The sequence below is a fragment of the Yersinia alsatica genome (assembly GCF_902170305.1).
GTDB lineage: Bacteria > Pseudomonadota > Gammaproteobacteria > Enterobacterales > Enterobacteriaceae > Yersinia > Yersinia alsatica.
This window is the reverse complement of the sequence record NZ_CABHWW010000007.1, coordinates 230685-346027: the sequence shown is the minus strand read 5'-3', so window position 1 is coordinate 346027 and position 115343 is coordinate 230685. Positions and strand designations below refer to the sequence as shown.

Sequence of the window (115343 nt, the reverse complement as noted above, 5' to 3'; positions counted from 1 at the left end):
TCTTTGGCTAACAGCCAGCGCTGATGCTCTTCTGGCGTTGCACGATGTTTATGCTCGGGGAAAGAGTGGGCGAAATCATGCTCGGCCCGTAACCCCGCCAATAGCTGTTTAAATGGCGCAGAAAGTGCTTCATACGCGGCTATCCCACTGCTCCATAAAGTATCCCCACCGGTGGGGGGTAACTGCTTGGCAGCCAGAATGGCACCCAATGGCGGATTTTCGATGAAGGTCACATCAGTGTGCCAGTTATCATTATCTGGCGGATTATTGTCGTGGGTATCCAATACGATAATTTCTTCACACTCTTTGGTATGTGGATAGACCGGATGAATATGTAAGTCGCCAAAACGGCTAGCCAGCAAACGCTGCTGTATCGGTGTAATCGGCTGATTGCGGAAAAACAGCACCTGATGCTTGAGCAAGGCATGATAGAGCTGTTCAAACTGGCCGTCTCCCAACGGACGAGCGATATTAATATTCTCAACCAAAGCGCCGATATGCGGCCCCAGTGGTGTCACTACCAGACGTTCATTCATTGTTGTGCTCCATACCAAGGCGTTAATCGGCGTTGGATCGCCCGCAAACTTAATTCCATGCCAAAAGCAATAATGGCAATCACACTGATCCCGGCAATCACCACATCAGTGGCGAGAAACTCGCCAGCGGATTGCACCATAAAGCCCAACCCTCGCGTGGCGGCAATTAACTCCGCAGCCACCAGCGTCGACCAACCGACTCCCAGCCCAATCCGAATACCCGTTAAGATTTCCGGTAATGCGCTGGGGAGTATCACAAACCATAAGACCTGCCAGCGGCTAGCGCCCAATGCGCGCGCGGCTCTGACCCGAACCTGCGCCACACTACGTACCCCCGCAACGGCGGCCAAAGTAATGGGGGCAAATATCGCCAGATAAATCAGCAAGATTTTTGAGGTTTCACCGATACCAAACCAGATAACCATCAGTGGCAAATAGGCCAAAGGCGGCACTGGGCGATAAATCTCAATGAGCGGGTCCAGCACGCCGCGCACCGTGCTGCTCAGCCCCATGGCAATCCCGGTAGGAACTCCGAGCGCCACGGCGGCTAATAATGCGATCAGGATGCGCCCTAAACTGGCCGCCAGATGCTGCCATAGCGTGGCATCCATAAACCCCTGCGGGCTGGCGATCACTAGTAGCTGATGCAGCACCTGCTGCGGAGCGGGCAAAAATAGTGGGCTGATCAGCTGTAATGCCGTGACTGTCCACCACAACAATATGACACTAGCCAGTGTGGCGATACTGAGCCAAAAACCTTTGGCTGCCGGCAAACGGCGAGAGTTTTTTTGGCGGTCAGTCGGTGCTGAGCGCGGTGTATCCAACCCAGCTTGAGGATGCAACGCACTGTCGCGTAACGTACCGTGCTGGCTCATATCATCGCCTCCCGTTGTTGGAAGACTTTGCCCAGCACATATTCGCGACGAGCAATAAATTCTGGGTCAGATTTGATGCTGCGGCAAGCTTCACCCTCGGCATAGCGCTGACCAAAGTTCAGAGACAGCCGCTCGACCACGCGACCCGGCCCCGGTGAGAGCAACAACAGTTCACTGGCCAGAAATACCGCCTCTTCAATATCGTGGGTAATCAGCAGAATTTGTTTGCCGCTATCGCGCCAAATAGTCAGCAGCAGCTCTTGCATCTGCTCACGGGTAAAAGCATCCAGCGCACCAAAAGGCTCATCCAGCAGTAATAAGCGCGGGTCAACCGCCAAAGCTCGTGCTATCCCCACCCGCTGGCGCATCCCGCCAGAGAGTTGCCAAATATAGTGATGTTCAAACCCGGATAATCCCACCCGATGCAGCATTTTTAGCGCGGTTTCTCGCCGCTGCTGCTTGCTTAAGCCAGCCAGTTGCAGGCCAAACTCGACATTACTGACCACATCGCGCCACGGCAGTAAACCCTCATGCTGGAACACCACTCCCCGCTCGGCACTTGGGCCGTGAACCGGAATATTATCCAGAGTGATGCTGCCAGCTGAAGGCTCCATAAACCCGGCAATCAAATTCAATAATGTGGTTTTGCCACAGCCTGATGGCCCCAATACCACGACCAACTGTCCGGATGCGATTTGTAATGACACATCCTGTAAGGCAGGTTTGCCCTGATATTCGGCCCACAGGCCGTGCACGTTTAGCATGATGGCTCCTAAGACTGCGGTGTTGCCTGAACTTGTTTCACAAAGCGGTCGGTGACGAAATCGCGATAATCACTGGCAACCTGCGGGATTTTGCCTTGCTCTTTCAAGAACGCGGCAGTATCACGGATAGCCTGATCCACTGGCTGGCCCAACTGTGTTATCTGTTGTGCCACCGGCAGGTAAGTATTGCCTTTCACCAATTCCGGCACTTGTTCGGCAGGAACACCACTTAAGCGCGCCAGTTGGCCCAGATGTTCTGCGTTTTTGAGCCATTGTTCTGGTTGCGCCAAATAAGCCCCTTGAGCGGCCAATGCACTGCGGGCAAAGGCGGTCACTACTTCAGGATGTGCTTTGGCGAAGTCTTTACGAACGACCCAAACATCCAGTGTTGGTGCGCCCCACTGACCCACTTGGGCCGAATCGGTCAAGACCGTGCCGGTTTTGGCTAATTCATTCACGGCTGGAGCCCAAACATAGGCACCATCAATGTCTCCCCGTTGCCAGGCAGCGGCGATAGCTGGGGGTTGTAAATTGAGGATAGTGACCTGATCTGGCTTGATACCCCAATGTTTCAGGGCCGCCAGTAAGCTGTAATGGGTGGTCGAGATAAACGGCACGGCAATCCGTTTACCAATCAAATCCTGCGGGGTTTTGATCTCTTTTTTGACCACCAGCGCTTCAGAGCTGCCTAGCTGTGAGGCCAGCAGGAAAACTTCAATCGGGACATTTTGGCTGGCGGCCACCGCCAGTGGGCTGGAACCAATATTGCCAATCTGCACATCACCCGAAGCTAATGCTCTGACCACACTGGAGCCGCTATCAAACTTGCGCCAATCTACGTTGGCCCCAGAAAGCTTGGCAAAGCTGTTATCCGCCTGAGCCACTTTTGCCGGCTCGGCGGACGTCTGGTAAGCCACTGTAACATCAACCGCATGCGCACTGGTCACCACCAGTGACAGAGCCAAGAGTACACCGCCAGATCGTAAGAGACCGCGAGTTGCGGTAGAAGAAAAGGTTATCGCCATGGTTCACTCCGCTCATTTAACTCGGTCATTCGCTATTAGTGCGACCCTGAGCGCACCCGGCGCTCTGAGATGACAGTGATACCTGAAGGAACAATACGACAAAAGGAATAAAAAAATATTCTTTATTCCCTTATGTGATAAGAAAAATCTGAATGGATAGTCTACAACGTCAAGTTAGAGAGAGATTTCGCCTTTTAAAAATATGCGGGCATCTCCGGCAATCAAGGTGCGATCACCGGCTAACGTGCAGAATAATTCGCCTCCGCGCGCAGATATCTGGCGGGCATGCAGTGACGTTCTTCCCAAGCGAGCCACCCAATAGGGCATCAATGTACAATGTGCAGAACCCGTCACCGGATCTTCGTTACTACCCAAGCTAAAGTAGCGCGAGACAAAATCAACCTTATCATCGGGATGACCGGGAGCCGTCACAATCACCCCTCGGCCGGTGTAGGCAATCAGCGCGACAATATCGGGCTGTAATTGCTGAACCTGTTGCTCATTCGCCAACACCACTAGCAGGGATTTTGCTTGCCAAAGCTGCTCAATGTCCACACCGAGTAGCGCTGCTAACTGCGTTGGAATAGCTATCTGCTCGGGAGGTAATGAAGGGAAATCTAGCGACAATCGGCCAAAAACATTGTCATCACGCTTGACATGCAAATCACCACTGGCACTGCGAAAACAGATATCGTGCAAAGCGGGGTTAACCAGACTGAACATCACATGTGCCGCCGCCAAGGTGCCGTGGCCGCATAAATCCACTTCACGTTCTGGGGTAAACCAACGGATCGCCGATTTATCCCCTTCATCCCACACAAAACTGGTTTCTGGCAAATTAATCTCAGCGGCAATACGTTGCATCTCTGCTGTTGAGAGTGGTTTTTTCAGCAAATAGACCCCGGCGGGATTACCAGATAGCCCTGCGCCGATAAAAGCATCAACATGAAAATAGTTATAAGCCATCACTTAGCCCCAGTGGTCGACTAATGCCAAATCAATAACACACAGGCTGCCGTCAGCAAGCCCATCGAAATATTAAAGGTAAACCAGGCGCGGCGGCTACGTAACAGGCGGCCAATTAAGGTGCCGAACCCCAGCCAAATAATCCCAGCGACCAAATTCACCATAAACATGCCAAGACTTATCATGACGATAGAATGATTATAGGCCGCTCCCGCCATACTGAAACTGGCGACCGAACCTAATCCCATCAACCAGGCTTTTGGATTGAGGAATTGCAATAACCAGCCTTGATACAAACGCAACGGTTTTGGCGGGGCGACGTTGGTTTCCAACTTTTCATAGGCCGAAGTGGCAATTTTCCATGCCAACCACAACAGATAGAGGCTACCCAGAATTTTTAGTATTAAGTGAATGGATGGATAGATAAGAATCAGCCCGCCGACCCCAAACGCCACCAACAACAGCATGCTCTGCATACCCAACATAATGCCCAGCATCAACCAGATAGAGCGCATAAAGCCAAAATTGGCCCCGGCAGAGGTCAGTAACATATTGTTCGGGCCGGGGGTAATAGCTGCAACCCAAAGAAAACCTATCATTGAAAGAAATAAACTCAGTTCCATGAGACGGGTGCCTCTCACCCAAAATGATGCGCGATATACCCATGAAGCTAACAGTGTGCTATTGATCACACAAGAGCAACTACATGATTTTCATTCACCATATGCATGAAACATTCCGCCCGCTGGTCGGTGCCAGTAATCCACACCTACAAACACTGCTGCCACGGCTGGTCAGGCGGCGCGTACAACTGCAACCTTTTTGGCAGCGGCTGGAATTACCCGATGGGGATTTTGTTGACCTGGCCTGGAGTGAAAACCCTGAGCTGGCGCGCGATAAGCCCAGATTGGTGTTATTCCACGGTCTGGAAGGAAACTTTTACAGCCCCTATGCCCACGGTTTGCTGCGCGCATCTCAGGCCAAAGGCTGGCTGGGTGTAGTAATGCATTTTCGTGGGTGTAGCGGCGAGCCAAATCGTAAGTCTCGTATCTATCATTCCGGTGAAACAGAAGATGCGCGCTTCTTCCTGCGTTGGTTACGGCAAAGCTATGGTCAGGTGCCTACCGCTGCCGTCGGCTTCTCTTTAGGTGGCAATATGCTGGCCTTTTATTTAGCTGAACAGCGGCAAGATAGCCTGTTACAGGCCGCGGTTGTGGTTTCCGCGCCGCTCATGCTTGAGCCTTGTGCCAACCGTATGGAGCAGGGATTCTCTCGCGTCTATCAGCGCTACCTATTGAACCAGTTGAAATTAAACGCTACGCGTAAGCTGTTACATTACCCTGGCAGTTTGCCGCTGGATCTGGCGCAGTTAAAAGGATTGCGGCGAATCAGAGATTTCGATGATGTCATTACAGCTAAAATACATGGCTTTAATGATGCAGTGGATTACTATCGCCGTTGCAGCGCGCTGCCGTTATTGCCGCAAATTACCACCCCATTACTTATCATTCACGCCAAAGATGATCCATTCATGACGGCCGAGGTTATCCCCAATCTCAGCGAATTACCGGCCAATATTGATTATCAGTTAACCGAGCATGGCGGCCATGTCGGTTTTGTCGGCGGCTCATTAAAACACCCACAAATGTGGCTGGAACAACGTATTCCAGCCTGGCTTTCCCCTTATCTGGAGCAGCAGTCATGATGATCCCTTGGCAGCAAATCGACAGTGAAACACTGGACAGTTTGCTGGAAGCTTTTGTCCTACGTGAAGGTACCGATTACGGTGAACACGAGCGCTCATTGGCGCAGAAAGTCGAAGATGTTCGCCGCCAGTTGGTCAGTGGTGAAGCGGTATTAGTGTGGTCTGAGTTACACGAAACCATCAATATTATGCCGCGCGGCGCATTTCGTGCTGGAGCAGAAGAGTCCCAATAGCCCTTGCCTTGTCACGCGAGCCTTTAAGTAAAATCAGAGTGACAAGCCGGAGAGTTTGCCCTAAAAATAACCATTAACCATAAAAAAACAGGCAATTTCAGCCCGTCCACTGAGTTAACTAACCCCATGGAGTTACAGCTAATATGTCAACTAAACATCCGGTTATAGCCGTTACCGGCTCAAGTGGCGCAGGGACGACAACCACCAGCCTGGCGTTTCGCAAGATTTTTCAGCAATTGAATATCCGCGCGGCGCAAATTGAAGGTGACAGCTTCCATCGCTACACCCGCCCCGAAATGGATGCCGCTATCCGTAAGGCCCGGGATCAAGGTCGGCATATTAGCTATTTTGGCCCAGAGGCCAATGACTTTGGTCAGTTAGAAGAGAGTGTTTCGCAATATGGCGCGTTGGGTACCGGGCGCTCACGTAAGTATTTGCACACCTATGATGAAGCGGTACCCTATAACCAGATTCCCGGTACTTTCACCCCATGGGAGGCACTGCCAGAACCCACCGACGTGCTGTTTTATGAAGGTCTGCACGGCGGTGTCGTGACCGAGCATCATGATGTGGCGAAACATGTAGATTTACTGGTCGGCGTGGTGCCAATAGTCAATCTGGAGTGGATTCAAAAACTGGTGCGGGATACTGGCGAACGTGGTCATTCTCGTGAGGCGGTGATGGATTCGGTGGTGCGCTCCATGGACGACTATATCAATTACATTACGCCCCAATTCTCGCGTACCCATATTAACTTCCAGCGCGTGCCCACTGTCGACACTTCCAACCCTTTTGCCGCCAAAGCAATCCCATCGCTGGATGAAAGCTTCGTTGTTATTCATTTTAGAGGCTTGGATCAAATCGATTTCCCTTACTTGCTGGCAATGCTGCAAGGGTCGTTTATATCAAATATCAATACGTTGGTGGTGCCCGGCGGCAAGATGGGGCTGGCAATGGAGCTGATCATGGCTCCGCTGGTTCAGCAACTGTTGGAAGGTAAGAAAATTATTTAATCTTCTACGTACTTGAAGTGGCAACCAATATCTCCGCTGCTTCAAGTACGTAGAGTTTGCTTACGCGATTTCGCGGATTTCAAAACTGTGGGTAATCTTGGCCGCTTTCCCCAACATCAAAGAAACCGAGCAATATTTTTCAGCTGACAGCTCAACCGCCCGCTCAACAATTTTGTCGGTCAAACCTTTGCCACTGACAATAAAGTGCAGATTGATTTGCGTAAACAAGCGCGGAGCTTCTTCCCGGCGCTGTGAAGTTAACGTCACTTCGCAATCGCGCACATCGTTACGCCCTTTTTGCAAAATAGACACGACATCAATGGCACTACAGCCGCCCGCTGACATTAATAGCATTTCCATTGGGCTTGGTGCTTTGTCTCCGGCATTACCATCCATCAAAACTTGATGACCTGATGCGGATTCACCCAAAAATGTCAGTCCTTCAACCCACTTTACACGTGCCTGCATAACTCTTGCTCCCGGTTAAATTTTCTGATTCAGACTACCCTTTCATTTACAAACTGGCAATGTAACCCGATGTTCATCATGCTGAAGCGATACAACACAAGACAGTAGCTTCATCCTGTGCTACAAACAGAACCGAAAGTGTTGTTTCTAGAATTAAGTGGGGTAGTGATCAATACTCAGTGAAGGGTTTCTATCCGGTACGTATCTTGGCTATACCTTTCGGCAGTTGAGCAAATTAATATGCTAAGAGAAAGTGTATTTTATAAGCACGCCGTGCAGGGAACTCTGAGCCCTGTTAAGTTAGGCAGCGATAACAACAGAGGATAACAGCGAATGGTTCTCGGCAAGCCACAAACAGACCCGACTCTCGAATGGTTCCTGTCTCATTGCCATATCCACAAATATCCATCGAAGAGTACGCTAATTCACCAAGGTGAAAAGGCCGAAACGCTTTACTACATCGTGAAAGGCTCCGTTGCGGTGCTTATCAAAGATGAAGAAGGTAAAGAGATGATTCTCTCCTATCTAAACCAAGGAGATTTCATCGGCGAGCTTGGATTATTTGAAGAAGGCCAAGAACGTAGTGCCTGGGTCAGAGCAAAAACCGCCTGTGAAGTGGCTGAAATTTCTTACAAAAAATTCCGTCAGCTGATTCAGGTAAATCCAGATATCTTGATGCGCCTGTCTTCACAAATGGCGAGCCGCCTACAAATTACATCAGAGAAAGTGGGTAACCTCGCCTTCCTTGATGTAACTGGGCGCATTGCACAAACGCTGCTTAATCTGGCAAAACAACCTGATGCCATGACCCACCCAGATGGGATGCAGATTAAAATTACCCGCCAGGAAATTGGTCAAATAGTTGGCTGCTCCCGCGAAACTGTGGGGCGCATACTAAAAATGCTGGAAGATCAAAACCTGATCTCCGCACACGGTAAAACGATTGTCGTTTACGGCACCCGTTAATTCCCCATAAACCAGTGCCGATTACCCTCGGCACTGGTTTTCTTCGCTTGTGTGATTAATAAATTTCTGGGGCCTACATGAAGTGGCAACGGCTTATTTATCATCCTGAAGTTAACTATGCACTCCGCCAAACATTGGTTCTCTGCCTGCCCGCAGCATTGGGCTTTGCCATTGGCGATTTGCGGCTGGGATTAATGTTCTCCCTGATACCCGCATGCTGCAATATTGCCGCGCTAGATACTCCACACCAACATTTTTTCCGACGCCTGATTATTGGCGGCACCATTTTTACCCTGAGTAGCTTCCTAACCCAGCAGTTGCTGATGTGGGATATTCCGTTACCTTGGGTGATGTTGGGGTTGGCGCTCACTCTCGGGGTCTCTGGTGCTATTAGCCCGCTCAATGGCCGCATGTTACCTGCCGCACTGATCGCCGCCATATTCAGCCTCAGCATGGTAGGGCGCGCACCTATTTGGCAGGCACCATTGATGTGTGCGGTGGGGACCCTCTGGTACGGTGGTTTTACCTGGATCTGGTTCCGGCTCTGTAAAGATCAACCCATCCGCGAGCCTCTGAGCCAGCTTTATCGTTTACTGGCTGACTATTGCGATGCTAAATACAGTTTGTTTGACCAGCATCTTGAGCCAGAAAAAGCTATGCCGCCATTGCTCGACAGGCAACAAGCTATAATGGATAAAATTAATCAACTTTATCAACAATTTAACTTGTTATCGAATGCCACTAAAACTGAGCAAAAGCGGCTAGTGGGCTTGTTCCAGATGGCACTCGATTTGCAGGAGCACATTACTGCGGCACTCAATCAGCCAGAAAAAGTGCAAGAGCTGATTGACCAGAGCCCGATAATTACGGTGCTTCACCGCAATATGGATAATATCTCGGCCCAGATGCGCACCATTGCCGACGATATTCTCTACCACCACCGCGCGAAAGAACATTTCAGTGCTGGCGATGCACTCGTCGAACTCGAAGAAATTGCCCAACAGCATCCAGACAATTCGGTTGCGCAATTCTGCTATTACCACATCAGCCATGTTACCCAGATCCTGAGTGACCGCCGTCCGCAATATGACCGCGACTTGATGGCCAGCCAGTTATCCCAACCTCTCTGGCCAGCATTCGTCAGCTATTTATCGTTTAAATCCAGTCCATTTCGCGATGCCGCCCGCATGGGGGTGACGCTGGCCGCAGGGAGCTACATCGGTACTCTGATCCACTTACCTAAACCTTACTGGATCTTACTCACCGTGATGCTGGTCACGCAAAACGGGTATAACGCCACCAAGATACGGATTCATCACCGTGCCATGGGCACCTTCATTGGGCTGATATTGGCGGCGGGTTTATTGCACTTACAGATGCCGGAAGGGACGACATTGAGCATTATGTTGCTCATCACTTTGCTCGCCAGTCTGGTACAGCGCAAAAACTACGGTTTATCCGTAATCGGCAGAACGATTACTGCGGTGTATATCTTGCAGTTATTGACCGGCGAAGGGGCTGACTTCTTAGTTCCGCGTTTGCTCGACACCTTGATAGGCTGTGCTTTGGCCTTTGCCAGCGCCCTATGGTTGTGGCCTCAGTGGCAAAGCGGCCTGCTGCGTAAAAATGCCCATCAGGCATTGGAGAAATACCAGAAAATCCTACAATTGTTGCTGACCCCTAACCCGAATATTGGGCAACTGGCCTATGAGCGGCTTCAGGTCAATAAAGCCAGTAATGCAGTGCTAAGTTCACTCAATCAGGCCATGCAAGAACCGGGATTTAACTCCAAATACTTGGCTGATATGCGGCTTTGGGCCACTCATAGCGAACTTGTTGTCGGACATATCAATGAAATGACGATCCTGACGCGAGAACATCCGTTAACAGAAGCAACCACCACGGCTGAACATGGTCATAGCCAGATGAGCATTAAGCAGGCGCAGGATTACTTGCAGTTATGTGAGATTGCCATTCAGCAATGTCAGCAGCGGCTGGAGTCGGATAACAGTGAGGAGAATAACGATTTTGTCCAAATGCCTGATGTTGATGCTGATACGCAACTCTCTGAGCTGGAACGTAATTTACGCCGAATCTTGTCGCACCTCAGTGTGATGCACACGGTTTCATCGTTGGCCTGGCAGCAACAGCCCCACCACGGTATTTGGCGCAGCCGGAAGTTATAAGATTCTAAAGAGTTAATCAGGTTTAAAAACAAAAAGAGAGGCTAAGCGCCTCTCTTTATTACGATTTCTTGCGCCGTAACTCAGTGCGCATTAACCAAACTGGCGATGGCTGTTGCCAAACGCGCCATCCCCTGCTCGATATCCTCCAGCTCAACCACCAGCGAAGGCGCTAAGCGCAACACATCCGGCCCGGCATTAAGGATCATCAAACCATTCGCTGCTGCTGCTGTCAGGAACTCGCGGGCGCGGCCACGGTATTGCGGCGTTAATTCTGCACCAATCAATAGCCCCATGCCACGAATGTCACTGAACACATGATAGCGGCTATTGATGTCTTGTAGAGCTTGCACAAACAGGCCGTGGCGCTGTTCAATGCCATCAAGTACCTCAGGGGTATTAATCACATCTAGCGCAGCCTCTGCGACCGCACAGGCCAGCGGATTGCCACCATAGGTGGTACCGTGGGTACCAACAGCCATGACTGAGGCAATCTCTTCTGTGGTGAGCATCGCGCTGATAGGGAAACCGCCCCCCAGTGCTTTGGCTGTGGTGAGAATATCTGGCGTCACACCATAGTGCATATAGGTAAACAGCTTACCGCTACGGCCCATACCACTTTGCACTTCGTCAAACACCAGCAGAGCTTTATGTTGATCGCACAGCGCACGTACGCCTTGCAGAAATTCTGGAGTGGCCGAGGTTATGCCCCCTTCACCTTGAATTGGCTCAAGTACCACGGCACAAGTGTGGTCATCCATAACTGCTTTTACCGCCGCCAGATCATTGAATGGCACATGGACAATATCCGCCGGTTTTGGGCCAAAACCATCAGAATACTTTGGCTGACCGCCGACAGAAACCGTGAAGAAAGTGCGCCCATGGAAGGCATTGTGGAACGCAATGATTTTGGTTTTATAAGGGCTATGGCGCTCAATGGCATAGTGCCGCGCCAGCTTGAAGGCCGCTTCGTTTGCCTCACCACCGGAATTGGCAAAGAAAACCCGATCAGCGAAGGTGGCATCAATCAGTTTTTTCGCTAAGCGCAATGCTGGTTCATTGGTGAAGACATTGCTGGTATGCCAGAGCGTTTCCCCCTGCTGGTGTAAAGCTTCAACCAGTTTAGGATGACAATGACCGAGGGCAGTTACCGCAATTCCACCTGAAAAATCAATGTATTCGGTACCTTGCTGGTCCCATACACGGCTGCCTTTCCCTTTTACTGGGATAAACTGCGCTGGTGCATAAACAGGCAAAATCACCTGATCGAATGTACTGCGGTCTACTGCTAATTTATCTGCCATTACGCTGTCCACCCTGATAAACCCTTCATCTTTCAAGCGGCAGGGTTATTGGCTGCCTGCAACTCGAAATCTATTGGGCATAGCTGCCAATTATTGGCATGTGAAAATATAATCACAAAATATGCATAAAAAATCACAATCAGGCAAACAAAAAAATCACTTAATTAGCCATTCTAAATCAACCAACTAATTTTTAAGGAAATTATCCAATAATTGGTGACCTTGCTCGCTGAGAATGCTTTCAGGATGGAACTGTACCCCCTCCAAGGGCAATGTACGATGGCGAATGCCCATAATCTCATCCATAACCCCGTCTTGCTCCGTCCAGGCCGTTACTTCAAAACAGTCTGGCAATGAATCGGGGGCAATGACCAGAGAGTGATAACGGGTCACCGTCAGCGGCTGATTCAAGCCACGGAAAACCCCTTGACCATTATGGCAAATGGCCGTGGTTTTACCGTGCATCACTTGCCGTGCCCGCACAATGCGCGCACCAAAGGCCTGCCCCAGCGCCTGATGGCCCAGACAGACTCCCAATATCGGCAGCTTACCGGCAAAATGATGAATGGCCGCTAACGAGATCCCGGCCTCATTGGGAGTACAGGGGCCGGGAGAAATCACCAAATGTGAAGGCGAGAGTTCTTCAATATCAGTTAGTTGCACTTTATCATTACGTTTAACAACTACCTCTGCACCCAATTCACAAAAATATTGGTACAGGTTGTAGGTAAATGAGTCGTAATTATCGATCAATAACAGCATTTCATATCCAAAAAATCAGGTTAACGCTTACGCCCACCCGTAATTGACCCCAGAACACCACGCAAAATTTGTCGGCCCAAATCACGCGCCATACTTTTAGCCGCGGTCTGAACAATACCATCACGTTTCCCGCCACGCGGGCCTGTTGAGCCAAACAGCAAATCATTCAACCCATCCATCAATCCGCCGCCCTTAGGTGCAGATTGCGAAGAGGCAGGAGCTTCTCCTGCCGCCGAGTCGCCTAAGGTCGAGAACCCACCAGCAGATAATTTCTCATACGCCGATTCGCGGTCAACCATCTCTTCGTAGCGGCCATAAAGCGGCGAATGATTGATGGCGTGATTACGTGCGGCGGCATCCAGTGCGCCCATTTTGGATTGCGGAGCAATAACCATAGCGCGCTCAACAATATTGGGCCGCCCTTTCTCATCAAGGAAAGAAATGAGTGCCTCGCCGACACCCAGCTCGGTAATCACCTGCTCAGCACTGAATGCCGGGTTTGCTCGCATGGTTTGTGCCGCCGCTTTCACTGCTTTTTGATCCCGTGGAGTAAAAGCACGCAGCGCATGCTGCACCCGATTGCCCAGTTGGCCGAGGATCTTATCTGGAATATCCAATGGATTTTGTGTCACAAAATAGATGCCGACACCTTTGGAGCGAATCAGCCGCACCACTTGCTCAACTTTATCCACCAGCGCCGTCGGAGCATCGGTGAACAACAAATGAGCCTCATCAAAGAAAAAGACCAGTTTAGGCTTCTCGACATCCCCCACTTCCGGCAATTGCTCGAAAAGCTCGGCCAGTAACCACAGCAAGAAAATGGCGTATAACTTGGGCTGATTAATCAGCCGATCAGCCGCCAGCAGATTAATAACCCCTTGCCCATTGCTGTCGGTCTGCATTAAATCGTGAATATCCAGCATCGGCTCGCCAAAGAATTGATTGGCACCCTGCTCTTCCAGAGTCAGTAAACCGCGCTGAATTGCACCAATTGAGGCTGGGGTAATATTGCCGTATTGCGTGCGGAACTGTTTCGCGTTGTCGCCCACGAACTGCACGATGGCACGCAAGTCTTTCATATCCAGCAGTAGCAAGCCGTTGTCGTCAGCAATCTTAAAGACCAATTGCAAGACACCGCTTTGCACCTCATTAAGATCAAGCAAGCGCCCCAACAACAGTGGGCCAAGATCAGAAATGGTGGCGCGGATAGGGTGGCCTTTTTCAGCAAAAATATCCCAAGGCACAATGGGGCATGCTTGTGGTTGCCAGTCAGTGATACCCATCGCGGCTAGCCGCGCCAGTAGCTTTTCTGACTCAACCCCCTCAGCGCCAATGCCCGATAAATCGCCTTTTACATCGGCCAGAAATACCGGCACACCAATGCGAGAAAATTGCTCAGCCATTTTTTGTAGGGTGACGGTTTTACCGGTACCGGTCGCCCCAGTAATTAAACCATGGCGGTTTGCCAGTGCCGATAAAATGACTAAATCCTTTGCTGGCTGCGCCTTCGCGATAAGCAGTGCTTCACTCATGGTTCTACCCCAAGCTGAGTCAGATATTTGATTATAAGCAACCTATTTGGGTAGACGAGCTAATTTTTGGCGGGGATCGAATATTTACCCAAAGCCATTGGCGTTGCAGGTAGGCAGCAAGTGAACTTATCCCGATGAGCTTACTGAAGTAAGTTATTTGGATAAGTGAGCGTAGCTAACACCCCTGCAACGTCAAGGACGAAAGGTAATTTAAGGTAATAGTTTTGCCGATATAATCGTGATCGGCTTAACCGGCACATTCTGATACGGGCCGGCGTTTTCGGTTGGAACCTGGGAGATTTTCTCTACCACATCCATCCCCTTAACCACTTTACCAAACACGGCATAACCAAAGTCACGTTGACCATGATCGAGGAAAGCATTGTCTGCCACGTTAATGAAAAACTGGCTGGTGGCGCTGTCTTTATCTGCAGTGCGGGCCATTGAGATAGTGCCACGCAAGTTACGCAGGCCATTATCCGCTTCATTTTTAATTGGCGTTTTAGCGGTTTTCTGTTTGAAATCGGCAGTAAACCCCCCGCCCTGAATCATAAAACCGGGAATAACACGGTGGAAAATAGTGTTGTTGTAATAGCCGTTGTTGACGTAATCAACGAAATTTTGTGTTGAAACCGGTGCCTTCTGGCTATTGAGCTCTAACTCAATATTCCCAGCCGACGTTGTTAACAACACATGAGGCTCACCGGCGGCTAAAGCTGCGGGCGCCACGGCGCTTAGGGAACAAAGGGCGACGAAGGTCACTAAAGTACGTTTGAACATTAACGGTTCCTTTCTGTGGGATGCGAACAACGGAAAAGCGCTTTGATTCTAGAGAGCTGACCCGCTCAATGCCACCCATTTACGGATATTTACGTAACAGAATGCGCATTTTCACTGAAAACCTACCGCTTCTGCAGATAAACAGCACCATGGCGATTAATTAGCCAAATTAAACCATACTGCCAATTCCAGACAACAGTTAAATTCTGCTACCAAGATCACGTCTTGCCTATTTTCTTATTTGCTACCTGCCATTTTTGCGAGAAGCATCGCATTTTGTTTTTGGTTAATCGTTAGTCTTTCCCCAAATGAGAGCGCTCTCATTTCTACTTTACTCATTTGGATGCCAAATATGAAAACCTTTAAAATTGCCATTGTTGGTGGCGGTAGCAGCTATACCCCAGAGCTAGTTGATGGATTAATTCAACGTATTGACCAATTGCCGGTCACTGAGCTGGCTTTGGCTGATGTCGAACTGGGCCGTCAAAAAGTGGAAATCATTGCGGCGCTGACCCGAAGAATGCTGGATCGCCATGGCCTGGAACAGGTTAAAGTCAGTGTTCACTTCTCGCTCGATACTGCCATTGAAGGTGCCAGTTTTGTTTTGACCCAATTCCGTGTCGGTCAACTTCCTGCGCGCGCCGCCGATGAGCGCCTCGGGCTGAAATATAATTTGCTGGGTCAGGAAACCACTGGCGTGGGGGGTTTTGCCAAAGCATTACGGACGATTCCGGTAATGCTGGATATTGCGGCTCGAGTTGAAAAACTGGCCCCGGATGCCTGGATAATTAACTTCACCAACCCAGCCGGGATCGTCACAGAGGCGGTAACCCGCTATAGCAAAGCGAAAATTATCGGCCTGTGTAATGTTCCAATCAGCATGCATCATATGATTGCTAATTTGCTGAAAGCACCTTATGAAGATATCCAACTGCGCTTTGCCGGGCTGAACCATATGGTATGGGTGCACGAAGTCCTGCAACAGGGCAAAGATGTCACCGCAGATGTACTGGATATGCTGTGCGACGGTGCTTCGCTGACCATGAATAATATTAAGGAAGCACCATGGCCGCCGGAATTCCTGCGGGCAATGGGGGCTATCCCTTGTCCATACCATCGCTATTTTTACCAAACACAAGATATGCTGGCGGAAGAGATGGCCGCTGCCGCTGAGCGTGGTACCCGCGCAGAACAAGTGATGCAGGTAGAAAAAGAGCTGTTTGATCTGTACGCTGACCCACATCTGGACAGCAAACCTGAACAACTCAGCTTCCGTGGCGGATCATTTTATTCTGAAGTCGCACTGGAACTTATTCGTGCAATTCATAATAATTTAGGTACGCAACTAGTTGTGAATACGACCAACCGCGGTGCAATCCGTGGTTTATCTGATAGCTCAGTAGTAGAGACTAACTGTATCGTTGATGCACAGGGTGCCCACCCACTCACTTTCGGTCCTTTACCGGTTGCTATGCACGGGCTAACCCAGCAAGTAAAAGCTTATGAGCGCCTGACAATTGAAGCAGCGGTACATGGCTGCCGTCGTAGTGCTTTGTTAGCGTTAGTGACTAATCCACTGATTGCTAACGCCAGCATTGCTCAGCCGTTACTGGACGATGTGTTACAGGTAAATAAACCTTACTTGCCTCAGTTCACAGATCTGTAGCGATAAATTAATTATTGTGGCGACCTTTGTATTTTCATGGTCGCCTACTTTTCAAGTTGGGAGTAAAAAATGGTCACACTGGAAGACGTCGCGGTATTAGCCGGAGTTTCCCGCGCTACGGTTTCCCGCGTGGTCAACGGTGATACCAATGTCAAAGCTCTGACTCGCGAAAAAGTAGAACAGGCGGTGGCGGTATTGGGATACAGCCCAAACCCGGCCGCGCGCGCACTGGCCTCCAGCCAAAGTAATACACTCGGGTTGGTCACCACCTCATATCGAGGAGGATTTTTTGGTGCGCTGATGGACTTCGTGCAAACCGAAGCTGAATCCCAAGGTAAGCAGCTATTAGTCACTCAGGGACGGGATAATGCCGAGAAGGAGTGGCAAGCTATTCAGCGCCTGTATAACTTACGCTGCGACGGCTTAATTTTGCATGTCCGTTTTCTCAGTGATGAAAGACTGCATCAGCTTGCCGCGGCAGGCAGGTCATTCGTATTATTGGATAGACTGGTTCCCGGCCTTGAAGCTCGCTGTGTCACTTTCGATCATCGCCGCGCCAGCCAAATGGCAACTCAGGTACTTATTGATGCTGGCCATCGTCGCATTGCATGTATCAGTGGTTCTGCACAGCGCCACTCCAGTGAACTGCGCCGTCAGGGTTTTATTGATGCGATGCAACTGGCAGGTTTAGAGCCGGTCGCCTGCGTGGAGGGAGTTTACGATCTGGAAAGTGGCTATCAGCGCGCCGATGAGATCCTCAATCAACCACAGCTACCGACAGCCATCTATTGCTGTAACGAAGAAATGGCCATTGGGGCTTTGCTGGCTATCAATAAGAATCACTTGCAGGTGCCGCAGGATATTTCATTGCTTTGCTATGACAGCGGCGAGCGCGCCCCTTTCGTCAGCCCGGCATTAACCAGTCTGCATTTTCCTATTGTTGAAATGGCGCAATATGCCACGCAATTGCTGATTAATCCGCTGATCCCCACGGCTAATTTCCCGCCCGCCATTATCCTGCGCGATTCAGTGGCCCCGCCCAAAAGGGATAATTAAGGTCACGCCGGTGTTAGGGAAAAGTGGCAAGCAGTGCCTGCCACAAAAGTTATCTTTCAATTCAATTTGTTATATCAGAACGTGACATTCATTTTGGCCCAAAGAGTACGACCCGGCTCATTCAGTGGTGTATTGACGGAATAACCAAATCCGCTGTTACCCGCCAGATTGAGGTGCTCGCTATAGGTTTTGTTTAGCAAGTTATCGATACCGGCACTGACCTTCACTTGTTGAGTGACCTTGTAGGCCACATTCGCTGACAGCACACCAAACCCTGCGCTATCGGCAAAATCTTTACCAACCACATTCCCTTCATTAATCGCAACCCGATGTTGGCTACTGACCAAGCGCCACAATGCAGTGCTGCTCCAGTCTCCGGTTTCGAACGTCAATCCTAGCCGTGCTTCGAGTGGCGGTATTTGCGGCAATGGGCGGTTATCACTGGTATTTTCCCCCCAGGCATAAGCCAGACTGACATCCGCCTTCCAGTGATCATTGAAAGCATATCCGGCGCCCATTTCACCGCCCATAATGGTCGCATTGATATTGTCCGCCTGACTGATACGCAGGTTATTTGGATCATACTTAAACAGGATAAAATCATTGACCCGGCCCAGATAAGCCGAGACCCAGCCGTTTAACTGCTCGCCGTTATATTGAGCACCGATATCAAGCTGAGTGGTTTTTTCACTTTTTACCCCGTCAAAAGCACTGCTGGAACCCGCTGGCCCATAGGTCGGAGAAAACAGCTCCCAATAGTCGGGAAAACGTTCAGTATGGCCGACACCGGCATACCACATCACCGGTACATCAGACAGATGATGCTCATAGCGCATGAAGCCGGCAGGTAGAGTGGCCGAGCGCGTAGGTTCATTAGCGTGGGTATAATGGGTGACTTGGTGGTGATCAAGGCGCATGCCGGTAATCATTTTATCTTGCTCGCTAGCAGCCCAGGTCAGTTCGCCAAATGCGCCATAGTTATCAAAGCGAGCATCTTTATTCCAATTGCCTTTGTTGTTCTTACGATGGGTGTTGGTTTGTAGGTCAGTGCCGGCTTCCAGCTTCAAGTCTTGCCACAACCAAGTCCCCATCACCCGGCCCCCCATGGTGCGCCGGTCCAGATTGCTGGACATCGCCATCATCGGTGGCGTACGTAACGTATTGTTATCCATAATATGATTGACGTAATTGTAGTAAAATTTAGCGTCAATTTTATCCAGCACGTCACCAATATTGGATTTTTCAAACCGCGCTCCCAAGCTTTCCCGCAAGAACTGGGAACCGTCCATGCCACGGCCGGCATAGCTGGCCTCACCATCTCCCTTACCCGCAGTCAGTTCAAGCAAGGTATCGGCGTCCGGTGTCCAGCCCAATGCCACATCGGCATTCCATTTATCCCACTTCGATGGCACTCGCGTACCATTGCCATCTTTATAATTACCGGCTTGGGATTGGTTGCCCAGCATGCGTAAATAACCTTGCTCGTTACCCAAGCTGACATCGAGGTTTTTATCCCACCGGCCATTGGAACCCACCAGCAAGCTGGCATTTCCCTTGAGATTTTCTTGGTCAAAATGGGGTTGTTCCCGCTCAAACAAGATAGTACCAGCAGAGGCTCCCGGCCCCCACAGCACAGATTGCGGCCCTTTCACCACGGTGAGCAGATCAAAGCTTTCGGGTGAAATATAGGATGTCGGCGCATCCATCCTTGATGGGCATGCCCCTAATGTCTCGGCACCGTCGGTTAGAATTTTGATGCGCGAACCAAACATGCCACGGAAAACAACATCACCATTGGTCCCGCCATTACGGATTTGTGAAAAGCCGGGGATAGTCTTCAGATAGTCCGCGCCATCACTGGCAGGAACTGGCTGACGAGGGGTTTTGGGCGATGTGACGATAACCAGTGGCGAATGCTGAGGGGCAGTAACGGTAATCACGTCAGCATCATTCAGTTTTTTGTCATTGCTATTATTACTCGAGTTATTCGTCGTCAGATTATTAGCCACTAAATGCTGATGTTCCGCCGCAAAGGCATTAAGGACAAATACAGAAAGTGAAGAAGTTACTGCGCACGCTAATAATGTTTTTTTATAGATTTTATTCTTGCCAGACATAATTATTCCTTGGGCAATACAAATCACTCCGGCGGGTATTTATCCACACCAGAAAAATGGTTTTTATTTGTTATCGGAGTATCAGGAATAAAAAGCAGGGGGCGCGCGCGGTTGGCTTTCTGAATAGGTGTCTTCAATAATCGGTGAAGAAATAAATAATGGCGGGGATAGCTCGGCGAGCAGCTGCGCACTGCGAATATCAGCTTTGAATGCGGTATTGAGCAATGGCAGGTGAGTCAGTAATACGCAGTATCCACAAGCGGCATGATCCATCATCATGCCGTCATGACTGGCCCCGTGCTGGGTAGCATGGCTGGCTTGAGTACCTTGGTGTGCGGTTTCGCCGTCACTGTGGTGCGTCATCTCCATAGCACCATCACCCATACAACCATCCCCCATAAAGCCATCATCCATAGTCGCTTCAGCTAACATCGCTGAAGGAGGATTTTGGTCATAGGAGAGCGCCAGTGAGACGGAAACCACCGGAGCAATGAATAACATGAGAATAGCCGCTATCCCCAGCCAAGCCGAATAGTGCCTTCTTTGATAAAAAGTTTGGCTTAACGACATCCGTGCGCCAATGGTATCTGCACGATAATCGTACTTCTCATCACGATAGGTTCCCTGTATCTCGATGAAAAAATAAATAAGAGGGTTTGTTACTCGCTGTTTTATTAACAGTTTTTATAGATTCTGGCTCATCCACCCGCAGTGAGACTCATACTGGAAGCAACCTTAACACGGGCGTTAATTTAATAGAATTAAGAATCTTTATCATTTGCATGAAGTGGTAATTTGTGACGCCTCACTATTATTCACCATCACATTTCATTCATTACATTAAAAGTTGGATGTAAGTCACAAAAACTCACTATGCCTGTGCTAGGATCCGCGGCCTTAGTACTGAACTGGTTTGAACCATTTTTATGTTTGTTCTTACTATTATCGTCTTAACACTATGCTGACACAGGCCCCATCTATGAATAACAGCAACCGCATTCGACTAACTTGGATCAGTTACTTTTCTTACGCCCTTACAGGTGCGTTAGTTATTGTCACCGGGATGGTGATGGGAAATATCGCAGAGTATTTCAATCTGCCTATTGCCAGTATGAGTAACACATTTACTTTCCTTAACGCGGGCATTTTGATCTCTATTTTCCTTAATGCCTGGTTGATGGAAATCATTCCATTAAAACGTCAGTTGGTGTTTGGCTTTATTCTGATGTTAATTGCCATTGCCGGATTAATGGTCGGCCATAATTTAATGGTCTTCTCAATCAGCATGTTCATCCTCGGGGTGGTCAGCGGGATCACCATGTCGATAGGCACCTTCCTGGTTACCCATATCTATGAAGGGCGTCAGCGCGGGTCACGCCTGCTGTTCACTGACTCATTCTTCAGTATGGCTGGGATGATTTTCCCGGTGGTTGCCGCCATGTTGCTGGCTCGCCATATTGAATGGTACTGGGTCTATGCCTGCATCGGCCTGCTGTATGTGGGTATTTTCGTGCTGACACTGTGCTCTGAGTTCCCGGTACTGGGCCATAAAGGTACCGACCAGAGCAAGCCGGTGGTGAAAGAGAAATGGGGTGTTGGCGTGCTGTTCCTATCGATTGCCGCACTGTGCTATATCCTTGGGCAGCTCGGCTTCATCCAATGGGTGCCGGAATACGCCACCAAAACCTTCAACATGGATATCAACCAAGCGGGTCAATTGGTCAGTAATTTCTGGATCTCTTACATGATTGGCATGTGGGTATTCAGCTTTATTCTGCGCTTCTTCGACCTGCAACGCATCGTGACGGTGCTGGCTGCTATGGCGACACTGGCGATGTACATGTTTGTCTCCACCAATAACCCAGAGCACCTGAGCTACTACATTCTGGCGTTAGGTTTTGTCTCCAGTGCCATTTACACCACATTAATTACCTTGGGTTCACTGCAAACCAAAGTGTCTTCACCCAAGCTGGTGAACTTCATTCTGACCTGCGGCACCGTTGGGACCATGCTGACTTTCGTGGTTACCGGCCCAATTGTGGCTAACAGTGGTGTTCATGCGGCACTTGCCACCGCCAACGGTCTGTATCTGGCGGTATTTGTGATGTGCCTGATTTTGGGCTTCTTCACCAAGCACCGCAGCCACGGCCATGTGACTCACTGATTTAATGGTTTATTGCCCTGTGACCCTCGCGGTTACAGGGCATGCGCCACGGTTATCCAAAGTTAATATCTATTTGAAGCTAACTACTATTTGAAGTTAATAACTTCCTCTTGCCCCAAATATATCCGGCTCTCTGCCGGTTGTGTCTTGGCGATCACCACTCCGTGACGAATAGAGTAATGCACTGGCACCTGCCGCCGTACCGCATCAAAGCCACTGTCAGCGGGCAGAATAACCAAGTTCGCACTGTTTCCGGGCTGCAAACCATAGTCTGATAAATTCAGTGTTCTGGCACTGTGGGTGGTTATTAAATTCAGCCCGTCATTGATTTGGCTATATCCCATCAGTTGGCAAATATGTAATCCCATATGCAATACCTGCAGCATATTGGCAGTACCCAGCGGATACCACGGGTCAAACACATCGTCATGACCAAAACAGACATTAATATCCGCAGCCAGCATCTCTTTAACCCGCGTAATACCACGGCGTTTTGGATAGGTGTCAAAGCGCCCTTGCAGATGAATATTGACCAGCGGATTGGCAACAAAATTAATGCCGGACATTTTCAGCAAGCGAAATAGCCGAGAGGCATAAGCGCCATTATAAGAGTGCATCGCCGTAGTGTGGCTGGCAGTTACCCGCGCGCCCATATTTTCCCGGTGTGCTAATGCCGCCACGGTTTCAACAAAACGCGACTGCTCATCATCAATTTCATCGCAATGCACATCCACCAGCCGCTGATATTTCTGTGCCAGAGCAAAAGCAATATGCAGAGATTCAACGCCATATTCGCGGGTAAATTCGAAGTGAGGAATGGCACCGACCACATCAGCCCCTAGCCGTAGAGCTTCTTCCAACAGTGCTGCGCCATCAGGATAGGAAAGAATCCCCTCTTGTGGGAAGGCGACAATCTGCATATCGACCCATGGGCTAACCTCTTCTTTCACTTCCAACATGGCACTCAGCGCCGTCAAACTGGGATCAGAAACATCAACATGAGTACGGACATGCTGGATCCCATTGGCTATTTGCCATTTCAGTGTTTGCCATGCGCGCTGTTTAACATCTTCACGGGTCAGCAGAGCTTTGCGCTCGGCCCAGCGCTCAATACCCTCAAACAGGGTACCGGACTGGTTCCAGCTTGGCTGACCCGCGGTTTGAGTGGTATCCAGATGAATGTGCGGTTCAATAAACGGCGGTAATGCCAGCCCACCCTGGGCATCCAATATGCCCGCGCCAGCAGTAACTTGCTCTGGCTGCGGCGTAATCGCCGTAATTTTGCCATCGGCAATGGTTAGCTGCCAAAACCCAGCTTGCCCGGCAAGACGCGCATTATTGATAGTGGTTAATAAATGGTTCATTAAACATTGCCCCGCCATAGATGAGTGATTGGCTTTAGCTTACCCGACCTACAGCAACTCGCCCGATTTTCTTTTAATAAAACATCATTCCATAACTGAAACCTTTCAGCTTAAAGATGAATAAAATCCGCAACTTATAAAAAACGTTACAAATCAGCCATATACCTCCTTAGAGGTATATGGAAAGCTAATTGATTTACATCAATAAGTGCGCTGTACGGAAGATTAAGGTGAGGGTAGAAAACTAAAAATTGAGGCAAAAATGAGCAAAGTCAAACTTGCCATCATCGGCAACGGTATGGTCGGCCACCGCTTTATTGAAGACTTACTGGATAAAGCAGATAAAGACCAATTTGAGATAACCGTATTTTGCGAAGAGCCACGCATCGCCTATGACCGGGTACATCTTTCTTCTTACTTCTCCCATCATACTGCTGAAGAACTGTCGCTGGTTCGCGAAGGCTTTTATGAAAAACACGGTGTCAAAGTGCTGGTAGGCGAACGCGCCATTACCATCAATCGCACTGAGAAAGTGATTCACTCTAACAGTGGGCGGACGCTGTATTACGACAAACTGATTATGGCGACCGGTTCTTACCCGTGGATCCCGCCCATTAAGGGGAGCGAAGGACAAGACTGTTTTGTTTATCGCACCATTGAAGACCTGAATGCTATCGAAGCTTGCACCCGTCGTAGTAAACGCGGGGCAGTGATTGGCGGTGGGTTATTGGGATTAGAAGCCGCTGGGGCGCTGAAAAGCCTGGGAGTTGAAACTCATGTTATTGAATTTGCTCCGGTCTTAATGGCAGAGCAGCTTGATCCGATGGGCGGCGACCAACTGCGCCAGAAGATTGAGCGCATGGGTGTGAAAGTTCACACCGGCAAAAACACCCAAGAGATTGTTCATTCTGGCCAAAACAGCCGTAAAACCATGTTGTTTGCCGACGGCACACAACTGGAAGTGGATTTTATCGTCTTCTCCACCGGGATTCGCCCACAAGACAAGCTGGCCCACCAATGCGGTCTAGCCACAGCGCGCCGTGGCGGTATTGCTATTAATGATTATTGCCAGACTTCTGACCCAGATGTCTACGCCATTGGCGAATGCGCCTCATGGCAGGAGCGCACTTTCGGGCTGGTGGCTCCGGGATACAAAATGGCGCAGGTCGCGGCTGACCACTTGCTGGGGCGCGAGAATGCTTTCCGAGGGGCGGATATGAGCGCCAAACTGAAACTGCTGGGCGTTGATGTCGGCGGGATTGGTGATGCGCATGGTCGCACTGAAGGTGCTCGAAGTTATGTCTATCTGGATGAAAGTAAAGAGATTTACAAACGTCTGGTGGTCAGTGCCGACAACAAAACCTTGCTGGGAGCCGTGCTGGTGGGTGATACCAGCGATTACGGCAATCTGCTACAGCTGGCACTGAACAATATCGAGCTGCCAGAAAATCCGGACAGTCTGATTTTACCTGCTCATGCGGGCAGCAAACCGGCGATGGGGGTCGACTCCCTACCGGATAGCGCCCAAATTTGCTCCTGTTTTGACGTCACTAAAGGCGACATTATTCAAGCTGTCGGCCAAGGCTGTCATACCGTGGCGGCGCTGAAATCGGCCACTAAAGCCGGCACTGGCTGCGGTGGCTGTATCCCATTAGTGACCCAAGTCCTGAATGCCGAGCTCAGTAAGCAAGGCATTGAAGTTAATCACCATTTATGTGAACACTTTGCTTATTCTCGCCAAGAACTGTATCACCTGATTCGCGTCGAAGGGATTAAAACCTTCGATGCTTTGTTGGCGAAATATGGTAAAGGCTACGGCTGTGAAGTGTGTAAACCGACGGTAGGTTCACTGCTGGCATCATGCTGGAATGACTATATTTTAGCGCCGCAACATACACCATTGCAGGACACCAACGACAACTTCCTCGGCAATATTCAAAAAGACGGCACCTACTCGGTTATCCCACGTTCTCCGGGTGGCGAAATCACGCCTGATGGTCTGCTGGCCATTGGCCGTATCGCCAAACAATATAACTTGTACACCAAGCTGACCGGCTCACAGCGAGTGGGGATGTTTGGCGCACAAAAAGATGACCTACCGGCTATCTGGGCGCAACTGATTGAGGCGGGCTTTGAGACCGGGCATGCCTATGCCAAGGCACTGCGCATGGCGAAAACCTGCGTCGGCAGCACTTGGTGCCGCTTTGGTGTGGGTGACAGCGTTGGCTTTGGTGTTGCGCTGGAACACCGCTTCAAAGGCATTCGTACCCCACACAAAATGAAATTTGGTGTCTCCGGCTGTACCCGTGAATGTTCTGAAGCACAGGGTAAAGATGTGGGAATCATTGCCACCGAGAATGGCTGGAACCTGTATGTCTGCGGCAACGGCGGTATGAAACCACGTCATGCCGATTTACTGGCTGCGGATCTGGATGAAGAGACTCTGATGCGCTATCTCGACCGCTTTATGATGTTCTACATCCGCACCGCCGATAAGTTGCAACGCACCTCGGTTTGGTTGGAAAGCCTCGAAGGCGGCATTAACTACCTGCGTGCCGTGATTATCGACGACAAACTGGGCATCAACGAACAGTTAGAAACCGATATTGCCCGCCTGCGCGACAAAGTCACCTGCGAATGGAAAGTCACCGTCGAGAACCCGGCGGCGCAAGTTCGTTTCGCCCACTTTATTAACAGCCCGCTGCGCGACCCGAATGTACAAGTGGTTCGTGAACGTGAACAACATCGCCCAGCACGCCCGGATGAACGCATCCCTGTCCGGGTACTGGAACTGGAGGACAACCAATGAGTCAGTGGATTCCACTTTGCCCATTAAACGACATTTTGCCCGGTAGCGGTGTATGCGGCCTGATTGGCGAGCATCAAGTCGCGGTTTTCCGCCCTTATGCCGACGAACAAGTCTTCGCCATCAGCAATATCGATCCCTTTGCGCAGGCCAGTGTGTTATCGCGCGGATTGATTGCCGAGCATCAAGGTGACCTGTGGGTTGCCAGCCCATTGAAAAAACAGCATTTCCGGCTGCACGATGGCCTATGTATGGAAGATGAAACTCGCTCAGTTGCCCATTATGACGTGCGAGTCCGCGACGGCATTGTGCAAGTTAAAGCTTGATAAATAATGGGAGGATTCGGTCAATCTGGATCCTTAACAAAAATAACATCAATTATCCCCAAAGATATTGGCGTTGCAGCAAGGCAGCCAACGAGCTAATCCTGATGAGCTTACATAAGTCAGTGATTCGGGTTAGTGAGAGCAGCGAACACCGCTGCGGCGTCAAGAGCAAGGGGACTGGGATAGAGTATGTATACAGACACCATCAATAAATGTGCAGCCAATGCGGCCCGTATCGTCAAACTGGCCAAAGAAAGTCCGTTAGGCTTTTGGATTAGCTCCGCCATGGCCGGAGCCTATGTTGGCCTCGGTATTATTTTGATTTTCACCCTGGGTAATTTGATCGACCCAGCTTATCGCCCATTAGTGATGGGCGCGACCTTTGGCCTGGCACTGACGTTGGTGATTATCGCCGGTTCTGAGCTATTTACCGGCCACACCATGTTCCTGACTTTCGGCGTCAAAGCGGGCACCATCAAATCCAGCCAGATGTGGGCCGTTTTGCCACAAACCTGGCTGGGAAATCTGTTGGGTTCTATTTTTGTCGCCCTGCTCTATTACTACGCCGGTGGCAGTCTACTGTCGGTTGACACCAGTTTGGTCCATAGCGCCGCGCTGGCAAAAACCTCGGCGCCTGCTATGACCTTATTCTTCAAAGGTGTATTATGTAACTGGCTGGTTTGTCTGGCGATCTGGATGGCAATCCGCGTTGAAGGTGCCGCGAAATTTATTGCTATCTGGTGGTGCTTGCTGGCCTTTATTGCCTCAGGTTACGAACACTCCGTCGCCAATATGACCCTGTTCGCACTGTCTTGGTTTGGTCACCATAGTGAGGCTTACACCTTAAGCGGCATTGGTCACAACCTGTTGTGGGTGACACTGGGTAATACCCTGTCTGGCGCGGTATTTATGGGCCTTGGCTACTGGTATGCCACCCCACGCGACCAACGTCCACAGCCTGCGGCAGTCAGCGCGCCACAAGCGGTGAAGCAGTAATTATCCACACGTTCTGAGATATCGCCAGCCCGCAGGGGCTGGTTTTGCCACACAGCGGCCTTAACTTGAAGGATTGCCGATGGACTACTTCCCGATTTTCTGCCAACTGCAACACAAAGCCTGCCTGCTGGTCGGTGGTGGTGAAGTTGCCGAACGTAAAGCCCGCCTGCTGCTGGATGCCGGCGCAGTCGTCACCGTCAATGCTTGCGAATTTACGCCACAGTTTCACGATTGGGCAGATGAGGGGCGGCTTTCATTGGTCTGCGGCGAGTTTGTCCCAGAACTGTTGGCAGAGAAGTGGCTGGTGATTGCGGCCACTGACCAAGTGGCAGTCAATGCATTAGTCTATCAAAGCGCCAACCAACGGCGGGTGTTTTGCAATGTGGTTGATGACCCCAAACGCACTAGTTTTATCATGCCGTCAATCATTGACCGCTCTCCTATCATGGTCGCTATCTCATCCGGCGGCAAAGCACCGGTATTGGCCCGGCTGCTGCGTGAAAAACTTGAAGCCATACTGCCACAACATTTGGGGCAACTGGCGCAACTGGCGGGCAATTTACGTCAGCGAGTGAAACAGCATTTTGCCGCCATGGTTGACCGCCGTCGTTTTTGGGAAAAACTGCTGACTCATGACCGTCTCGCGCAATCCCTGGCGAATGCGGACCAAGTACAAGTCGAGAAACACATCGAGCAATTGTTCAATGCCCCGCTAAGCTCGCGCGGAGAAGTGGTGTTAGTCGGGGCCGGGCCGGGTGATGCCGGGTTGCTGACCTTGAAAGGTTTGCAGCAGATTCAGCAAGCCGATGTGGTGGTGTATGACCGGCTGGTCTCCGATGAAGTGATGAATCTGGTGCGCCGTGATGCCGAGCGTATTTTTGTCGGTAAAGCCTCAGGCCGCCACACTGTACCTCAGGAGCAAATCAATCAAATCCTGTTGCAGCAAGCGCGGCAAGGGAAACGTGTGGTGCGTTTAAAAGGCGGCGATCCATTTATTTTTGGCCGTGGCGGCGAAGAGCTGGAGACACTGGCAGACGACAATATTCCATTTTCCGTAGTGCCGGGCATTACCGCGGCTTCTGGTTGCTCAGCCTACAGCGGTATTCCCCTCACGCACCGAGATCACGCACAAAGTGTACGGCTGATTACCGGTCATGCCAAAAAAGACAGTCAGTTGGATTGGGCTAATTTAGCCGCCGAAAAACAGACATTGGTGTTCTATATGGGGCTATCACAAGCTGGCGAGATTCAACAGCAATTGATTCAGCACGGCATGCCAGCCACCACCCCGGTTGCTCTGGTTGAGAATGGTACTTCGCGGCATCAGCGGGTGGTCAGCGGCGAACTGAGCCAACTGGCCTTACTTTCCCAGCAGGTGAGCAGCCCAAGCCTGATTATTGTCGGCAGCGTAGTCAGTTTACGTGAAAAACTGAATTGGTTTTCCAGTGCTGAACATGGCAAAACCCAGTTAAAAGAAGCGGTTGAAAGTGTGGGATAAGCTGAGTTAACGAAGAAGGGGGAGAGCTCCCCCTTCAAATAATTTATTCTATTACAACCGAAATCTACTTATGGATGAGCAACAAAACCAATAGCTTCGTACACTTTCGCCAAAGTATCTTGAGCTCGGGCACGCGCCTTCGCCGCCCCTTCACGCATCACTTCCTGCAAGAAAGCCTCATCTTCACGATAAGTATTGTAACGCGCCTGTAACTCGCTCAGCATGCCAGAAACGGCATCAGCAACCGCACCTTTCAAATGACCATACATTTGGCCTTCAAACTGTGCTTCCAGCTCAGGGATAGACTGACCTGTCACGCCAGACAGGATATCCAACAAGTTAGAAACGCCGGCTTTCTTCTCGGTGTCATAACGAATAACCGCAGGCTCGTCAGAATCGGTCATTGCGCGCTTAATCTTTTTCACGACTGATTTAGGATCTTCCAGCAATTCGATGACGTTATTACGGTTGTCATCAGATTTTGACATCTTTTTGGTGGGATCCTGCAACGACATCACCCGCGCACCCGCTTTAGGAATAAACGGCTCAGGGATTTTAAAGATATCGCCATACAGATTATTAAAGCGGCCCGCGATATCACGGCTCAGTTCCAGATGCTGTTTCTGGTCTTCGCCCACAGGCACCTGATTGGTCTGATACAGCAAGATATCTGCCGCCATCAATACCGGATAATCGAATAGACCGGCGTTAATGTTTTCGGCATAGCGCGCTGACTTATCTTTAAACTGGGTCATGCGGCTCAGTTCGCCAAAATAGGTATAGCAGTTCAGCGCCCAGCTCAGTTGGGTATGCTCTGGCACATGAGATTGCACAAAAATGGTACTTTTCTTCGGATCAATACCGCACGCCAGATAGAGCGCTAGAGTGTCCAGCGTTCTCTTTCTCAGCAGAGTAGGGTCCTGACGAGCAGTGATGGCATGCAGGTCAACGATGCAATAGATGCAATCATAATCATCTTGCATCTGTACCCACTGACGCAGTGCACCCATGTAATTGCCAATGGTTAATTCGCCGGACGGCTGCGCGCCGCTAAATACGATAGGCTTTATTGATTTATCGGATATAGCTGATTCAGTGGGTTTACTCATTTTATACTTCCTGATCTTTTAAAGATGGCAGCCCGATGGCGGGCAACAGATCGGCAAAGTGCTCCAGCACACAGTCTGGATGACTGGTGGCAATAGCTTCGCCGTAGTTATATCCATAGGTTAACCCAATACTTGGGCAACCCGCCGCCTGCGCGGCCATAATGTCATTACGCGAATCACCAACAAACAGCATTTCACGGGCATGCAAGCCGAGTTTAGCCAGCAACAAATACAGTGGTGCCGGATGAGGTTTCTTCACAACCACATCATCGCCGCCAATGATGACGGAGAAATAATCGGCAATCCCCAGAGACACCAGCAATGGAGCCACAAATGGCGAGGGCTTATTGGTAATCAGCCCCATAGGCAGCCCTTGAGCAGCCAATTGCGCCAAGGTCGCTTTCACTTGTGGAAATAGCTGGCTCCCCTGCTCGACCGTCTTGGCATAATAATGGTCAAACAGCTCGCGTGTATGGGCAACCGCCTGTGTATCAGGCTCACGGCCCGCCCAACGCAAAGCGCGCTCAACTAAAACATCGGCACCATTGCCAATCCAGGTCGACACCAAGTCGGTACCGGCAGCCGGTAAACCTTGGTGCCGCAACGCCATATCAATCGCGCTGGCCAGCCCTGGAGCACTATCAACTAATGTGCCATCCAGATCGAATGCCACACCGCGGATAGCATCAAATTTAGTCATTGGCAGACATCGCCAATTCACTGCGCATCGCATCAATGACCGCGGCATAATCTGGCTGATTGAAAATAGCCGAGCCCGCGACAAACATATCTGCACCCGCCGCAGCTATCTGGCGAATATTATCTACTTTCACCCCGCCATCAACTTCCAAACGAATGTCATAGCCGCTGTCATCGATGAGTTTGCGCACTTGGCGCAATTTGTTCAGGGTTTCGGGAATGAACGACTGCCCGCCAAAACCGGGATTTACTGACATCAACAAAATGACATCCAGCTTATCCATCACATAGTCAAGATAGCTCAGCGGAGTGGCCGGATTGAACACCAAGCCCGCCTTGCAGCCACTCTCTTTAATGAGCTGCAAAGTACGGTCAACATGTTCAGAAGCTTCAGGATGGAATGAAATATAGGTGGCACCTGCTTTAGCGAAATCCGGGACAATGCGGTCAACCGGCTTCACCATCAAGTGCACATCAATCGGCGCGGTAATACCATAATCACGCAGAGCCTTGCACACCATCGGCCCGATGGTCAGGTTAGGAACGTAATGATTGTCCATCACATCAAAATGTACTACATCAGCGCCGGCGGCCAGTACCTTCGCGGTGTCTTCACCCAGACGGGCAAAATCAGCTGACAGAATCGACGGGGCAATTAAAAACTTTTTCATCCGCTTCTCCAAACTTGTCTCTTTGCTTTATGAAATATCAGCCTTAACGCTAACCCTCTGATTGATCAACATCAACGTTAGGCTTCCTATTTCATAAATCGCTGGGTTTGAATCTTTACCAAGCGGCTGTTTCCGCTCAGCTATACAGCGCCAAAAGCTCATTCACTTTACTACGGCCAAGGATATTACGGCTGATAGTGCGGCGCGCTTTTACCACATGCAGTGACGCCTGATGATACCAATCGCGCGTCAATTCTGTGTCGTGATTAGAAATCAGAACCGGGATCTTGTTTTCTGCTGATAGCTGGTAAGCAAGACGAGCCAGATTCTGTTGATCCGCAAGACCAAAATTATTGGTGTGATATGCCGTAAAATTAGCCGTTGCGGATAATGGCGCATACGGAGGATCGCAATAAACTACCGCCCCATGCACAGCTTTTAATAAGGTTTCCTGATAGTGCTCACAAACAAAAACAGCATTTTGCGATTTTTCAGCAAACCAATATAACTCGGCTTCCGGGAAGTAAGGTTTTTTGTAACGACCAAAAGGCACATTGAATTCACCGCTCAAATTATAACGACACAGGCCGTTATAACAATGGCGATTCAAATAGAGAAACAATAATGCACGGCGATAGGCATTGGTGCTGGCGTTAAACTCTTGACGCAGTAGGTAAAACTGCTCGGAATTATTGAAATCGCCGGTGAATAAAACGCGAGCATCCCGCACGAAGTCATCGGTGCGGTCCTTCACGATATTGTAGAGGTTGATAAGATCGCTGTTGATATCGGCCAGTATGTAAGACTCATACTCGGTGTTAAGAAACACCGAACCCGCACCGACGAATGGCTCTATCAAGCAGTCTCCCGCTGGAAGATGGCGTCGTATGTCATCAACCAGCGGATATTTCCCACCAGCCCATTTTAAAAAAGCGCGGTTTTTCTTCATGCCGTCAGTTAGCTACTTAATAATTCAGAGCCGCAGATTGTACTCTGTTTCAGACAGCACATCAGCGCACAAATAAGAATGATTTATTTTTTAAGGTCTTGCTGTACTTGTTGTACAGGTTTAACCCACGGTTTTTTCGCCTGAACATCGGCTGGTAGTGTCGCAATAGCCCTTTTTGCATCAGCAGAAGAGGCATAGTTGCCACTCACCAAGATGTACCAAGGCTTGCCATCACGTTTAGTTTCATAGACATGATAGTCAGTTAATTTTTGCTGCTTGGCATAGGCATTCAACGTGTCTGAACGGGATGCGCTGCTCAGCTGTATCGTGAAATGGCTGCTCGGTGCATTTTTCAACGTGCTGCTGCTACCAGTAGTACCTGATTTAGCCACTGCCGATGCTGCAGGAGAAACTGCCGTAGTTGGCCCTTTGTGGCTCACTGCGGGTTGCTTAGCCGCCGCTGTAGCCTGTTTCTGCGCTGGATGGGTAATCGTTTCCCGCGCTGCTGGCACTTTAGCCCCTTTCGAGGTCGAAACAGTAGCTGGCGCTGTCGGTAAGGTTGATATCTGGCCGTCATTCATGTTCTGAGACAGAGTATCAACCTGTCCTTGTGTCTGAGAGAGTGCATCAGACATGTTGCCCGGCAATTCGACACGCTGAGTTGGGCTGTTGGCAGAAGCCTGCGGTGCGGCCTCGGTCGGCGTCGGAGATATTGGCGGAACACTGATATCTTGTGGCTGAGCGGTATTTTTCACCCCATTGGCATCATGACCGTCGCTGGCGTTGTTTGCCACACCGGGTTGTGTGTTATTGCCGCTGGTGAGCGAAGCTGAATCTGACAGATTAATATTTCTCGCCGCATCAACATTAGGATTCTGTTGAGATGCTTCATGCTCGGTCGGTGCTTTTAGGGCTGAACCGATAGCAATAATAATCAGCAGCAGCACCAAAATACCGATACCAATCATCATATGTTGGCGCGAAACAGCAAGCTTAGGCCCGGTCGAAGACTTACGGGCACGAGTAGGACGACGGTCACTGCTATCTGGTTTCAGATCGTCTTCCGGCTTTAAATCATCCATCTAAACCCTCCAACTAGAGGCAAAAGCCTACCGCATTTATCATTGCGATCCGGCTGATTGATTTTACTGACTGCAAACAGGCGATACCGCCCGCAGCAAAGGAATATGATATTCTTATGATACAACATCATAGAACTTATGAGCATAGAACTTATAAACAAAGATTTATAAACACAGATTTACGAGTATCGTACTTATGCCATTTCCTATCACTGGCAATCAGCGATCGACGCCAGCACCATATCATGTGCAATGCCGCTACGGATTTCAGACTTACCTATAGCGGTTGGCAGCACCAAACGAAGCTCACCTGCCAGCACTTTTTTATCTCGCATCATGTGCGGCAGATAGGACTCTGGCGTCATTTCCTGCGGCCCGCAGACTGGCAGACCCGCACGTAAAAGTAGCTTTTTGATACGCTCAACATTACTGGCTGAGAACTGACCCAACCGGTAAGAAGTCTGTGCCGCCATCATCATGCCAGCAGCAACGGCTTCGCCGTGTAGCCAGACGCCATAACCCATTTCAGCCTCTATGGCATGGCCATAAGTATGACCCAAATTGAGTAAAGCGCGCATCCCGCTCTCTTCACGTTCATCGGCGGCAACAACATCGGCTTTTAATTCGCAACAACGACGGATGCAGTAAGCTAAAGCTGACATATCCAGTGCGAGTAAGGCGTCGATATTGGCTTCTAACCAATCAAAGAAAGCTGCATCAAGAATAATGCCGTATTTGATAACTTCAGCCAGCCCGGAAGCAAGCTCACGTGGAGGGAGGGTTTTGAGACAATTAAGGTCAACCACCACCGCTGCAGGCTGGTAGAAAGCACCAATCATGTTCTTGCCCAATGGATGATTCACTGCGGTTTTACCACCGACAGAAGAATCCACTTGAGAAAGTAAAGTGGTAGGAACTTGAATAAAGCGAACACCGCGCTGATAACAAGCAGCAGCAAAACCGGTCAGGTCGCCTACTACACCGCCACCTAAGGCGACAAGCGTAGTATCACGACCGTGCGGTTTTTCCAGAAGGGCAGAAAACACCTGCTCCAGAACGCTGAGAGATTTATACTGTTCACCATCAGGTAAAATCACCTGATCGACTTTAATGCCGCTTTGTTCCAACACTGCCCGGAGCGAATCCAGATAGAGAGGAGCCAGCGTTTGGTTAGTCACCAGCATTACCTGGTCACCCGCCTTTAGCGGCTTAAAAGAGGCCGGATCATTAAACAATCCAGCAGCGATCGTAATCGGGTAGCTACGCTCCCCTAACGTGACAGTAATCTTCTCCATGTCGCGCCCAGTAACCTTCTTAACTTACGCCCGCGGGCATTAGTAAAATGCTAAAATCAGTTACTTTCCAGCATGTTGATAATCTGGTTAGCAACAACTTTCGCGCTTTGATCGTCAGTGCGGATGGTGACATCTGCAATTTCTTCGTACAACGGATTACGTTCTCTTGCCAGTGCTTCTAACACTTCACGCGGAGGCGAATCAACCTGCAACAACGGACGCTTTTTGTCACGTTGTGTACGGGCTAACTGCTTCTCGATAGTGGTTTCTAAATACACCACCACGCCACGGGCTGACAAACGGTTACGGGTTTCTCTAGATTTAACAGAGCCACCACCGGTTGCCAGAACAATGCCTTGTTTTTCCGTCAGTTCATTAATAACTTTTTCTTCACGATCGCGGAAACCTTCTTCGCCTTCCACGTCGAATACCCAGCCCACGTCAGCTCCGGTACGTCGCTCAATTTCTTGATCAGAGTCGAAAAACTCCATATTGAGTTGCTGAGCTAACTGACGACCAATAGTGCTTTTGCCGGCACCCATAGGCCCAACCAGAAAGATATTGCGTTTCTCTGCCATGTTTTTGGTATTACTAAGACTATTCGTTAATGATAACCCGCCCCGCCAATCAAATTAGCGACGGGACCTAAACTGAAACCTCATGAGCGATAGTGCGAGATCAGACGGAAAATTATCTCAGCACTTCTGGTAGTTTGGCAACCGAATAAATCGTTGTACACGTCGTGGGAGGGAAACCATACGTTTTTATCGGCGTATCAACGTTATTAAAAACCTCGGAGCTCAATTCGGTAACCCTTGTAAGCTAAATCTGACGCAGCGTCAAATTTAGAAGCTTCCTATCACACAAAAAGTTGCAGAAAGTCACCAAGATTGACCTGTTTTCATCAAACAGCATCTCATGAGGCTCAAGCACTGATTAACCTTGGCGTAATGAAAATTACTAACTCCCGCCGATTTTGCTGTTGAGTATCTTGTTTAAACAGCCCTCCCAGCCAAGGAATATCGGCCAGTATTGGCACTTTATTAACCCCCTGACTGTTTTTCTGCTGGAAAATCCCGCCTAAGACGATAGTTTCACCATCATTTACGGTTATTTGGGTTTTTATTTCCTGCTTATCTATTAGTAATGTTTCACTATCACCACGTTTCATTGCCATCCCGGGCATATTTTGGCTGATTTTCAAGTTTAAAGTAATTTTGCCATTACGCAGTATTTTCGGTGTGACCTCCATCCCTAACACCGCTTCTTTAAATTCGATAGTCGTGGCCCCTTTTTTACCTCCTGAGACAGTATAAGGGATATCAGAGCCCTGCTTGATACTGGCAGTCTGCTGGTGTGAAGTGACCAGCCGTGGACTAGCAATAATATCGACCTGATTTTCTTGTTCCAGCGCACTTAACTCCAGCTCTAACAGCCGCCCGCCAATACGGGCAACATTGAATCCTGCACTGACCGCACTATTTGGCAGTGGCAAATTGACATTAAAATCGCTCATTTTGAGTGAAGTATTCGGCTTCCCTTCCCCCATTCCCCAGCGCACGCCAAGTTCGTGTAGGTTTTCCCGACTGATTGTTACTATATGGGCAGCTAACTGCACTTGCTGTAGAGGCAAATCCATCTCTGCCAGCCAGCTTTTCAATAATGCTAATGAGGCAGGAGTGTCGCGAATTAATAATGTATTTGTACGTTTATCTACCACCACGCTCCCCAGTGGGGATAGCAGCCCTCCCTCGGCAAGATTCAAGCTGTCTGCCACCTCCTCAGCATCTGCATATTGCAAAGCAAGTGTCAGATTACTCAGAGATTCTGGTGCTGCTTTCTGTTTTGCTTGTTGCTGCCTTTGCTCAATATCCTCTTCAGTAAAAACCATCATCACCGCCCCATCGCGCTCAACGGTCAGGCGGCTCATGCGCAAAACGGTGGCCAGCGCTTGCTCCCACGGGATGTCGACTAATCTCAAACTAAGATTGCCGCCAACCTCTGCTGCAATGACTAAATTCAATTGCTGATAATCAGCCAGCGCTTGCAGCACCATAGAAACCGGGGCGTCCTGAAACTCCAGTGTGACGGGAGCTCCGCCTTTTGCGCTATGTGAGGCGCTACTGATAAGTAATAGGCAAAAGAGCAATAAAATAGGCAACTGTGAGTACCCAACATTAAGAACAGCAGCCAGCCAGTCCTTAGGGTTGATTGTATGAATATCCATCAGACCAATTCCTTTTAATTCTGATTATTAGAGAAACAGTTAACTCACCGCATTGATAACACCACGGTGTCAGCTAAGCCTGAGCAAGGCTTATCTGGATTGACATACTGTAGACTCACCTGCCGCGGACCTATGTGAGTAACCCGCCAATGCGGTAGTAACATGGTCTCTACCCTCAACATTTGCCAACTGCCATCTGGCGGTTGCACCCAAGCAGAAGAGTAATCGGTGCCGCGAACCGTGCCCTGTAATTGCCAATTAACCAGCTCTTTGCGACCATCATCACAAGACTCCGCTGTAACTTGCTGAAAGGGATTGCGCCCATTTTCAACCAATGATGGCTCCGCCCACACAATTGAAGCTTGTGTGACGACCACCAGCAATGGCCCCGTGAGCCATCCTCCTTTGCAGTTACTCATTTTCACTCCCTGCGAGATACTCCTTTAGATTGAGTTTCACTGTGAGTACATGGCTATCACGCATAATTGCAATTTGTTGAACCTGAACCGGAGAGGATATTAACGATAACTGGCGCAATAGATGGAGCAGCCCATAAAAATTAACGCGCAAGGTGGCGTGCCACTGCTGATATCCAACAGAATCCACCACCACTTCGGCTCCTTGCTCAGCTTGCCGCTGCCAACCAATAACCAGCCCACCATATGGCGCAATCCATTTACCCACTAAATGAGCTATGAAGTGTTGCTGCGGTGATGCTTGTGCGGTGCTTAATGCTGTTATTTTCTGGCGTAAGAGGAACAGGGATGGCAACTGCGCCAATACTGATTGCTGTTGTTCAATCTGTTGTTGATGTTGAGTAATTTCACCGGCGGTAAGCTGCTGTTGTTGCCATTCAGGCCGCAAAATCACGCTATAAACCACCACACCGAGCAACGACAGTAACCCCCATTGGCATAAGCAAAGCTGCCAACCCGGTCTATCTATCCAGCGCTGGAGTTGCTTATTCATCATTATTATTGTCCCCACCCTGCCAGTCAGCTTGTGCCACAAAGCGGAAATTACCGTCATCCTGCTGAGTAATCCGGTGTAAATGCACATTTGCCAACAACGGCAAGCGAGCTAACTTCACCAAAAAGGTATTAATGGCGGCATAGTCTTGGCTGATCGCCTCAAAAACCAGCTTATCGCCTTGTGGTATGACACTGACTAACCAGCAGCTATCCGGTATTTGCTGTGATAACTGCTGCAATAGTGTTGAATATCGTTGCGCGGGCTGATGCACTTGTCGGTAAAGCTGTAAGCGCCGCTCTGCGTGCTGTAACCGGGCCATAGTTTGCTGCACCTCTTTATGGTGCTGATTTAATGCGGCTTGCTGCTGCAAAAGCCCAGCCAGATTGCCCTGCTGACTAATTTTTACTGTATGGGATTGCATTAATAACCCTCCCACCATAAGGGCCAGGAGAGCACATTGGCACAACCCCGTATTACGCCAAAATCGATAACGCCTTAACTGGTGCCCGGCACGCCATAATGAAAAATTCACCTGATACATCAGTAGTCTGCCGGGCGTAATGCCAGCCCTCCAGCCAGAGTAAATGCCGCGGGTAAGGGAGGTAGCGGAGGTTGATACTGGGTAAATGCAGTAAAGGGCGACCAGCCGATGGTATTTTCAGGTGGCGGTTCATCTATCGTGCTGCTGTAATAAATAGTCGCAAGCGCGCTGCTTTGTTGGGCATAACGAGCATGAAGTTGTGCCAATAAGGCAGTTAATGGATCACTGTCCTTAGACTGATCCCCTCCTACTCCATATTCATCCGAATCAATAGCCACCACACCAAAGTCAAACGGCATATCACTGGATGTAACCCACAACCACTCATTTGCCAGGCGATAAACTAAGCAATATTGCCCTGATAAACCTGCGGCTGTAGCCATATAGCGCAAGGCACAAGGTGTGATATCAATGATGTGTGATGGTAAATTGGCGCGATGTAAACATGTTTGCCATTGCTGGATTTCTGATCGCCGAGCGGCAGTGATTAATAAGTCACCATTAGGTGTGGCTCCGGCCCGATAGTCCAGAGCCAGTTCCTGACTATTCACTGGAAATAATCGACTTGCCGCCGCATTAATATACCCCTCTCGCTCAGGTTCACGCAGCCGTCGATCCGGGGCAGGAAGTGATTGTTGCAATATGCGCTGTGCGGGCAATGCAATACGTAATGAAATATGTCGCGGTAATTGTTTACGTAATAATTTGAGTTTGTCGCTAACCACGTCTGGCTGTTGTAAAATACCTTCACGCAAAACGCCAGAAGGTAAGTTTTGCGACCACCAATAGCGCAGTTGCCAGCCATAGCGGCGTCTGACAACAGCCAGTGCGCGTATAGCCTCCATTTGAATATCTAGCCCAACCTGCCAATATTGTGAGTACACCTTTGTCGACCTCCGTGTCGAGAGAGAATAAAAGAACGTATCCATGTTCCGGGCTTGCCTTTATACTACGGCGCGGTTGTTTATAAACTGCCCAATTGACATTGAATGGGAAATCTCAGGTGAAGTTCGTAAAGTATCTTTTAATCCTTGCGGTGTGTTGCATTTTACTGGGAGCAGCCTCGATATTTGGTCTGTACAAATATATTGAGCCTCAGCTACCCGATGTTGCCACGCTGAAAGATGTCCGGCTGCAAACACCTATGTTGGTGTATAGCGCCGAAGGCGAATTGATCGCCCAATACGGTGAAAAACGCCGTATCCCGTTGACATTGAAACAAATCCCACCAGAAATGGTGCATGCATTTATTGCTACAGAAGATAGCCGATTCTATGAGCATCACGGTGTGGACCCTGTGGGTATCCTACGTGCGGCCTCTATTGCCATGGTTTCTGGGCGTGCCTCTCAAGGGGCCAGTACCATCACCCAGCAATTGGCTCGAAACTTTTTCTTAAGCCCGGAACGGACCTTGATGCGTAAAATCAAGGAAGCTTTCCTGGCTATTCGCATTGAACAATTACTCACTAAAGATGAAATTCTTGAGCTGTATCTGAACAAGATTTATCTGGGTTATCGCGCCTATGGTGTTGGTGCTGCGGCACAGGTTTATTTCGGTAAAGATGTTAACGAATTGACGCTCAGCCAGATGGCGATGATTGCCGGGTTGCCAAAAGCACCGTCGACATTCAATCCGCTCTATTCACACGACCGGGCGGTTGCGCGTCGTAATGTCGTGCTGTCGCGCATGCTGGATGAAAAATATATCACTCGGGCCCAATATGATCAGGCCCGCAGTGAAGAACTGGTCGCCAACTACCATGCCCCGCAAATTGCCTTCTCCGCGCCGTATCTGTCTGAAATGGTGCGTCAGGAGATGATTAAGCGTTACGGTGAAAATGCCTATACCGACGGTTATCAGGTCTATACCACAATCACCAGAAAGCTCCAGTTAGCGGCCGTTGATTCCTTACGCGCCAATGTGCTGGCTTATGACATGCGCCACGGCTATCGCGGCCCATCCAATGTGTTATGGAAAGTGGGTGAGAATGCCTGGAGCAACGAGCAAATTATTGATTCGCTTAAAACATTGCCGGTCTATGGCCCGCTGTTACCTGCGGTAGTCACCGCAGCGACTCCCGACCAAGCCACGGCTATCTTGGCGGATGGCAGTAGCGTAGCGCTACCAATGGCCGGGATGCGTTGGGCGCGTCCATTTAAATCGGATAATGCTCAAGGGCCGACACCGAAGAAAGTCACGGATGTGGTTCAGCCGGGTCAGCAGATTTGGGTGCGAAAAGTGGATGACAGTTGGTGGTTGGCGCAAGTGCCAGACGTCAACTCGGCCTTGGTTTCTATCGATCCCAACAATGGTGCAATTAAAGCGCTGGTTGGCGGTTTTGACTTTAACCAAAGTAAATTTAACCGTGCAACACAAGCATTGCGTCAGGTCGGTTCGAATATCAAACCATTCCTGTATACCGCGGCGATGGATAAAGGCCTGACGTTGGCAACTATCCTCAACGACCTACCAATCACTCGTTGGGATGCGGGTGCGGGCACAGACTGGCGGCCAAAGAACTCACCACCAACTTATGACGGCCCGATTCGTTTACGCCAAGGTTTAGGTCAATCGAAGAACGTGGTTATGGTGCGAGCCATGCGTGCTATGGGTGTGGATTACGCCGCTGAGTACCTGCAACGCTTTGGTTTCCCGGCACAAAATATTGTGCATTCGGAATCACTGGCATTGGGTTCTGCTTCATTCACCCCATTGCAGCTGGTTCGTGGTTATGCGGTACTGGCAAACGGCGGCTATTTGGTTGACCCGTATTTCATTACCAAAATCACAGATGATGTCGGCAATGTGCTGTTTGAAGAGAAGCCGAAGATTGTCTGTGAAGAGTGTAACTTACCGGTCATTTACGGTGATACCCAGCGTTCTGTCGTGTTGTCCGACGATAATACGGAGAACGTTGCAACTTCGCAGACCAATAATGCCAGTAACGTCCCAATGCCAGAGCTGGAACAAGTCACGCCAGCGCAAGCGAAGATGAATAGTGATGGGCAATATGCGCCACACGTGGTCAGCACCCCGCTGGCATTCCTGATGCGCGATGCATTGAACTCTAATATCTTCGGGGAACCGGGTTGGATGGGAACAGGCTGGCGCGCAGGGCGCGATTTGAAACGCAAAGATATCGGCGGTAAAACCGGTACCACCAACAATTCGAAAGATGCCTGGTTCTCTGGCTATGGCCCGGATACCGTGACGTCAGTCTGGATTGGCTTTGATGATCATCGCCGTGACTTAGGACGCAGCACCGCATCAGGGGCAATATCAGATCAGATTTCTGGTGCTGAGGGGGGTGCGAAGACTGCCCAGCCAGCATGGGATGACTTTATGAAAGTGGCTCTGGAAGGGTTGCCGGAAAAACAAGTTCCGCCACCACCAGGGATTGTCAGTGTCGTGATTGATAAACAGACCGGCAAACTCTCCACTGGCGGGCCTGGCAGTCGTTCTGAATACTTTATCGAGGGGACACAGCCCACCGAGTATTCAGTCCATGAGGCCGGAACCACCCTCATGGATAACGGCCAGACGCACGAACTGTTCTGATAATAATGTTGAGTGGCTGCTAATGGCTTAATCGTCACTAGCAGCAAAATAAAAAGCCGGGAGATAATAAAATTCTCCCGGCTTTTTTATATGGGCCAGCTCAATATCAAGTGATGCCTGTTTCATTAAAAAATGCCTGTGCCAGAAACAGCGCACTGACATTACGAGCCTCACTAAAACCGGGCTCATCAAGCAAGGCCATCATATTCGCAATAGGCCAGCGCACTTGTGGCAACGGCTCGGGTTCATCACCCTCCAGGCTTTGTGGATAGAGGTTCTGCGCGATAACAATATTCATCTTGCTGGAAAAATAGGACGGTGCCATTGTCAACTTCCTGAGATAATCAAAACGCTCAGCACCAAAGCCAACTTCTTCCATCAATTCACGATTTGCCGCTTCTAACACACCTTCACCGGGGTCAATCAGCCCTTTAGGGAAGCCCAACTCATACTCTTCGATGCCAACGGCATATTCACGGATGAGCAACAAGTCATTGCCGATTATCGGCACAATCATGACGGCTTCGCGATTCGATGGCCGCATGCGCTCATAAACTCGCCGCACGCCATTGCTGAACTCCAGATCCACCGCTTCGACAGTAAATAAACGGGAGTGGGCAACCGTATCTATTTTAAGTATTTTAGGTTTTTGCAGGTGTTTCATGATAGCCCCAAATTAAAAACTCACCGCCTACCGGACGCACATCAGGATAATCAGGCTCATATTATGGTCACTTAATAAGCCATTTTTTACCTGTGTGTATTAACCCGAAACTTTATACTGGAATTTATTAGAACTTGATCACATTGTGCGTTAATGAGAACCTTTATCGCAATGTCAGTTAGATATAATTTACCTGTTTTTAACATGGCGGCGAGTTTAGTCAAGATTCAACCGGTTAATTTTCACTCCATCCCAGCTCAATGCACGTTAAAAGTTGTGTTTGAAAATAGGATTATGCTGATATTACCGATGTTTTAGCCTTGCTATCCTTATCGGTCTACGGGCAGTTTAAGAGCACTTGTATTAGGTTATGTGATGAATAATAGCGGCGACAGGCTAATTCACTCAATAACTCTGCTATATGCCTCTGTACTGTGTTTATGCATAAAATGATGCATTCTTTCATAGAGTTGACGTAAGTCAGGGGCGCTCGGATGGGGATGGGATGAGCACAATAGTCTTAATATTGGCCTTACTGTTGACCAGTCTGATCGCAGTAGGCTTGCTGTGGTGGTTCCGATTCCGCCGCACTGCTCCCGTAACCGCAACTCTGCTGTTCGCAAAACCTACTCACCGCAAGCTAACCCCAGAAGAGCGGGTTAATATTGAAAATTACCTGCTAAATCAGCAAGACAAACTTGGGTTCAAACCTCAGTCTAATTTTGATAGCCGCACGCTGACAAACAGCTCGTTTACACCAACAAAGCTCATTCTGACGCCACAAAGCGACAACGTTTACTCGGTGACTCGTGCCATAACCCGCTACGGCGTAGCCAGTGATGAACCCAATAAATGGCGCTATTATCTGGACTCCATTGAAGTCCACCTCCCCGCGTCATGGGAACAATATATTACTCAGGATAATGATGTAGAACTTATCCAAACTCAGACTATCCCGCTAGTTATCTCCCTTAACGGGCATACCCTTAAAAATCACCAGTCTGAGAATGTCTACCAGCCTATTTTGCCTTCTGTCGTACAAAATGCGTCAATTCGCAAAGCAGATAGCGAACACATCGAACTGCTGAATATCCGAAAAGAAACACCGGAAGAGTATGCTTTGCATGGTTCGAATGGTTTAAAAGAGGCCAGCGCAATCTGTTTGGCGCTGTTATTACTCTTTTTCGCCCTGACTGGCCCGGCGGTCACGCTCCCTTGGCTAATCATTGTGGCGGCCACGTTAACGGGTTGGGCCTGCTGGAATATGTTCCGCCCGCTGTCTGAAAAAGATTTGCGCGAAGTCCACTGTTTAAGCGGCACACCAAAGCGCTGGGGATTATTCGGGGAGTCGAATCAGAGTCAGATGAACAATATCTCGCTCGGGATTGTCGACCTCATTTATCCTGCCCATTGGGGGCCCTACTTTGCTCATGACCTGGGCAAAAAAACCAATATTGATATCTACCTCAATCGTCAGGTGGTCCGTCAGGGGCCGTTCCTGTCGCTGCATGACGAAATGAAGCATTTCCCATTGCAGCGTTGGGGCAAAAACCTGACGCTCATTGCTGGCTCGCTGCTGGTGATGGCGCTATTACTGATTTATGTGCCACTTGGCCTGCCACTGAAATTAAGTGTCGCGTGGCTACAAGGAGCGCAAAGCCAACAGGTCACCAGTGTTGAAGCTTTGGAAAAAATGCCATTACGCATTGGGGATATGCTGAAAGCGCAAGGCACCGGTATGTGTTATGTCCCGCCGAATAGCCAAAACCCGCACAGTTTTGTTTTTACACCTTTTGATTGTTCCGGTATCTATTGGAACAATGCTGCCCCGCTGCCGCAACCTGAGTCAGAAACCATTGAAAAGGCCGCGGCACTGGTTGCTACCGTCAATCAGCAGTTGCATCCACAAGGTACTGATACCAACGTCAACCCACAACTGGCGACCGCCATTGAGAAATCCGGGATGATTCTGTTGGATAATTTCGCCGATATCGTGCTGAAAACACAAGATTTATGCGGTGGTGATAGTGACTGCGTCCGGCTAAAAAATGCGCTGGTTAATCTGGGGAATGCCAAGAATTGGTCTGGGCTGGTCAAACGGGCACAATCTGGCACATTGAAAGGCATGAATGTACTGCTACGCCCAGTGAGTGCTGATACGCTGGAAAATCTGGTAAAAACGGCAACCGCTTCATTTGTTTACCGTGAAACGCATTTGGCGACTGAAGCATTAAACAGCCCGCCACCAGGTGGTTTTTTGATAACCAGCGACGAAGGCAAACAGCTTGTAAACCACCCTGTGCCTGCGGTTCCACTGTTTGATTACAGTGCTCTGGAGCAATGGCGAGAATTACAGCGACTCTCTGGCCTGCTGCTCAATACCCCCTTTAAAGCCGAGGGCATCATCACCAATATCACCACCGATGCTAACGGCACGCGCCACATCGCGTTACACAGTGAGCCCGATATCGTCACCCTTGGCCGTTATCTGGGTACCAGCTTATTGCTGTTGGTACTGATTGTCTGTTTAGTGGTGAACACCACATTGTTAATTCAGCGCATACTGAAAAATCGTAGCCGTATGGATAATATTCAACGCTATTATGATACTTGCTTTAACCAAACCATCACTCCTGCGCCTTTCCTGCGTTAGCACTCTTTCATTTTCTGCCAGTCATACACCATGCCCACACCTTCGGGTATGCGCACTGTAACTTTGCTATGCTAGGCTAACGTGATAGATGGGTGCTTATCAGGTATCACTGCTGATTTGTTGCCCGCATTCTGTGTCATCAGCATTATTTAATATTGTGATTGTGGAGTCGCTATGCCCCCTGAATTTAATTGGCAAGAAATTGATACCGTGCTGCTGGATATGGATGGCACTCTGCTGGATTTAGAGTTCGACAGCCATTTCTGGTTAAAGCAGGTGCCGGAAACACTTAGCCAACATCGGGGGATCCCGCTGGATCAGGCACATAAGATTATTCATGATGAATATCTCGCCGTGCAACATACCTTAAATTGGTATTGCTTCGATTACTGGAGTGAACGGCTGGATTTGGATATTTATGCCATGACCACCCAAGCAGGTAGCCGGGTTCGCTTGCGTCAGGATACCAAACCATTTTTAGCCAGTTTGCGCGAACGTGGCCTGCAAACAATTTTGCTCACTAATGCCCACCCACATAGCCTGGCGGTAAAAATTGAGCATACGGCCCTCGACCAGCACCTTGATTTATTACTTTCCACCCATACATTTGGTTATCCGAAGGAAGATCAACGACTGTGGCAAGCTGTCACGCAGCATACCGGGCTGAATCCTGCCAGAACCTTATTTGTCGATGACAGTGAGAAGATTCTGGATGCCGCGCGCACCTTTGGTATCCGCTATTGTCTGGGGATAGAAAACCCAGACTCCAGCTGTGCTGATAAAGCATTTCATAGCCATCCTGCAATCAATGACTATCGTAAGCTGTTGCCTGCATTACAGTTACGATAAGAATGAAGTGACGTGGATGAAACAGCGAGAATGTTTATGAAGGATAAAACACCCCCTGACGAATCGGTTCGGCTGGACAAATGGCTTTGGGCTGCCCGGTTTTATAAAACCAGAGCAATAGCACGGGAAATGGTGGATGGCGGTAAAGTTCATTACAACGGCCAGCGCGGTAAACCGAGCAAACTGGTTGAGCTGAATGCTGAAATTCGTCTACGTCAGGGCAATGACGAGCGCACCGTGCGGGTCTTGGCGCTAAATAGCCAGCGCCGTGGAGCCAATGAAGCACAAGCATTATATGAAGAGACCGAGGCCAGCATTGCAAACCGCGAGAAAGTGGCGCAGGCACGTAAATTGAATGCCCTGACCATGCCACATCCGGATAGGCGACCGGATAAAAAAGAGCGTCGCAACCTGATCAAATTTAAACAAGGCGAGCCAGAATAAACCCAGTATGGCGGGTTTAAACGGCGGCCAATATGAGAGAAAACTATGTCTAATCACGACCAATTACACCGCTATGTGTTTACTAATCATGCTGTGCGCGGTGAACTGGTTTCAGTCAATGAAACCTACCAGCAGGTATTAGCCAACCATGATTACCCACCCGCGGTACAAAAACTGTTGGGCGAAATGTTGGTCGCGACCAGTCTGTTGACCGCCACCCTTAAATTTGATGGTGATATCACTGTGCAATTGCAGGGCGGTGACGGTCCAGTCTCACTGGCAGTGATTAACGGCAATAACCAACAAGAAATGCGCGGTGTCGCCCGCTATAAAGGCGAAATCAGCGCTGAAAGCACATTGAAAGAGATGGTGGGCAATGGCTATCTGGTGATAACCATTACACCGGCAAAAGGTGAGCGCTATCAGGGTGTTGTCGCCTTAGAAGGTGACACCATCGCTGCTTGCCTGGAAAACTACTTCATGCAATCTGAACAGCTACCTACCCGCCTGTTTATCCGTACCGGCAGTGTAGAAGGCAAAGCAGCGGCAGCCGGTATGCTGCTGCAAGTTCTACCAGCACAGGAACGCAATGAAGATGAATTCGATCATCTGGCGCAACTGACCACCACCATTAAGGCCGAAGAGCTATTTACGTTGCCAGCCAATGAAGTGCTGTATCGTTTATACCATCAGGAAGAAGTCACGTTATATGAGCCGCAGAATGTCAGCTTCCGTTGCACCTGTTCTCGTGAGCGTTGTGCTGATGCATTAGTAACGTTATCTGAAGATGACATTAAAGAAATGCTCGAGCAGGATGGCAACATTGACATGCATTGTGAGTATTGCGGCAATCACTACCTGTTTGATGCCGTCGATATCGCCACTTTAAAAAGCGGTAATAGTTCTTCTTCAGAACAAATCCATTAATTCCTGTAATACATGGTTGGGTGCTGACACGTGCCCAGCCATTCCTTCTCGCGTTTCACTCTTGCTACAATCCGTGTTCTATCTCTCATAACTTAGCGAAAAATAGGCCATATATTAAAATCTTTGATAGCTATCGCTGTTAATCAGGGATGAGGATTTACAATCGCTGGTAGAAAATTGACGATCCAGGAGTTATGACATGAGTGTTAAAGGAATTACCCCGCAGGAGCTCGCCGCCTATGGCATCCATAACGTCAGCGAGATTGTTTACAACCCTAGCTATGATTTACTGTTCCAGGAAGAGACCAAACCCACGCTGGAAGGATACGAGCGCGGAACCCTCACCACCACAGGAGCAATAGCGGTCGATACCGGTATCTTTACCGGCCGCTCACCAAAAGATAAATATATTGTCCGTGATGATATCACCCGAGATACCGTGTGGTGGGCTGATCAGGGCAAAGGCAAGAATGATAACAAACCTCTGAGCCAAGAGACTTGGAACCACCTGAAAGGGTTGGTCACCGAGCAACTGTCAGGCAAACGTCTGTTTGTTGTTGATACATTCTGCGGTGCTAATGCCGATACACGTCTACAAGTCCGCTTCGTCACTGAAGTCGCTTGGCAAGCGCATTTCGTTAAAAACATGTTTATCCGCCCATCAGATGAAGAACTGGCCCATTTCGAGCCCGATTTTATCGTCATGAATGGCGCTAAATGCACTAACCCGAACTGGAAAGAGCAAGGTCTGAATTCAGAGAACTTTGTGGCCTTTAACCTGACAGAACGTATGCAGCTGATTGGCGGCACATGGTATGGCGGCGAAATGAAGAAAGGTATGTTCTCAATGATGAACTACCTGCTGCCGCTGAAAGGCATTGCATCTATGCACTGCTCCGCCAACGTCGGTGAAAAAGGCGATGTCGCTATCTTCTTCGGCTTGTCCGGTACCGGTAAAACCACCTTGTCCACAGATCCGAAACGTAAATTGATCGGTGATGACGAACACGGCTGGGATGATGACGGGGTATTTAACTTTGAAGGCGGCTGCTACGCCAAAACCATCAAGTTATCCGAAGAAGCAGAACCCGACATTTATCATGCAATTAAACGTGATGCTCTGTTGGAAAACGTGGTAGTGCTAGCCGATGGCACTGTTGATTTCAACGACGGTTCTAAAACTGAAAACACCCGTGTTTCTTATCCGATTTACCACATCGAAAATATCGTTAAGCCGGTCTCTAAAGCAGGCCATGCCACCAAGGTTATTTTCCTGACCGCCGATGCCTTTGGCGTATTGCCGCCAGTATCACGCCTGACGGCCAATCAAACCCAGTATCACTTCCTGTCTGGCTTTACCGCCAAACTCGCCGGTACTGAGCGCGGTGTCACCGAGCCAACACCTACATTCTCTGCCTGTTTTGGCGCAGCATTCTTGTCGCTGCACCCAACGCAATATGCAGAAGTGCTGGTTAAACGTATGCAAGCGGTCGGCGCACAGGCCTATCTGGTCAACACTGGCTGGAATGGAACTGGCAAACGTATTTCCATCAAGGATACCCGTGGCATTATCGACGCCATTCTGAATGGCGAGATTGATAAAGCAGAAACCTTCACCTTACCAATCTTTGATCTGGCCGTGCCAACATCATTACCGGGCGTGAACCCAGATATCCTCGACCCACGTGACACTTATGCCGATGTCGCGCAGTGGCAAGAGAAGGCCGAAGATTTGGCGAAGCGTTTTACCACTAACTTTGATAAATATACCGATACCCCAGCAGGGGCTGCGCTGGTCAGTGCAGGGCCGAAGATCTAAGTTAGATTGAGGTTGGTTATATTGCGAGGGGCACAGTTGTGCCCCTTTTGTTTTTTCTGCGGAAGTCGATTTAGTATTTTGGTGGTGAGGGGGGGATTGGGGATTAGTTCGGTAGCCTGATTCGGTTGACATAAGATTGGCAACAACCTTCTCTCCGCTGACTCAACCGGTCAAGGGTGTGCGCTCACACACCCTTGACCGGTTGAGACTCATGAAGCTCAGCAAACACCGATGCCTTAACAACCGAACTAACCACAAACTAAATATCACCCATTCCCCACTACCGCAGGCAATCTCGGCTTCACATCTAACGGCAATGGAATATATGCCCGGATCCGTAACCCACCGCGCTCGCTGGTACCAATATCCAACGAACCGGCGTGTGCATCGATAATTCGCTGTACAATCGCCAGCCCCAACCCGGTACCACTGGTGCTACGCGCGCTATCGCCACGGACAAAAGGCTGGAACAGATGCTTCAAATCTTCCGGCTTAATACCGGGGCCATCATCTTCAACCTGGAACCAAGCCCGCTGAAGCTCGGTGCCACTGCTCACTTTTATCCAGCCATTACCGTAACGCGCGGCATTCACCACCATATTCGCCAAGGCGCGCTTAATCGATAGCGGATGAATATCTACTATGACTTCACCTTCGCATAGGTCGGTTTCAATCACCCGCTCATAGCCACTTTCGGCAGCAATCACCTCACCCAACACCGCATTAAGATCACTCGGTTCGGTCGGCATCTCCTGCCCAGTGCGCAGATAATCGATAAACTGCTCAATAATGGCATTGCACTCTTCGATGTCTTTATTGATAGATTCGGACAGATAACCGTCGGCTTCACTCATCATTTCAGTCGCCAGACGGATACGGGTCAATGGGGTACGTAAGTCATGGCTGACCCCGGCCATAAGCAGGGTTCGGTCATCTGCCAGCAACTTCACGCCAGCCGCCATTTGGTTAAATGCCCGGGTGACCGAACGTACCTCCGAAGCACCATATTCTCGCAATGGCGGCGGAATAATGCCCTTCCCGACCTGCAAAGCTGCATGTTCCAGCTCTACCAAGGGTCGATTCTGAATACGGATAAACAGCCAGGCACCGCCAACGGCCAGCAGCATAATGGCTAAGGTATAACGGAACAGGGGCGAGAAATCGCCCTGATGGATTTCAGTTAATGGTACTCGTACCCAGATATCCGGCGACAACCACGTCTTTAGCCAGACAACCGGCGAGTTTTTATTAACCTCGACACGAACATCCGTTGGCCCACCTAACTGCTGGGCCATTTGGTCACTGAGAAATTTGTAATGCTGTGCCCAACGCAGGCCACTTTCCTCTGCCGCAGCATTGGTATATAGCGAAATCCCCAATTCACGGTAAATCTCACGCCGAAACGCCGGCGGGACTTCAAGCAGCGTGCCATCTTCCAGTTGCAGCCGGTCAGTCATCAGCATACGAACTTCATACGCCAACACTTTGTTGAACTGCTGCAAGCTGGGCAAAATGGCGAAATTCAGCACCACCAAATACGTAGTGACCAAGCTGACAAACAGCAAGGTCACAATCAATAATAAGGTTCGGGCAAATGAGCTACGTGGAGAAAAGCGCCATCGCCTCATGCTTTACTGCCGTCCGGTACAAATACGTAGCCCAAGCCCCAAACGGTCTGGATATAGCGCGGATGTGCCGGGTCTTCTTCTACCATGCGGCGCAGACGTGAAATCTGCACGTCGATAGAACGCTCCATTGCACTGTATTCACGACCACGCGCCAGATTCATCAGCTTATCGCGGGATAATGGCTCACGCGGGTGACTAACCAGCGCTTTCAACACCGCAAATTCACCACTGGTCAATGGCATAGGTTCGTCTTCACGGAACATTTCACGGGTACCGAGGTTCAGTTTGAACTTGCCAAAAGCAATGACGGCTTCTTCTTGTGAAGGTGCGCCCGGCAGTTCATTAGCCTGACGGCGTAACACGGCGCGGATACGAGCCAGCAGTTCGCGAGGGTTAAATGGCTTAGGAATATAATCGTCTGCACCAATTTCCAACCCAACAATGCGGTCTACTTCTTCGCCTTTCGCCGTCACCATAATGATAGGCATAGGGTTACTTTGACTGCGCAGGCGGCGACAGATAGACAAACCATCTTCACCCGGCAACATGAGGTCGAGCACCATCAGGTGGAAAGACTCACGGGTTAACAAGCGATCCATCTGTTCAGCATTGGCAACACTGCGCACCTGGAAACCTTGCTCTGTCAGGTAACGTTCCAACAGCGCACGCAGGCGCATATCGTCATCAACGACCAGAATCTTGTGATTCTCTTGCATTTTATTACTCCCAAAGGCCGTATTGCCCGAATCTGCACATTGTTAGAAAAACTCACTCTAACAGACAGCTATTTATGGTATATATTCTAGTCGAAATTGTTACAAAGCTTATTGTTGTGCCTAATTATCAACACTTTCGTCAAATGGACGGTAGCGAATCTCTAAAATCCAGTAGGTCGCTTCACCATTTGGCGTCTGAACCGTCACCTCATCATCCACCTGTTTGCCAATTAAGGCACGGGCCACCGGTGAATCGATAGAAATCCATTTTTTTGCCGGATCGAACTCATCCGGGCCGACCAAGCGGAAGATGCGCTGCTCTTCTACTTCATTTTCTACCCGCACCCAAGCGCCGAAATAGACTTTCCCTTCCTGACGCGGGTCTGGGTCAACGATTTTCAGCACTTCAAGACGTTTGGTCAGAAAGCGCACCCGGCGATCAATTTCCCGCAGACGCTTCTTACCATAGATATATTCGGCATTTTCCGAACGGTCGCCCATTGCTGCCGCTTCAGAGACCGCTTGAGTCACCACTGGCCGCTCTTCACGCCACAGATAATGCAGCTCACGATCCAGCGCCTGCCAGCCTTCGCGGGTAATGTAGTTGCTTTTAGCCATAAAATAATCCAGTTATCCCTTTCGGATAGATGCCTCTACTATACCCTATGTTTTTACCGATAAGTTCAGGTTAGCTCAAGCCCGATGAGCACTCTACTGGCAATTTATCCGGGCAATCCGTATAACTATCCTCTGCCATTTTTCCTACTCACTAATTGATATCAGACTTATGAATGAACAACTGAGCCGCATTATTGCAAGCGAACTACAGGCGCGACCGGAGCAAGTTGCCTCCGCAATACGTCTGCTGGATGAAGGTAATACCGTGCCCTTTATTTCACGGTATCGTAAGGAAGTTACCGGCGGGTTGGATGATACCCAGCTGCGCCAGTTGGAAAGCCGTTTGGGGTACCTGCGCGAACTGGAAGACCGCCGCCAAACCATTCTTAAATCAATTGAAGATCAGGGCAAGCTCACCGAGCAGCTGGCCGGTGCGATTAATGGCACCATGAGTAAAACTGAGCTGGAAGATTTATATCTTCCTTATAAGCCCAAGCGCCGCACCCGTGGGCAGATTGCTATTGAAGCAGGTCTGGAACCTTTGGCTGACAGCCTATGGAATGACCCGCAGCAAGACCCAGAACAGGTGGCTCAGGCCTATATTGATGTTGATAAAGGCGTGGCCGATACCAAAGCGGCACTGGATGGTGCGCGCTATATCTTGATGGAGCGTTTTGCTGAAGACGCCACCTTGCTGGCGAAAGTGCGCCAGTACTTGTGGAAAAATGCTCATCTGGTAGCAAAAGTGGTGGAAGGCAAAGAGCAGGAAGGCGCTAAATTCCGCGATTACTTTGACCACCATGAACCTATCGCCCAAGTCCCTTCTCACCGCGCCTTAGCAATGTTCCGTGGCCGCAATGAAGGTGTGCTGCAACTGGCGCTGAATCCTGATCCGCAGTTTGACGAGCCGCCTCGTGAAAGTCAGGGCGAACAGATCATTATTAATCATCTGGATTTGCGGTTGAATAACGCACCAGCAGACACTTGGCGTAAAGCGGTGGTCAACTGGACATGGCGGATCAAAGTACTGCTGCATCTGGAAACCGAGCTAATGAGCACCCTGCGTGAGCGGGCTGAAGATGAAGCAATCAATGTGTTCGCCCGTAATATGCAAGATTTGCTGATGGCAGCACCGGCAGGGATGCGCGCAACCATGGGCCTCGATCCCGGCCTACGTACTGGGGTGAAAGTGGCGGTGGTTGACGCTACCGGCAAGCTGGTTGCCTTCGATACCATCTACCCTCATACCGGGCAGGCAGCCAAGGCCGCAGCCGTAGTGGCCGCCCTGTGCATCAAGCATCAGGTTGAATTGGTGGCTATCGGTAACGGCACGGCATCGCGGGAAACCGAGCGTTTCTTTGCCGAACTGCAACAGCAGTATCCGGCGGTGACGGCGCAAAAAGTGATTGTCAGTGAAGCCGGGGCGTCGGTTTACTCCGCTTCGGAGCTGGCCGCGCTAGAGTTCCCAGATCTAGATGTTTCTATCCGTGGTGCAGTTTCTATTGCCCGTCGGTTGCAAGATCCTCTGGCTGAGCTGGTTAAAATCGATCCAAAATCCATTGGGGTCGGCCAATATCAACATGATGTCAGCCAAAGCCAATTGGCGAAAAAGCTCGATGCCGTGGTAGAAGACTGCGTGAACGCCGTGGGCGTGGATTTAAATACGGCGTCCGTCCCTTTGTTGACTCGAGTGGCCGGTTTAACCCGCATGATGGCGCAGAATATTGTTAACTGGCGTGATGAGAATGGTCGTTTCCATAACCGCGAGCAATTACTGAAAGTCAGCCGTCTGGGGCCAAAAGCCTTCGAGCAGTGCGCCGGTTTCTTACGTATCAATCACGGGGATAATCCACTAGACGCATCCACGGTGCATCCAGAAGCCTATCCGGTCGTCGAGCGCATTCTGGCGGCAACTGAGCAAGCTTTGCAGGACTTAATGGGCAATGCTGCGGCCTTACGCAACCTTAATGCACGTGACTTCACCACCGAGCGTTTTGGTGTGCCAACCGTCACCGATATCTTGCGTGAGCTGGAAAAACCGGGCCGCGACCCACGTCCTGAATTTAAAACTGCCACCTTTGCCGAAGGCGTTGAAACACTGAATGACCTGACGCCGGGGATGATCCTCGAAGGCTCGGTCACAAACGTGACTAACTTTGGGGCTTTTGTGGATATTGGCGTCCATCAGGATGGTCTGGTGCATATCTCGTCACTGGCAGATAAGTTTGTCGATGACCCACACAAGGTGGTGAAAGCCGGTGATATCGTCAAAGTTAAAGTGATGGAAGTGGATTTACAGCGCAAACGTATTGCGCTGACCATGCGCCTGGATGAACAGCCGGGTGAAGGGGGTTCGCGGCGGGGTAATGGCGGCGAGAACCGCGCCAGTGCCAATAATGATAATCGTGGCGCCAGCCGCCCACGGAATAACGCTAACAATGACGCCAATAACCGCCCACCAGCCAAAGGGCGGGCGGACAGCAACTCAGGCGGGAACAGCGCCATGAGTGACGCGCTGGCTGCGGCGTTTAAAAAACGCTGATAACTTAGCTTAGGGCCACATGCTGTGGCCCTTTCTTTATTAAACTGCCCGCTTTTCACATATTTTTTTCTTCTATAAAATTGTAAGATTATTTTTTAAATTAATTAGCACGAGATTCTTTTCTTCTCCGATGTCTCAGGCAAAACAAGCAATAATCTTGACTCATTTAACATTATATTTAACATGACGGCTTATTGAGTTTGTTATTACTGTTAGTTTATAAATAATTACGATAACCGACCGTGGATTAATTAAAACCTGAATGTTATTTGATTCAAATCATAGTGAAGTGATTATGTTAATAATCGGTATTTTACAATAAATACATCGAGTTATACCCAATAGACTTCGAGTTGCAGATAGTCCGCAACAGCAGGAACCCAAGGAGTTGAGATAACTCAATGACTTGGATTAGTGATAGTCACCCACACTCCGGTAGTCTTAAAGATGACCGATTTAAAAGAAACATCCAGTTAACTGATTTAACTCATCATTCTCATTTGCGATCACGCCAATTTGGTGGTAAAACAAGCGTAAATAGAAATCAGACTCATTAATTATAAAAATTAAACCGTAATGAATACTTACTTTTGAGTATTTGGCCCTAGTTGAATATGAAAATGATTCTTACTATTATTATTTCACTCATTACGTCTTAGCATGACATTATTCTGAATTCTGGTACGCCATTAACCAACACCCTGAAATTTAAAGTGTAAAGGGTAATTTTCAAGAGGCTTTTATGCATCTTATTCCACAGCGTTCCTACAAAATTATTGGTTTCTCACCTGAAATTAGCCCGGCTTATCGGCAGAAATTATTATCTCTGGGTATGTTACCCGGCTCTTCATTTAATGTGGTTCGCCTTGCGCCATTAGGTGACCCCATTCAGATAGAAGCCCGTCGGGTCAGCCTGGTGGTACGTAAAAAAGATTTAGATCTGCTGACCCTCGACCTGCAACCCTAACACGACAGGTCAATTTCTTATTCTGGCTGCCGGGTGATGGATAAAAATCGCCCCGCACCGTCTGATTTTAATTTATTGATATCACGTTGGATCATGAAAGCACTCACAATCGGCCTTATCGGCAACCCCAATGCGGGTAAAACCACTCTTTTCAACCAGTTAACTGGCGCTCGTCAACGCGTTGGGAATTGGGCCGGAGTCACGGTTGAGCGCAAAGAAGGTCATTTTAATACCCCGCAGCATCAGGTGACCTTAGTTGACTTGCCGGGGACTTACTCGCTGACGACGATTTCTGAGCAAACGTCGCTGGATGAGCAAATTGCCTGCCACTATATTTTGAGTGGCGAGGCTGACCTGCTGATTAACGTGATTGATGCCGCCAATCTGGAGCGCAATCTCTACCTGACACTGCAACTCATCGAGCTAGGTATCCCCTGCATTGTGGCACTCAACATGCTGGATATTGCTAAAAGCCAGCATATTGATATTGATATCGCGGCCCTCTCTCAACAGCTAGGTTGCCCAGTAATTCCGCTGGTTTCTACCCGTGGACAGGGTATCAATGAATTAAAAGCCAGTATCGATGAGTTTCAGCCCGTGACCTTTAAAGCGCTGGTTAACTACCCGCCAGTGCTGCTGCATGAAGTGGATAAACTGGTACAGAACATGCCGGGCTCTTGGCCTATCCAGCAGCGCCGCTGGCTGGCACTGCAAATTCTGGAAGGGGATATCTACAGTCTGGCGCGCGCCGGTATAGCGCCGTCACAGGTTGAGTTGGCGCGTGAGAATCTGCGACAAAATCAGCACGAAGATCCCGAATTGGTGATCGCCGATGCTCGCTATCAAAGCATCGCCCGTATCTGCGATATCGTCGGCAACTCACAGCAAGCAGAGCCAAACCGCCTGACCCAAGCACTGGATAAAGTAATTCTGAACCGCTGGTTAGGGGTGCCGATTTTCCTGTTTGTTATGTATTTAATGTTCGTATTGGCCATCAACATTGGTGGCGCACTGCAACCTATATTTGATATTGGCTCTGCCGCTATCTTTATCCAAGGGCTGCAATGGGTCGGTTATACCCTGCATTTCCCGCAGTGGCTGACTATCTTCCTCGCCCAAGGTGTTGGGGGCGGTATTAACACCGTGCTGCCACTGGTGCCGCAAATTGGCATGATGTACCTGTTCCTCTCCTTTTTGGAGGACTCCGGCTATATGGCCCGTGCGGCATTCGTGATGGACCGGCTGATGCAGGCGTTAGGGTTGCCGGGTAAATCATTTGTGCCACTGATTGTTGGCTTCGGCTGCAATGTGCCTTCGATTATGGGGGCGCGCACCTTGGATGCCCAACGCGAACGGCTGATTACTATCATGATGGCCCCCTTTATGTCCTGTGGTGCACGGCTGGCCATTTTCGCGGTATTTGCTGCGGCATTCTTCGGCCAGGACGGGGCCAGCATCGTTTTCTCACTCTATTTACTCGGTATTGCCGTGGCAATCCTCACCGGCTTGGTACTGAAATACACCATCATGCGCGGTGAAGCCTCTCCTTTTGTGATGGAGTTGCCGGTTTATCATGTGCCACATCTGAAGAGCTTGTTACTGCAAACCTGGCAGCGACTGAAAGGCTTTGTTCTACGGGCGGGGAAAGTCATTGTCATCGCCAGTATTTTCATTGGTGGCCTGAATAGTTTCTCTTTCAGTGGCAAAGCGGTCGATAGCATCAATGACTCGGCACTCGCCTCTGTCAGTAAAGTGCTCACCCCGTTGCTGACCCCAATGGGGGTTCATGAGGATAACTGGCAAGCGACGGTGGGGTTAGTCACCGGTGCCATGGCCAAAGAAGTCGTAGTGGGGACACTGAATACCCTCTATACCGCTGAGCAGATTAAAAATGAACCCTTTGATGCCGAGAGCTTCAATTTACTGGGTGAATTAGCCGGTGCGGTTGATAAAACCTGGCAGGGATTAAAAGATACCTTTAGCCTCAGTGTGCTCTCTAACCCGATTGAAGCCAGTAAAGGTGATGGCGAAATGGCGGCGGGTTCAATGGGGATGATGAGCAGCAAGTTCGGTTCCAGTATTTCGGCCTATAGCTATCTTATTTTCGTGCTGCTGTATGTGCCCTGTGTCTCGGTCATGGGGGCAATTGCGCGCGAAACCAGCCGTGGCTGGATGACGTTCTCGATACTGTGGGGGTTGAATGTGGCTTATTCGCTGGCGACCTTGTTCTATCAAGCCGCCACTTTCCGCGACCACCCGCAGCAGAGTTTAGGTATTATCGCGTTGGTGATTATCATCAATACGGTGATCTTGTTTGGCTTACGCCGCGCACGTAGCCGGGTCACCGTGAGATTACAAAACAGTGCGCCCGCCAGCTGTTGTCAAAGTTCGAGCGGTGACTGCCACTAATGGCTAAATACCCTTGGCAGAGTGATCAATAGGAGGAGCTACATGGCAAGCCTACTGCAATTGCGTGATGCAATCGCCCTCAGTGGCAGCGCTGATGCAAATCAGCTTAGTCATCAATTAGCGATGCCACTGCCTCTGGTTGAGGCCATGTTAGAACGGCTGACAGCTATGGGTAAGATTGAACGCATTGAGCAGGATAATAGCGGATGTCTTACCGGCAGTTGTAAGAGCTGCCCAGAGGGGCAGAATCATTGCAGTACCGTGGTTTACCAACTGAAATAGCCTCATTAAAACGGAAAAGAGATGCGTTGAGCATCTCTTTATATTTATCTTACTTATCATTGGTGTGACCCTAGCCACGCTAGGTAAAAACGAATGCTTATTTATAGACATCCGCATCGGCATCAAATTTCTTCTTCTCACGCTCAGCGATAATTACATAATACTTACCGCCTTTTTCATCCGCCATTTTTGATAGCTCTTCTTTCACGTCCATTGGCGATGTAGCTTCACCTGAAGTCGTTATTGTGCCAATTTTTTCATAGTTTTTTGCTTCTTCTTTGGTAATTTCTTTTGCCGCCATTGCGCCAAAAGAAACGCCCGACACCACCAGAGCGACTGCCAGATTTTTTAATAAAGTCATGCCAAGTACCTCTCAAATAAATGGATAATGTGTGTAAAGCCATCTTAATTATTAAACAAATTTAATAATTAGCCATTTAATAGCCGATTAAATTCATCCACTTTATCTTTTTCAGCGTTTTCTTACTTTTGGTACACACCCCAGAAAATACTGAACAGCAGGTATCAGGCTTGATTCTGTTGCGAGAAATCTAAAATTAATTTTGAAAAATCATCCGGATGGGAAACAAAGGGAGCATGGGCCGCGCCTTTCATCACGACGGACTGAGTCTCTGGCCATGCACTGTCTAACAATGAAGCTACTTTGCGCGGGACTAATCCATCCAGATAACCATAAATTCGCAAGAAGGGGACTGTGCATGTTGCCAGACCCTGGCGTAAATCAGCCGTGCGCAAAATTTCCAGCCCGCCGGTCAAGACATCGACTTCCGGCATTTGATGTTGCAGCACCACGGCTTTCAACAGGCGAGCATCCTGACGTGCGCTTTCGGTGCCCAGCGTTTGTAATGCCAAAAAACGCTCTACCGTGCGCTGGAAATCCTCACTGAGTTGTTGCTCGAACCCAGCCAACACTTCTGGCCGAATCCCCGGCCACTCAGCATGAGCAGTAAAACACGGTGAAGAAGAGACCGTTATCAGCCCCTGAACACGTTCTGGGTGACTTAAGGCTATCTGACTGGCCACTAACCCGCCCATCGACCAGCCCAGCCACAAAGCCTGTGGTGGCGCTTGCTGTAATACGATGTCGGCCATGTCAGTCAACGACATCGCAGAGAAGCCTTTACTGCGCCCATAGCCGGGGAGGTCGACTAAGTGCAGGCGAAAATGCGGCGCAAGTCTGTCAATTATGCAATGCCATACCCCCGCATTCAACCCCCATCCGTGCAGCAACACAAGATCGCGACTGCCTTCGCCGCAGATGTTCCAATAAAGTTGTTTCATGCGTTAGTATCCTGTCGCCTTAGCCCTTCATCAAGGAAGATGTCTATGCTAACAATCGTCAGCCAGTGTTGGCTATGCCAGCAGCCGTTATATCACCCAAAGCACGGTATTTGTTGCTACTGCCGCCGCCATCTGCCCCCATTGCCGCCCTGCTGCCCTTGCTGCGGCTTGCCGAGTCATAACCGTGTTTTGCTTTGTGGCCGCTGCCTTAGCAACCCACCGCCTTGGAGTAGCATCACTTTTGTTAGCGATTACGCGCCCCCATTGAATCAGTTGATAAAACGGTTAAAATTTAGCGGCGTAGCCCCACTGGCACCGGTACTGGCACGTTTATTATTACTGCGCTGGCTCGATAACTGGCGCATGGACAAGGTCATCAAACCGGACAGAATCATCAGTGTGCCGCTCCACCGCTGGCGTTGCTGGCGGCGTGGCTATAACCAGACAGATCTGTTAGCTCGGCCACTGGCACACTGGCTTGGCTGTCACTATAGCAATATGACCTTACAACGCATTCGTGCAACACCCGCCCAGCAGCAATTGACTGCCGCCGCACGACGTAAAAATATGCGTGGAGCATTTCGCTGTATGGAGACCGTTCGCGGCCAACATATTGCTCTGCTAGATGATGTCGTGACCACTGGCAGTACACTGAATGAGATCGCCAAGCTACTATGGGCTCAGGGGATTGCCTCATTACAGGTTTGGTGTATCTGCCGAACCTTGTAGTCACCCTAACAATGGGCGTATTATAACCGACAAGAATAGTCAACTATTGAGCAGATGCCATGATCACAATAACAGACGCAGCACAATCTCATTTTGCCAAACTGTTGGCAAACCAAGAAGAAGGCACCCAAATCCGCGTATTTGTTATCAACCCCGGTACGCCAACCGCTGAATGCGGTGTGTCTTATTGCCCACCGGATGCTGTTGAAGCAACAGATACCGAACTGAAGTTTGAGCAGTTGTCGGCCTATGTCGATGAACTCAGTGTCCCTTATCTGGAAGACGCTGAAATTGACTTCGTGACTGACCAGCTAGGTTCTCAGCTCACCCTGAAAGCCCCGAATGCCAAAATGCGCAAAGTGGACGACAATGCACCGCTGATGGAGCGGGTTGAGTATGTTCTGCAATCGCAGATTAACCCACAATTGGCGGGCCACGGCGGTCGTGTCACCTTGATGGAAATCACGCCAGATGCGTTGGCTATCCTGCAATTTGGTGGCGGTTGTAACGGTTGCTCCATGGTCGATGTGACCCTGAAAGAAGGCATCGAGAAAGAGCTGTTGCAGAAATTCCCAGAATTGAAGGGTGTGAGAGATTTGACCGAGCATCAGCGTGGCGAGCACTCTTACTACTAATTATTAGCCTTCGTCCTTGGCGTTACAGCGGTGTTAGCTGCACTCACGCACCCGAATCACTGACCTGTGTCAGCTCATCGGGATTTGCTCGCTGGCTGCCTTGCTGTAACACCAATGACTTTGGCTAATCTCTTTCTTCTGACTTGGCGACAGCGGTGTTAACTGCACTCGCGCACCCGAATCACTGACCAGTGTCAGCTCATCGGGATTTGCTCGCTGGCTGCCTTGCTGTAACACCAATGACTTTGGCTAATCTCTTTCTTCTGACTTGGCGACAGCGGTGTTAGCTGCACTCACGCACCCGAATCACTGACTTGAGTCAGCTCATCGGGATTTGTTCGCTGGCTGCCTTGCTGTAACACCAATGACTTTGGCTAATCTCTTTTGGCTGACAAGATGAGATGCAAAACAAAGGGGAAGCGCCGCTAAGTGCGATTCCCCTTTCACTTGTTAATCAAAAATCAGGCCAATATTACCCAGCCGAAACGTTCTTGCGCCGCTTATCCAAATCTTTCAATAAGCGATTAACCTGGCTGTCAGCAAACATCTCTTCCAATGTTGCCGTCAGCTTACGCCGCCAGTTTGGGTATTCATCACTGGTTCCGGGAATATTGACCGGCGCTGCCATGTCCAGCCAATCTTCCGGCTGCAAGCCCAGTAGTGCGCTGGCGCTATCTGCAACATAACGTTGCAATCCGCGGTTAAGAACCGGGCTCATTGCCAGCAACGACGCCTTATGGCCCACTTTCTTCGGCACGCAATCATAATGATGCAGCCCTTCCAGCAAGCCTTGCTTCGCCCGTTCTCTATCAAGATAAAGCTGCTTCAATATCTGTTGGTCTGGATATAACCCCAGCTTATTCCCCAACGTCAAATCATCACTTTGCCAATAACCGCGCAGTGTCGGCAGGTCATGGGTGGTGATGGTTGCCATCGCCTGTACCGGATAAGATTGCGGTGCACGGAAGGTATTCTCACTGTCATGCTCGAAATAGAGCACCTTGTAGGAATACACCCCACTGTCGCGCAACTTGCCAACAATCTCTACCGGAACCGTGCCCAAATCTTCGCCAATCACCATGCAGTGATGACGCTGACTCTCCAGAGCCAGTATCGCCAGCAAATCATCCACCGGATATTTGACATAGGCTCCCTGGTCGGCAGTTTGCCCATAGGGAATCCACCATAAGCGCAATACCGCCATCACATGGTCAATGCGCAGAGCTCCGCAACTGGTCATGTTGGCGCGCAGCAAATCAATGAAAGGCTGATAAGCACGAGCGACCATGACGTGAGGGTCCATCGGTGGCAAGCCCCAGTTCTGGCCCAGCGGCCCTAAAATATCAGGCGGCGCACCCACGGACGCTTTAAGGCAATACAGCTCGCGGTCACACCAGGTTTCAGCGCCACCTTCCGCCACACCCACCGCCAAATCACGATACAAACCCAGTGGCATTTTTCGTGCCTGACTGGCGCGGAAGCAATCATCAAACTGGCTGGCGGCCAGCCACTGCAACCACAGATAGAAATTCACTTCATCAGCATATTCACGGCAAAATTCAGCCACTGCACTGCTATGCCCGTCACGATATTTTTCCGGCCACACCGGCCAGCCCCACATCATCGGGTCATTTTTGCTCAAATGAGCATGCAAGGCATCAAAAGCGGCTTGTTGATGCAGGCTCGTGCCCCCTTGCTCAACAAACTTATGAAATGCCAGCACCCGTGCATCTTTTGCTTTACGGGCAGTAAACAGCGGGAATGCCAAACGTAAAGCCGTTAATTTGAGTTGCATAACCTGCGGATAATCGACCCAGTCACTGGCCCGAATATTGGCCAGCACACCTTGAGTCTCAGGCTGATGCCACCAGAGCTGCGCGGCTTCACTGTGTTGAAATTCATCCACGCTATTTACGTCGATATAAATCACATTCAGCCAGCGCCTTGATGACGGGCTATAAGGGCTGGCACTTTGTGGATTGGCCGGATACAGCGCGTGAATCGGGTTAAGCCCGATAAAAGCACCGCCACGCTCTCCGACCTGTTCCAGCATCTGGTTTAAGTCGCCAAAGTCACCAATCCCCCAGTTGTGTTCTGAGCGCAGGGTATAGAGCTGCACGCAAGCTCCCCACAGCTTTTTCCCTGCCAGCAGTGCATCTGGCTCATAGCAACGTTTCGGGGCGACGATAACCGAACATTGCCACTGTTGTAAGCCCTGCTCCAACACTAAACGGTGATAACCTTGTGGTAAGGATGCTGGCAGTGTCAGCGTTTTTTTCGCACTGATACGCCCTTGATGTAAATCACCTTTTTCAGTCTGCAACTGCCAGTGATAATCACCCGAACCCGCCATTGGTAACTGCATCGGGCTGCCAAAAGTAAAGACTTTCACTACCGGTAATGGTGCTTTTTCTGTCTGAGTATCATGGAGCACATTCAAGCGCCCCATCGCCGCCAATAATTGCTGCTTGGTTTCCGGCAAAATAGCTTGCGGCTTACCATGCGCATTAATATAGCTGGCGGATATCCCTGCCAGTGTCGCTGCTTGATCGAGCGATTTACGATCCATGCAGTCTTCTCCTTAACGTTTGGCTTGCCAGATTCGCTGTTGGTAATCACGAATTGAACGGTCAGAACTGAACATTCCTACCCGTGCAGTGTTAAGAATGGTACGGCGGGTCCATTCGTCTTTATCGCGATACAGGGCATCGATTTGTTTCTGCGCCTGACAATATGAAGCAAAATCAGCCAGTACCAGATAAGGGTCACCCCCTTCCAGCAAGCTATGCAACATCATGTCAAAGGCATGTTTATCACCATCGCTGAACGCCCCACTGGCTAACTCATCCAGAATACTTTTCAGGTGTGCATCAGTTTTCAGGTATTTTTGTGGCTTATAACCTTTCGCCAGAATAGCTTTTACTTGCTCAACCGTGTTGCCGAAAATAAAGATATTCTCGTCCCCCACCTGCTCAGCAATTTCTACGTTAGCACCGTCTAAGGTACCCACCGTCAATGCGCCATTCAGTGCTAATTTCATGTTACCAGTACCAGAGGCTTCTTTACCGGCGGTCGAAATCTGCTCGGACACATCGGCCGCTGGGATCATTAATTCTGCGACTGAAACCCGGTAGTCAGGGATAAAGACCACCTTTAGACGATCTTTCACGATCGGATCGTTATTGATCTTCTCAGCCGCCTGATTAATAGCATAAATAATGTTCTTGGCTAAATAGTAACCCGGCGCTGCTTTCGCACCAAACAGGAATACGCGCGGTGCAATATCCAGCTGCGGATTGTCACGAATCTGGCGATACAGCGAAAGAATATGCAACAGATTCAAATGCTGACGCTTATATTCATGCAACCGCTTAATCTGCACATCAAAGATGGCATTCGGGTTAATGGTGATCCCCATAACACGTTGAACATATTCAGCGAGCTTAACTTTGTTGTCATATTTAATCTGCTGATAGCGTTGGCAAAAATCCTTATCTTCAGCAAAAGACTCAAGCCCGGCTAATGCATCTAAATTATTCGCCCATTCCACTTTTAAAGTGTCATCAATCAAAGTAGAAAGTGCGGGGTTACATTGCTTCAACCAGCGGCGCGGGGTAATACCATTAGTAACATTGTGGAATTTATTTGGCCATAATTGATAGTATTCCGGGAACAGATCTTTGATAACCAGATCTGAGTGCAGCTGTGCGACACCGTTGACAGCAAAGCCGCTGACCACACACAGATTGGCCATGCGCACTTGCTTGTTATGGTGTACTGCCAGCTTAGCCCACACCTCGTCATTTCCCGGCCATTGCTTATCGACCAACTTTTTAAACTGCGCATTGATCTGCTTGATGATGACAAAATGGCGAGGCAACAGGCTGCGGACCAGTCTCTCATCCCAGCACTCAAGGGCTTCTGGCATCAGGGTATGGTTAGTATAGGCGAAGGTTTTGCTGGTAATGGCCCAAGCGGCATCCCAATCCAGTTGATGCTCATCCAGCAGCACCCGCAACATTTCAGGGATAGCGATAGTTGGGTGAGTATCATTCAGCTGAATCACTTCGTAGTCTGGCAACTCAGCCAGCTTACGGCCCGCCAGATGATGCTTACGCAAGATGTCGGCAACAGAACAAGCACACTGGAAATATTGCTGCATCAGGCGCAGGCGCTTACCGGCCAGATGGTTGTCATTCGGATACAACACTTTGGTCAGCTTTTCTGCTTCAACACCATTTTTCTCTGCAAGCAGGAATTTACCGTCATTAAAGTTAGTTAAATCAAATGGATGTTGATGGGTGGCTTGCCATAAACGCAGGGGTTGCGTGACACCATTGCGAAAGCCCAATACCGGTAAATCCCAAGCTTCACCGCGAATAGTAAAATCCGAACGCCATAACTGGCGGCCATCAGCTTGTTTCTCCAGCTTGCCACCAAAACCGACATCAACAGCCAGTGCAGCATTGTGCCGGAACCACGGGTAGCTCTCGCGCTGCCAGTTGTCTGGCGCTTCTTGCTGTTTACATTCACTGAAAGATTGGCGGAACAGGCCGTATTGATAATTCAGGCCATAACCGGTGGCTGGCTGCTCAACCGTCGCCATTGAATCAAGGAAACAAGCCGCAAGACGCCCCAAGCCACCATTGCCCAATGCCGGGTCAGTTTCCTGCTCCAGCAGGTCACTGAGATTAACTTGCTGCTCAGCTAGCAGAGCCTCCACTTGGTCATACCATCCCAGGTTAATCAGGTTATTTGCCGTTAAACGACCAATTAAAAACTCCATCGAAATGTAGTTAACATGGCGCTGTATTTTTTTGGCTTTACCTGGTGCTGGCTGAGCCGACAATTGTTCGGCTAAGGCTGCGCTGACAGCTTCCCACCATTGGTGTTGGGTCATTTGCTGAGCGGAGGTTAAGCCAAAGCGCTGCCACTGGCGGGTCAGGGCGGCCAGAAAATCGTCCTTTTTAAGCATAGGCTGTGACATAGGGAAGTCTCTATCCTGTGAGTGGGGTAATTTTACCCTTATCCTGCCAATGAGAACTGACAAGAGCATCATCCTGCTAGGGGATTAGCTGGGGATGAGTCGCAGGGCGTAGCTAAAATTGTGATCCGGTGCAACTTACAGCCATAGGAAACATTAACTCTATTGCAATAATATGGCCGTTATCAGACCTTAGCAGTGCTGATTAATTACGAGGCTAAAAATAATTACTCTTATGAATGCCTGTAACATTTCACTACAAATGGACATATCAATCGTCAGGACGTCTTCTCACCGGATCTCTTTTAAACCGGACACAGCATGCTGATTCCATCGAAACTGAGCCGCCCGGTACGGCTGCAAAATACCGTGATACGCGACCGCTTGTTGGTTAAGTTATCAGGTGTCGCAAACTATCGTCTGACATTAATAAATTGCCCGGCTGGGTACGGCAAAACCACCTTAATCGCTCAGTGGGCCGCAGATCAATCAAATCTCGGTTGGTATTCTCTGGATGAAAGCGACAATCAGCCAGAGCGTTTCGCAACCTACCTGATTGCCGCCATACAATTAGCCACTGGCGGCCATTGCAGTAAAAGTGAAGCACTCAGCCAAAAACATCAATACGCCAGCCTTTCTGCGCTGTTTGCACAACTATTTATCGAGCTTTCCGATTGGCATGGCCCGCTTTATCTGGTCATTGATGATTTTCATCTGATTACCAATGATGCCATTCATGAAGCTATGCGTTTCTTCCTGCGCCATCAGCCGGAAAATTTAACGCTGATCTTGCTGTCCCGCACCTTGCCACCACTGGGTATTGCTAACCTGCGGGTGCGCGACCAACTGTTAGAGTTGGGGATGCAGCAACTGGCATTTAATCATCAGGAAGCGCAACAATTTTTCGACTGCCGTCTGCCTGTGCCACTGGAGCAAGGGGATAGCAGCCGCCTGTGTGATGAAGTTGAAGGCTGGGCGACCGCCCTGCAACTGATTGCGCTCTCCTCGCGTCAGCCCAACTCCTCGGCGCAAAAATCGGCAAAACGTCTGGCCGGACTGAATGCCAGCCATTTGTCGGATTATCTGGTCGATGAAGTGTTGGATCAGGTTGATAGTGATTACCGCGCCTTCCTACTACGCTGCTCAGTATTGCGTTCTATGAATGATGCTCTGATTGTGCGTCTGACCGGTGAAGATAATGGTCAACAGCGACTGGAAGAGTTAGAGCGCCAAGGGCTATTTATTCACCGAATGGATGACAGTGGCGAATGGTTCTGTTTCCATCCATTATTTGCCACTTTCCTGCGCCAGCGCTGCCAATGGGAATTGGCACTGGAACTGCCGGATTTACACCATGCGGCAGCTGAGGGTTGGATGGCGCTGGGTTATCCGGCTGAAGCTATCCATCACGCACTGGCCGCGGGTGATGTCGGCATGCTGCGTGATATTTTACTGCAACATGCCTGGACGCTATTTAATCACAGTGAGTTGGCGCTATTGGAACAATGTCTGGTCGCCCTGCCCTATTCGCTATTGGTGCAAAACCCTGAACTGGCCTTGCTACAGGCTTGGCTGGCACAGAGCCAGCACCGCTATGGCGAGGTCAATACACTGCTAGAGCGCGCAGAGTCAGCCATGCAGGAACGAAAAATTCCTGTCGATGAGATTTTACGCGCAGAGTTTGATGCGCTACGCGCCCAAGTCGCTATCAATGCCGGTAAGCCGGATGAAGCTGAAAAGCTGGCAACGGATGCCCTCAAGTACCTGCCGATGGCGAATTTTTACAGCCGGATTGTTGCCACCTCGGTGACTGGGGAAGTTCACCATTGCAAAGGGGAACTCAGCCGGGCGCTGCCGATGATGCAACAAACTGAGCAAATGGCCCGTCGGCACGAAGCCTATCACTATGCTTTATGGGCGTTATTGCAACAAAGCGAGATTCTTATTGCGCAAGGGTTCCTGCAAGCCGCCTATGAAACGCAAGATAAAGCCTTTGATTTGATTCATGAACAGCATCTTGAGCAGTTGCCAATGCATGAATTCTTACTGCGTATTCGCTCTCAAATTTTATGGTCGTGGTCGCGACTAGATGAGGCCGAAGAAGCGGCGCGTAAAGGTATTGAAATTCTGGTCAACTACCAGCCACAGCAGCAATTACAGTGTCTGGCGATGCTGGCAAAATGTTCGCTGGCCCGAGGGGATCTGGATAATGCCAATATGTATATTCAGCGCTGCGAGGCACTACAACACGGCAGCCAGTATCATCTCGACTGGATAACCAATGCTGATAAACCACGGGTTATTCACTGGCAAATGACCGGAGATAAAGTCGCCGCAGCCAACTGGCTACGTCAGGCAGAAAAACCCGGCATGGCTGATAACCACTTTTTGCAGGGCCAGTGGCGCAATATTGCCCGGATACAGATTATGTTGGGCCGATATAATGAAGCAGAAGTGGTGCTGGAAGAACTGAATGAAAATGCCCGCCGCTTGCGTTTAACCAGTGACCTTAATCGTAATCTATTGTTAAGTAACATTCTTTACTGGCAAACCGAACGTAAAAGTGAAGCACAAAAAGCGCTGATTGAGTCACTGTCATTAGCCAATCGCACCGGTTTTATTAGCCACTTTGTGATTGAAGGTGAAGCAATGGCACAACAGCTGCGGCAACTGATTCAGCTAAATGCATTGCCCGAGCTGGAACAGCATCGTGCCCAGCGCATCCTAAAAGACATTAATCAGCATCATCGGCACAAGTTCGCCCATTTCGATGAGATCTTCGTCGATAAGTTGCTTACTCACCCACAAGTGCCAGAGCTTATCCGCACCAGCCCGCTAACCCAACGCGAATGGCAGGTGCTGGGGCTGATTTACTCTGGCTACAGTAATGATCAAATCGCGGGTGAGCTAGAGGTGGCGGCCACCACCATTAAAACGCATATCCGTAATTTGTATCAAAAGCTGGGGGTCGCCCATCGGCAGGAAGCCGTGCAGCAAGCACAGCGATTATTACAAATGATGGGGTATGTTTAAGTTGCAGGGCGAATACGCCCTGCTTTTTATCTGTTCTATAATGATGAGCTGGCTCTCTAGGTTAGGATATTTTCGCTCATATCAATGATCCTTTCACAATATTTATGAAGAGTATTAATATTACTTATCTCTCTATTAATTCTTTCGCTTTCTATTTTCGCTTCCCTACCCACAAAATAATTTTCTTCTTCCCTCAATGTATTAACAATCAAATCAATGTATTTTATTCTTTTTTCTGGATTATTAGGATCGTGTATTTTAGTAATTATATTTCTTTTGATCTCATTTAAATCATTAGAAATCAAACTAGCCTGTTGCCGATCAAATGCAATATCAATTTCATTATGATAAAGTAACTCTGCATTCTTCAACATATCGCTTAAATGTTGAGACGTGGATGCTGTACTTCCCTCACCTGAGGTTATTTCAACCGCCATCATTCTTATGATGTTGTCACATTGAATTAATAGATTTAATTTTTTTATCTCTGTTAATATTGGTTCAATATAAATACGCCGATCCTGTCGATCATAATGCGGGTAGTCCCCTTTTAGGATAGTATTTAATTTATTATCAATATTTGTCATTGCTTTAGTGAGTTCAGAATATGGACAAAGGGTAAAGTGACTATTAATCTTGAAGTTACTAGCACTTGCATTTATTTGTGCACCATATTCAGCACGGGCATTCATTATTAATTGATGACCAACCTCTTTTAGGGATATATCTAATCGACAATGACCATCAACTCGAAAAATAAACCGTTCAATCTCACTGGTGTAGAGGTTAGTCATCAGAGTAGCATTATAACTTTTCTTATCATATTCATTAGCAACTGACCACTCATCAAAAAGTTTAATTAATTCATTCTTAATGAAAGCTTCTTTAGTTATTTCGCTATATGCTTTACAATTTTCAGAGGTAGAATAACCATTATTTACTTTATCAGTCACTTCATAAATATTAAATGCTGAGCTTTTTATTAGCTCTTTATCCGCTATTGTGAGCCAATACTGTTCAGGTTCTATTTTTAAAAACTTACCGCTACAAACGATCTCCAGGCTTTTTATCTTCTTATCATTGTTTTCGTAATGAATGAAAAAACTCATATTGCTTTTCAGCTCAGCTGGCAATATTTTATCAAAAATAGTTAATATTTCCATTGGGCTATGTGTTAGATGATTTTCATATAGGTGCCTATTCAGATCAGATAGTGCATGACTTTTTGTATCAAGAAACAATAATTTTCTTACGAAATCTATAATAGCCTCTTTAATCGTCAATTGAGGTTTAAATGTCTCTGGACTATTTTGAAGGGAATTTATGTCATTAATATTTAACTTGTGGTTAGCAAAATACCCGGTTGTTATATCACCCATAATAAGTGCCTCTGAATCTATTTCATATAAGACTACCCTTCACATCTAAAAATTCTTTTGTAAACTCGCTTAATTTATAAAATAGAAACATAGAGTGTGATAAACATAACCCTATATAACTTGTTGGTTTTTATTAACCAAAAATCGCTTACAATGACGTATAAATATGACTCATCTGCATTAGGGCAAAAAAATGGAGCAGTTTGAAACAATTAGCGTTGAGCAAGCGCATACCCGTTTGAAAGAAAACCAGGCCGTTTTAGTTGATATCCGCGATCCACAAAGTTACGAGGTAGGCCACGCACCAGAAGCATTCCATCTGACCAACAGCAGTTTACATACCTTTATGCAGCAAACCGACTTTGAACAACCGGTGATGGTGATGTGTTATCACGGAAACAGCAGCAAAGGTGCGGCTCAGTATCTACTCCAGCAAGGCTTTGAGGCAGTTTATAGCATTGATGGTGGGTTTGAAGCTTGGGCCAAAAACTATCCGCAAGAAATCATTCGTGAAAATGCCTGATCTTTATTGTTCGTTTATGCGCAGCTATTCGCAACGAACAAACAAATTATGATATTTTTAAGTACGTTGGTCGTATTCAGAATATCTATACCCAAAGTCATTGCAGTTGCGGGAAGGTAGCAAGTCAGTGATTAGAGTAACCGAGACCAGCCAATACAGCTGCAACTTGAAAGATGATGGGCATAGGCGGTAATAAAATATGATTCGTGTAATCGCAATATCTAATCTACGTCTGGCGCAGGCTTTTGTTGACTATATGGCCACCCGTAATGTGGCACTGGAAGTTCGGCCCGATACTCAAGGAGCTGAAATTTGGCTCGCTGACGACGAGCAATTGTCCCTGGTGCAACACGAATTAGAGCAGTTTTTACTGGACCCTCTCAATCCGCGCTATCAGGCGGCCAGTTGGCAATCGGGCAATCTGCACTCTAATTTGCCTTACCAGCGCTTTTCCTACCTCCAAACTATTCGTAGCCAGGCCGGGCCATTAACTCTGAGTGTCATGGTGCTGTGTATTGCCATCTATATTCTGATGCAAATGGTCGGTGATGCCGCAGTGATGTCTTGGTTGGCGTGGCCACGCGATAGCAGTCAATATCTGCAAATCTGGCGTTGGGTCAGCCATGCTTTATTGCACTTTTCACTGCTGCATATCCTGTTTAATCTGATGTGGTGGTGGTATCTCGCCGGGCAGATGGAAAAACGACTTGGCACCGGCAAGTTGCTGGTATTAACTATTGTTTCTGCCTTATTTAGTGGTTGGGGGCAATCACTGTTTAGTGGTGTGAATTTCGGCGGCCTTTCTGGGGTGGTCTATGCCTTAATGGGCTATGTCTGGCTGACCGGCGAACGCGCGCCCGAGCGCGGTATCTCACTGCCGCGTGGTTTGATGGCTTTCTCTGTTCTCTGGCTGGTTGCCGGATATTTCGATATTTTAGGTCTGTCGATTGCCAATGCAGCGCATGTTTCAGGTCTGATTATTGGGCTACTGATGGCATTTTGGGATACGCGTAATAGCGCGAAAACCGCACAATAACTGCCTGGAACAACCAGGCGCATTAGGGGATTACCGTGAAGCAAACGCAGCGACATGATGCGATTATTGAATTGGTACGCCAGCAGGGTTACGTCAGCACTGAAGAGCTAGTGGAACATTTTGCCGTTAGCCCGCAAACCATCCGACGCGATTTGAATGATTTGGCAGATCAAAACAAAATTCACCGCCATCATGGTGGGGCGGCACTACCTTCCAGCTCAGTCAATGCGGCTTATAACGATCGTAAAGTGATGTGGTCGGAAGAAAAAGCGCGTATTGCCCAGCGCGTTGCCAGCCAGATCCCCGATGGCGCGACATTATTTATTGATATCGGTACCACGCCAGAAGCGGTCGCTCATGCCCTAATGAATCATAAGGGTCTGCGAGTGGTCACTAACAATCTGAATGTTGCCACCTTGCTCACAGCAAAAGAGGATTTCCGGCTGATTTTGGCCGGTGGTGAAGTCCGTACCCGCGATGGTGGGATTATCGGCGAAGCCACACTGGATTTCATTTCTCAATTCCGTCTTGATTACGGCATCCTCGGTATCAGCGGTATCGACATGGACGGCTCCCTGCTAGAGTTTGATTACCATGAAGTGCGGACCAAACGGGCGATTATCGAAAACTCCCGCTGTGTGATGCTGGTAACCGACCATTCCAAGTTTGGCCGTAATGCGATGGTGAATCTGGGGAATATGAATTTGATCGACTATCTGTTTACTGATCAATTGCCACCCGCCAGTGTGATGAAGATTATTGAGCAGCATGAAGTTCAATTAGAACTTTGCTGAAGCTTTAGTTTTCATATTAGTAAAGTTCAGATTATTGTTTCGGTTGATAATCGTTCAGTGGTCATCTTACTTTCATCACCTCAACCGAGCAGGAGGGCAAGCCGGCCCTCCTGCACCTGCGGCTTGCGCGAAATATTGCCCTACGGGTAAACCTTCTGCGTCTTTCGGGCTAACGAGCCAGCGCGATTCGCATCCATGCTCAAGCGCGCTTTTCGCGGGCGTCCATGCCCGCTCACTCTACCCTCCATCCTTGTCGGCAATATTCCTGATTGCGCTCAATATCAAAATCCAAAAACCAGGGTTTTGACCTTAATATTTAAAAGCACATTTGAGCAGCCGAGTGAAGAATGTAACCAGGGCAACCCGCCATGGACGGCGGGTTGAGGCGTCGTGAGCAGGGATGCGAATAAAGCCGTCCCGCCAGAGAAATGATGAATCGAGGGCACCCACGAAGTGGGCTAGCGATACGTGCGTAGGCGCGGGATTGTTAAGGGTGTGCGCTCACACACCCTTGACCGGTTGAGGCGGCGGAGATTAAGTGGACCATGAAGCTTTAACAACCGAACCGTTCACTAATCTCAATTCCAATTCCAATTCCAATTCCAATTCCCCCCACATACTGATAACAAAACTGTTACCTCCATCACGGGAGAATGTTTTTTTTTGGTTAACTCTTGGCTTGTTTGTTGGTTTTTGATTACAATCGTGAGCGAAAACGAACATTAAAGAGCTGTTTCGAACATCTGGAGGGAGTAAGCATGGAAACCAAAGACTTGATCGTGATCGGTGGCGGTATTAACGGTGCTGGCATCGCAGCGGATGCTGCAGGGCGTGGCCTGTCCGTTCTGCTGCTGGAAGCGCAAGACTTGGCCTGTGCTACGTCTTCCGCTAGCTCTAAACTTATCCACGGTGGCTTACGCTATCTGGAACATTATGAATTCCGTCTGGTGAGTGAAGCGCTGGCTGAACGTGAAGTCTTGCTGAAACTGGCTCCGCATATCGCCTTCCCAATGCGCTTTCGCCTACCTCATCAGCCCCATCTGCGCCCGGCGTGGATGATTCGTACCGGTTTATTCTTGTACGATCATCTCGGCAAACGTACTAGCCTGCCAGCCAGTAAAGGGCTGCGTTTTGGGCCAGAATCAGTATTGAAGCCAGAACTGGTGCGCGGTTTCGAATATTCTGACTGCTGGGTAGATGATGCCCGCTTAGTGGTATTGAATGCGCAAGAAGTGGTTGAACGCGGTGGAGAAGTCCGTACTCGCACCAAAGTGACCCGCGCCTGGCGTGAACAAGGCCTGTGGATGGTTGAAGCCATTGATGTGAATACCGGCAAGACCTTTACCTGGCGGGCCAAAGGCTTGGTCAATGCCACCGGCCCATGGGTCAAACAGTTCTTTGATGACGGCCTGAAGCTGAAATCGCCGTATGGCATTCGTCTGATTAAAGGTAGTCATATTGTCGTCCCACGGGTTCACAATCAGCCGCAAGCTTATATTTTACAAAATGAAGATCACCGCATTGTCTTCGTCATTCCATGGTTGGATGAGTATTCCATCATCGGCACCACCGACGTGGAATATCACGGCGACCCGAAAGAGGTGAAAATTGACGACCAGGAAATTGATTATCTGCTTAAAGTGTATAACGACCACTTTAAAAAGCAGCTGGGCCGTGACGATATTGTCTGGACATACTCGGGTGTCCGTCCGCTGTGTGATGATGAGTCAGATTCACCGCAAGCAGTTACCCGCGACTACACACTGGATGTCGCTGATGAAGGCGGCAAAGCGCCACTGCTGTCAGTGTTTGGCGGCAAGCTGACCACCTATCGCAAGCTGGCGGAACACGCCTTGGAAAAACTGTCTGGTTATTACCCAAATGTCGGCCCTGCGTGGACGAAAACCGGCTCGCTACCGGGTGGGGATATTGGTGGCAACCGTGACAACTATACCGTGCAGTTGCGCCATCGTTATAACTGGTTACCAGAAGCACTGGCACGTCGCTATACCCGCACTTATGGCAGCCACAGCGAGCTTATTCTAGCTGACGCCACCAGCATTGAGAGCTTGGGTGAGCACTTCGGTCATGGCTTATATGAAGCTGAATTACGCTATTTGGTCGAAAAAGAGTGGGTTGTCGAGCTCGATGATGCAATCTGGCGTCGTACCAAACTGGGCATGACCTTGGATGAGGCGCAAAAACAGCGTGTTGCTCAGTGGCTGGCAGCCGCGCAAGCAGAGAAACAGCAAACTCTTTCGCTGGTTTCCTGATAACACTGCGTTTTACCCTTCAACTAAAAACCCCCTCTTAGAGGGGGTTTTTCTTGGCTCAATACTTATCTTAATTACAGTCGGATAGGCTTAATATGCCAAATCTCATCGGCATACTCTTCGATGGTCCGATCTGAAGAGAAATACCCCATATTGGCAATGTTGAGCAACGTTTTGCGCGTCCATTCATCTGGGTGGCGATAAAGCGCATCGACTTTCTCTTGAGTATCCACATAGCTGCGATAATCAGCCAGCAATTGATAGTGATCCCCCAGATTGACCAGTGAATCAAACAGACTGGTATAACGATTAGGCTCTTCCGGGCTGAAAGCTCCGGTCGCAATCTGTGTCAATGCCAGATGCAATTCTGGATCGTCGTCGTAATATTTCCGTGGATTATAACCACTCTTCCGCAGCGCCTCGACCTGCTCGGTGGTGTTACCGAAGATAAAGATATTATCCTCGCCCACATGCTCAAGGATCTCGACATTGGCCCCATCCAAGGTACCAATAGTGAGCGCCCCATTGAGTGCAAACTTCATATTACTGGTACCCGAAGCCTCGGTACCCGCCAGCGAGATCTGTTCAGAGAGATCCGCCGCTGGAATGATCAACTGCGCCAAACTGACACTGTAGTTCGGGATAAACACCACTTTCAGCAGATTATTAATCCGCGGATCATTGTTGATCACCTTGGCTACATCATTGATCAGCCGAATGATTTGTTTAGCATTGTAATAAGCAGAAGCCGCTTTACCGGCAAAAATTACCACTCTTGGCACCCATTTTTCATCTGGTGCTTCAAGAATGCGGTTATAGCGGGTGATGACATGCAGCACATTCAGCAGTTGCCGTTTGTACTCATGGATACGTTTGATTTGCACATCAAATAGCGCCGCTGGGTTCACCACAATATTTAGCTTTTCAGCAATATAGGTCGCCAACCGTTTTTTATTCTCCAACTTGGCTTTTTGCAGCGCCTGCAAGAAACTCGGGTAGTCGAGATTCTTCGTCAATTCACTCAGTTGGTCCAAATCAGTTCGCCAGTTATGGCCGATAGTCTCATCCAATACCGTTGCCAATGGTCGGTTAGCCAGCCCTAACCAGCGCCGCGGCGTTACCCCGTTGGTTTTATTACAGAAACGGTTAGGGAAGATGCGGGCAAAATCAGCAAATAACGACTGCACCATCAATTCGGAGTGTAGGGCAGAAACGCCGTTAACTTTATGGCTGGCAATCACCGCGAGCCACGCCATGCGCACCCGCCGGCCATTACTCTCATCAATGATCGACACCCGCGACAGCAGGCCAGGTTCGTTTGGATACTGTTCCTGCACCAGCTTGAGGAAATGGTCATTGATATCAAAGATAATTTGTAGATGCCGTGGTAGGATTTTGCCGATCATATCGATTGGCCAAGTTTCCAGGGCTTCGCTCATTAGCGTGTGGTTGGTGTAAGAGAAAACTTGCTGCACCACATCCCAAGCATCCATCCAACTAAACTTATGCTCGTCAATCAACAAGCGCATCATTTCAGGGATAGAGAGCACCGGGTGAGTATCATTCAGGTGAATAGCAATCTTATCGGCCAGATTGTCAAACGTCTGGTGCATCGTCCAATGGCGGCTGAGGATATCCTGCACCGTCGCGGAAACTAAAAAGTACTCTTGCCGTAAACGCAATTCGCGCCCGGAGTAAGTCGAGTCATCGGGGTATAGCACCCGCGATACGTTTTCTGAATGGTTTTTATCTTCAACCGCAGCAAAGTAATCGCCCTGATTAAATTTACCCAGATTGATTTCATTACTGGCCTGCGCAGACCATAAGCGCAATGTATTAGTCGCGTCTGTATCAAAACCAGGAATGATTTGATCATAGGCACAGGCGAGAATTTCTTCGGTTTCCAGCCAGCGGGTTTTACTGCCCTCTTGCTGAATACGCCCACCAAAACGCACTTTATAACGAGTATTGTGCCGAGGGAATTCCCAGGCATTGCCATATTCCAGCCAGTTATCCGGCGACTCCATCTGTTGCCCATTAACTATTTTCTGGCTGAACATGCCATATTCGTAGCGGATACCATAGCCACGACCCGGCAGGGCCAAGGTTGCCAGTGAGTCCAGGAAACAGGCCGCCAGACGCCCTAACCCACCATTGCCTAAGCCGGGGTCGTTTTCCTCTTGTAGCAATTCAGATAGATTAAGGCCCATCTCATCCAATGCTTGCTCGATATCTTCATAAATCCCCATCGATAACAGTGCATTAGAGAGAGTTCTCCCCAATAAGAATTCCATCGACAGATAATAAACCTGCCGGACATCTTGTGATAATTGTGCGCGATTAGAGCGCAGCCAGCGTTCGACCATCCGGTCACGCACAGCAAATAGCGTCGCATTCAGCCAATCATGCTGAGTCGCAATAGAAGGATCTTTGCCAACAATAAACATCAATTTGTAAGCAATAGAGTGTTTCAGCGCATCCACACTGACTACGGGTGAGGTATAACTGAACGGTGATGTCATAGCGGTTTTCCCAATTCGTGGTTACAAGCCATCGTATTTCTAACCAACCAGCAATTAAAGACGCCGATAAAGTGACAGATATTCTGCCGCTGCTACTTGCCAACCAAAGTCCAATCCCATCGCGTGGCGCTGAACATGGCGCCAATGTTTTGGCCGGCTCCACAGCACAAAAGCACGGCGTATCGCCTGCACTAATGCCTGTGCATCGCATTCATCAAACACAAACCCCGAGGCGCTGCCATCTGCCAGATTTTCTAGCGCGCAATCCACCACGGTATCTGCCAACCCGCCCGTACGCCGGACCAGTGGCAAAGTGCCATATTTCAAACCATACAACTGTGTTAGCCCACAAGGCTCAAAACGGCTAGGTACCAGAATCACATCGGCACCGGCAATAATTCGGTGAGAAAATGCCTCGTGATAGCCGATTTGTACCCCAACCTGACCGGAGTAATCTGCCGCTGCTGCCAAAAACTCCTCTTGTAGAATGGCATCTCCAGCTCCCAGCACGGCCAGTTGCCCGCCCAATTTCAGTAAATCTGGCAAAGCCTCTAGCACTAAATCCAACCCTTTTTGCGCCGTTAACCTGCTGACAACAGCAAAAACAGGTTTCTTCTCTGTCACCTCCAACCCCATGGTGGTTTGCAGATGCACTTTATTTACCGCTTTCTTTTGCAGGTTTTCTGCGTCATAGCGGGCATGCAGCAAGGCGTCAGTCTGCGGGTCCCAAATGTCACTATCGACACCATTGAGGATACCCGTCAACCGCCCTTGGCTCGCTCGTTCTTGCAGTAACCCTTCCATACCATAGCCAAAAGCGGGTTGAGTAATTTCCTTGGCATAAGTCGGGCTGACCGTGGTGACATGGTCAGCAAAGAACAACCCGGCTTTCAGATAGGAAATTTGGCCATAAAACTCTAATCCGTACATTTGAAAGAATGCGGCGGGCAGTTGTAACTCGGCCAGATGCTTGCCAGAAAACAGCCCCTGATAAGCCAAATTATGGACGGTAAATACGGATCGTGCAGGGCGGCCACGGGCGGCAAGATAAGCACAGGCTAGCCCAGCATGCCAATCGTGGGCATGTACAACCTCAGGACGCCAGTAACCATCAAGCCCACAAGCCAGTTCACAAGCCATCCACCCCAGTAGTGCAAAACGACGATAATTATCGGCGTAAGAGTGCAAAGATTGGTCGTGATAAGGGCTACCGGCTCGATCATAAAGGCCCGGAGCATCAATCAGATAAATACCAATCCCCTGGTAATGGCCATAACGTAAAGAGACACGGCCAGCAAAGGTATCAATCTCCCTGACTAACACGGTGTCAGGAATACCGCGGCGCAAATCAGGGAAACCGGGCAGCATGACCCTAACATCAGCCCCTTCAGCAATTTGGGCGGCAGGTAAAGCACCAACAACGTCAGCCAATCCACCGGTTTTCAATAAGGGGAACAGCTCGGAACATACATGTAAGACCCGCATTATCACTCCTAATTATACCCTGCTTAATTGAAGTGGCAGGGTTGTTAGCTTCGTTCGCTCACCCGTTACCTGTGTAAGCTCATCGGGATTCGTTCACTTGCTGCCTACCTGCCACTCCAATGGCTTGGGGTATAAAAAACTAATCTGATAAATGAAATAGCTCTATTTTGCTGCTAATTTCGCCAGCATATCGCGGGTCACTAACACCACTCCGCCCTCTGAACGGTAAAAACGGGCGCTGTCTTCATCCGCATTCTCCCCAATAACCATCCCTTCAGGAATATGACAGGCTCGGTCAATAATGCAACGGCGTAAACGACATGAGCGCCCAATATGAACATCTGGCAACAACACCGAGGAATCAATAGTACAGAACGAATTCACCCGAACCCTCGGGAATAGCACTGAATGCACCACTACCGAACCTGAAACAATGCAGCCACCAGACACCAGCGAGTTCATGGTCATGCCATGACTACCAGAGCGATCTTGCACAAATTTGGCGGGAGGCAGCGGCTCCATATGAGTGCGAATTGGCCAGTCGCGGTCATACATATCCAGCTCAGGGGTCACCGAAGCTAAATCAAGGTTAGCGCGCCAATAGGCGTCTAACGTCCCAACATCACGCCAATAAGGCGGCAATTCATGATTGGATGTCACACAGGAAAGATCAAACGGATGCGCGTAAGCGACCCTTTGCTCAGTGAGTTTCGGTATTAAATCTTTACCAAAATCATGGCTGGATTCCGGGGTATTCCGGTCTTCTTCTAATAATTTAAACAGATAGTCGGCATTGAAAATATAGATGCCCATACTCGCCAATGCCATATCCGGACGGCCCGGCATCGCCGGAGGATCCTGTGGTTTTTCAAAGAAGGCGGTTATCTGATAATCCTCATCCACTTCCATGACCCCAAACTCATTGGCTTCTTTAATTGGCACCGGAATACAAGCGACGGTACATTCTCCCCCCTTCTCCACATGGTCAATTAACATGCGCGAGTAATCCATTTTGTAAATGTGATCACCGGCCAGAATGACAATATATTTGGCGTTATAGCGGCGAATAATGTCCAGATTCTGATAAACCGCATCCGCCGTGCCTCTATACCACTGCTCAGAACTACTGCGTTGCTGGGCGGGCAGTAAATCAACAAACTCGTTCATCTCCTCATTGAGGAATGACCAGCCACGTTGAATATGCTGAACCAGAGTATGGGATTGATACTGAGTAATAACACCGATACGACGGATACCGGAATTCAGGCTATTAGACAGGGCAAAATCGATAATGCGGTATTTACCGCCAAAATGTACCGCAGGTTTAGCCCGCTTATCGGTCAGATCTTTCAGCCGTGTACCGCGCCCTCCCGCCAAAATCAGAGCTACAGATTGATTCGGTAATAGTCTGGCTAACATCAGCGGGTCTTTATTTTCATACTTAACCATGAATACTCCTTAAGATTTCTGTGCAAGCACGCAAACGGCATAGGCAGATCCGTTCCATACAGTTAACGGTTCCGTATGCTCTGACGGCTCAAAAGGAGGAACCACCACCCATTCCCCCACAGGTAAATGCATTTCACACCTTTGGTCAGTCGCATTAATGACGACCAACCAGCGCTGAGATAACAGGATTTGTAGTTGTTTCTGACAGCCCTGCTCCCAAGCTGTATCACTCAGCGCTTGCCCCTGACAATCTAGCCACTGCACATTGCCATCACCTTCCCGCCACCATGTGTCTTTAATCAGGGCGGGGATTTGCTGGCGTAACCGAATCAATTCGGCAGTAAATGCCATCAATGAAGTATCCGCGCTCCCCCAATCAAGCCAGGTGAGGATGTTATTTTGACAATACGCATTGTTGTTGCCTTGCTGGCTATGACCATGCTCGTCACCAGCCAGTAACATCGGCGTTCCCTGTGAGAGTAACAAGGTGGTTAATAATGCCCGCTGGCAAGCTTTGCGCCGCTGCCAGATAGCTTCATTCGCCACCAAACCTTCACTACCAAAATTATTACTAAGATTGTTATCGCTGCCATCACGATTCTCTTCACCATTGATTTGATTGTGTTTTTGGTTAAAACACAGCAAATCCAGCAAAGTAAAACCATCGTGAGCGGTAATTTGATTGATGCTGGCAGAAGGAGAACGATCCCGTTGTTCAAACAGGCCGCTTGATGCCGCAAAATGCTGGGCGAATTGCCCCAGCCGTAAATCATCCCGCAGCCAAAAACGGCGCATCGCATCGCGATATTGGTCATTCCACTCACTGAAACCGGTAGGGAAATTACCCAGTTGGTAGCCCCCCAAACCAATATCCCAAGGCTCCGCAATCATTTTGCAGGTACTGAGCCGCTCATCAGCAGCGAGTGCGGCAAAAAAGGGCGCATGTTGATCAAAAGCCGGAGTGCGGCCCAGAACCGTGCCCAAATCAAAACGGAAACCATCAATGTGGCAGCTATCCACCCAATGCCGTAAGCATTCAATGACCCACTGCATCACATAGGGCTGACTGAGCCGCAGCGCATTACCGCAGCCAGTCATGTTGTCGTATTCACCTTCAGGGGTAAGCCAGTAGTAACTGGCATTGTCGATCCCACGCTGGCACAGCGTCGGGCCAAAAACATCCAGCTCGGCACTGTGGTTGAACACCACATCCAGAATCACCTCAATACCCGCTTTATGCAGCGCCTTAACTGCATCGCGCAATTCTCGTAAGGGAGAGACACCCTCACGACCAGAGGCATAATCCGGATCTACGGCATAAGGGGCCAACACGTTATAGCCCCAGTAATTACTCAATCCCATCTTCTGCAACCGCGGCTCATCAACATGAAATTGCACCGGCAGCAGTTCCAGCGTGGTAATACCCAGTTTTTTCAAATAGCTGATCATCACCGGGTGGGCCAGAGCCGCATAAGTACCGCGCAAGTCAGCTGGAATATCTGGGTGTAATTGGGTTAAGCCGCGGACATGGGCTTCATAAATAACAGTATTTCCCCAAGGAATGGCGGGTGAACGATCACCCTGCCAGTCGTATTGTTCGTGCACCACAATACATTTAGGGACGATGGCAGCAGTATCCTGCTCATCGGGTTGGTTAACCCCACCATTCAAACTTGGGTCATCCCTCACTTTACGATCTAACGCGTGAGCGCAGGGATCGATCAGTAATTTATTAGGATTAAAACGATGCCCTTTTTGCGGATCAAATGGCCCGCTAACTCGGTAACCATAGCGCTGCCCCGGTTTTCCTCCCGGCAGATAACCGTGCCAGATATCCCCGTTACGGGCGGGTAATGGGATGCGCAACTCTTGGTTGTTGTCATCAAACAAGCACAGTTCGACCTGCTCAGCATTAGCCGAAAATAGCGTAAAATTTATCCCGGCCCCATCAAAGTGAGCACCGGGTGGTGTCGGGGAGCCACTGGTCAAACGGGTCATCCTACCCCTCCCGCAACAAGTAAATAGTCGCCAGCGGCGGTAGGGTCAGCAGCAAGGAGTGAGCGTGATTATGGCTGCCGACAGGATGGCTCTGAATTCCGCCTTGGTTGCCCAGATTACTGCCACGATAAAACTCTGAATCAGAGTTCAGAACTTCACGATAATGCCCGCCATGTGGAATACCCACACGGTAGTTATAACGAGGGACTGGCGTGAAATTACTGATAGCAATCAGCTCGTTACCTTTTGCATCACGGCGCAGGAAGGCAAAGACCGAGTTTTCATGGTCATCAACCACCAGCCACTCAAAGCCTTCAGGTTGGTAATCCAGCTCGTATAATGGCGCATGTTTCTGATAGCAATGGTTAAGGTCGCGCACCAGCCGCTGCACCCCTTTGTGCCAACCATTCTCATCATCCAGCAAATGCCAATCCAAACTGCTATCGAAGTTCCACTCACGCCCCTGGGCAAATTCACATCCCATAAACAGCAATTTCTTGCCCGGATGCGCCCACATAAAGGCGTAATAAGCACGTAAATTAGCAAATTTCTGCCATGCGTCTCCCGGCATGCGGTCGAGTACCGAGCGCTTACCATGGACCACTTCATCGTGAGAAATAGGCAGAATAAAGTTCTCGGTATAGGCGTACAACATACCGAAAGTCATTAAATTATGATGATATTTGCGGTGAACGGGGTCGCATTGCATGTAATTGAGCGTGTCATGCATCCAGCCCATATTCCATTTGTAGTTAAAGCCCAATCCGCCAGCATCTGGTGGCAATGTCACCCCAGGGAAATCAGTAGACTCCTCAGCCATGGTCACACCGCCGGGACGCTCAACACCGATGGTATGGTTGGTGTAGCGCAAGAAGGCGATGGCCTCCAGATTTTCTCGCCCGCCGTAATAGTTCGGCACCCATTGCCCTTCGGCACGGCTGTAATCGCGGTAAATCATTGAGGCGACAGCATCAATGCGCAAGGCATCGATACCAAAACGCTCCATCCAATAGAAGGCATTGCCCGCCAAATAGTTACGAACTTCATTGCGGCCATAGTTGTAAATCAGGGTATTCCAGTCTTGATGGTAGCCTTCGCGCGGATCAGCATATTCATACAAAGCAGTGCCGTCGAAAGTCGATAAACCATGCTCATCACTAGGGAAATGACCGGGAACCCAGTCAAGAATGACGTTAATCCCTGCGTCATGGAATTTGGCAACGAACTCTTTGAAATCCTGCGGTGTCCCAAAACGGCGGGTCGGTGCATATAGCCCCAGCGGCTGGTAACCCCAACTGCCATCAAACGGATGCTCGTTAATCGGCAGTAATTCCACATGGGTAAAGCCCATGTATTTAACATATTCAACCAGTTGGTCGGCTAATTCACTGTAACTGAGCCAGAAGTTATTCTCGGTATGACGACGCCATGAGCCAAGGTGCACTTCATAGATAGAAACCGGCGAGCGCAAGTCATTGGCTTTTTGCCGTTTAGGGGTATTTTCCACCACATCGGGCAACGGGCTAACCAATGATGCCGTTTCTGGCCGCATCTGAGCTTCAAAGGCATAAGGGTCGGCTTTTAGCCGCACCTGGCCATTGCTGTCAATTATTTCAAACTTATACAGTTGCCCCGCCTGAACTCCGGGCAAGAAAAGCTCCCAAATACCATTTTCACGCCGTAATCGCATCGGATGGCGGCGACCATCCCAAAAGTTGAATTCACCGACCACGGAAACCCGCTGGGCATTCGGGGCCCAAACGGCAAAACTCACGCCCGGAACATCATCAAGGCTCATCAAATGTGCGCCTAAACGTTCATAAGGACGTAAATGAGTACCTTCGGCCAGTAACCAAGTATCAATATCCTGCAACAACGTACCGAATCGGTAAGGATCATCAATAAGTTGGGTGCTTTCAGGCCAGGTAACGGCTAATTGATAACGAAATAGGTTTTTACGGCGAGGAAGTTTGGCAATAAAAAAGCCACGCGGATCCTCACAAGTAAATTGAGCCAGATGACGCCCGGTTTTGCTGTCGACCAACCAGACCTCTTTGGCATCTGGTAGCAGTGCACAGACTTGCAATCCCTGAGCAGTTTGGTGCATCCCCAAAACGGAGAAAGGATCGGCGTAATGGCCGGAAATAATTTGATTAATCACCTGACGGTCGGGAAGTACTGACATATCTTCTTCCTTTGATTAATAACACAATTTTATGACAAAATTTGAACAAAAGTATCAAAATTCGACATTTAATCATGCAATCCATTTAATGTACGAGACATGATCAAGGTCAATAAATGGATCTAATGCCTTAACCCGTTTTTCTGGTAATAGCGCGCAGTCTTCAAACTTTTCTCATCCAAACTATAAGCATAGTCAATGGGTGACAAAAAAATTGGCTTATGATTAATGAAATTTTTTCTCGCGTGGATTCAGAGAAAAAAAGGCATTTATAGTGCACAAAAAGGACGTGAATGGCGGAAAAACCCTTGGTCGAAACATAAAACCAGGGTCGATTACATCAATGATGAGAAAAATGCTCAAAATAGGGAACTGAGCCGCTGTTTGCCATCTCCATGCCTTTTTTACTTAAAAGGGGCGGCAGTTAAAATTTTCCGCGACAGAATGTAGGTACAATAGCGGCAAGAATGAGCACTGGTGGTTATCAACATGGGCGTTAGCCAGGTCGAACTGATTTTTTCCCTTTTACAACAGATGTGTGTGTATCTGGTTATTGCTTATCTGTTGAGTAAAACACCGCTTTTTATCCCCTTAATGCAGGTTACCATTAGGTTGCCCCATAAACTGGTGTGCTACCTCACGTTTTCCATGTTTTGTATCATGGGTACCTATTTTGGTCTGCACATTGAAGATTCCATCGCGAATACTCGCGCCATAGGTGCAGTGCTGGGTGGCGTGCTAGGTGGCCCATCCGTTGGTTTTTTGGTAGGGCTGACCGGCGGGTTACATCGCTATTCAATGGGCGGAATGACGGCCACCGCCTGTATGTTATCTACCGTGGCTGAAGGGCTATTGGGCGGTTTTCTCCACAGCTATTTGATTCGTAGAAACCGCCTCGACCTGTTGTTCCAGCCGTTGGTTGTCGCGGGAATTACCTTGGTGGCTGAAGTCCTGCAAATGCTGATTATCCTAGCCGTTGCCCGCCCATTCACCGAGGCTGTCGAACTGGTAGAAAACATTGCCTTGCCGATGATGATCACTAACACCATCGGTGCTGCCATGTTTATGCGAATTTTATTAGACCGGCGAGCTATTTTCGAAAAGTACACCACCGCATTCTCGGCAAAAGCATTGCAAATTGCTGCACGAGCGGAGGGGCTACTTCGGTACGGTTTTGACCAGCAAAACAGCATGCGGGTAGCGCGTATCTTGTATGAAGAACTGGGCGTTGGTGCCGTCGCCATTACTGACCGCGAGAAGCTGCTCGCCTTTATCGGCACCGGTTCTGACCACCATCGGGTGGGCAGCGCAATTACCTCAGAGCACACCCACCGGGCGATTGAACTCAATCAAGTGGTCTACGCCGACGGCAATGCCGTGCCCTATACCTGCTCAATTTCCCCCACTTGTAAGCTGGGTTCGACCTTGGTTATTCCATTACGTGGCGAAGAGCATCGGGTGATTGGCAGCATCAAATTGTATGAACCCAAAAGTAAATTGTTTTCCAGTATTAACCGCACATTGGGTGAAGGTATTGCTCACCTACTGTCGGCCCAGATTTTGGCCGGTGAGTTTGAACAACAAAAGCAGCTACTGGCACAATCTGAAATCAAATTACTCCACGCGCAGGTTAATCCCCATTTCCTGTTTAATGCCCTGAATACGCTATCCGTGGTGATCCGACGCAACCCTGACCATGCCCGTAAACTGGTGCTTTCTCTGTCAACATTCTTCCGCAAAAACCTCAAACGCAGCAACGATGTCGTCACGCTGAGTGATGAAATTGAGCATGTAAATGCTTATCTGGAAATAGAAAAAGCGCGTTTTGCTGATCGCCTGAGTGTCGATATTTCATTGCCCGATGAGTTAATGGATGCACGGTTACCGGCTTTTTCCCTGCAGCCGGTGGTCGAAAATGCCATAAAACATGGCATATCGCAGATGTTCAGCAATGGACAAATTACGTTGCATGGCAAGCTAGATGACAATGTGCTGGTGCTGGAGGTTGAAGACAACGCCGGGTTATATCAGCCACGCCCCAATGGCGATGGGCTGGGTATGAATCTGGTGGATCGGCGGATTAAAGTGCGCTATGGCCATGAATATGGCGTGACGGTGATAAGTAAGGCCGAGGAATTCACCCGCATAATCATTAAATTACCGTTTATTACCGCCAGTGAGAGTTAACATTCAGAGACTAGGCTGACCGCGCCGGGCGATACTCACCATATTCAACACCGCGGATGACCGCTCATGTCGCCGCCATGCCAAGGTAATTTTGGTTTTTAACAGGCTGTCGTCAATTTCATGATAAGTCACATTATTGGCCTGAATCGCCGTCAAGGAGCGAGGAACCAGAGTGAAGCCAAATCCGGCAGAAACCATCCCAATTGCCGAGACCATCTGAGGCGATTGTTGCCCCAAAGTAGGCTGAAATCCTGCGCGATAACAGGCACTAATAATGGCATCAAACAATCCGGGGCCCACTTCTCGCGGGAAAATAATCAGTTTTTCATGCTGTAGCGCTTGCAGGTTAATGACCGGGCTACCCTGTAAAGGATGGTTATGTGGCAGTACCAGCAACATATCTTCCTCCACCAGCACCTTGCAGGTAAATTCATTACTGGCATCACAGGGCTGGCGGATAAAAGCCACATCAATGTGCTCATTATGCAAATCACTCATTAATACCGGCATCGTCTCTTCACTGGGTGACAATATCACCTCTGGATATTTATCCCGATAAGCATGTAGTAACCGCAGTACCAGAGGCTGAAAAGCCGTCGAACTGGCAAACCCCACTCGCAACCGACCCGTTTCTCCTCGCGCAATACTTTTTGCCCGCTCTGTCGCTTCGTCCGTGAGGGTCAATATATGACAGGCATCGGCATAGAAAGCCTTCCCTGCTTCTGTCAGTTCAACACCGCGAGTGAGTCGGCGCAGCAGCGGCGCCCCTATTTCTCGTTCCAGTTTTTGAATTTGCTGACTGAGCGGCGGCTGAGAGATACCCAACTTTTCAGCCGCCCGGGTAAAGTGCCGAGCAGATGCCACCGCGACAAAGTATCGAAGATAACGTAATTCCATATATTTTTGATATCAATAAAGTGAGATACCTATATTGGTACTTATGTTCTTTCAGCGTCAACCTTATATATAAATATAATTTATGTTACGGGTAAATGGAGAAGGACATGTCTCAATCAATCACACCACATTGCTCATGTACTCAAGAGGTTGCAGAAAGCTTTATTGCGTATAAAGAAACACATCCTGAGTGCACAATTTATCAAACATCACTCATGAGCGCGCTAATTAGTGGCGTTTACGAAGGCCATATCACTATGGCCGAGTTGCTTAAGCATGGCGACTTTGGATTAGGAACATTTAACAATCTTGATGGTGAGCTGGTTGCATTAAACAGCAAAATTTATCAATTACGATCTGATGGTAGCGCCCGTGCGGCACAGCCGGAGCAGAAAACACCGTTTGCAGTAATGACATTTTTCCAGCCGACAGAAACACGCAATTTCGAACACAAAATGAGTCGCGAACAACTTCACCGCGTGATTAATGACGTCGCCGAATCAGATAATCTGTTTTGCGCACTGCGCATTGATGGCAAGTTCAGCCATGTTGAAACTCGCACTGTTCCCTGCCAGCAGCGCCCTTATAAGCCGATGCTTGAAGCTATTGCGCAGCAACCCACATTCGAGTTTGAACACTGCAATGGCACCATTATCGGTTTTCGTAGCCCGAACTACACCCAAGGTATTAATGTGGCGGGCTATCACGAACATTTTATTACTGACGACCGCAGTGGCGGCGGCCATGTGCTGGATTTCCAATTGGAAAACGGCATTCTGACATTTGGTACCGTCGCCAAATTAGTTATCGATCTGCCCCAAGAGCCTGATTTTCTCCAAGCCAACCTCTCCCCTCTGAATCTCAATAATGCCATCCGTGCCGTAGAGAGCTAACGAGCTGTAATTATTAAATAAACAATAACTTATGGTTAAGCTGATAATACAAAGGACACAAAATCATGAAGAATGAGCCCAATATTCTGGCCTGGAAATGCGGTGCCGATCTGGTGGTAAATCATTTAGAACAGCAAGGTGTGAAGCAGGTCTTCGGCATTCCGGGCGCTAAAATCGATCGAGTCTTTGATTCACTGGAAGATTCCAGCATCAAGACCATCGTGGTGCGTCACGAAGCCAATGCTGCCTTTATGGCTGGTGCCGTGGGCCGTCTGACCGGTAAAGCCGGTGTCGCGCTGGTCACATCCGGCCCGGGTTGTGCCAATCTGGTGACTGGGCTGGCCACCGCCACCTCTGAGGGAGACCCAGTGGTGGCATTAGGGGGAGCAGTCAAACGAGCTGATAGCCTGAAAATAACCCACCAAAGCATGGATACCGTGAGTATTTTCCGCCCGGTCACTAAGTTTAGTGCCGAAGTCACCGCCTCAGCAGCGCTTTCTGAGGTGCTGGGCAATGCGTTTAGAACCGCTGAATTTGGTCGACCAGGGGCCGCCTTTGTTAGCCTGCCGCAAGATATTCTCAATAAACCCATCACCAGCCATGCACTGATTCGTCAAATATGCCCGCAAAGTGGCAGTGCGCCGCGCGATGAAATCATTGCTGCCGCCAATTTACTCAATCAAGCTAAAAACCCCATTTTGCTACTCGGATTGATGGCAAGCCAACCGGCAAATGCACAAGCCATACGCCGCCTACTTCGCCACAGTAAAATCCCGGTGACCAGCACCTATCAAGCCGCAGGGGTGGTTGACCAAGCACATTTCGACCATTTTGCCGGTCGGGTAGGATTATTTAATAATCAGGCGGGCGATAAGCTGCTACAGCAAGCCGATTTGATTATGACCATCGGCTACAGCCCGGTGGAGTACGACCCGGCACTGTGGAATAACGGCCATGCAACCTTAATACATATGGATATTTTACCCGCCGAGATAGATGCAGCTTATCAGCCAGAAAAAGAGCTGTTGGGCGATATTGCTGCCACCGTGGATGCCCTTAATGAGTTGATAAACGGCCCGATAATTTTGACCTCACAAACCCAGGTGATACTGGCCGATCGCGCACGCCAACGGCGAGATCTGGCTAACCGGGCCAGCCATATGAGCGGCTTTGCTATTCATCCCCTGCGTCTGGTACGAGCCATGCAAGATATCGTCAACAGCGACGTCACTCTTTGTGTTGATATGGGGAGTTTTCATATCTGGATTGCCCGCTATCTTTACAGCTTCCGTAGCCGTCAAATTTTGATGTCCAATGGTCAGCAGACTATGGGGGTGGCGCTGCCCTGGGCCATTGCGGCGGCACTGGTCAATCCACAGCAAAAAGTGGTTTCTGTCTCTGGGGATGGGGGCTTTATGCAATCAAGCATGGAGCTGGAGACCGCAGTGCGACTGAAAAGTAATTTGCTGCATATCATTTGGGTCGATAACGGCTACAACATGGTGGAAATTCAAGAGCAGAAGAAATATCACCGGCCATCAGGAGTCAACTTTGGCCCCATCGATTTTAAAATGTATGCAGAATCCTTTGGCGCAGCCGGTTTTGCCGTGGAGTCCGCCGATGAACTCACCCATAAATTACATCTGGCGATGGATGTGCAAGGCCCGGCTGTCATCGCCATCCCAGTAGACTATTCAGATAATCATCGTTTGATGGAAGAGCTGAATATCAGTCAGTTGCTGTAAATGGATGAAATAAAAAAAGCCCTGACCACAAGATCAAGGCTTTATCATCACTATTTGGATTACCAATTACATCAGGATCCGCAGCATACGGCGCAGTGGTTCTGCCGCGCCCCACAGCAGCTGGTCACCGACGGTAAAGGCGGAGAGATATTCTGGCCCCATATTCAGCTTACGCAAGCGGCCTACAGGGGTATTTAAGGTTCCGGTGACTGCCGCTGGCGTCAGTTCGCGCATGCTCAGCTCGCGGTCATTGGGAATAACACGTACCCAGTCATTGTGAGTTGCCAGTAATTGCTCGATTTCTGGCAATGGTACGTCTTTTTTCAGCTTCAGCGTGAAAGCCTGGCTATGACAACGCAGTGCGCCGATACGAACACACAGGCCATCAACCGGGATCACCGTGCCAGTATTCAGAATTTTATTAGTCTCGGCCTGACCTTTCCATTCTTCACGGCTCTGGCCGTTATCCAGCGCCTTGTCGATCCATGGGATCAAGCTGCCGGCCAGTGGCACACCAAAATTGTCAGTCGGTAACGTGCCGCTGCGGGTCGCCGCCGTCACTTTACGTTCGATATCCAGAATGGCAGAAGCCGGGTCTTGCAACTCTTTAGCCACCCCCGCATGCAGCATGCCCATTTGGGTCAGCAACTCACGCATATGGCGCGCACCGCCACCGGATGCCGCTTGATAGGTCGCAACAGATGCCCATTCAACCAAATCATTGGCAAACAAACCACCCAGTGACATCAGCATCAGGCTAACGGTACAGTTACCACCGGCGAAAGTCTTAATACCTTTATCTAGCCCCTGCTGAATAACGCTGTGGTTAACTGGGTCCAGAATAATAATCGCGTCATCCCGCATACGCAGAGAAGAAGCGGCGTCAATCCAGTAACCTTGCCAGCCAGTTTCTCGCAGCTTTGGATAAATTTCGTTGGTATAATCTCCCCCTTGGCAAGTGATGATAATATCTAATGCACTCAGCGCATCAATATCATAAGCATCTTGTAATGTGCCTTGCTGGCCCGTGAAAGCCGGAGCAGCTTGACCATGCTGAGAGGTAGAGAAAAAGACTGGGCGGATGCCGTCAAAGTCGCGTTCTTCAATCATGCGCTGCATGAGGACTGAGCCGACCATACCGCGCCAGCCGATAAAACCAACGTTTTTCATGTTTACTGCCCTGCCTTGGAAGGTGACACCGATTAATGGATGTCTATCTTGCATCGCTGCACGTTATAGACGGCAAGCTGACGAACACAGACCTGATACCACCTTACAAAATATGGACAAAGTGGCAAGTTAAATTATTCGATACCAGAATGATTCAAAGCAATCTTCCTAATATGTGACTTTGACTGGCCGGAAACGCCAGTCGTTTAGACCCTTTTTGAGGTAAAAATGACAGAGATGATTGCGGCAACTGTGTTGCTGTTTTTGATTATGGACCCGTTAGGAAACTTACCGATTTTCATGTCGGTGCTCAAGCATCTGGAACCTAAACGGCGGCGGGTGGTATTGATCCGCGAATTGCTTATTGCCCTAATATTGATGCTAATTTTCCTGTTCGCCGGGGAAAAGATTCTGGCATTCCTCAATCTCCGCACGGAAACCGTGTCGATATCGGGCGGTATCATTTTGTTCTTAATCGCCATTAAGATGATTTTCCCCTCCCCTGAAAGTAATGTGACCGGATTATCGGCGGGAGAAGAGCCTTTCTTGGTTCCGTTGGCTATTCCATTAGTGGCTGGTCCCTCGATTCTGGCCACCTTGATGCTGCTATCGCATCAGTATCCTAATCAACTCAGCCACTTGGTGCTGGCATTGATGATTGCCTGGGGCTTATCCGCCGCCATTTTATTGATGTCGAATCTGTTCCTGCGTTTGCTTGGCAGTAAAGGGGTCAGCGCATTAGAACGGCTGATGGGATTAATTTTGGTGATGTTATCAACGCAGATGTTTTTGGATGGCGTGCGGGCATATTTAATGAAGTGATTTTCACGAGGGCATTTAGTGCCTTATTGAGCCGTTCGACTGACATGAGATTGGCAATGACTTCACCTCCAATGCCTTAACCGACAAAGAGTGCGGGCATGCACTCTTTGCTGATTAACATATAAGGCTGCGGGAAACGAGTGATCACTAAATGAATATTATTTCCCCAATGCCGAAACACACCGCGCGACCACCTCATCAATATCTGCATCAATATCCACACAGATAACATCCGGCTCTCCTGCTCCCGGCTCTTCAAGAGCTTCAAACTGGCTTTTCAATAGGTCGGTAGGCATGAAATGACCGGAGCGGGCTTTTAGCCTCCCCATGATCACATCGAAACTGCCTTTCAGATATAAAAATACCATTTCTGGATTGCCTTCCCGCAGGCGGTCGCGATAGCGGCGTTTCAGCGCAGAACAGACAATAATGCCGGTTTCATTCTTATGGTTCAGGCTATAAGCCGCATCGCTCAGGCGCTCCAGCCACGGCATCCGATCTTCATCATTTAGCGGATGCCCACTGCCCATCTTCTGAATATTGGCGCGGGGATGCAGGTCATCACCATCAATAAATTTGGCATGGATTCGCCGAGCCACTGCTTCTCCTACAGTGGTTTTACCGCTACCTGATACACCCATCACGATAATGCTACGTCCTGCCATAATTTTGATCTCTATCTCAGAATGGGAATTTTACTGTTCGCTATGGTTCCGTATTTTACCATGTTACCGGTATCATGATACCGGTAACAAATGGAGATGTGACTTTTATCACAAAGGATAGAACATCATTATAGAACTCAATCGCGCAATCACGCTGGCCGGAAAAGGCTGACTGCAAACTATAACTAAAAGCGATATGCCCCCCTACGGCTTCAAGGGCGCAGGGGTACCCTAAGTAAGCGGAGAAATACTATGCCATTAGTCATTGTCGCGGTTGGCGTTGCCATGCTGCTGTTACTGATGATTCGTTTCAAACTCAACGGATTTATTTCCCTGATACTGGTCGCGCTGGCGGTCGGTGTCATGCAAGGAATGCCTGTCGATAAAGTGGTCGGCTCAATCAAAGCGGGGGTTGGTGGCACGCTAGGTAGCCTGGCGCTGATTATGGGCTTCGGTGCCATGCTCGGTAAATTACTGGCTGACTGCGGTGGCGCACAACGTATTGCCACCACCTTAATTGATAAATTTGGTAAAAAACACATCCAGTGGGCAGTGGTACTGACCGGTTTTACTGTCGGTTTTGCCCTGTTCTATGAAGTTGGCTTCGTGCTGTTGTTGCCGCTGGTATTCAGCATCGCCGCTTCAGCCCGCATTCCATTACTGTATGTAGGTGTTCCGATGGCCGCCGCGCTGTCTGTCACCCACGGTTTCCTGCCACCTCACCCCGGCCCAACCGCCATCGCGACTATTTTCCACGCCGATATGGGCAAGACCTTGCTGTATGGGACGTTGTTAGCCATCCCGACAGTTATTCTGGCAGGCCCGGTATTTGCTCGTTTCCTGAAAGGAATTGATAAGCCAGTCCCTGAAGGGCTGTACAACCCAAAAACTTTCACCGATGAAGAGATGCCGAGCTTTGGGGTCAGTGTCAGCACTGCGTTGGTGCCCGTTATTTTGATGGCATTGCGAGCAGTGGCTGAAATGATTCTGCCCAAAGGCCACCCGATTCTCTCTTATGCCGAGTTCTTCGGCGACCCGGTAATTGCGACCCTGATTGCAGTGTTAATTGCCATTTTCACCTTTGGCTTAAACCGTGGCCGTTCAATGGAATCTGTCATGGATACCGTGACCGACTCCATAAAAATCATCGCGATGATGCTGTTGGTTATCGGTGGTGGCGGTGCTTTCAAGCAGGTATTAGTCGACAGTGGCGTTGACCACTACATTGCCAGCATGATGAATAGCAGCGGTCTATCACCAATTCTGATGGCATGGTCAATTGCAGCCGTGTTACGTATCGCTCTGGGTTCGGCGACAGTTGCCGCCATTACTGCCGGCGGTATTGTCGCACCGTTAATCGCCACCACAGGAGCCAGCCCTGAGTTGATGGTTATTGCCGTGGGTTCCGGTAGCGTGATTTTCTCTCACGTCAACGATCCGGGTTTCTGGCTGTTCAAGGAGTATTTCAACCTGACGATTGTCGAAACCTTTAAGTCATGGTCAGTGTTGGAAACCATCATTTCAGTCTGCGGCTTAGTTGGCTGCTTGCTGTTAGCGACGGTGATTTAAATACTGCCGCCGGGGAGGATGGTGAAACCGACGTCAACCATCTTGGGTGTTACCACCTCTCCGCGCAACCGAGCCAGCAAGCGCTCAGCACCAATTTGCCCCATTCTCTCGCGTGGGGTCAGCACACTGGCCAGTTTCGGCACCATCGACTGGCCAATATCATGACCATGGAAACCGGCTATCGCCATATCCTGTGGAATAGATAGCCCCTGACGCTGACATTCAAATACCGCGCCAATTGCCAAGTCATCATTGGTACAGAAAATACTGTCGATCTGCGGATAACTGACCTGTGCCGCGCGCAATAGCTCGGCACCTGCGGAATAGGATGAGGAGCGGCTGGTCATCACACTCATGGGTTCCAAACCGGACTCACGCATTGCCTGCTCATAACCTTGCTGCTTAATCACCGTACGCTCATCCTGACGCGCGCCAAAATACACCACGTATCGATGGCCTTTGGCGATAATTTGCTGAGTCATCTGTCGCGCTGCTTCGAAGTTGTTAAAACCCACTGCCAAATCAATGCAAGGTGAAGTGCAATCCATCAGCTCAATAACAGGAATACCCGCGACCTCAATCATTTTCAATGTACGGGCCGTGTGGTGCCGCTCGGAGAGAATCAAACCATCAATGTTATAAGAGAGTAACGAGGTCAAACGCTGCTCTTCGCGCTCTTTCTGATAGCCGTAATGCGCCAACATCGTCTGATAACCATGAGCATCTGTCACACTCTCAATGCCGCGCAACACTTCGGCGAAAACCTGATTAGTTAATGACGGTAATAAGACGCCAATAGCATGGCTGGTCGCATTGGAGAGGATATCGGGAGCACGATTGGGAATATAGCCAAGTTCATCTAACGCCAGTGCAATTTTTTCCTGCAAAAGTGCAGAAACTTGCTCCGGATTGCGCAAATAGCGGCTGACAGTCATTTTAGTGACGCCAACCATATCGGCAACATCTTGTAGCACTGGCCTTTTTTTCTTCATTATCAATGAACTGAGGCAGAGTAAACGATGGGCTATTCTAGCAAAGAAAAGGGTATTACGCGACGCGCATACCCTTTTTACTGAGGTCGATCAAACTTAAACTGGCGGTAAATCAAACAACAAGATTTCACTGTCTTCATCTGCATGAATAGAAAGCGCAGCTTCATCCCAGATAGCAAAGGCATCGCTGGTGCCTGCACGGTGGCCATTGATAGACACATTGCCGCGCACAACTTGTATCCAGATGCGGCGCTCTGCCTGAATCTGATAAATTGACTGCTCTTCACGTTTCAGTGCCCAGCGCCATAAAGTCATGTCCTGGAACACTTTCAGTGACCCATCACGAGCATCGGGTGATAGCACAAGTTGTCGCCCTTGCGGGATATCAAACATCTGCTGCTCGTAGCGTGGTTCCAAACCCGTCTTATTCGGGATAATCCAAATCTGGTACAGATGCAGCGGCTGATCATCACGACCATTATATTCTGAGTGGCGGATACCAGTGCCCGCACTCATGATCTGGAATTCACCCGCATGAATCTGTTCTTTGTTACCCATACTGTCTTGATGCTCAACAGTACCAGACAATACATAAGTCAGGATTTCCATATCTTTATGTGGATGGGTACCAAAACCCTGGCCTGCGTCGATAACATCTTCGTTAATCACCCGCAGCGCGGAGAACCCCATAAATTCAGGGTCATAATAATCAGCGAATGAGAAAGTATGCCAGCTATCCAGCCAGCCGTGATTAGCATGGCCACGTTCTTCTGCTTTGCGTAAATAGATCATGTTCAGTTCTCCTCAACGTTTTCTTTAGTCTAGATATCGCTGGAGAATATGAAAGCGCAAAAAACTCACTCCTCTGTTCAAAAAATTCGACTAATTGATAAGTTAAAAGACAAATGATTTGAATTTGAAGTCATTAGAGAGAGAAAACATGATGAGTTCTGAGAGATACGTGCCTTCAAGCAAAAGCCTGACAAGGTAAATCATGAAGAATAGGCAAAAAAAAAAGCCAGCACCCGGCTGGCTAAGTAAACACTGGAAGCAATGTGAGCAATGTCGTGCCTTCATAATGCGAACACCTAAACTTTGATGCCTCATCGGAAAGCACGACAATGATAATCATTATCACTCTCACTTGTAAAGTGTTTTTTTTAGCCACTTGCAATATTATTGACTCCGGTAAATAAATTGATATTTTATTAGGTAATTCAAACAGTAAGAGTAAGGTTATGTTTATGAAAAATGTGCAGATACGTCATGTGGAAACCTCTGATTATCCAGCCTTACAGCAGCTATTTTCTCATCCACAGGTTTATCGCGACACACTACAGCTCCCCCTGCCATCACAAGAGATGTGGGCTAAAAAGATCAAAGAGATGCCTGCAGGCATGCATAATCTGGTGGCATGTATTGATGAGAAAATTGTCGGTCAGCTAACTGTTGAAGCCAATCAGCGGGCTCGTCGCCGCCATGTAGCGACTTTTGGTATTGCTGTGGATGCGCATTGTTGTGGGAAAGGTGTTGGTAGTGCATTAATGGCAGCCATGATCGATTTATGTGATAACTGGCTGAATATACAACGTATTGAGCTAACCGTTTTTGTCGATAATACTGCGGCTATCTCTCTGTATCGTAAATTTGGCTTTGAAATCGAAGGTACCAGCCCACATTTTGCTTTCCGAGACGGCCAGTTTGTTGATGCATACCATATGGGCCGAATCAAAATATCAAGTTAATCAGTAGGGGATAGCATACAAGTGCTACCCCCACTGTTATTGGGATATCTCAGTAAGCAGGTTGATAGCCAATAAAAGCACCTAGCACCTAGCACCTAGCACCTAGCACCTAGCAGTCTCAAGAACGAGGACAGTTAAATACCCGCCGTTTCTTTGATATAACGCCGAGCTTTCACTGCATATTCAAATGGGTTAGCAATCGCGGGGTCTTGCTCTGCTTCAACCACCATCCAACCTTGATAACCCCTTTCATCCAGCAGCTTAAACACCGGCTTGAAGTCAATAACGCCATCTCCAGGCACGGTAAACGTCCCCTTCTTCACACCATCAAGGAAACTAAGCTTTTTGGCCTTAACTTCTGCGACAACCTCATCGCGCACATCTTTCAGATGGACATGATTAATACGCGGTAAATATTTCTCTAGAATAGCTAGCATGGCTTTTTGGCTACCCTCGGAGTAATAGGCATGACCAGTATCAAATAGCAGGTAAACATCATCATTAACCATACTCATGTAGCGATCAATTTCTTCGCTGGTTTGGATACCTGTTCCCATATGGTGATGTAAGCACACCTGCATCCCTTTCGTGGCCGCGATTTTGGCTAACTCATTATAGCCATCGGCAACACGCTGCCATTCAATGTCAGTAAAGTAAGGTTTCTCTTCAAATACCGCTTTTGTCGTTCCCTGAATACTTTTACTTTGTTCGGAGCAACCAATCACTTTTGCGCCCATCGCATGGAGGAAATTCATATGATTAGTGAATTCATCAATGGTTTTTGCGCGCTGGTCATCGGCAAAGAATGTGCTGAACCAAGCATTACAAATTTGTATGCCACGCAGTTCAAGCATAGGTTTTAGTATGTTAGGATCTCGTGGATATTTACTGCCAACTTCACTGCCGGTAAATCCAGCCAGTGCCATTTCACTGATACATTGTTGGAAAGTATTTTCTTTGCCTAAATCTGGCATATCGTCATTCGTCCAACCAATAGGAGCGATTGCCAACTTCACACGATCTTTATTCATAATAAACCTCTGCGATACATCCAATTTATACAGATGAATACAATTAAAAGGTGATTAATTGCCCGTCCTTTAATACAAGAAATAGCCTTTATCTAAATAATATTTATTTTAAATAGTGCTTAATGTTCAGGTCATTATGTTGCGTTATTGACTCAGCAACTCGCGTTCAATGCGTTCACGAGTCGCAACAGCCTGATGCACCATTTTTTCTGGATAACCAAAAAGAGAAGTCGCAATAATCGATTCACCGCCGACTTTAAATGTGCGATTAGCAAAATCCATATCGCGTAATGTTTGGAACAGTGCCGAGAAATCGACTTCTCCTTCCCCGATACCCACATGTTGATGAATAACGGCATCGACCCCCGGCGGGTTCACAATATATCGGCAATGTTTAGTGTGATTCATCGTATCGGCAATCAATACATGTGAAAGATCGTCGCCAGCATATTTCAACATTCCAGCCACATCCCCTTTGCCTTTATCGTAGAAAAAGGTATGGGGCACGCTATACAGGTATTTCACATTATCGCTGCGCAGTGATTTCACTAAATCTGCGGTTTCATTATTCTCTTCGCAAAAATCCCATGGATGAGATTGAATCTCTACCCGAATTCCTTCCCGCTCAATAATTGGCAATAATTCTTCCATGGAGCGATACCACATCTCTTCACAAACCTCAGGTTCATTTGGATCGCCAGAAAGCTCGGTATTGATGACGGAAACGCCCATTTCGACTGCAATTTCAATCATTCTCTTCCAATTGGTTACTGCTGCCTGTCGCCGAGCTTCCAGTGGCCCGGCCCAGCGATATACCACAATGAAAGACGATATTTCGACCCCAGTTTCTTTTAGTGCTTTCTTATATTCAGCAACAACTTCACGGCCCGCCTTGGGATGTTTATAAAACGGGTTAAGCTGTGGATGCGGTGACTGCTCAATATAGTCATATCCCCATTCCGCAACTTGGCGAACCATATTAGTGATACCTAGGTCTTTAATGACATCAACATCAAATGCAATCTTCATAGCGCTCCCGGTTTTACGTGAGATGCAGGCCAGCCCGATTGGCAACAGAAAATAGGGCTATGCGACAGCTTGATAACTGGCGCACAGGAAGCAAAGCCCAATGTTATTTATTATAAAAAGCAGGTCGTTGCGGCAAACTAACAGGAACAATCTCGCCATTTTCTTGCGCCGCAATACAGGCATCAGCAGTAACCGCAGCAGCAAAGCCATCCCATGCAGAAGGCCCGGTGAGTTTTTCAGCCAGAACATCGTTGATAAAGGCTTGCAATTCAACGTCGTAAGCATCAATAAAGCGATCTTTCCAGTCGGTAAGAATTTCATGTGATAGCCGCGCTTCACTGCGCAGTAATACTGAAGATGGCTCAGGTAATTTTGCTATGCCAATATCCCCGACCACCTCACATTGAATGTCATAGCCATATTGGCAATTTACAAAGATCTCTACATCAATGCGAGTCCCTTTCACCGTTTCAAATAACACGACTTGTGGGTCTCTCAGATGGGCCTTGGCATGCTTAGCTTTGCGCGGGAAAACAACTTGTACGGAAACGTAATCATCATCCAATAGCCAGCGCAGTACATCGATTTCATGAATTAAGGTGTCCGTGATAGCCATGCTTGTCGTGTAGTTTTCACCGACTCTTGGATTACGGTGAGCGCAATGCAACATTAATGGATCACCAATTTTCCCACTGGTAATGACATCTTTCAGCGCGCGATAGCCTTGATCATAAGGGCGCATAAACCCGACTTGAACCAATCGTTTACCTTGCGCAGCCTCGGCTTCTACAATGCGTTTACAGCCTTCAGCGGTTACGGCTAACGGTTTTTCACAAAAAACATATTTACCCGCAGCGACTGCAGCCAGAACAAACTCTTCGTGGCTTGGTCCCCAAGAGGTGACTAACACTGCATCCACTTCTTTCGCATTAATGACTTCATAGCCATCAGCATAAACATTTGCTTCGATACCAAGGTCGCGAATAACTTTGGTGGCGTGTTCGCGATTGATATCGGTTACGGCGACGACCCGGCTGCCCTGTAACACCTTGCTACAGCGGCGAATATGATCCTGACCAATAGCACCCGTTCCGATCACGCCAATATTTAACGACATATTATTTCCCTCATGAAGTTTCGGTTTGCAGGCAATACCTGCTCGTTTTACGACTTCACATCCAGATCAAATGCAATGAGTGCTAGTAATCACGGGCTTTAGCGATATTTTGCTCCAGCACCCGAACCACCGCGTCCGTCCTTTCACTTTCAGACACCTGAGCAACCCCAACTCGCCACCAACTCAGGTACTTATGCACCATAGTTTTTGGCAGGACTTTTATGTCGATCAAGGTTGAAATCGTCTGCAAGCGGGCATCTGCCAATGCATCGATAAGTTGCTGCTCAGTGGAAACACGGTATGTCTTACAGCCATAGGCGGCTGCTAACATAGCAAAATCAACCGGGACAAAATCACCGTCTAGTTGGCCGGTTTCTTGATTACGGAAACGGAACTCAGTGGCATAGCTGTCCATGCCATGTTCCATCTGGAGATTATTAATGCAGCCATTGGTCATGTTATCGAACAATACGACGTTAATTTTGCAGCGCTCCTGGATAGATGTGACCAACTCGGAGTGCAACATCATAAAAGCACCGTCACCAACCAATGAATAAACTTCACGTTCAGGTTCAGCCAGTTTCACACCTAGTGCAGCACTGACTTCATAACCCATACATGAGTAGCCATATTCAACGTGGTAGCCATTACTCCCTTTGGTCCGCCACACCCGCTGCAAATCACCCGGTAAGCTGCCCGCAGCTGCAACAATGACAGCATCTTGAGGTAACTGATTATTAAGCACTCCCAACACTTGGCTTTGCGTCAGGAAAGAGCCGGTTTTATTGATAAATTCAGCGAAGACTTGTTCACGATTTAAATGGTCATTAATTTCAGGAGTGAAATCATCAGCATTGTATTCCACTTGATAGACTCGCTGAGTCTCAGCTAACTGTTCAGCACGCATCCGGGCAATTTCACCGCCCCAGTTGGCCTGATAGCCTGTATTGCCGAGTTGCTGATGTAATGCTGACAATGCTTCCCGTGCATCAGCCAATAATTGCAGACCATCCAGTTTACCCGCATCAAAAGCACTGACATTAATATTGAGGAATGAGACATCTGGGTTCTGGAATAGCCATTTAGATGATGTGGTAAAATCGGTATAACGGGTGCCGACGCCAATGACTAAGTCAGCCTGCTTTGCCAATGTGTTAGCCGCCAAACAACCGGTTTCGCCAATACCGCCAAGATTCAATTCATGCTCGGAGCTGATAGTCCCTTTGCCAGCTTGTGTTTCTACCCATGGCAAACCAAAACACTCAGCAAATCGTTGCAATGCCTGACCTGCTTGCGAGTATTTTACCCCGCCACCACACACTAAAATCGGTCTATGCTTTGAAGTTAGCAAAGCAATAGCATCTGCTAGCATTACGGCACTGGCAGGCCGCCGATCAAGGCGATGAATTCGTTTTTGGAAGAAGTAATCAGGATAATCATAAGCTTCAGCCTGGACATCTTGCGGTAAACAAAGTGTCACTGCGCCAGTCTCTGCAGGATCGGTCAGTACTCGCATCGCATTAATGCACGCACTCATCAGTTGTTCCGGCCGAGTAATACGATCCCAATATTTACTGACCGGTTTGAATGCATCATTGGTACTGATACTCAGGTCGTGAGATTGTTCAATTTGCTGTAATACTGGGTCCGGTTGACGTGATGCAAACACATCGCCAGGAAGGAGCAGTAGCGGGATACGGTTGGCTGTTGCAGTTGCTGCGGCAGTAATCATGTTGGCGCTGCCAGGCCCTACAGATGATGTACAAGCATAAATTTGCTGACGCAATTTCTGTTTAGCAAATCCGGTGGCAGCATGAGCCATTCCTTGCTCATTTCGCCCCTGATGGACCACTAACCCACCACAATCTTGTTCCAATGCCTGCCCGATACCCAGCACATTACCATGGCCAAAAATAGCAAAAATCCCTTTGATAAATTTGATTTCCTGACCATCAACTTGCAGGTATTGATTGTCCAAAAACCGGACTAATGCCTGTGCCGTGGTTAGCCGAATCTTATTCATTTATCCATCCTTTGCTTGGTTTGTGCGACACCATGGTGACTGAGGTACTTTCAGCCCTCGGGATACGGTTGTCGGAGCGAAGAGGCCGGCTTGTTAGCTTCCGCGATGCTGACGACAGTTAGGTGAAACATAGCTGGGATTATAAACAAATATTTTTTTCATAAAATCACATTACAGAAGAAACATTTCATTCTGCGATGAAGATCAAATAATCAGGCAAACAGTGAAACAATAAAAAGCTTGTCGAGCGGGCTGAATTGGCGCCAATTTCATCTGACAAAATATACATATAATTTATTGATATAATTATATTAAATTGATAATAAATATCGGCCATACCCCCTAAAAAAGTTATCAATAACCGACTTAATTCATTGGTGTAAGTCCTATTTTCATGCGTGATATAAGGCTTTTAGCCGTGTCACATAACCGGGGAATAAATTTCATTTAATCTTGAATTTGAAATATTTATTCCTCATACTGATTTCAGAAACGTTATTACAGATACATTTCATCGGTCATTGTCGGGGTTTGAATTAATACAGAAGGAAATGGGGATGGGTACACAACACAAAGTGCTGGACGTCATATGTATCGGGCGAATTGCCGTTGATTTTTATGGACAACAGATTGGATCCCGACTGGAAGATACCAGCACATTTGCCAAATATTTGGGCGGGTCATCAGGTAATGTTGCCTATGGAACGGCAATCCAAGGCTTGAAATCAGGGATGCTGGCACGTGTCGGTGATGAACATATGGGCCGCTTCCTGCGCGAGGAATTACAGCGTGTTGGGGCCGATACCCGTTTTCTTATTACAGATAAACAGCGCCTAACCGCTCTGGTTATTCTGGGTATTAAAGATCAAGAGACATTCCCCCTGATCTTCTACCGTGAAAACTGCGCAGATATGGCGCTTACGCCAGATGATATTGATGAGTCTTATATTGCGTCATCACGCGCGCTGGCTATCACCGGTACACATCTTTCTCATCCAAATACGCGCGCCGCAGTGCTAAAAGCATTGGAATATGCTCATAAGCATGGTCTGCGAACAGCCCTGGACATTGATTATCGCCCAGTATTATGGGGCTTAACCTCTCTGGGTGACGGTGAAACACGTTTCATTGAATCAGAAAAAGTGACTCAGGAATTGCAGGAAGTTCTGCATCATTTCAATTTGATTGTCGGTACCGAAGAAGAATTCCATATTGCCGGTGGTAGTACCGATACACTGACTGCTTTGCAAAATGTACGCAAAGCGACACCGGCGACACTGGTCTGTAAGCGCGGCGCACAGGGCTGCTCAGTATTTGAAGCAGAGATTCCCAACAGTTGGGGGCAGGTCAAATTACATTCTGGCGTTCGTGTCGAAGTTCTCAATGTACTGGGGGCGGGTGATGCATTCATGTCTGGTTTGCTGCGCGGTTACCTTAATGATGAGGGCTGGGAGCAAGCTTGCCGCTATGCCAATGCTTGTGGCGCGCTGGTTGTTTCACGTCATGGCTGTGCACCGGCGATGCCAACTAAAATTGAATTAGATGACTATCTCAGCCGCGAGCATGCTGTTCCACGCCCTGATCGTGATGCCCACCTTAACCATTTACACCGGGTGACCACTCGTAAACAGCAGTGGCCGGAGCTTTGTGTGTTTGCTTTTGATCACCGGAAACAGCTGGCCGATATGGCTCGTGATGCGGGTGTTAGTGAAGAGCGCATTCCCAAACTTAAAACATTGTTGCTGCAAGCAGCTCAGCAGGCAGCCCAAGAGTCTGGGCTGGAGCATAAAAGTGGCATTCTGGCAGATACGACATACGGGCAGGAAGCCCTCAATACCATTACAGGTCAAGGATGGTGGATAGGCCGCCCAATTGAACAACCAAGTTCAAGACCATTACGGCTCGAGCATGGCAATATTGGGTCCCAACTTATCGATTGGCCGCTAGAACATGTTGTAAAGTGTTTGATTTTTTATCATCCCAAAGACAGCGCAGAGTTGCGCCAACAGCAAGATGAACTGATCCTGGATGTTTACCATGGATGCTGCAAATCAGGGCATGAACTGCTGTTAGAAGTCATTTTACCTGAAGACAATAAAGATAAAGATGAACGCTATTATATTGAAAATATGGCTCATTTCTATCAGTTGGGTATTCAGCCAGATTGGTGGAAGTTGCCACCTCTTAGTGCTGAAAACTGGCAACAAGTTGGTAAGTTGATTGAAACTCAGGATCCTTATTGCCGAGGCGTATTAATTCTGGGGTTGGATTCTCCTGAAGCCATATTAAAAGCGGGTTTTGCCGCGGCAGCACAAGCTCCTTGGGTTAAAGGTTTTGCCGTTGGTAGAACTATCTTCGGTCAGGCATCACGCCATTGGCTGCAAGGTGAGTTAAATGATGCTGAGCTCATCTCACAAGTGAAACAAAATTATCAAACGCTGATAGGTTATTGGCGAGACTATCGTCCGCTAGCCTAACGATAAAACAGTCTCAATGGCGCTGGTGTGGGAACATATCGGTGCCATTGTGCTGCCATCTGCGCTGTTTATTCCTCATTAGCCTGAAAAAATCCTGATTTTTGTCAAACTTAATAAAGTAATATCTTTAGGTTATAGGCATTTCCTTTAATATGCCTTGGTGGGCTGATTCAAGTTGCAATGAAATAAAAACAAATGCCAATATCAGTAAATGAAATTTTCCAACCACCTGTTAGAATACTTGATAGACATACCCAAAGAACTTGGCGTTGCAGATAAGTAGCAAACAAACTCATTCCGATGAACTTACTCAGGTAAGTAAGTTGGCGAGTGAAATGTAGCTGACACTGTTGTGACTTCAAGTACGAAGGGGATAACCCGAATTTTCCTCTGCCGTGGGCCTTAATGGATGAATAACCCGACTCAACTTTCATTGTTACAAGACCAAATTCGTCATCGCTATGAGACGTTAAGCAAGCGCTTAAAACAAGTTGCTCGTTATATATTGGATAACAGTAATAGCATTGCCTTTGATACGGTTGCTTCCATTGCGGCTCAAGCCAGTGTGCCACCATCAACCTTAATTCGGTTTGCCAATGCCTTTGGTTTCAGTGGCTTCAATGAAATGAAACAGGTATTCCGTCAGCACTTGATGGAAGAGACCGTCAACTATACCGAACGGGCACGGTTATTCCGCCAAACCTCAACCGATGGCAATACTGCCCCAGAAAAACCGGCTGAAATACTGAATGTATTTACCATGGTCAATGCACAAGCTTTGCAACAGTTGGCCGTGCAAACCAGTGCCGAGCAATTAGACAGAGCCGTTGAGTTATTGAACAACGCAGAAAATATCTATGTGATTGGCCTACGCCGCTCTTTCAGCGTGGCTTCCTACCTGACTTATGCATTGCGTCATCTGGAACGCCGGGCTTTCCTGATTGATGGGCTGGGAGGAATGTTTGCGGAACAATTGAGTATGGTGAAACCTAAAGATGTGGTTATCGCCATCAGCTACTCGCCTTATGCACAAGAAGCTTTAGAACTGGTGGAATTAGGCGCGAAAAGTGGAGCTCAACAGATTGCGATTACGGATAGCCAGGTCAGCCCATTGGCAGCGTTTAGTGATGTGTGTTTTGTGGTGCGCGAAGCCCAAGTTGATGGATTCCGTTCACAGGTTGCTTCCATGTGCCTGGCGCAAACTCTTGCCGTCTCTTTAGCACTGAATAACGCAAAAGAGTAAAACTTCAGATAAGGCTTTCGGGCATCAACCTCGAGAATCTATTAAATGGGTAGGATCCAACCTACCCATTTAATTCATAATCTAATCATTACTTTCAAAAAGTGACTTACTCTTACTTTTTGTCTACCACTACTGGGTATTGATCACTGTTCATCCACGCATGATCTTTTTCCCAAGTAAACTTCCATAGCCGCACTGGCCCCGCCATAACATTTAAGTAATAGCTGTCATAACCTGCCAATGTTGCCACTGGATGGTAACCCTTAGGGACTTTTACCACATCACGGTTATAGACTGACATACATTCATCCAGTGAACGATCGTCGGTATAGACTCGCTGCATACAGAAACCTTGCTCTGGGTTCAGCCGGTGATAATAGGTTTCTTCCAAATAAGTTTCATCGGTTGCATTTTCCTGATCATGCTTGTGGCTTGGGTATGAACTGGTATTCCCTTCATCGGTATACACTTCAACCACCAGCAAACTGTCTGCTGGTTCATTATCAGGCAAAATATTATGTACCAAGCGCTGGTTACGACCCTTACCTCGCCGTTCCACACCGACATCTGCTGGAGTAATAAGACGAGAAGGCAGATGACCATGACCAGGAGCACGACAGACGGCCAGTTCTAAATCAGTTTCTGCCACAACGTTGACATGATCATGGTGTGGGACATAAACAGAGTATGGAGGTGTTCGTTCAAATGGGCTCATGCGTTTGCCAACATGAGGATATTCAGCACGTTGCGTTGAGATTGAGGCAATCCCGGCAACTAATACCAGACAGAGTTCATTATCGGCACTGCCCAGATTCAGCGTTTTTCCAGCGGTAAGGCGATAGACATCAAACCCAACAAAACGCCAACCCGCATTCTCTGGCGAAATATGCTGAATACGCCCATCCGCATCCGGTGACTGACACTTGGCAAGCAGTGAAGACATAATGACTCTCCTGTTAACAACATGAAATTATGCTAGTGAACACCACAAGCAGCATTAGCCCAGTGTTGGCATACTGTATTCAGAAACTGTCTGCTGACCCGTTGGCCAGCGGGCGGTTGTTGTTTTCATCCGCGTATAAAAACGCACACCATCCGTGCCATGAACATTCAATGCCCCGAATACAGAGCGCTTCCAACCACCAAAACTGTGAAATGCCATAGGGACCGGAACCGGCACATTGACACCGACCATCCCAGCCTGAACTTCATGCACAAACTGCCGAGCAAAGTGGCCACTACTCGTGAAAATTGCACTCCCATTACCAAATTCATGGCTATTCACGGTATTAATTGCCGTTTGATAATCAGAAACTCTGACTATTCCCAGCACTGGCCCAAAGATCTCTTCCCGGTAAATCTTCATATCTGGGGTGACATGATCAAACAGCGTACCGCCGACATAGTATCCCTGCTCATGACCTGCAACCTTATAATTGCGGCCATCTGTGATTAACGTCGCACCTTCTTTAACGCCTTGATCAATATACCCAAGGACTTTTTTCTGATGAGCTGCTGAAATTAATGGCCCCATTTCATTTTCTTCCCCGCCTTGCTGCATGCCAGGGCCGACACGTAAGCGAGCAATAAGAGGCTTTAGCTTTTCAATGAGTTTATCTGCCGTGCTATCGCCGACAACTACAGCAATTGGCAGTGCCATGCAACGTTCACCCGCAGACCCAAATGCTCCGCCCATTAGGGCATTTACAGTCGCATCAAGATCGGCATCAGGCATAATAATTGCCTGATTTTTTGCCGCCCCGAAAGCTTGAACGCGCTTACCATAGGCACTGGCAGTGGTATAAATATGTTCGGCAACAGTAGAAGAACCAACAAAACTTACCGCTTGAATTCGTGGATCGGTGCAAAGTTGGGCAGCACTTTCATTTGAGCAGTGAATAACATTGAATACACCATCAGGCAGCCCAGCTTCGGTCAGTAATTCAGCTAGGCGCACAGAAGCAGAAGGGTCTAGGGCTGGCGGCTTCAGAATAAAGGTGTTGCCGCAAGTTAATGCAACTGGGAACATCCACATTGGTACCATTGCTGGGAAGTTAAACGGTGTTATTCCAGCCACAACCCCCAAAGGTTGCATCATCGAGAAGCTATCAACACCGGTGCCGACATCTGCAGAATATTCACCTTTCAATAAGTGTGGAATACCACAAGCAAACTCGACAACCTCCAGCCCACGAGTGATTTCACCCAATGCATCGGAATAGACTTTACCGTGCTCACGAACAATTAACTCTGCCAATTCATCCCGGTGCTGTTCAATCAGCGCTTTGAAGTTGAACATAATGCGGGCACGGCGCAGAGGGGTAGTACGTGACCAGTCGGCAAACGCCTCATGTGCTACGCCGATAGCCTGATGCACTTCTTCAGCGGTACTTTGTGTAACCTGGCCTTCAACTTTACCGGTGGCTGGATTATGAATATCGGCTGTCTGGTGGCTAGAACTCAGACAATTCTTCCCGCCAATAAAGTTACTCACAATTTTCATGTCTCACCCTCTTCTTAATAGCGGCTATCGCAAGGGTCATTGAAAATGGCTCTATGCCAGACACCTAACGGAACATGCGCTCAATCAGTAAGGGTTATCTTGTGGTAGAGCCAAGATAGCCCGCAAGGCGACCAGCCGCCAAAAAGGCGAAAAACCAGCCGATATGCAGACTCTATGCTATTGAAAAAAAAGTTTCAAATAACTTTCTTTAGAAATTTTGTTTTGTGCGATGCATCGCAAGTTCCTGCAAGCGGCTAACACGGACATAAAAATACTCAGAACATCTACGCAATATACTCATCCATCTGCATTTTCTGGATTTTACATCCTATAAAAGCTGTTAATGTAAAAAAAACCAGTGTGTTCAGGTGCCTTTCCGTCGCCTTAAATAGCTATTACAAGATTTTTTACTGCTTGATATTTGAGCTGGATCGAAAAATTAATGTTTCGTTATTTAATAAAAATGAAATGGATGTTCTTATTAAAATCAGTATGCACGTTACTTCAATCCAACTCTTGCCCTGCTTATTTCTCTCAACAGGTTAATGCAGCAGGTTGGCGACAAGGGACACTAAACGGAGTTTTTATGGCATATCAACAAAAAAGGAATACCGGTTATGTGTTGCGGATCTGCGGCATTGCCGCTCTCGGTGGCATCTTATTCGGCTATGACACCGCAGTCATTTCAGGTGCAATAGATTCACTGAAAAGTTACTTCAACCTTAGCCCGGCAGAAACGGGTTGGGCAGTTTCTAATGTTGTTATCGGTTGTGTCATTGGTGCGTTTATCTCTGGCCCAATTGCTGGTCGCTGGGGGCGTAAAAAAGCCCTTATGCTGGCTGCCGCTCTCTTTACTATTTCTGCCATTGGAGCAGCACTGGCGACGACGTTCACCGTCTTTGTTATCTATCGAATTATCGGTGGATTAGCCGTTGGATTGGCTTCGACGGTTTCCCCAATGTATATGTCTGAAGTTTCGCCCAAAGATATGCGTGGGCGAGCACTGAGTATGCAGCAGTTTGCCATTGTATTTGGGCAAATTGTCATCTTTTACGTTAACTATAAAATTGCCAGTCAGGCTACCGAGCTGTGGCTCATTGAATATGGTTGGCGCTGGATGATTGGCTCGGCAGTTATTCCCTGCGCGCTATTTTGCATCTTTGTTTTCTTTATTCCTGAATCTCCGCGCTGGAGTGTCATGGTCGGCCGAGAAGACCAGGCATTGGCTATGCTCACCAAGGTTTCTAATGCCAACCATGCCCAAAATGTATTGAGCGAGATAAAAGCCTCGCTGGCACAAGATAGGCAACAACATAAGAATCGGTTGAACTACGGTGATTACAGAGTACGTTTTATTATTTTTGTCGGTTGCATGCTGGCAATGCTGCAACAGGTAACTGGCGTCAACGTCATGATGTATTACGCCCCGGTGGTGTTGAAAGTGGTCACCGGTAATATGCAAGAGGCGCTATTCCAAACGATCTGGCTTGGTGTACTTCAACTGGTTGGCTCGGTTATTGGTGCAATATTGATGGATCGTATGGGGCGTTTACCACTGATGCGCTTTGGTACCATTGGCACCATTCTCGGGTTATTGATCACATCCTTCGCCCTCTACAACCAGTCGACTGGCTATCTGGCACTGTTTGGCATGTTGTTCTTTATGATCTTCTACGCTCTTTCATGGGGTGTTGGGACTTGGGTGCTAATTTCTGAAATATTCCCCAACCGGATGCGGGCGCAAGGCATGAGTATTGCTGTTGGCTGCATGTGGGTCGCTAACTTCGCTGTCTCACAAAGTTTCCCAATGATGAATGACCAACCTTATCTTTCATCTCAATTCCACGGTGCCTTCCCAATGTGGATTTTCGCTATCTGCTGCTTGTTCAGTTATTGGTTTATCTGCCGCTTTGTACCTGAAACCAAAGGGGTGGCATTGGAACACATGGAAGAAGCGATGCTGGCAAAAAGATCGAAACAACCCCTATCAACAGCAGTACCGGTGATTCCCGGCAGGAGCAAATAACATGTCTATTGCACAAAATCGTTTCTGTATTAATCGCAAAATAGCCCCCAACTTAAGTATTGAGAACTTTTTCCGGCTGGTTAAGAAGTGCGGGTTAAATAAGGTTGAACTGCGTAATGACATGGCAAGTGGCAAAGTCACTGATGAGTTAACGACAGAACAGCTGAATGCACTAGCCAACGAATATGAAATTGAAATTGTTACTATCAACGCGTTGCAATACTTTAATTTGCCAGAGTACCGTTCTGCGCTGCTGCAAGAGGCAGAAAGCATGCTAAAACAAGCGCAAGCAATTCATTGCCATGGCGTTATTCTATGCCCAAATTGTAGCGCCAGTGACCGGCGTTCAGCCGGGCAAAAAGAGCAAGACACACTAGATGCCTTGTTGTTGCTCGCCCCACTCTTTAAAAAATATCAGGTCACTGGGCTAGTGGAGCCTTTGGGCTTTGGTATCAGTTCATTACGCTCTCATCTACTCACACAATCCATCATTGGTAAATCGGCAGCCCCTTACAAAATGGTGCTAGATACCTTCCATTACTATTTGAGTGATATTGCTCAAGCCGAGTTTGATGCACACATTGACGTCAATACTATTGGTCTGGTGCATCTTTCTGGTGTCGAAGAAACACGGCTAAAATCCACACTCACTGATGAAGACCGCATCATGCTAAGTGAACAGGATAAGCTCAACAGTAAACAGCAAGTCATCAATCTTGAGCGGCTAGGCTATCAGGGAATATATGCTTTTGAGCCATTCTCATCACAGTTAAATACCTGGTCAGAAGCTGATATTGAAAGAGAGATTCGCCACAGCATTGCTTACCTACAAAACTAACAGGCAAAGGTAGTCTCGATAGCAAATATCAACGGCCAAATTTAGTGTTCTGTATGGGAATTGAAAATGTGACATCGGGGTGCCTAGTTGTTAGGCATCCCGAAATATACTGGGTAAAGTTTTTCTATGTGTTACTGCTAAAAATCCTGTTATTGGGTACTTCGACCGCGCCATCGAACAGCCAGACTTGCGGCACCCGCTAGGGTAATCAGGGCAACAACACCGGCCCAGCCCATTTTTTCCAGCATCAGGCTGCCCAAGGCGGAGCCGGCAGCCATCCCAACAAACACGCCGGTAAATAACAGTGCATTGAGTCGGCTACGAGCTGCGGGTTCAAGGCTATAAATAATGGTTTGATGCGCGACTAATGTGGCCTGAACACCAAAATCAAAACCAACGGCGCTGACGACAATAAGCCCTATCTGAAGCTGGAATGGCAACAAAGGCAAAAGAAACAGCGCGGCAAACGATAATGTTGCCAGGCCTGCGCCAATTAAAGTAACCACTTGTGGTCCTCGGCGGTCAGCCAATGATCCCGCTAATGGAGCAGCCAGCGCACCCGCAGCACCGGCAAGGCCAAACGCCCCTGCCACTGCGCTACCAAGGTGATAAGTATCCTGTAGCATCACTGCTAAAGTTGACCAAAATGCGCTGAATCCTACAGATAATAGTCCTTGTGATAATGCAGCCCGACGTAACTCTTTAAACTGCAGCCACAAATGGCTCATTGAGGTGAACAGAGCCGGATAACTCAGTGTTGAGGTTGCTGGCAACCGTGGTAAACCGCGCCAGATCACCAGAGTGATTAAAATTACTGACAGTGCGGCGCCCATATACAGTGACCGCCAACCGAAGTATTCAGCGACAAAACCACTCAATACCCGTGACAACAAAATGCCCAGCAGCAAACCCGTCATAACTGTTCCGACTGTTTTTCCGCGTTGGGCCGCCGAGACTAAGCTAGCGGAAGCCGGAACAATGTCCTGCGCCATCGTTGCCGCAATACCGATAACAAAACTGGTGACAAGTAACCCACTGATACCTAGTGCAAAGCCGCTAAATAACAATGCCATAGTCAGCAGAATACCTTTCAACAAAATGATAATCCGACGATCATGGCGATCCCCCAAGGGGGCCAGTAATAAAATGCCCAAGGCATAACCAATTTGGGTCAATGTCGGCACCATCCCTACCGCACCTACGCTGGCATGCAAATCACTACCCATAACGCCCAATAATGGCTGGCTATAATAAATTGATGCAACGCTAAGACCTGCGCCGGTTGCCAACATAAGAACTGTCCGTCCGGATAGGCTTTGCTCAATGCTTTCTGTGGGGCTTGATGTGGTTTGAATGACTGACATGATTGCTACCTGTAATGTTATTGAGGCTATATTTTTGCCTGCACAGACACATCGTGGTAGTCGCCCGAAGAGTAAAACTGTTATACGCTGTACGTATGACTGAAACTAATTTATCTGGCATTGACCGTATAGAGTTGATGCAAACATTTATTCGCATTGTCGAGGCGGGAAGTTTGTCCGGGGCGGCGGCACGTCTGGGCACAAGCCAACCAACAATTAGCCGCCGCTTGCAAACACTGGAACGTTTGCTGGGTTTGAAGTTATTGCAACGTACCACGCATATTATGAAGTTGACTGATGATGGCGAGCGTTGTTATTCCCACGCCAAAGAATTGGTTGCAAGCTGGAATGCCATGGAGGATGACCTACGTGGCGCGACAGATGAACCTAGGGGCTTATTGCGTGTATTGGTTCCGCACGCTTTTGGGCAAGATCAGTTAATCAAACCACTTAAAGACTATCTATATCGTTACCCGAAAATGTCGGTTGAATGGATGCTAAACGACCGTCGCCCAGATTTTATTGCTGAAGGTATTGATTGTGCCATTCAAGTTGGGGCAGTAACAGACCCTTCGGTTGTCGCCATTCTTCTCGCGGAAGTACCGCGCATCGTCGTGGCCGCACCGGAGTTATTGAGCAACAAACCGCTGCCCACACATCCAGAACAATTGCTGGATTTTCATTGGATAGCATTAAATTCGTTTTACCGTAATGAAGTCGTTCTTAGTCATAAAACTAATGGCGAAATCCAGCGTTTTTCCATTGAACCACAGTTGAGTACCGACAGCCTGTATGCATTACGTAACGCTGCACTGGCAGGATTAGGAGCAGGGATTGCATCAACATGGGTAATCAGCGACGACCTGGCACAAGGACGATTAGTCCATCTGGCACCAGACTGGCACGGATTACCTTTACCCATCTATTTAGTTTACCCCCACGCCAGTTTTTACCCGGCCAGATTGCGCGCATTTCTCGATATCATGCGCCAAGCCATGCCAAGTCTGGCGGGAACACAACTTCCGAGTAAGAAATCTAGAAGTACACCAAGGTAACGGTCATATTCAGATGAATCAGGGGCCAAATGCTCCCTGTTAAGATAATGCGTAATAAATAGTGTCAGGGTTCGCACGTTGAATAAAAATCACTAAAGTGTAGTAATTTCAAGCCGATAGTAACCAGTAAATTTCCTACTGGACGTATTTATATGCATAAAATTTTGGCCTTTACACTGCTCGGTACGACGTTAATTTCTACGGGCTGCACTTCTCCTTTTCATTCAGCCCCGGTATATCAAGACCCCGTGGGAGAAGGGAATAATATCGCCCGCATTCGCTTTGTCAGTAACGTGACTGGCACATCAATCAAGGCAAAAGAAGACAACATCGATCGAGAACTAGTCCCGCATACTGCACTGGGGTTTTATAACGATACCCGCGATATAAGCATGCCCAAGCTGAGTTATCGCCAGCAGGATTATAAAAGTTATTATTTTGAAGTTCGCGTCAAACCCCAGCCAATAATCATCTCGATCACAACTGATGCAACCTTTCGGGGCCAGTGCCAAATGTCGGTATTGTTCACCCCAGAAGCAGGCAAGGATTACGACGTAAATTTTGATACAGGAGAACGAATTGGGAAGTGTATTTTTCATTTAAATCAAATTGTAACCGATCCTTCGACCAGTGTGGCGATTCTAAAACCAGTCCAATTTAAAAAGGTATCTACTTTTGTTGAAAATCCTTTTGAATAAGCGGGCTGCCTTCTTAGTTATTATCTTGCCTTTACTCCAGGGATGTCTCTTCGGTGAGGAACGCTCCCATGAGCAGGCTCTGGGAAATTACGACCAGGCGGCGCTGAAACATTGGTTAGTGCCAGGCAAGACAACAAAGAAGGACGTCCTAACACGCCTAGGGCCGCCGAAGGAACCCAGCAATTTTAGTCTTGCATTCA

Annotated in this window: 94 protein-coding genes (1 of these 94 only partly in view); 41 read left to right on the top strand and 53 right to left on the bottom strand. The window is 48.7% G+C overall.

Features of this window, described 5'->3' with window-relative positions; all coding sequences use genetic code 11:
• From tauD to FTA96_RS03355, 6 genes are all read right to left on the bottom strand, one after another.
• Positions 1-536, bottom strand: the 5' portion of a protein-coding gene (gene tauD / locus FTA96_RS03380; RefSeq protein WP_050110004.1) for a taurine dioxygenase. It extends 313 nt beyond the left edge of the window; the window shows 536 of its 849 coding nt (coding positions 1-536); its start codon is at positions 534-536; its stop codon lies beyond the left edge, outside the window.
• Entirely contained in the window at positions 533-1411 is an 879-nt protein-coding gene (tauC, locus tag FTA96_RS03375) for a taurine ABC transporter permease TauC (RefSeq protein ID WP_145573177.1), read from the bottom strand. Before tauC ends, tauD begins: the two co-directional genes overlap by 4 nt.
• Positions 1408-2175: a taurine ABC transporter ATP-binding subunit gene (gene tauB / locus FTA96_RS03370; protein ID WP_145573175.1), complete on the bottom strand. Its 768-nt coding sequence runs from the start codon at positions 2173-2175 to the stop codon at positions 1408-1410. The genes tauC and tauB overlap by 4 nt, the downstream gene beginning before the upstream one ends.
• A gap of 8 nt (positions 2176-2183) precedes the next feature.
• Positions 2184-3200: a taurine ABC transporter substrate-binding protein gene (tauA, locus tag FTA96_RS03365; protein ID WP_186372842.1), complete on the bottom strand. Its 1017-nt coding sequence runs from the start codon at positions 3198-3200 to the stop codon at positions 2184-2186.
• A gap of 174 nt (positions 3201-3374) precedes the next feature.
• A complete protein-coding gene (locus tag FTA96_RS03360) occupies positions 3375-4166 on the bottom strand; it encodes a PhzF family phenazine biosynthesis protein (protein ID WP_050110000.1) in 792 nt (263 codons plus the stop codon).
• Between the two features lie 20 nt (positions 4167-4186).
• The gene (locus FTA96_RS03355) at positions 4187-4789 is read right to left on the bottom strand and encodes a LysE family translocator (RefSeq protein ID WP_050109999.1); all 603 of its coding nucleotides are present in this window, start codon (positions 4787-4789) and stop codon (positions 4187-4189) included.
• 101 nt (positions 4790-4890) lie between these two features.
• Here FTA96_RS03355 and FTA96_RS03350 point away from each other — a divergent pair, with 101 nt between their 5' ends.
• The 3 genes from FTA96_RS03350 (at position 4891) to FTA96_RS03340 (ending at position 7117) form a co-directional block, all read left to right on the top strand.
• Positions 4891-5871 carry a hydrolase gene (locus FTA96_RS03350; RefSeq protein ID WP_050110032.1) on the top strand — a complete coding sequence of 327 codons (981 nt, stop codon included), beginning with the start codon at positions 4891-4893 and terminating at the stop codon, positions 5869-5871.
• The gene (locus FTA96_RS03345; protein WP_050136107.1) at positions 5868-6104 is read left to right on the top strand and encodes a YheU family protein; all 237 of its coding nucleotides are present in this window, start codon (positions 5868-5870) and stop codon (positions 6102-6104) included. Before FTA96_RS03350 ends, FTA96_RS03345 begins: the two co-directional genes overlap by 4 nt.
• A 143-nt stretch (positions 6105-6247) precedes the next feature.
• On the top strand, positions 6248-7117 hold the full coding sequence (locus FTA96_RS03340; protein ID WP_004709290.1) for a phosphoribulokinase: 870 nt from the start codon (positions 6248-6250) through the stop codon (positions 7115-7117).
• Positions 7118-7177: 60 nt separating this feature from the next.
• Here FTA96_RS03340 and FTA96_RS03335 read toward each other — a convergent pair whose 3' ends face one another.
• On the bottom strand, positions 7178-7585 hold the full coding sequence (locus tag FTA96_RS03335) for an OsmC family protein (protein WP_004709292.1): 408 nt from the start codon (positions 7583-7585) through the stop codon (positions 7178-7180).
• Between the two features lie 333 nt (positions 7586-7918).
• Here FTA96_RS03335 and crp point away from each other — a divergent pair, with 333 nt between their 5' ends.
• Positions 7919-8551: a cAMP-activated global transcriptional regulator CRP gene (gene crp / locus FTA96_RS03330; RefSeq protein WP_005186183.1), complete on the top strand. Its 633-nt coding sequence runs from the start codon at positions 7919-7921 to the stop codon at positions 8549-8551.
• A 77-nt stretch (positions 8552-8628) separates the two neighbouring features.
• Positions 8629-10737: a YccS/YhfK family putative transporter gene (locus FTA96_RS03325; RefSeq protein ID WP_145573173.1), complete on the top strand. Its 2109-nt coding sequence runs from the start codon at positions 8629-8631 to the stop codon at positions 10735-10737.
• 80 nt (positions 10738-10817) lie between these two features.
• On the opposite strand, the gene argD is transcribed toward FTA96_RS03325, so the two are convergent.
• The 4 genes from argD to ppiA all read right to left on the bottom strand — a co-directional run bounded on the left by argD (position 10818) and on the right by ppiA (position 15112).
• Positions 10818-12038: a bifunctional acetylornithine/succinyldiaminopimelate transaminase gene (gene argD, locus FTA96_RS03320; protein ID WP_050123749.1), complete on the bottom strand. Its 1221-nt coding sequence runs from the start codon at positions 12036-12038 to the stop codon at positions 10818-10820.
• A gap of 186 nt (positions 12039-12224) precedes the next feature.
• Entirely contained in the window at positions 12225-12800 is a 576-nt protein-coding gene (locus tag FTA96_RS03315; RefSeq protein ID WP_050109995.1) for an aminodeoxychorismate synthase component II, read from the bottom strand.
• A gap of 20 nt (positions 12801-12820) precedes the next feature.
• Positions 12821-14332 carry a helicase HerA-like domain-containing protein gene (locus FTA96_RS03310; protein ID WP_050136110.1) on the bottom strand — a complete coding sequence of 504 codons (1512 nt, stop codon included), beginning with the start codon at positions 14330-14332 and terminating at the stop codon, positions 12821-12823.
• A gap of 210 nt (positions 14333-14542) precedes the next feature.
• A complete protein-coding gene (ppiA, locus tag FTA96_RS03305) occupies positions 14543-15112 on the bottom strand; it encodes a peptidylprolyl isomerase A (RefSeq protein WP_050109993.1) in 570 nt (189 codons plus the stop codon).
• Between the two features lie 352 nt (positions 15113-15464).
• On the opposite strand from ppiA, the gene FTA96_RS03300 reads away from it, so the two are divergent.
• The gene (locus FTA96_RS03300; protein WP_050109992.1) at positions 15465-16778 is read left to right on the top strand and encodes a 6-phospho-beta-glucosidase; all 1314 of its coding nucleotides are present in this window, start codon (positions 15465-15467) and stop codon (positions 16776-16778) included.
• A 69-nt stretch (positions 16779-16847) separates the two neighbouring features.
• Positions 16848-17834 carry a LacI family DNA-binding transcriptional regulator gene (locus tag FTA96_RS03295; protein ID WP_145530192.1) on the top strand — a complete coding sequence of 329 codons (987 nt, stop codon included), beginning with the start codon at positions 16848-16850 and terminating at the stop codon, positions 17832-17834.
• 74 nt (positions 17835-17908) lie between these two features.
• Here the strand turns inward: FTA96_RS03295 and FTA96_RS03290 are convergent, their stop codons facing one another.
• Both FTA96_RS03290 and FTA96_RS03285 read right to left on the bottom strand, forming a co-directional pair.
• Positions 17909-19954, bottom strand: coding sequence for a TonB-dependent copper receptor (locus FTA96_RS03290; RefSeq protein ID WP_145573194.1), 2046 nt, complete (start codon positions 19952-19954; stop codon positions 17909-17911).
• A gap of 78 nt (positions 19955-20032) precedes the next feature.
• Positions 20033-20521, bottom strand: coding sequence for a DUF2946 domain-containing protein (locus FTA96_RS03285; RefSeq protein WP_145573171.1), 489 nt, complete (start codon positions 20519-20521; stop codon positions 20033-20035).
• Between the two features lie 409 nt (positions 20522-20930).
• Here FTA96_RS03285 and tsgA point away from each other — a divergent pair, with 409 nt between their 5' ends.
• Positions 20931-22115, top strand: coding sequence for an MFS transporter TsgA (gene tsgA / locus FTA96_RS03280; protein WP_050109988.1), 1185 nt, complete (start codon positions 20931-20933; stop codon positions 22113-22115).
• An 86-nt stretch (positions 22116-22201) separates the two neighbouring features.
• On the opposite strand, the gene FTA96_RS03275 is transcribed toward tsgA, so the two are convergent.
• Positions 22202-23497 (bottom strand): cytosine deaminase, encoded by a 1296-nt coding sequence (locus tag FTA96_RS03275; protein WP_050152343.1) that lies wholly within the window; start codon positions 23495-23497, stop codon positions 22202-22204.
• Positions 23498-23741: 244 nt separating this feature from the next.
• Here FTA96_RS03275 and nirB point away from each other — a divergent pair, with 244 nt between their 5' ends.
• The 4 genes from nirB (at position 23742) to cysG (ending at position 29105) form a co-directional block, all read left to right on the top strand.
• A complete protein-coding gene (gene nirB, locus FTA96_RS03270) occupies positions 23742-26288 on the top strand; it encodes a nitrite reductase large subunit NirB (protein WP_050152344.1) in 2547 nt (848 codons plus the stop codon).
• Positions 26285-26611 carry a nitrite reductase small subunit NirD gene (gene nirD, locus FTA96_RS03265; RefSeq protein WP_050123740.1) on the top strand — a complete coding sequence of 109 codons (327 nt, stop codon included), beginning with the start codon at positions 26285-26287 and terminating at the stop codon, positions 26609-26611. Before nirB ends, nirD begins: the two co-directional genes overlap by 4 nt.
• 189 nt (positions 26612-26800) lie before the next feature.
• Complete coding sequence (gene nirC / locus FTA96_RS03260) at positions 26801-27607, top strand: nitrite transporter NirC (RefSeq protein WP_145573169.1); 807 nt, start codon at positions 26801-26803, stop codon at positions 27605-27607.
• 79 nt (positions 27608-27686) lie between these two features.
• Complete coding sequence (gene cysG, locus FTA96_RS03255; protein WP_145573167.1) at positions 27687-29105, top strand: siroheme synthase CysG; 1419 nt, start codon at positions 27687-27689, stop codon at positions 29103-29105.
• Positions 29106-29173: 68 nt separating this feature from the next.
• Here cysG and trpS read toward each other — a convergent pair whose 3' ends face one another.
• The 12 genes from trpS to pilM form a co-directional block, all read right to left on the bottom strand.
• Positions 29174-30214, bottom strand: coding sequence for a tryptophan--tRNA ligase (trpS, locus tag FTA96_RS03250; protein WP_050109982.1), 1041 nt, complete (start codon positions 30212-30214; stop codon positions 29174-29176).
• A gap of 1 nt (position 30215) precedes the next feature.
• On the bottom strand, positions 30216-30914 hold the full coding sequence (locus FTA96_RS03245; protein ID WP_145535457.1) for a phosphoglycolate phosphatase: 699 nt from the start codon (positions 30912-30914) through the stop codon (positions 30216-30218).
• On the bottom strand, positions 30907-31584 hold the full coding sequence (gene rpe / locus FTA96_RS03240) for a ribulose-phosphate 3-epimerase (protein WP_004709329.1): 678 nt from the start codon (positions 31582-31584) through the stop codon (positions 30907-30909). Before rpe ends, FTA96_RS03245 begins: the two co-directional genes overlap by 8 nt.
• A gap of 136 nt (positions 31585-31720) precedes the next feature.
• A complete protein-coding gene (gene dam / locus FTA96_RS03235; protein ID WP_050109979.1) occupies positions 31721-32533 on the bottom strand; it encodes an adenine-specific DNA-methyltransferase in 813 nt (270 codons plus the stop codon).
• A gap of 83 nt (positions 32534-32616) precedes the next feature.
• Positions 32617-33615 carry an SPOR domain-containing protein gene (locus FTA96_RS03230; protein ID WP_050123735.1) on the bottom strand — a complete coding sequence of 333 codons (999 nt, stop codon included), beginning with the start codon at positions 33613-33615 and terminating at the stop codon, positions 32617-32619.
• A 209-nt stretch (positions 33616-33824) separates the two neighbouring features.
• Positions 33825-34910 carry a 3-dehydroquinate synthase gene (gene aroB, locus FTA96_RS03225; protein ID WP_050136123.1) on the bottom strand — a complete coding sequence of 362 codons (1086 nt, stop codon included), beginning with the start codon at positions 34908-34910 and terminating at the stop codon, positions 33825-33827.
• A 56-nt stretch (positions 34911-34966) separates the two neighbouring features.
• Positions 34967-35488: a shikimate kinase AroK gene (gene aroK / locus FTA96_RS03220; RefSeq protein WP_005271698.1), complete on the bottom strand. Its 522-nt coding sequence runs from the start codon at positions 35486-35488 to the stop codon at positions 34967-34969.
• A gap of 347 nt (positions 35489-35835) precedes the next feature.
• The gene (gene hofQ / locus FTA96_RS03215; protein ID WP_222424306.1) at positions 35836-37137 is read right to left on the bottom strand and encodes a DNA uptake porin HofQ; all 1302 of its coding nucleotides are present in this window, start codon (positions 37135-37137) and stop codon (positions 35836-35838) included.
• 44 nt (positions 37138-37181) lie between these two features.
• The gene (locus FTA96_RS03210; protein ID WP_050123732.1) at positions 37182-37556 is read right to left on the bottom strand and encodes a pilus assembly protein PilP; all 375 of its coding nucleotides are present in this window, start codon (positions 37554-37556) and stop codon (positions 37182-37184) included.
• Complete coding sequence (locus tag FTA96_RS03205) at positions 37549-38106, bottom strand: pilus assembly protein PilO (RefSeq protein ID WP_145573193.1); 558 nt, start codon at positions 38104-38106, stop codon at positions 37549-37551. Before FTA96_RS03205 ends, FTA96_RS03210 begins: the two co-directional genes overlap by 8 nt.
• A complete protein-coding gene (locus FTA96_RS03200) occupies positions 38099-38530 on the bottom strand; it encodes a PilN domain-containing protein (protein WP_235897414.1) in 432 nt (143 codons plus the stop codon). Before FTA96_RS03200 ends, FTA96_RS03205 begins: the two co-directional genes overlap by 8 nt.
• Positions 38531-38649: 119 nt before the next feature.
• Positions 38650-39534: a type IV pilus biogenesis protein PilM gene (gene pilM / locus FTA96_RS03195; RefSeq protein ID WP_145573165.1), complete on the bottom strand. Its 885-nt coding sequence runs from the start codon at positions 39532-39534 to the stop codon at positions 38650-38652.
• 119 nt (positions 39535-39653) lie between these two features.
• Between pilM and mrcA the strand changes: the two genes are divergently transcribed.
• On the top strand, positions 39654-42209 hold the full coding sequence (gene mrcA, locus FTA96_RS03190; RefSeq protein ID WP_050136132.1) for a peptidoglycan glycosyltransferase/peptidoglycan DD-transpeptidase MrcA: 2556 nt from the start codon (positions 39654-39656) through the stop codon (positions 42207-42209).
• A 106-nt stretch (positions 42210-42315) separates the two neighbouring features.
• Here the strand turns inward: mrcA and nudE are convergent, their stop codons facing one another.
• Complete coding sequence (nudE, locus tag FTA96_RS03185) at positions 42316-42873, bottom strand: ADP compounds hydrolase NudE (RefSeq protein ID WP_050123726.1); 558 nt, start codon at positions 42871-42873, stop codon at positions 42316-42318.
• Positions 42874-43378: 505 nt separating this feature from the next.
• On the opposite strand from nudE, the gene FTA96_RS03180 reads away from it, so the two are divergent.
• From FTA96_RS03180 to pckA, 5 genes are all read left to right on the top strand, one after another.
• A complete protein-coding gene (locus FTA96_RS03180; RefSeq protein ID WP_145573163.1) occupies positions 43379-45526 on the top strand; it encodes an intracellular growth attenuator family protein in 2148 nt (715 codons plus the stop codon).
• A gap of 174 nt (positions 45527-45700) precedes the next feature.
• Entirely contained in the window at positions 45701-46375 is a 675-nt protein-coding gene (gene yrfG / locus FTA96_RS03175) for a GMP/IMP nucleotidase (protein ID WP_050109969.1), read from the top strand.
• 36 nt (positions 46376-46411) lie between these two features.
• Positions 46412-46819, top strand: a complete 408-nt coding sequence (hslR, locus tag FTA96_RS03170) for a ribosome-associated heat shock protein Hsp15 (protein ID WP_050136171.1) — start codon at positions 46412-46414, stop codon at positions 46817-46819.
• A gap of 45 nt (positions 46820-46864) precedes the next feature.
• On the top strand, positions 46865-47746 hold the full coding sequence (gene hslO / locus FTA96_RS03165) for an Hsp33 family molecular chaperone HslO (RefSeq protein WP_050109968.1): 882 nt from the start codon (positions 46865-46867) through the stop codon (positions 47744-47746).
• A gap of 199 nt (positions 47747-47945) precedes the next feature.
• Complete coding sequence (gene pckA / locus FTA96_RS03160; RefSeq protein WP_050109967.1) at positions 47946-49565, top strand: phosphoenolpyruvate carboxykinase (ATP); 1620 nt, start codon at positions 47946-47948, stop codon at positions 49563-49565.
• A 266-nt stretch (positions 49566-49831) separates the two neighbouring features.
• Here the strand turns inward: pckA and envZ are convergent, their stop codons facing one another.
• The 3 genes from envZ to greB form a co-directional block, all read right to left on the bottom strand.
• A complete protein-coding gene (gene envZ / locus FTA96_RS03155; RefSeq protein ID WP_050111077.1) occupies positions 49832-51193 on the bottom strand; it encodes a two-component system sensor histidine kinase EnvZ in 1362 nt (453 codons plus the stop codon).
• Positions 51190-51909 (bottom strand): osmolarity response regulator transcription factor OmpR, encoded by a 720-nt coding sequence (ompR, locus tag FTA96_RS03150; RefSeq protein WP_004709363.1) that lies wholly within the window; start codon positions 51907-51909, stop codon positions 51190-51192. The genes envZ and ompR overlap by 4 nt, the downstream gene beginning before the upstream one ends.
• Positions 51910-52029: 120 nt before the next feature.
• Entirely contained in the window at positions 52030-52527 is a 498-nt protein-coding gene (greB, locus tag FTA96_RS03145; protein WP_050099545.1) for a transcription elongation factor GreB, read from the bottom strand.
• A 169-nt stretch (positions 52528-52696) separates the two neighbouring features.
• Here greB and FTA96_RS03140 point away from each other — a divergent pair, with 169 nt between their 5' ends.
• The 4 genes from FTA96_RS03140 (at position 52697) to FTA96_RS03125 (ending at position 58727) form a co-directional block, all read left to right on the top strand.
• Positions 52697-55069, top strand: a complete 2373-nt coding sequence (locus tag FTA96_RS03140) for a Tex family protein (RefSeq protein WP_050317226.1) — start codon at positions 52697-52699, stop codon at positions 55067-55069.
• Between the two features lie 742 nt (positions 55070-55811).
• Positions 55812-56036 carry a ferrous iron transporter A gene (gene feoA, locus FTA96_RS03135; RefSeq protein WP_004709369.1) on the top strand — a complete coding sequence of 75 codons (225 nt, stop codon included), beginning with the start codon at positions 55812-55814 and terminating at the stop codon, positions 56034-56036.
• A 93-nt stretch (positions 56037-56129) separates the two neighbouring features.
• A complete protein-coding gene (gene feoB, locus FTA96_RS03130) occupies positions 56130-58445 on the top strand; it encodes a Fe(2+) transporter permease subunit FeoB (protein ID WP_145573160.1) in 2316 nt (771 codons plus the stop codon).
• Between the two features lie 42 nt (positions 58446-58487).
• Positions 58488-58727, top strand: coding sequence for a FeoC-like transcriptional regulator (locus FTA96_RS03125; RefSeq protein WP_050136142.1), 240 nt, complete (start codon positions 58488-58490; stop codon positions 58725-58727).
• A 97-nt stretch (positions 58728-58824) separates the two neighbouring features.
• Here the strand turns inward: FTA96_RS03125 and FTA96_RS03120 are convergent, their stop codons facing one another.
• Together FTA96_RS03120 and bioH are read right to left on the bottom strand one after the other, a co-directional pair.
• The gene (locus FTA96_RS03120) at positions 58825-59088 is read right to left on the bottom strand and encodes a YdgH/BhsA/McbA-like domain containing protein (RefSeq protein WP_050111081.1); all 264 of its coding nucleotides are present in this window, start codon (positions 59086-59088) and stop codon (positions 58825-58827) included.
• Positions 59089-59252: 164 nt separating this feature from the next.
• Positions 59253-60029 carry a pimeloyl-ACP methyl ester esterase BioH gene (gene bioH / locus FTA96_RS03115; protein ID WP_050147185.1) on the bottom strand — a complete coding sequence of 259 codons (777 nt, stop codon included), beginning with the start codon at positions 60027-60029 and terminating at the stop codon, positions 59253-59255.
• 45 nt (positions 60030-60074) lie between these two features.
• On the opposite strand from bioH, the gene gntX reads away from it, so the two are divergent.
• Together gntX and nfuA are read left to right on the top strand one after the other, a co-directional pair.
• Complete coding sequence (gntX, locus tag FTA96_RS03110; RefSeq protein ID WP_145573158.1) at positions 60075-60758, top strand: DNA utilization protein GntX; 684 nt, start codon at positions 60075-60077, stop codon at positions 60756-60758.
• Between the two features lie 59 nt (positions 60759-60817).
• Positions 60818-61393 (top strand): Fe-S biogenesis protein NfuA, encoded by a 576-nt coding sequence (gene nfuA / locus FTA96_RS03105; protein WP_050099539.1) that lies wholly within the window; start codon positions 60818-60820, stop codon positions 61391-61393.
• A gap of 69 nt (positions 61394-61462) precedes the next feature.
• On the opposite strand, the gene FTA96_RS23215 is transcribed toward nfuA, so the two are convergent.
• The 3 genes from FTA96_RS23215 to malP form a co-directional block, all read right to left on the bottom strand.
• Positions 61463-61630 (bottom strand): hypothetical protein, encoded by a 168-nt coding sequence (locus tag FTA96_RS23215; protein ID WP_186372846.1) that lies wholly within the window; start codon positions 61628-61630, stop codon positions 61463-61465.
• 235 nt (positions 61631-61865) lie between these two features.
• Positions 61866-63962, bottom strand: a complete 2097-nt coding sequence (malQ, locus tag FTA96_RS03100) for a 4-alpha-glucanotransferase (protein ID WP_145573156.1) — start codon at positions 63960-63962, stop codon at positions 61866-61868.
• A 12-nt stretch (positions 63963-63974) separates the two neighbouring features.
• Positions 63975-66380: a maltodextrin phosphorylase gene (gene malP, locus FTA96_RS03095; protein WP_145573154.1), complete on the bottom strand. Its 2406-nt coding sequence runs from the start codon at positions 66378-66380 to the stop codon at positions 63975-63977.
• Between the two features lie 318 nt (positions 66381-66698).
• Between malP and malT the strand changes: the two genes are divergently transcribed.
• A complete protein-coding gene (gene malT, locus FTA96_RS03090) occupies positions 66699-69410 on the top strand; it encodes an HTH-type transcriptional regulator MalT (RefSeq protein ID WP_050111086.1) in 2712 nt (903 codons plus the stop codon).
• A 56-nt stretch (positions 69411-69466) separates the two neighbouring features.
• On the opposite strand, the gene FTA96_RS03085 is transcribed toward malT, so the two are convergent.
• Positions 69467-70789, bottom strand: coding sequence for a hypothetical protein (locus FTA96_RS03085; RefSeq protein WP_145573153.1), 1323 nt, complete (start codon positions 70787-70789; stop codon positions 69467-69469).
• Positions 70790-70982: 193 nt separating this feature from the next.
• Between FTA96_RS03085 and glpE the strand changes: the two genes are divergently transcribed.
• The 4 genes from glpE to glpD all read left to right on the top strand — a co-directional run bounded on the left by glpE (position 70983) and on the right by glpD (position 75415).
• The gene (glpE, locus tag FTA96_RS03080) at positions 70983-71312 is read left to right on the top strand and encodes a thiosulfate sulfurtransferase GlpE (RefSeq protein WP_134957007.1); all 330 of its coding nucleotides are present in this window, start codon (positions 70983-70985) and stop codon (positions 71310-71312) included.
• A gap of 199 nt (positions 71313-71511) precedes the next feature.
• Positions 71512-72348 carry a rhomboid family intramembrane serine protease GlpG gene (glpG, locus tag FTA96_RS03075; protein ID WP_050111090.1) on the top strand — a complete coding sequence of 279 codons (837 nt, stop codon included), beginning with the start codon at positions 71512-71514 and terminating at the stop codon, positions 72346-72348.
• 35 nt (positions 72349-72383) lie between these two features.
• Positions 72384-73142: a DeoR/GlpR family transcriptional regulator gene (locus tag FTA96_RS03070; protein WP_050099532.1), complete on the top strand. Its 759-nt coding sequence runs from the start codon at positions 72384-72386 to the stop codon at positions 73140-73142.
• A gap of 758 nt (positions 73143-73900) precedes the next feature.
• Complete coding sequence (glpD, locus tag FTA96_RS03060) at positions 73901-75415, top strand: glycerol-3-phosphate dehydrogenase (protein ID WP_050135307.1); 1515 nt, start codon at positions 73901-73903, stop codon at positions 75413-75415.
• Between the two features lie 74 nt (positions 75416-75489).
• On the opposite strand, the gene glgP is transcribed toward glpD, so the two are convergent.
• The 5 genes from glgP to glgB form a co-directional block, all read right to left on the bottom strand.
• On the bottom strand, positions 75490-77937 hold the full coding sequence (gene glgP / locus FTA96_RS03055) for a glycogen phosphorylase (protein ID WP_050110647.1): 2448 nt from the start codon (positions 77935-77937) through the stop codon (positions 75490-75492).
• 54 nt (positions 77938-77991) lie between these two features.
• Complete coding sequence (gene glgA, locus FTA96_RS03050; RefSeq protein ID WP_050123713.1) at positions 77992-79422, bottom strand: glycogen synthase GlgA; 1431 nt, start codon at positions 79420-79422, stop codon at positions 77992-77994.
• Between the two features lie 162 nt (positions 79423-79584).
• Positions 79585-80871 carry a glucose-1-phosphate adenylyltransferase gene (gene glgC / locus FTA96_RS03045; RefSeq protein WP_050146049.1) on the bottom strand — a complete coding sequence of 429 codons (1287 nt, stop codon included), beginning with the start codon at positions 80869-80871 and terminating at the stop codon, positions 79585-79587.
• Between the two features lie 9 nt (positions 80872-80880).
• Positions 80881-82869, bottom strand: a complete 1989-nt coding sequence (gene glgX / locus FTA96_RS03040) for a glycogen debranching protein GlgX (RefSeq protein ID WP_050152325.1) — start codon at positions 82867-82869, stop codon at positions 80881-80883.
• 1 nt (position 82870) lies between these two features.
• Positions 82871-85054, bottom strand: coding sequence for a 1,4-alpha-glucan branching protein GlgB (glgB, locus tag FTA96_RS03035; RefSeq protein WP_050135304.1), 2184 nt, complete (start codon positions 85052-85054; stop codon positions 82871-82873).
• A gap of 489 nt (positions 85055-85543) precedes the next feature.
• Here glgB and FTA96_RS03030 point away from each other — a divergent pair, with 489 nt between their 5' ends.
• On the top strand, positions 85544-87241 hold the full coding sequence (locus FTA96_RS03030; protein ID WP_050110659.1) for a sensor histidine kinase: 1698 nt from the start codon (positions 85544-85546) through the stop codon (positions 87239-87241).
• Positions 87242-87244: 3 nt separating this feature from the next.
• On the opposite strand, the gene FTA96_RS03025 is transcribed toward FTA96_RS03030, so the two are convergent.
• Positions 87245-88138, bottom strand: coding sequence for a LysR family transcriptional regulator (locus FTA96_RS03025; protein WP_050110661.1), 894 nt, complete (start codon positions 88136-88138; stop codon positions 87245-87247).
• 107 nt (positions 88139-88245) lie between these two features.
• On the opposite strand from FTA96_RS03025, the gene budA reads away from it, so the two are divergent.
• Together budA and alsS are read left to right on the top strand one after the other, a co-directional pair.
• Positions 88246-89031 (top strand): acetolactate decarboxylase, encoded by a 786-nt coding sequence (gene budA / locus FTA96_RS03020; RefSeq protein WP_050110662.1) that lies wholly within the window; start codon positions 88246-88248, stop codon positions 89029-89031.
• Between the two features lie 65 nt (positions 89032-89096).
• The gene (gene alsS, locus FTA96_RS03015; protein ID WP_050123706.1) at positions 89097-90776 is read left to right on the top strand and encodes an acetolactate synthase AlsS; all 1680 of its coding nucleotides are present in this window, start codon (positions 89097-89099) and stop codon (positions 90774-90776) included.
• 66 nt (positions 90777-90842) lie between these two features.
• On the opposite strand, the gene asd is transcribed toward alsS, so the two are convergent.
• Positions 90843-91946: an aspartate-semialdehyde dehydrogenase gene (gene asd, locus FTA96_RS03010; protein ID WP_050135300.1), complete on the bottom strand. Its 1104-nt coding sequence runs from the start codon at positions 91944-91946 to the stop codon at positions 90843-90845.
• Positions 91947-92174: 228 nt separating this feature from the next.
• On the opposite strand from asd, the gene FTA96_RS03005 reads away from it, so the two are divergent.
• Positions 92175-92768 carry a YhgN family NAAT transporter gene (locus FTA96_RS03005; RefSeq protein ID WP_032911111.1) on the top strand — a complete coding sequence of 198 codons (594 nt, stop codon included), beginning with the start codon at positions 92175-92177 and terminating at the stop codon, positions 92766-92768.
• Positions 92769-92926: 158 nt separating this feature from the next.
• Here FTA96_RS03005 and FTA96_RS03000 read toward each other — a convergent pair whose 3' ends face one another.
• On the bottom strand, positions 92927-93433 hold the full coding sequence (locus FTA96_RS03000) for a gluconokinase (RefSeq protein ID WP_050135296.1): 507 nt from the start codon (positions 93431-93433) through the stop codon (positions 92927-92929).
• Between the two features lie 252 nt (positions 93434-93685).
• On the opposite strand from FTA96_RS03000, the gene gntT reads away from it, so the two are divergent.
• Complete coding sequence (gntT, locus tag FTA96_RS02995) at positions 93686-95002, top strand: gluconate transporter (RefSeq protein WP_050099519.1); 1317 nt, start codon at positions 93686-93688, stop codon at positions 95000-95002.
• On the opposite strand, the gene gntR is transcribed toward gntT, so the two are convergent.
• Positions 94999-95994: a gluconate operon transcriptional repressor GntR gene (gene gntR / locus FTA96_RS02990; RefSeq protein ID WP_050123705.1), complete on the bottom strand. Its 996-nt coding sequence runs from the start codon at positions 95992-95994 to the stop codon at positions 94999-95001. The genes gntT and gntR overlap by 4 nt on opposite strands.
• 96 nt (positions 95995-96090) lie before the next feature.
• A complete protein-coding gene (locus FTA96_RS02985; RefSeq protein ID WP_005174799.1) occupies positions 96091-96786 on the bottom strand; it encodes a pirin family protein in 696 nt (231 codons plus the stop codon).
• 452 nt (positions 96787-97238) lie between these two features.
• On the opposite strand from FTA96_RS02985, the gene FTA96_RS02980 reads away from it, so the two are divergent.
• Positions 97239-97739 carry a GNAT family N-acetyltransferase gene (locus tag FTA96_RS02980; RefSeq protein WP_050110675.1) on the top strand — a complete coding sequence of 167 codons (501 nt, stop codon included), beginning with the start codon at positions 97239-97241 and terminating at the stop codon, positions 97737-97739.
• Positions 97740-97873: 134 nt separating this feature from the next.
• Here FTA96_RS02980 and iolE read toward each other — a convergent pair whose 3' ends face one another.
• The 4 genes from iolE to iolD all read right to left on the bottom strand — a co-directional run bounded on the left by iolE (position 97874) and on the right by iolD (position 102939).
• Positions 97874-98770, bottom strand: coding sequence for a myo-inosose-2 dehydratase (gene iolE / locus FTA96_RS02975; RefSeq protein WP_050110677.1), 897 nt, complete (start codon positions 98768-98770; stop codon positions 97874-97876).
• 144 nt (positions 98771-98914) lie between these two features.
• A complete protein-coding gene (locus tag FTA96_RS02970) occupies positions 98915-99799 on the bottom strand; it encodes a sugar phosphate isomerase/epimerase family protein (protein WP_050110680.1) in 885 nt (294 codons plus the stop codon).
• A 103-nt stretch (positions 99800-99902) separates the two neighbouring features.
• On the bottom strand, positions 99903-100916 hold the full coding sequence (locus tag FTA96_RS02965; protein ID WP_050110682.1) for a Gfo/Idh/MocA family protein: 1014 nt from the start codon (positions 100914-100916) through the stop codon (positions 99903-99905).
• An 82-nt stretch (positions 100917-100998) separates the two neighbouring features.
• Positions 100999-102939: a 3D-(3,5/4)-trihydroxycyclohexane-1,2-dione acylhydrolase (decyclizing) gene (iolD, locus tag FTA96_RS02960; RefSeq protein WP_050152322.1), complete on the bottom strand. Its 1941-nt coding sequence runs from the start codon at positions 102937-102939 to the stop codon at positions 100999-101001.
• A gap of 557 nt (positions 102940-103496) precedes the next feature.
• Here iolD and FTA96_RS02955 point away from each other — a divergent pair.
• Positions 103497-105416 (top strand): bifunctional 5-dehydro-2-deoxygluconokinase/5-dehydro-2-deoxyphosphogluconate aldolase, encoded by a 1920-nt coding sequence (locus tag FTA96_RS02955; protein WP_186372841.1) that lies wholly within the window; start codon positions 103497-103499, stop codon positions 105414-105416.
• Positions 105417-105825: 409 nt separating this feature from the next.
• Positions 105826-106659, top strand: a complete 834-nt coding sequence (locus FTA96_RS02950) for a MurR/RpiR family transcriptional regulator (RefSeq protein ID WP_004707148.1) — start codon at positions 105826-105828, stop codon at positions 106657-106659.
• A gap of 112 nt (positions 106660-106771) precedes the next feature.
• On the opposite strand, the gene iolB is transcribed toward FTA96_RS02950, so the two are convergent.
• Both iolB and FTA96_RS02940 read right to left on the bottom strand, forming a co-directional pair.
• Positions 106772-107602: a 5-deoxy-glucuronate isomerase gene (iolB, locus tag FTA96_RS02945; protein WP_145573151.1), complete on the bottom strand. Its 831-nt coding sequence runs from the start codon at positions 107600-107602 to the stop codon at positions 106772-106774.
• Between the two features lie 54 nt (positions 107603-107656).
• A complete protein-coding gene (locus FTA96_RS02940; RefSeq protein ID WP_145573149.1) occupies positions 107657-109162 on the bottom strand; it encodes a CoA-acylating methylmalonate-semialdehyde dehydrogenase in 1506 nt (501 codons plus the stop codon).
• Positions 109163-109748: 586 nt separating this feature from the next.
• On the opposite strand from FTA96_RS02940, the gene FTA96_RS02935 reads away from it, so the two are divergent.
• Both FTA96_RS02935 and FTA96_RS02930 read left to right on the top strand, forming a co-directional pair.
• Positions 109749-111188, top strand: coding sequence for a sugar porter family MFS transporter (locus FTA96_RS02935; RefSeq protein WP_050123700.1), 1440 nt, complete (start codon positions 109749-109751; stop codon positions 111186-111188).
• Between the two features lies 1 nt (position 111189).
• A complete protein-coding gene (locus FTA96_RS02930; RefSeq protein WP_050152317.1) occupies positions 111190-112026 on the top strand; it encodes a TIM barrel protein in 837 nt (278 codons plus the stop codon).
• A gap of 149 nt (positions 112027-112175) precedes the next feature.
• Here the strand turns inward: FTA96_RS02930 and FTA96_RS02925 are convergent, their stop codons facing one another.
• Positions 112176-113390, bottom strand: a complete 1215-nt coding sequence (locus FTA96_RS02925) for an MFS transporter (RefSeq protein ID WP_145573147.1) — start codon at positions 113388-113390, stop codon at positions 112176-112178.
• 95 nt (positions 113391-113485) lie between these two features.
• On the opposite strand from FTA96_RS02925, the gene FTA96_RS02920 reads away from it, so the two are divergent.
• Positions 113486-114445 carry a LysR family transcriptional regulator gene (locus FTA96_RS02920; RefSeq protein ID WP_145535408.1) on the top strand — a complete coding sequence of 320 codons (960 nt, stop codon included), beginning with the start codon at positions 113486-113488 and terminating at the stop codon, positions 114443-114445.
• 152 nt (positions 114446-114597) lie between these two features.
• A complete protein-coding gene (locus FTA96_RS02915) occupies positions 114598-115143 on the top strand; it encodes a hypothetical protein (protein WP_050123696.1) in 546 nt (181 codons plus the stop codon).
• Positions 115144-115343 lie beyond the last annotated feature (200 nt).

What these genes read in the sequence shown, in the direction of transcription:
- tauC (WP_145573177.1), bottom strand. Translation starts at nt 1,411, where the DNA reads ATGAGCCAGCACGGTACGTTACGCGACAGTGCGTTGCATCCTCAAGCT.
- tauB (WP_145573175.1), bottom strand. Translation starts at nt 2,175, where the DNA reads ATGCTAAACGTGCACGGCCTGTGGGCCGAATATCAGGGCAAACCTGCC.
- tauA (WP_186372842.1), bottom strand. Translation starts at nt 3,200, where the DNA reads ATGGCGATAACCTTTTCTTCTACCGCAACTCGCGGTCTCTTACGATCT.
- FTA96_RS03360 (WP_050110000.1), bottom strand. Translation starts at nt 4,166, where the DNA reads ATGGCTTATAACTATTTTCATGTTGATGCTTTTATCGGCGCAGGGCTA.
- FTA96_RS03355 (WP_050109999.1), bottom strand. Translation starts at nt 4,789, where the DNA reads ATGGAACTGAGTTTATTTCTTTCAATGATAGGTTTTCTTTGGGTTGCA.
- FTA96_RS03350 (WP_050110032.1), top strand. Translation starts at nt 4,891, where the DNA reads ATGCATGAAACATTCCGCCCGCTGGTCGGTGCCAGTAATCCACACCTA.
- FTA96_RS03345 (WP_050136107.1), top strand. Translation starts at nt 5,868, where the DNA reads ATGATGATCCCTTGGCAGCAAATCGACAGTGAAACACTGGACAGTTTG.
- FTA96_RS03340 (WP_004709290.1), top strand. Translation starts at nt 6,248, where the DNA reads ATGTCAACTAAACATCCGGTTATAGCCGTTACCGGCTCAAGTGGCGCA.
- FTA96_RS03335 (WP_004709292.1), bottom strand. Translation starts at nt 7,585, where the DNA reads ATGCAGGCACGTGTAAAGTGGGTTGAAGGACTGACATTTTTGGGTGAA.
- crp (WP_005186183.1), top strand. Translation starts at nt 7,919, where the DNA reads ATGGTTCTCGGCAAGCCACAAACAGACCCGACTCTCGAATGGTTCCTG.
- FTA96_RS03325 (WP_145573173.1), top strand. Translation starts at nt 8,629, where the DNA reads ATGAAGTGGCAACGGCTTATTTATCATCCTGAAGTTAACTATGCACTC.
- argD (WP_050123749.1), bottom strand. Translation starts at nt 12,038, where the DNA reads ATGGCAGATAAATTAGCAGTAGACCGCAGTACATTCGATCAGGTGATT.
- FTA96_RS03315 (WP_050109995.1), bottom strand. Translation starts at nt 12,800, where the DNA reads ATGCTGTTATTGATCGATAATTACGACTCATTTACCTACAACCTGTAC.
- FTA96_RS03310 (WP_050136110.1), bottom strand. Translation starts at nt 14,332, where the DNA reads ATGAGTGAAGCACTGCTTATCGCGAAGGCGCAGCCAGCAAAGGATTTA.
- ppiA (WP_050109993.1), bottom strand. Translation starts at nt 15,112, where the DNA reads ATGTTCAAACGTACTTTAGTGACCTTCGTCGCCCTTTGTTCCCTAAGC.
- FTA96_RS03300 (WP_050109992.1), top strand. Translation starts at nt 15,465, where the DNA reads ATGAAAACCTTTAAAATTGCCATTGTTGGTGGCGGTAGCAGCTATACC.
- FTA96_RS03295 (WP_145530192.1), top strand. Translation starts at nt 16,848, where the DNA reads ATGGTCACACTGGAAGACGTCGCGGTATTAGCCGGAGTTTCCCGCGCT.
- FTA96_RS03285 (WP_145573171.1), bottom strand. Translation starts at nt 20,521, where the DNA reads ATGTCGTTAAGCCAAACTTTTTATCAAAGAAGGCACTATTCGGCTTGG.
- tsgA (WP_050109988.1), top strand. Translation starts at nt 20,931, where the DNA reads ATGAATAACAGCAACCGCATTCGACTAACTTGGATCAGTTACTTTTCT.
- FTA96_RS03275 (WP_050152343.1), bottom strand. Translation starts at nt 23,497, where the DNA reads ATGGCGGGGCAATGTTTAATGAACCATTTATTAACCACTATCAATAAT.
- nirB (WP_050152344.1), top strand. Translation starts at nt 23,742, where the DNA reads ATGAGCAAAGTCAAACTTGCCATCATCGGCAACGGTATGGTCGGCCAC.
- nirD (WP_050123740.1), top strand. Translation starts at nt 26,285, where the DNA reads ATGAGTCAGTGGATTCCACTTTGCCCATTAAACGACATTTTGCCCGGT.
- nirC (WP_145573169.1), top strand. Translation starts at nt 26,801, where the DNA reads ATGTATACAGACACCATCAATAAATGTGCAGCCAATGCGGCCCGTATC.
- cysG (WP_145573167.1), top strand. Translation starts at nt 27,687, where the DNA reads ATGGACTACTTCCCGATTTTCTGCCAACTGCAACACAAAGCCTGCCTG.
- trpS (WP_050109982.1), bottom strand. Translation starts at nt 30,214, where the DNA reads ATGAGTAAACCCACTGAATCAGCTATATCCGATAAATCAATAAAGCCT.
- FTA96_RS03245 (WP_145535457.1), bottom strand. Translation starts at nt 30,914, where the DNA reads ATGACTAAATTTGATGCTATCCGCGGTGTGGCATTCGATCTGGATGGC.
- rpe (WP_004709329.1), bottom strand. Translation starts at nt 31,584, where the DNA reads ATGAAAAAGTTTTTAATTGCCCCGTCGATTCTGTCAGCTGATTTTGCC.
- dam (WP_050109979.1), bottom strand. Translation starts at nt 32,533, where the DNA reads ATGAAGAAAAACCGCGCTTTTTTAAAATGGGCTGGTGGGAAATATCCG.
- FTA96_RS03230 (WP_050123735.1), bottom strand. Translation starts at nt 33,615, where the DNA reads ATGGATGATTTAAAGCCGGAAGACGATCTGAAACCAGATAGCAGTGAC.
- aroB (WP_050136123.1), bottom strand. Translation starts at nt 34,910, where the DNA reads ATGGAGAAGATTACTGTCACGTTAGGGGAGCGTAGCTACCCGATTACG.
- aroK (WP_005271698.1), bottom strand. Translation starts at nt 35,488, where the DNA reads ATGGCAGAGAAACGCAATATCTTTCTGGTTGGGCCTATGGGTGCCGGC.
- hofQ (WP_222424306.1), bottom strand. Translation starts at nt 37,137, where the DNA reads ATGGATATTCATACAATCAACCCTAAGGACTGGCTGGCTGCTGTTCTT.
- FTA96_RS03210 (WP_050123732.1), bottom strand. Translation starts at nt 37,556, where the DNA reads ATGAGTAACTGCAAAGGAGGATGGCTCACGGGGCCATTGCTGGTGGTC.
- FTA96_RS03205 (WP_145573193.1), bottom strand. Translation starts at nt 38,106, where the DNA reads ATGAATAAGCAACTCCAGCGCTGGATAGATAGACCGGGTTGGCAGCTT.
- FTA96_RS03200 (WP_235897414.1), bottom strand. Translation starts at nt 38,530, where the DNA reads ATGCAATCCCATACAGTAAAAATTAGTCAGCAGGGCAATCTGGCTGGG.
- nudE (WP_050123726.1), bottom strand. Translation starts at nt 42,873, where the DNA reads ATGAAACACCTGCAAAAACCTAAAATACTTAAAATAGATACGGTTGCC.
- FTA96_RS03180 (WP_145573163.1), top strand. Translation starts at nt 43,379, where the DNA reads ATGAGCACAATAGTCTTAATATTGGCCTTACTGTTGACCAGTCTGATC.
- yrfG (WP_050109969.1), top strand. Translation starts at nt 45,701, where the DNA reads ATGCCCCCTGAATTTAATTGGCAAGAAATTGATACCGTGCTGCTGGAT.
- hslR (WP_050136171.1), top strand. Translation starts at nt 46,412, where the DNA reads ATGAAGGATAAAACACCCCCTGACGAATCGGTTCGGCTGGACAAATGG.
- hslO (WP_050109968.1), top strand. Translation starts at nt 46,865, where the DNA reads ATGTCTAATCACGACCAATTACACCGCTATGTGTTTACTAATCATGCT.
- pckA (WP_050109967.1), top strand. Translation starts at nt 47,946, where the DNA reads ATGAGTGTTAAAGGAATTACCCCGCAGGAGCTCGCCGCCTATGGCATC.
- envZ (WP_050111077.1), bottom strand. Translation starts at nt 51,193, where the DNA reads ATGAGGCGATGGCGCTTTTCTCCACGTAGCTCATTTGCCCGAACCTTA.
- ompR (WP_004709363.1), bottom strand. Translation starts at nt 51,909, where the DNA reads ATGCAAGAGAATCACAAGATTCTGGTCGTTGATGACGATATGCGCCTG.
- greB (WP_050099545.1), bottom strand. Translation starts at nt 52,527, where the DNA reads ATGGCTAAAAGCAACTACATTACCCGCGAAGGCTGGCAGGCGCTGGAT.
- FTA96_RS03140 (WP_050317226.1), top strand. Translation starts at nt 52,697, where the DNA reads ATGAATGAACAACTGAGCCGCATTATTGCAAGCGAACTACAGGCGCGA.
- feoA (WP_004709369.1), top strand. Translation starts at nt 55,812, where the DNA reads ATGCATCTTATTCCACAGCGTTCCTACAAAATTATTGGTTTCTCACCT.
- feoB (WP_145573160.1), top strand. Translation starts at nt 56,130, where the DNA reads ATGAAAGCACTCACAATCGGCCTTATCGGCAACCCCAATGCGGGTAAA.
- FTA96_RS03125 (WP_050136142.1), top strand. Translation starts at nt 58,488, where the DNA reads ATGGCAAGCCTACTGCAATTGCGTGATGCAATCGCCCTCAGTGGCAGC.
- FTA96_RS03120 (WP_050111081.1), bottom strand. Translation starts at nt 59,088, where the DNA reads ATGACTTTATTAAAAAATCTGGCAGTCGCTCTGGTGGTGTCGGGCGTT.
- bioH (WP_050147185.1), bottom strand. Translation starts at nt 60,029, where the DNA reads ATGAAACAACTTTATTGGAACATCTGCGGCGAAGGCAGTCGCGATCTT.
- gntX (WP_145573158.1), top strand. Translation starts at nt 60,075, where the DNA reads ATGCTAACAATCGTCAGCCAGTGTTGGCTATGCCAGCAGCCGTTATAT.
- nfuA (WP_050099539.1), top strand. Translation starts at nt 60,818, where the DNA reads ATGATCACAATAACAGACGCAGCACAATCTCATTTTGCCAAACTGTTG.
- malQ (WP_145573156.1), bottom strand. Translation starts at nt 63,962, where the DNA reads ATGGATCGTAAATCGCTCGATCAAGCAGCGACACTGGCAGGGATATCC.
- malP (WP_145573154.1), bottom strand. Translation starts at nt 66,380, where the DNA reads ATGTCACAGCCTATGCTTAAAAAGGACGATTTTCTGGCCGCCCTGACC.
- malT (WP_050111086.1), top strand. Translation starts at nt 66,699, where the DNA reads ATGCTGATTCCATCGAAACTGAGCCGCCCGGTACGGCTGCAAAATACC.
- FTA96_RS03085 (WP_145573153.1), bottom strand. Translation starts at nt 70,789, where the DNA reads ATGGGTGATATAACAACCGGGTATTTTGCTAACCACAAGTTAAATATT.
- glpE (WP_134957007.1), top strand. Translation starts at nt 70,983, where the DNA reads ATGGAGCAGTTTGAAACAATTAGCGTTGAGCAAGCGCATACCCGTTTG.
- glpG (WP_050111090.1), top strand. Translation starts at nt 71,512, where the DNA reads ATGATTCGTGTAATCGCAATATCTAATCTACGTCTGGCGCAGGCTTTT.
- glpD (WP_050135307.1), top strand. Translation starts at nt 73,901, where the DNA reads ATGGAAACCAAAGACTTGATCGTGATCGGTGGCGGTATTAACGGTGCT.
- glgP (WP_050110647.1), bottom strand. Translation starts at nt 77,937, where the DNA reads ATGACATCACCGTTCAGTTATACCTCACCCGTAGTCAGTGTGGATGCG.
- glgA (WP_050123713.1), bottom strand. Translation starts at nt 79,422, where the DNA reads ATGCGGGTCTTACATGTATGTTCCGAGCTGTTCCCCTTATTGAAAACC.
- glgC (WP_050146049.1), bottom strand. Translation starts at nt 80,871, where the DNA reads ATGGTTAAGTATGAAAATAAAGACCCGCTGATGTTAGCCAGACTATTA.
- glgX (WP_050152325.1), bottom strand. Translation starts at nt 82,869, where the DNA reads ATGACCCGTTTGACCAGTGGCTCCCCGACACCACCCGGTGCTCACTTT.
- glgB (WP_050135304.1), bottom strand. Translation starts at nt 85,054, where the DNA reads ATGTCAGTACTTCCCGACCGTCAGGTGATTAATCAAATTATTTCCGGC.
- FTA96_RS03030 (WP_050110659.1), top strand. Translation starts at nt 85,544, where the DNA reads ATGGGCGTTAGCCAGGTCGAACTGATTTTTTCCCTTTTACAACAGATG.
- FTA96_RS03025 (WP_050110661.1), bottom strand. Translation starts at nt 88,138, where the DNA reads ATGGAATTACGTTATCTTCGATACTTTGTCGCGGTGGCATCTGCTCGG.
- budA (WP_050110662.1), top strand. Translation starts at nt 88,246, where the DNA reads ATGTCTCAATCAATCACACCACATTGCTCATGTACTCAAGAGGTTGCA.
- alsS (WP_050123706.1), top strand. Translation starts at nt 89,097, where the DNA reads ATGAAGAATGAGCCCAATATTCTGGCCTGGAAATGCGGTGCCGATCTG.
- asd (WP_050135300.1), bottom strand. Translation starts at nt 91,946, where the DNA reads ATGAAAAACGTTGGTTTTATCGGCTGGCGCGGTATGGTCGGCTCAGTC.
- FTA96_RS03005 (WP_032911111.1), top strand. Translation starts at nt 92,175, where the DNA reads ATGACAGAGATGATTGCGGCAACTGTGTTGCTGTTTTTGATTATGGAC.
- FTA96_RS03000 (WP_050135296.1), bottom strand. Translation starts at nt 93,433, where the DNA reads ATGGCAGGACGTAGCATTATCGTGATGGGTGTATCAGGTAGCGGTAAA.
- gntT (WP_050099519.1), top strand. Translation starts at nt 93,686, where the DNA reads ATGCCATTAGTCATTGTCGCGGTTGGCGTTGCCATGCTGCTGTTACTG.
- gntR (WP_050123705.1), bottom strand. Translation starts at nt 95,994, where the DNA reads ATGAAGAAAAAAAGGCCAGTGCTACAAGATGTTGCCGATATGGTTGGC.
- FTA96_RS02985 (WP_005174799.1), bottom strand. Translation starts at nt 96,786, where the DNA reads ATGATCTATTTACGCAAAGCAGAAGAACGTGGCCATGCTAATCACGGC.
- FTA96_RS02980 (WP_050110675.1), top strand. Translation starts at nt 97,239, where the DNA reads ATGAAAAATGTGCAGATACGTCATGTGGAAACCTCTGATTATCCAGCC.
- iolE (WP_050110677.1), bottom strand. Translation starts at nt 98,770, where the DNA reads ATGAATAAAGATCGTGTGAAGTTGGCAATCGCTCCTATTGGTTGGACG.
- FTA96_RS02970 (WP_050110680.1), bottom strand. Translation starts at nt 99,799, where the DNA reads ATGAAGATTGCATTTGATGTTGATGTCATTAAAGACCTAGGTATCACT.
- FTA96_RS02965 (WP_050110682.1), bottom strand. Translation starts at nt 100,916, where the DNA reads ATGTCGTTAAATATTGGCGTGATCGGAACGGGTGCTATTGGTCAGGAT.
- iolD (WP_050152322.1), bottom strand. Translation starts at nt 102,939, where the DNA reads ATGAATAAGATTCGGCTAACCACGGCACAGGCATTAGTCCGGTTTTTG.
- FTA96_RS02955 (WP_186372841.1), top strand. Translation starts at nt 103,497, where the DNA reads ATGGGTACACAACACAAAGTGCTGGACGTCATATGTATCGGGCGAATT.
- FTA96_RS02950 (WP_004707148.1), top strand. Translation starts at nt 105,826, where the DNA reads ATGAATAACCCGACTCAACTTTCATTGTTACAAGACCAAATTCGTCAT.
- iolB (WP_145573151.1), bottom strand. Translation starts at nt 107,602, where the DNA reads ATGTCTTCACTGCTTGCCAAGTGTCAGTCACCGGATGCGGATGGGCGT.
- FTA96_RS02940 (WP_145573149.1), bottom strand. Translation starts at nt 109,162, where the DNA reads ATGAAAATTGTGAGTAACTTTATTGGCGGGAAGAATTGTCTGAGTTCT.
- FTA96_RS02935 (WP_050123700.1), top strand. Translation starts at nt 109,749, where the DNA reads ATGGCATATCAACAAAAAAGGAATACCGGTTATGTGTTGCGGATCTGC.
- FTA96_RS02930 (WP_050152317.1), top strand. Translation starts at nt 111,190, where the DNA reads ATGTCTATTGCACAAAATCGTTTCTGTATTAATCGCAAAATAGCCCCC.
- FTA96_RS02925 (WP_145573147.1), bottom strand. Translation starts at nt 113,390, where the DNA reads ATGTCAGTCATTCAAACCACATCAAGCCCCACAGAAAGCATTGAGCAA.
- FTA96_RS02920 (WP_145535408.1), top strand. Translation starts at nt 113,486, where the DNA reads ATGACTGAAACTAATTTATCTGGCATTGACCGTATAGAGTTGATGCAA.
- FTA96_RS02915 (WP_050123696.1), top strand. Translation starts at nt 114,598, where the DNA reads ATGCATAAAATTTTGGCCTTTACACTGCTCGGTACGACGTTAATTTCT.